Genomic DNA, 115343 nt, shown 5'->3' on the forward strand with positions numbered 1-115343 from the left:
GGTAGAGGTTAGCTCCGGCGTTAGTTTGACTTGTAGACGTTGAGCTTGCTCACGTTAGAAACGTAGCTTCTCATGGCTTTGGAAAAGGTGGTTACACTTAGGTAAAAGCGTTGCTTTTAAAACGCCAGCAAGCTGTGCGTCTACAGAGCAGGGTTTAGCTTATTATGGCTAAAACAATGCGCACCCACCTATTCATACACCCACAAAAAAAGGCGCTAAACAGCACCTTTTTAAAATGATTTAGGCTTTATTTTTAGTTTTTGAAACCTAAAAGCTTAAGCCTAAAAACTTAAACCTAATAACTTAAACCTAAAACAAACGCGATATAAAATCGCTGCTACAACTTAAGCGATCTTTTTCTCTTCTATGCTTGCTAGGTATTCGTCAAACGTACCCTGAAAATCAATGACCTGCTTGTCTTTAATATCAATAATACGTGTTGCTAAAGACGATACAAACTCGCGGTCGTGGCTTACAAAAATAAGCGTGCCCGCAAAGTCTTTAAGCGCATTGTTTAGCGCTTCAATGGCTTCCATATCCATGTGGTTGGTTGGCTCGTCCATTACAAGTACGTTTACGTCTTGCATCATTAGCTTACCAAACAACAAACGGTTTTTTTCACCACCAGAACAGTTACGCGCTTTTTTGTTTGAATCGTCGGCGGTAAACAACAAACGCCCTAACATGCCGCGAACCATTAAATCGTTATGCTTGGCTGTACGCCATTGCGACATCCAATCAAATAACGTTAAATCGTTATCAAAATCTTTTGTGCTGTCTTGCGGGCAGTAGCCAAAGGTCGCATTTTCAGACCATTTAATTTCGCCTTCATTACTTTTAAGCTCGTTTACTAAACAGCGTAAAAAGGTGGTTTTACCCACACCGTTTTCGCCAATAACCGCAAGCTTCGCGCCAGCTTCTAGTAAAAAGTCGCCGCCGCTAAATAATGTTTCGCCATCAAAACCGTGGCCAAGTTTATTAACTTCAAGCGCTTGGCGGTACATTTTTTTGCCTTCGTCAAAACTTAACGATGGGCTCATACGGCTTGACGCTTTTACTTCATCAAGCTTAATTTTATCCATTTTTTTAGCACGCGAACTGGCTTGTTTAGCTTTAGACGCGTTAGCACCAAAACGGTTAACAAAGTCTTGAAGCTCGTCTATCTCAGCGCTTTTTTTAGCGTTTTCGGCTAATAATTGCTCTCGCTGTAAGCCTGCCGCTTCTAAAAACTTCTCGTAGTTACCTGGGTAAATACGCAGCTCACCGTAATCAATGTCGGCCATGTGAGTACATACCGAGTTTAAAAAGTGGCGGTCATGCGAAATAATAATCATGGTGCATTTACGTTTATTAAGCTCATTAGCTAGCCACGTAATGGTATGAATATCCAAGTTATTGGTTGGCTCATCAAGTAGCAGTATGTCTGGGTTTGCAAACAGCGCCTGCGCTAAAAGCACACGTAATTTCCAACCTGGGGCAACGTTTGCCATTAACCCATAATGAAACTCTTTATCTATACCCGCTTCTAATAGTATTTCTTCAGCGCGGCTTTCGGCTGTGTAACCGTCCATTTCGGCAAAAACGCTTTCAAGGTCGGCCACTTTCATGCCGTCTTCTTCGCTCATTTCGGGTAATGAGTAAATACGGTCGCGCTCTTGCTTTACTTTCCAAAGCTCTACGTCGCCCATAATTACGGCATCTACAACACTGTATTGTTCAAACGCAAACTGGTCTTGGCTTAGGTTACCTACTTTTAGCCCTGGCGTAATCGACACATTACCCGCACTTGGCACAAGCGCACCGCTTAAAATTTTCATGAAGGTCGACTTACCACAGCCGTTAGCGCCAATTAAACCGTAACGGTTACCGTTACCAAATTTGGCTGAAATGTTTTCAAACAACGGCTCTGCGCCAAACTGCATCGTAATATTTGCGGTGGAGATCAAAAAGTTAGTCCTAGAATGAGTACTGACAGGGGCCAACTGCAGCAAAACGCCACAAACAAGACCAAGCAATAGGGTAAATTAGCTGGCGAATTATACAGATCCCCCCATGGTAATGAAAGGTAAAAGATACATACCTAAACTGGCAGCACGTTAGGCTATGAATCTATATAAGTGTAAAGCCGCGGGTTAATAGGGTTTGTAAATACGCTCTATGGCCGCTTTATTATTTTTAATAAGACCATTAATTACAGCGACTTCCTCAAGCGTGACCGATTGTTTACTCATCATAAAATGCACGCCATTAACATTAATAGCTGGCGCCGTTTTTACCGGCAAAATGGTGCTGTAGCGCTTAGCAAAATATTTTGCGACAACAGAGTCGTCAATCACGTAGTCAACTCGCTTTTTGTTAAGCATACCAAAGCGCGTATTTGCATCTGCGGTAAGTACTATTTGGTTGGGGTAGTGTTTTCTTATTTTTTCAAACTCAGCGCCAAAAAAGCTGCCTCTGTTAACGCCAACAATAAAGCCACGTTCAAAAAGCGCCGTCAAATTAATTACATCTTTGGCGTTTTTATGCTTATAAAGCAGCATAACTTCATCGCGATAAACATCAGTAAAATAAGAGTACTCGGCGCGCTCTTTTGTATAACTTGCCGCAAAGGTAATATCAATATGGCCTGTTTTTAGCTCTTGCTGAACCCGCGATAAGCTCGGAAAATAAACCCACTCAATACAAAAAGGCGAATCGTTAAAAACAGCGTTAACCGTATCTACCTCTGCGCCTACAAAGGTATTGCCTTGTTTAATTAAATAGGGCACCCAGTTGGTTTCGTTGGTGCCCATTTTTAACGTTTTAGTGCATGCCAGCACATTAAATTGCGCAACCAAAAATATAAGCGCTAACAGAAACATTTTCATAAAACGTCCTTTTATACCAATCCGCATAATTAAGTGATCTATTTTGAGGATGGATAAACGTGTTGATAGCAAGGCAAAAAATTCGCTATTTAGTTGTTCTAAATGAGAATTTTTTAACGCAGATAGCGACACATTTAGCCCCTGAAAATGATTAAGTATTAATGTGGGTTGGTATTATTACTTAAATAACGCCTTAAGCGCCGCTTTATTTTTTACAATATGCGCATTAATAGTGTTAACTTCTTCTAAAGTAATCGTTTTTTTGCTCATCATAAAATGCACATTATTTACGTTAATAGGCGGTACTTGCTCAACGGGTAAAATAGCCGTGTATTTTTTAGCAAAATGGTGCGCCACTAACGAATCGTCTACTACAAAATCTACCCGCTTTTTATTTAATAAAGCAAAGCGTTTATCGGCATCGCTGGTAAGTACTATTTGCTTGCTATATTTATCGCTTAACGCTTTAAAAGTGTGCCCTAAAAAGCTGCCGCGATTAACGCCGGCTGTTAAGCCCTTTTTAAATAACTGCTCTAACGAACTAATATTTGCCGAGCCTGCATGTTTATACAACAACATTACTTCTTCGCGATAAGGCAAACTAAAGTGGGCGTAAGCTTGGCGCTCACGGGTTTTGCTTGCTGCAAACATTAAATCTACACGGCCGTGTTTTAGCTCTTCTAAGGCGCGTAAGGAGTTAGGTAATAACGTAAAATTTATACAAAAAGGGGAGTCTTTAAAAATGGTTTTAATTATATCTATTTCAACACCCGTTAACGTATTGTTTTTTAGCACCACATATGGCGGCCAGTAGCGCTCGTTGGTGCTTACATTAATTGTTTTATCGCATGCTTGGGCTTTAACGCTAAATAACCCCAAACACGTTACCCACACCAATAAAAATACACGTGTACAGCTCAAAACATTCATTCAAACAGCGCCTTAAGGGCCGCTTTATTTTTAGTTATATGCGCGTTAATAATTTTAACCTCATCAGGCGTAACTGTTCTTTTGCTTAGCATTAGGTGTATTTGGTCTTTATTAATAGCGGGTATGGTAGGCGCCTCCATTAAATTTTTACCACGCTTACTAAAGTAATTGCCTACTAGCTCGTCTTCTATTGCGTAATCTATACGCTGCTTATTAAGTAATTCAAAGCGCTTACTAGTTGCGCTGGTGTATTCTATTTGTTTTTTATGGCTTTTTTTATACTGCTCAAACTCTTCGCCATAATAACTACCAAAGTTAGCGCCTATGGTTAAACCTTGGTTAAAAATATCAGCTAAGTCTTTAACCTTGTGTTGATTGTTTTTGTTTTCGTATAAACGCATTACCTCAGTGCGGTAGGCCTTTGTATAGTGAACGTATTTAGCCCGCTCATTGGTGTAACTTGCCGCCCAGCCTATATCTATTCGGCCATGGCGCAGCTCGGTAAAAGCCCGTTTAGAATTAGGCAGCATTTTTATTTCAAAACAAAAAGGCGAGTCTTTAAAAATTATATTTAATGCATCTACCTCTTTACCCTGTAACTGGCCGCTAATGCCCATTACATACGGCGGCCAAAAAGCATCATGCGAGGCAACGCTAAGCGTTCTATCGCAGGCAAACACACCCCAAGAGGTACTAAACAACACACACAATAATAAGGTTATTAATTTATTCATTAAGACTCTGAGGTAAGCTTTTTTTGTACGTTATTAAAACAGTATAACCTAGCAAAATAATATAATGGTGAAGGAATCATTAAAGTTGTAAAAAAATGTATCTAAAAAGGAGAGGGTTAAGGTTTTAAGGAGATAATTATTGCTAAATTCAATACAAACAGCGTATTAAGCTAAAAAACCTACTTATAAGTTCTTTAATTTATCGGCTTGTTCCTGTAGATTAAACAAACATGAATGCAGTATTAACGTTGCGAACTCGCAAAAGCCAAGGAGCGGTATAAGCAGTGCCCAATACCACACTAAATTATTATAACCAAAATGCACAAACCTTTAGCGACTCAACACTTAATGTTGATATGTCGGCGCTTTACCGTGAGTTTTTACCTTATGTTGTCCAAAATGGCCATGTGCTAGATGCAGGTTGTGGCTCAGCTCGCGATGCTGCCTATTTTAAAAGCCAAGGCTTTAGTGTGTCGGCTTTTGATGCGAGCCCTGCACTTGCAGAGCTTGCAAGCAGTTACTTACAGCAACCAGTAGAGGTTAAAACCTTTCAAGAGCTTGAGTGTGTTAATAAATACGACGGTATTTGGTGCTGCGCCAGTTTGTTACATGTGCCAAAGGCCGAGCTTCCTCAAGTATTTTTAAACCTACAAAATGCGCTTAAACCCAATGGCGTTTTATATGTATCGTTTAAATATGGCACGCAAGAGCGTGTACATAATGGCCGTGAGTTCACCGATTTAACCGAGCAGTTATTAAGTAATTTATTAAATCAACACACGCAATTAAGCATAATTAAGCACTGGCAAAGTGTTGATCAGCGCCCAGGGCGCGAAAGCGAAGTATGGCTAAATGCCATAATAAAGGCTGCTCCCATTTTATGATTAGCGCAATGCAGCAACAGCTCGACTTTATAGCATACATACAACGCATGCTGGTTGAGGGCGATTTTAGCGCTACCTACAAGTTTGCACTTTTACACGCTATTGCCGATGTATGCGTAGAGCAACCGCTGTTATCTGAGCAAAGTGAATTAGTAATAGAGCTACCAACCCTTGCCGATAAACTCATTACCTTATACTGGCATCATGCAATGCCGTTTTCGTCAGAGCACACCGGCGAAAGCGCCTTACTTAAGCAAAATACAGGCGCGCAATCAAAAGTAATTAGCGTATTGTTTGAATGCCAGCAAAACAATATACGTAACTTTCGCCAGCTTAAGCAAAGCCCGTTTTATAAGCCCACGTTTAATGCTGCTATGGCAACACTAAAATCAGGGCCGCTTTGGCGCTTACAAATTCTCGCCAAACAAGAAGAATGCTTTTTATACCCACATACAAACAGCACTCAATTTATTACGTTAAATGCAGGTATAGCTAGCTGCTTTAGGCGCTTTTATGACCTAGTTGTATACTTGGCTAAAAATGCATGGCTTCAGAAAATTCAAAGTATAAAGCACAACCAAGCCCTTATTGGCCCGCAAAGTCAGCTGCAAGAGTTTTTATTTGGGGTAGACCGTAATGCACTTACCAAGGCAAAGCCTGTTTTAGTAGAGCTGCAATCAAACACCTGTTTTTATTGCCAAAAGCCAATGAAAAACGATGTTGAGGTTGATCACTTTATACCGTTTGCCCGCTATGCAAACGATCTTGGCCATAATTTTGTGGCCGCGCACCGCACATGTAATAACAACAAACGCGACTTTTTAGCCGCACAGCAGCACCGTGAACGCTGGCAAAACCAAAATTTGGTCGTTAATAGCCAAACTATTAGTAATGAGCTAAGTGCGTATTTTCATTGCGATGCCGATAAATCTCTCGCTGTAAGTAATTGGGCTTACCAAGTAGCGCAAGCTAACAGCGCTAAATTATGGATTGCCAATAAAGACCATTTCGAACAAGCAAAACCAACCGCAGAATTGTTTACGTTTCCAAATGCACCACAGCCTGAGCTAAATCAAGTTGCTGAACCTGCCGTTAGTTTAAAATCAGTTGATGAAGCATTAAAGCTACCGTACTTCCCTAATATTAAAATAGCCTGTGGGCATTTTAAAACTGGCGATAGCAGCGATGTTGAATATTTAGACACGCCACTTGGCGCGGGCAAGCTTGATCCAAACGTGCATTTTTTAGCACGTGCATCGGGCAACTCTATGAATGGCGGTAAACACCCAATACTTGATGGCGACTTATTGTTACTTGAGCTTATAACTTCCGATAGAGCTGGATCACTTCGCGGCCAAATAGTCGCGATAGAGCGAGACGATATAAGCGGAGATGGCCAGTATTTATTGCGCAAAGTTAATAAATTACCAAACGGGCAATATGAGCTAATCGCTCAAAACCCTGATTACGAGGTAATAATTGCAGATGAAAGCATGCGAACATTCGCACGCTTTAAACAAGTGGTTGTGTAGTCGCGATTTTATATCGCGTTTTAACGTGTAGATACAAGACGCGCAGCTTGCTGGCGTTAAAAGCGAAGCTTTCAAAATAGGTTTTTTACGTGAGAGCTTTAGGGATTTAATAACCTCTATTCGAGGTTTATGCCAGATTGCTGGCGACAACCAAAGGGTGCATACCGCCGTCCACCCTTTGGAATCCCAAGGCGCACCCGAGGATCACACTGGGTCCTCAAGTTAAAAATTGATGTGAACGTAAAGCTATATGTAGTTACTAATAATTAAATTATTAAAATCGTATTTTGATAATTGTAACATTAAGTGCTAAAGGGGGATTCTCGGTAATGCGCTGTTAAATGCTCAGTAAGAGTCCAAGTTTATCGGCGGTAATTATAAGGATTATTATTAAGAATGAATCAAAAAATGTATCTGTTTTCACTGGACTACGGTAATAGGCAAGACGAAAAGATTTTTGTTAAAGAAGTACTTGATAGGTTTGATAGTCAAACTCTTGTAGGTTGCGGTGCTTTAATTAATAACAATCCTTACAATTTAGAGTTATTTCTTTTTTTGAATTTTGAAAAAGATGATTCTGACTTTGATCATTGGCTGTCTATTCATCATCCTAATAAAAGCCGCACTTTTAATGTTTTGATGGATGAACTCACAGAAGCGGCGTTTTCTAGGAGAGGTTACTCTATCACTACTTTTTGTGACTCTGAAATGGTTGATATCGTCTTTTCCAGTGAAGCTAATGAATTATTCTTGTTTCCTGATAGGAAACAAATGTATGAGGTTTGGGGAGCTCCCATAATGCAAAAACAAAAAATTTTCTTGTCGCATTCATCTAGCGATAAAGGCATTGTCGATAAATACTTTAGTGAACTACAAAAATCACAGCTTAAAGCATGGTACGACAAGGAAGAGATTGTTCCAGGAGATAGTATTACTTCTAGAATAAACGAAGGTTTAAATGAATGCGATTTAGGTGTACTTTTTATGTCTAACAGCTTTCTATCTAAGTCTTCAGGGTGGACGGAAGCAGAATCAAATTTTTTTATAAGTAATCGTATGAAGAAAAATAAGTCTCTTATTGTTGTTAATTTAGGTGTTAAACATGAGGATATCCCTCCGCTATTACAAGATTATCTTTACATTGATGGAAATAAAGGTTCAGCAATAAACGAACTTATTGTTGCCACTAAGAAGCAATTAGATCGCATTTAACACATATGGGCCTTAAATCTGCCAATAGGGGATAGTCTTCTTATCTTAATTTGGGTGTATTTCACTAACGCTAGAACAACCAGACTTGAAATTCATTCAATTCTTTATTTGGGATTATTATTGGTTTTTATACCTAGAATTTGATCTGGCTGTAATTAGAACCAAATGATCATTTTTAATACAAAGTAGCAAAAAATAATAACTAGGATGTTTAGCTAATCTCATGGAATCGAACCACCTATTTAATCCACTATAAATATTGCAGTTTTAAGCTAATGCTCCTTTTTTAATAAGCAACTTGCATTAGTCGTTACTTTTGAATGTTCTTATTCGGGACTATATGAAAGTTTAGGCATTAAAAGTTTTAATTCGAATTTTTATCACGTTATCAAAGAAATAGAGTTAAAAATATTATTAACTAAAGGTTAGATTTTATAGGAATAAAAATGGCTACCTTAAGAAATGTTTTTATTAGTCATCATCATAAAGATGACTCAAGCGTAGACAGCGTTACTAGGATTCTTTCTGGAAAAGAATATAACATTAGAAATAGCTCAATAAGGGCAAAGCCAGAGAATCAAAGGCGTTTGAACGAAAAGAAAGTGAGTGACTTGACGATAAAAAGATTACTACGAATGAAAATGCGTTGGGCAAGTAAAGTAATTGTTGTAATAGGTAAAGAGACTCATTCAAGGCCATGGGTCAACTGGGAGATTGAACTGGCCCATAAATTAGGAAAACCTATTGTAGGTGTTTATGAAAATGGTTTAAAAGATCAAGTGGAAGTTCCAATAAACTTAGAAAAATATGAGTCTTCAAGAGTGGCTTGGCGTTCTGATGCAATTATAGGAGCTTTAGAAGGTGAAAGTCGGTTTGAAAATATCGATGGTAGCCTCGCGGATGATAAGAAAGGGAGTCACTCAGTTTGTTAATATCTAAAAATTCAAATTTATACGTATATGTCATAGCAAGAGACTTCGGTTTCGCTCCGAACCCTTTCTTTGGTTATTGCTCTTTGGCAACATGTAAACCCGACATTCGAAAAAGTGCGCAGCCTAATGATTGGATTTTGGGTGTGGGAGGTCGCAATTTAGGAGCAGGAGTGTATCGTAAATGTATACTGCTAATGAAAGTTACAGAAAAAATGACTTTCGAAGAGTATTGGGAAGATCCACGTTATATTCTTAAACGGCCATGCAGAAATGGGAGTCAGTTAAAAATGGTTGGTGATAATATTTATCATAAAGACTCCAAAAAAAACTGGATACAAGAAAATTCACATCACAGTAATCCTGACGGCTCAATAAATACCGTTAATCTACAGCGAGATACTGGGCGTTGTGAGAAAGTGTTATTGTCTGATTTCTTCTTTTATTTTGGCTCTAAAGCCAAAGAGGTTGACTTAGATTCATTGAATTATATTTCTAAGCCAGGTTTTAAAAAGATTTCTTTAGACAGTTCGCACGAAGCTAAAGAAATAATAAATAATATATATACCAATAATAGATCATCTTTAAATGTTGTAGTTTCAGATCCTTGTCAATTTGACATCTCTCATAAACGTGTATCACAAGATACTGGAAAAATAGTTGTCTGATTTTATTATTTGGAGTATTTCATGTTCAATCACTATATAGCGCCTCTTGCAATTCATTTTGTTTGGAGTCCTTCTGATCAAGAGTTAGCTGAACCTATTATTGATATTGTAAAAAATAATTTTTCAAGAGATAAAAATAAGCCATTTTCTAGAGCTATTAATTTACCGCTATTTTTTTATAGCTCATCAAATGGAAATAAAGTTCCAAATAATATCCCTAGTACGAATGCTCAGCGCAATGTAATTTTTGTTTTTACTAGTTTAAACACATTAGGTAATGAAGCTTGGAAAGAATATATTCAATCATTTCATGTCGATGAATCGATAAGAATAGTTCCTGTAGCGCTAGATACTTATGGATTGAACCACCAAGGGCCATTAAATGGGTTAAATTGCATTAGAGCTTATGATTGGCAACTTGATAATAAGTATTTAATTGCACTAGTTTCTTTATCACATGAAATATATCGTCATGGTCTTTGTGATGGAAAAAGTGAAAAGACAGGTAATAGTGATTCAATTAAGATTTTTCTAAGCCACTCTAAGTCAGAGCAGGAAGGAAGGGCATATGTAAAAAAAGTAAAAGACTTTATTGATCAAACTAATATAGGGCGCTTTTTTGATGTGACAGAGATTGCTGCAGGTTTTTCATTTTCAGATGAAATAGAAAAACATATATCAGATGCTACTTTGATTGCATTTGAAACGGATTCGTACTTTTCTAGATACTGGTGTCAAAGAGAAATACTTAGTGCCAAGCAAAAAGATAGGCCCATTCTCGTTGTTAATTGTTTGAATGAGTATGAGGATAGAATTTTCCCAGCCTCATCTAATGTCCCTTGTATAAGCGTTCCAACAGTAAGTAACTTGAGTGAATTGGAAGTACTAAGGGTGTTATCGTCTGCACTTACAGAAACTATCCGGTTTCAGTATTCAAAAAAAATATTAGAAGAATATCAGAAAAAAAACTGGTTCTCTGATGAGACAAAATTAATTTTTCGCCCTCCTGAGGTAAGGAAAATGTTTGAGCTAAAGAAAAAAGGAGTCAAAAAGGTATGTTACCCAGATCCGCCAGTTTTTATGGAAGAAGCTGATTGGCATGCAATGATTGAAATTGAGGCAATAACTCCATTATGGAATCCCTCAGATATTAATTCCTTATCTCATTTAAAAGTAGGACTTTCAATTTCAGATTGTTATGAGGACAGTTTTGAAAGTTCGCATTTAAATCCGGATCAGCTTTTGCAGCTGGCGCAAGATCTAGCGAGACACTTATTAGCTCGATCTGCATCTTTAGTTTACGGCGGAGATTTAAGACCTAATGGGCTTACAGAATTCATTTTAGATGAAGCACTTGTCTTGACTGAGCGATTAACTGTTCTAGAAGCAAAAGTAGAGAATCATCTTGCATGGCCTCTTTCGATTGAAACAAATGAAGTAAGGGCGTGGAGGGCGAAATATAGTAGGTTAATGCGTACCGTTGAACATGATATTCCAGCTGATGTGGCTCATGGTATTGATAGTCAATTATTTTTAAAGCCTATTACTCCGAACAATTCATTTATTTGGTCACGCTCACTCACAGAAATGCGCAAAATCATAGTAGAAAATAGTTCCGTTAGAATTTGTGTCGGTGGGAAATTAGCAGGTTATAAAGGAAAAATGCCAGGAGTACTCGAAGAAATTATTTTATCCATTAATTGTGGTAAGCCTATTTTTTTATTGGGGGGCTTCAACGGAGTTGTCGGGGATGTATGTAAGGTAATTTTAGATAAGGATGTTCCAAAAACTCTGACCGAAGAATGGCAAATCCAAAATACCCCTGGTTACTCTGAACTACAAGAAATTGCAAAGGATAAAAATTGCAATTGTGATTATGATGAGATTATTAATATTCTTAAGAACGTTGATATAAATTTATTAGCTAAGAATGTTGGCCTCAGTGTTGGTAGTTACAAACAGTTAATGAAAACTCCATTTATAGATGAGTGTACCTATCTAATATTGAGTGGCCTCAAAAAAATTAGCTAAGATCCATTTTGTGGAATTAAATGCGATAACCAAAGAATTAAATAAGGTTTATACATGGAAGAGAAGAGTGGTTCGTTACCTTTAGCTGAATATGAAGAAGAAATAAAACAAACAGACAGATTTAAAGAAAATGATTTAACTCCAATATTATTAGGTCTTTTTGGAGAGATAGGTAGTGTTATGTCAGCTACCAAAAAGTATAGAAGAGAACAAAAAGCTTATATAGGTTATAAAGAGGCTGTTGAAGAAGAGCTTGGTGATGCATTATGGTATTTCACAGCTGTCTGCAGAAGGTTGGATTTCAGTATAACTAAAGTCTTCTTAGAGGCTTGTTGCGAAAATGATATTAAAACAATAGCGGCAAGTGATAGTGAGAAGGCACCAATATCGCATATTATTTCGCTTAAAAATGTTGATACTTCCGATAATAATCTTATTGCATTGGGAGCTGCGACCGCTGTTTTGCTTAAAATAGAGCTTGAAAGCAAAGACGAGCAGTTAAATATGTTGGTAAAGTTCGCAAGGGCTTATATTGAGGCGATTCATTCAGTTGACCTATCTTTTGCAAGAATTGCTAGAAATAATCTGCGAAAAGCTATGGGGCGATTCAAAACACCTGAACGTAGTTTGCTTCCTGATTTTGATAAAAACTTTCCAAGTGAAGAACAATTACCAAGAAATTTTAAGATTGAAATTACGCAGAGGAAAAGCGGTCAAAGTTATTTAAGGTGGAATAATGTTTTTTTAGGTTCCCCTCTTACCGATAATATTTTAAACCCAGATGGATACCGTTTTCATGATGTTTTCCATTTAGCGTATGCAGCAATACTACATTGGTCACCGACTTTTAGAGCTCTTATCAAGCACAAGAGAAAAAGTGACCCTATTTTTGATGAAGCTCAGGATAGTGGACGTGCAATAGTCGTAGAAGAAGGACTTACAGCATGGCTATATTCTTATTCAAAAGGTTTGAATTATTTTGAAGACCATACGAGTATTTCATTTGATGTTTTGAAAACGATTCAAAAATTCGTAAGTGGCTATGAAGTTGAAGCTTGCCCCCTCAAACTTTGGGAAGATGCAATATTACAGGGGTATGCGGTTTTTCGGCAAGTTCAAAGGAATAATGGAGGTATAATTATTGGAGATAGAGAATTACGAAAATTAACTTATCAACCAATTGGAGACTCAAATGAAAATTAAAGCTTTTATAAGTGCGTTAAAAAGCCTTCAATTTGATAACACTTTTAATCCATATTTTGATACTTGTGAGGTTCACGATTATGATGCTTCTGCGCTACAACGTAGATTGATGCTTGAGAACATATTGAAAGAAGCAATCCATGTTGAAGTTGATGCTATTTGGATTGGAAGAGATCTAGGGTATCGGGGGGGGCGGAGAACAGGGCTTGCTCTTACCGATGATCAAAATTTGTCAAAGCATTTGGGCAGGTGGTCACTAAAAGCTGAAAAAATAACGAAGGGACAACCTATAAAAGAGAGGACGGCTACGGTAGTTTGGGACATGCTCGAAAATATAAATTCCCCGGTCTTTCTATGGAATGTCTTTCCATTACATCCATTTAAAGCTGGCCAACCTTTTACAAATCGAAACCACAACTCACATGAACGTAAGGCTGGAGAAGAAGTATTAAGCTTACTTATTGAACTACTTAAACCTAAAAGGCTGATAGCTGTAGGCAATGACGCTGAGAGGTCAATTATGAAATTTTCCAATAATTATGAAGTTTTAAAGGTAAGACACCCCAGTTATGGCGGTCAAAGCGACTTCGTCAAACAAATAAATCACCTATATAAGAATCAGTAGACTTTGTTTAAGATTAGACTGTAGTGTTCACCCAACCGCCAACTTCCCAGCCTCATGCCACATTTCACTTGGCATGGGGTGGGTCAATTCCCATGTTATATTCATTGGCTGGCTGCCGTTGTGGCTTAAATATTTAACCTCGCCATAGTTTACAAACCCCATGGTTCGGCCGTTTTCGTCTTTGCCTTGCTCGCGCACAAATAACAGGATAGTTTTGCCTGTTTGTTGGTGTTGAATATAGCTTAGACCGCGGCCGTGTTCTGGTCGGGCGCTGTTTTGTGTTTGCCAATGGAACAGGGTAGGGCTGATTGCGTAGTCGTGATACAGCGTGGTAGGCGAGTAGGTTTTTTCACATTTATTAAGTGTTACAAATAACAGCTCTAGGTTTTGGTTTTTAAATTCTAGAACGCCTTCGCGGGCGGTCGATTTTTTATCAAAAGTGTGTGCGCCAAACGCGGCGAGTATTTGTTGGCGCGTGTAGCGGCTGTGTAATTTTATTGCATGATTAGGCCGGCACGTTAAATCGCTTTCTTGCTGATGAATGCGGTTTATTAAAAGCGCGATTACATGGGCAAGTTCGTGCTGTAGCTCTTTATGTTTAAGGCCTTGTAAGCTCTGTTCAAGGGTTTTAAAGCCTAGACCTTTGCCTGTGTTATCCCAAAAGTTGTAATGCGCCATAAGCGCGTACTGTTGGTTTTGTGGTGTTGGCGAAAAACTAAAGTTGTTGTTACATAAATCACGTAAAAAGCATAGGTAACTGAGCGAGTCGCAGACGAGTAATTGAGTGTTTATAGCGCGGTAATACGCGGCGTAAATGTCGGCTTGCTCTGCGGGTATTTTATCGCCTTTTAACCAATGCCAGCCGCCGAGTCTACCGGCTTTAGGTTTGTAAATATCTTCAAGCGTGACTTGTGGGTTTATGCGTAAAAAATTACTGAGCATTAGCGCGTCATTGGTATGTTGCGAGTAGCTATTTATCAGCTGTTGTAAACGGCGCTTTGTGTTTATGGCTTGCTGAATATTTTTTAATATTGTTTGTTGTGTGCGCTTTTGTAGCTCTATACGGCAGCCCAGCGGCAAATGTGGGAAGTTGTTTTCAATCTCGGTTTTTACTGGTTGGTTGCTTTTACCAATAAGCGCGCGAAATTTACTGGCAAAGTCATATTCTGAATTAGCATTTCCAACAAAGTCGAGCACCGTACAGCATTGCTTATGGCTATTGTCGGGTAAACGCAAACCACGTCCGAGTTGCTGTAAAAACAGCGTTAAGCTTTCGGTCGGGCGTAAAAATAAAAGTGTATCGACCTCTGGAATATCGACACCTTCGTTAAAAATATCAACCACGCAAAGTATTTGTATTTCGCCTTGGCGTAGTGCTTGCTGTTTAGCCGCGCGCTCATTGGTGTTTTTGCTGGTCAGTACATCGGCGTTTATGCCTGCTAAGTTAAACTTTTTAGCCATAAATTCTGCGTGTTTTTGGCTTACGCAAAATGCCAACGCTTTAATGCGGTGAACATTCGTCACTATATCAGCAAGGTTGGATATAATTTTGTTAGCGCGGCTGTTTTCCCCTGTATAAAGGTTACTTAGCTCGGTTATATCGTAACGGCCACCTCGCCATGTTATTTGACTTAGGTCGGTGTCATCATCTAACCCAAAATATTGAAACGGGCATAAATGGCGTTGATTGATTGCCTCTGGTAAGCGTATTTCGGCGGCTATTACGCCGCAAAAATCATCGAGTATATTTGCGCCATCTTGTCGCTCTGGCGTGGCGGTTAAGCCAAGTAATATTGCGGGCGTAAAGTAACTTAAAATAGCACGATAACTGGCCGCGCTTACGTGATGTACTTCGTCTATTACTATGTAGTCGTAGTAATCATGCGTTAAATTGAGCGATTCAATTTGGCTGTTCAGCGTTTGGATTGATGCAAATAATTGGTTGTAGCGCTGCGGTTTATAGTTACCTACCCACAGCTCACCAAAGTCGTTATTTTTAAGCACGCCGCGGTAAGCGCTTTGCGCTTGTTTTAGTATTTCTTCTCGGTGGGCTACAAACAAAAAGTGGGCATTTGGGTTTTTATCGTAAACAGTTTTAAAATCGAACGCCGATATTATTGTTTTACCCGTGCCTGTTGCGGCTACCACTAGGTTTTTAAAACGATTATGTACGCTACGTTCAACGCTTAGTTTTTCTAAAATAGCTAGCTGGTGTGTTTTTGGTGTTATATCAAAATAAAACTGGCTGCTTGATTGCCCAACACCGCGTTGCTCGTTAAGTGAATTAATGAGCTTTTCTTTACATTCAAGCTTGCCAGTAAACAACTCGAAATCTGGCGATTGCCAGTAGGTTTCAAACGTGCTTTTGGTTTTGGCTATTATGTGTGGGATTTCTTGCGCTGTAATTTTTAAGTTCCACTCTAGGCCGCTGGTAAGCGCTGAATGCGATAAATTAGACGAACCAATATACCCAGTATGAAAACCCGTGTTACGCATAAATAAGTAAGATTTAGCGTGTAGGCGTTCTTGCTGATTGTTGTAACTTAGCTTTACCTCGGTGTTTGGTAGGTTTGCTAAAAACTCAACGGCTTTAGCATCCGTTGCACCCATGTACGAAGTAGTAATTACTTTGAGTTTATTACCGCTTTTGGTAAAGGCTTCGAGCTCATTTTTAAAAATGCGCAGCCCCGTCCATTTGATAAATGAGACAAGCCAGTAAATAGTGTCGGACGATTTAATCTCGCGCTTTAGCTCGGTTTCGAGCGATATACCTGCATTTGCACCGCTAAATAATTCGCTTTGGGTAAGCCCTGTTAGCGGAAAAATATCTTTAGAGTAATCTTTAAGGTTTGCAGCAATGGGGTTTTGGGTATTAAACAGCGCAGTAAGTATTCGGCCTTGGCTATCGATAAGGTTTTCGTTGATCAGTTCATCATCTCGAATATGATCTTTAAGCCAAAGAACAAGACTGTTAGCTAGGCTAATTTGCTCTTGCAAACGCTCGTTAGAGTTAGGAATGGCATTTATTGCATGCTCAACAAGCTTGCCCAAAAAGCGTGAAAGCCATGTTGCGGCCTCTGCCGATTCTAGTTGGCGTTCGCCCACATAAAATTGCTCACGATTTAAGTTTTGCTCAATTACTTGTGTAATCAACTGCTCGTAAATACCAATTTGCTGCATTAAAACCACTCCCTGTTTGCGTGCAGTTAGTTTACTTAAAAGTGCATTGTAAACAAGCATTAACTCATTATTGAATTGAAGGCTGATGCTTAGGCCACTCCCCCGTGATCACACCCGAAATTGAATTAGTGATGAGTAATAGCAGCGCATGGATGCGCGTTAAGTGATGCTTACACACGGACGTGTTTCATCGCGTTTACGTTCATATCATTAATTTAAATTGAGGAGATAGTGTGATCCTCGGGGCGCCGAGAGATTCCAAAGAGAAGTCGGCGGTTACTTCTCTTTGGTTGCCATCGCCAACGCGATATTTATGAACTGTTTGTATTATTTCAAAAGCTCTGCTTTTAGCGCGAGCAAGCTTCGCGCTTACGCCGAGTTTTAACAGAACACTTTGATATAACCTGTAGACGCGCAACTTGTTGGCGTTTTAAAAGCAGGGCTTTTACGGTGTTAATTTATTAAGTAATGAGAAGCTACGCTTCTAACGTGAGCAAGCTCTACGTCTACAGGTGTTTAGGTGAAATTTGTTGAATAGATTGTACGGAGTTTGAATAATGCGACATGTACCTGTTTTTAAGGTATAACGTAAACATTGTGATTATAGGAACCCATCATGGATGATTTATTAAACCAAGGTTTAAGCCTTTTAGTTATTGTAGGTAGTGTTTATTCCTTATTAGGCGTTTTGTTTCTCAAAATATGGCTTCATCAAAAAAATGCAAAACTACCTGTAGATCGTAAAAAGCTTAAACGTGTTGCTGCACAAACACTTAGTGAGCAAGTAAATGACAAGATTGTTGATGTAATAGGGCTTATTTTTTTATCTGCTTTAATCGTTACGATGCCTTTTGCCATTAAAGGGATTGCTGAAGTATTAGCCAGCGGCGAGCTAAATTACTTTTTGGTTATTTTAATTGCATTGGGTTTAGTTTATGTAGCAAGAAAGCTTTGGGTTAAATCAAACCTTTTGATAAAGCTTAAACTTGGACGAGATGCGGAGCTTGCCGTTGCCTCGGAGCTTATAGAGTTACAGACACATGGGTACCAAGTGTTTCATGATATACAAGCAGATGGGTTTAATATTGATCACCTAGTGGTAGGGCCAAATGGTATTTTTGCTATTGAAACAAAGGGCAGGCATAAACGAATAAAAGACGATACAAATTACAAAGTTAAATTTGAGAATAATCATTTAGCATTTCCCTCTTGGTTTGAAAGTAAGCCGCTAGAACAAGCCCAAAAGCAGGCTAATTGGGTGAACAAATGGCTACAAGAGGCAACGGGTTTTAACACTCAAGTTTTCCCTGTTTTGTGCTTTCCTGGTTGGTTTGTCGAATTAAAACAGCGCCCACTCTTTCCAATTGTTTCGCATAAACAAATAGTGAAAACGATTCTTTCGATGCGACAAGTAAATTTAAACCAAGAGCAGCAACGTGCGATTTGTTATCAAGTAGTTCAGCGTTCACTGCATGAAAGTAAAGCAATTTAAAAGCCTAGCTTTTTTAGCGTCAGCAAGCTTAACGCCTACGGTGGGAATAGGTTAAAGGCGCTAGGGGTTAGTCTGAATTTATAGCCCGTTGCTCGCGGCTCGTTACCCATAGCTTACTGTCTTCTCATTTACCCTCATTCACTTCTCTTTGTGCATATATGGTTTTAAGTGATTTATTCACAAAGAGGTTATGAAGCGCTGCGCTGAAGAGGTAACGCAAAAGGGACTAGGCGCTTTAAGTTCGCTCCTCGAAGCTCATTACGTCTCTATTTAAATAATATTGCAATCATATTAAATACCGCTAAACTAACCATTAGTTTATTAATGACCGATTAGGTAGTCATTTATGAGATCAGAACAAGCATTAAAGTTGGCGCGTCGCTTGGGTGATTTAATTCGTCAGCATCGAACTTTACTTTATACCCAGAGCACGTTCGCTAAGATGATTGGTGTATCTCGCTCCACGGTACAAAAGCTTGAACAAGGAGAGGTAGTAAAAAGCGATATATTGTTTGAAGCCCTTGTTGTTCTTCAATTGCAAGGCTCATTGCTGGATGAAATTAACGAGCTAGCCGCAGATGTGGGCGGTTATAATGCAAGACAGCGTAAAAGCAATAAAACTCAGGTGATTAACGATGACTTCTGAAGCTTATGTATTTATTGACGGTTTAGAAGACAGCCCCATAATTTGTGGTTTTTTTAAGTTAAATCCACAAACTGGCCGAGGTGAGTTTAATTAGGGTAAAAGTTACCTTGCGCGCTCTGATGCGTTTGCGCCCCTTGGTTGCTAACGCCAACGCCATCGCCAACGCGACATAAGGAACTAAAAATACAGAGCGCGAGCAAGCTTCGCGCCTACATCGAGTGCTAACAGAAAATCTTGAAGTCTACAAGCGCGATATAAAATCGCGCCTACACACCACATCCACGCCAGCGTAAAATTTAACCTTGTAGACGCACATTGCTTTCGTTTAAAAGCAGGGCTTTTACGGTGTTAATTTTTTAAGTAATGAGAAGCTGCGCTTCTAACGTGAGCAAGCTCAACGTCTTGTATCTACAAGCGCGATATAAAATCGCGCCTACGCACCACATCCACGTCAGCGTAAAATTTAACTTTGTAGGCGCGCATTGGTTCTGTTCAAAAGTGATTATGTCACCAGTGATAAGTGACCAATTAACCCCCGTATTTTCTCTGTGTAGCGCTAAGCGCCTCTGTGCCCTCGGTGGTGAAAAACAAGTTAAGCCAATTATTCACAAAGAGGTTAAGAGACGCTGCGCTTTTAGAGCTAGAGCATAAGTGATTTAATAAATGATCACATAAGTAAGAATTCGCTCTACAAAACAGTATTTTAATTTAGTGGTAGACGCGCATTGGTTCTGTTCAAAAGTGATTATGTCACCACCGAGAAGAGCAGGAGAAGTGACTTACTTATTCCTGTGTTTTCTCCGTGTAGGCGAAGCGCCTCTGTGCCCTTTGTGGTGCAATTAACTAGTAGCAGCGGCTTTATATGCCGCGAAAAACTTCATACCAAACGCGAGGTACGCTCCTGTCATTTTGTGCGAGCAAGTTTCGCGCCTACATGTTGGTGCCTTTCTTTATGTAATCTTTGCATCTTTTAGCAAATTAAAGCTGCTGTGTGCGGTTTTAATTATGCGGTTATTTACTTTGGGTAATTTTATTTAAGTTTTAGTAACAATAAACGCAAACTTTTTGCTTGGGGTGTGGTCATAAAAAGAGTTGTTTTTTACAGCTTGTTACAAATAAATAACGTGCTGCCTAGTTGCAAAATGAGCGTGTAGCTATTGCTAGCATTATAATGTGGCGCGCTGAGCTTACCAGTGGTTCATTAAATATTAACATTGATAAAATTGTTCTTTTAATTTGCACTGTCTAGTATTAAAGATTGACAGTACACACCCAAACAAAACATAATATTAACATTGGCTACACTTAAAAAGCATTTCACTTAATTGTATTGCGTAAATTGGTTGAAGGAGGGAAGTATTATGAACAAATTACTCATTGCATGCGCTATCACTGCTGCAACTTTGTACGTGTTTAAAAACGATTTGACCGCCTTGGCTCAAAATAATCTACCCAACTCAATAACTAACACCACGGCTGTGCAGCCTGCTCAACCTCTGGTGGTAGATATACAAGCAATGCAAAGTAGCCACGATGTAACTAATAAAGAAGGCACTGCACTTACCGAGCAAATAGTGATTACTCCCCAAGAGGTGGGTGAATACTCTGAACTAGAAAGCGCTGCTCAAATTAAAAGTACGCTTGATTTAGCGCAGTCAGAGCAAGTGTTTTTAGATAAAGTGCAAAGCAGCTTTGCTGAAAAGTCGCTATTTTTATACAGCTTTGAGTGTAAGCAAAACGATTGTAATGCAGGCATTGTGGCAACCGACGGGCAACCTAAACACGAGGATATAGCCGGCGTGTTAGCGCATTTGTCGGCGTCTGAAGAGTTTGCTAATCACTCTGTGCAATTAGCGGGTGTGGCGGTTAATAACGATGGTATTTTACAATACGATTTAAATATAAAAAACATGCCCCCCGAATAATACTAAGCGTAATAATAGTTAATTATTTTGAGCGGCCAAACTTGGCGCTAGCTGTGTTAAAAATACAAAGATGCTAAAAGTACAGCAATGTACAACTAGTTAGTTATAACAACTAAACAACGCATTTTTTGTAGCAATAAAACGTTTTCTCAGTATTAAATCCATACTTAAAATAGCTCGCTTAATTAAGCGCATTAATACAACTCTATATTTTTAAACGACAAAGCGGCCTTGTGGCCGATTTTTTGTGCTGGTAATTGAGTAATAGCAATTTTATCTTTAAATAGCGCACTTGCTGCGTTAAAAATTATTTGTATAGAGCAATAATATCAAGCTTATTTGTTCGGCTATTCTTTTGTTTGCATGTTTTTAGCGCGTTCTTCTGCCTCTATTAAGGCTTGTGATTTAGGCGCTTTCTTTTTTTCCTCTATTACGGGCTTTTTATCTGAATTTGGGTCCCAGCTTTCATCTAGCGAAAGGTTTGCAAATGGGTTGCTAGAATCACTTTGCTTGGGCGTACTATCAGGCTCTGGTTGCGCTGGCTTTTCTTGAGCTGGCTGTGGTTCGTGAGTTGTTGATATTGGCGCATCTAACGTGGGTTCGTTATTTGGTTTTGCTGAAATTGTAGCTTGTGCAGGTTCTTTACTTGGTTTTAAAGGCGCATCTGGATTGTAGGTACGAATTTCGGGCTCTTTAAAGTCGTGTTCGCTATTTAACGTGGTTTGATCAAGCTCACTGTTTTTATCGGCTGTATGCAGCTGTGCGCTGGTATTAGGCTCATTGATAGGGTTACTAGGCGCAGCCGGTTCTTTTATAAGGGTAGACTCTTGTGGTTTTACTTCTTCAATGGGCTCTGCTTTTGGCTGTTCTACTGCGGCGGCTTTGTGCTTACGCGTGCGCTTAACCGAAGGAGCGTCTGGGTTAAACTCTCTTACCTCGGGCTCTGCAAAGCCTTTTGCATTTTGAATACGCGCTAATGTATTTTTTGCGGCAGCTTCAAACTCTGCGGTGTTTGGCTCTGGCGCTACTTTTTTAGGTTCAGGTGCCGGTGCATCTTCTTCTGGTTTAGCTTGTTCTGGCTCAGCCTCTGTGGCTTGCGTATTCGCAGGCAATGGCTCGTTAATTGCCTCGTTTATTGGTGCATTAGAGCTTGCAGGCTCTGGCTCGCTCGGGGCCGAAACCGTTGGTATAACTGGTTTTGAAAGCTCATCACTTGGGGCTGGAGCCGTTTTGGGTGGTGCTGCTTGCGCTGCGCTTTTGTTGTTTTTAGTCATCGCTTTAGTTGGGGCTGTAGCCGGTGGAGCAACCGGCGGCTCGGGCTTATTTTGTTTAGCGCGGCGTAAACGTATAACCACCATGGCGCCAATTAATACTACAATAAGCAGTAGCAAACTTGGTAACAATAATGAACTTGGTGGCTCTGCAACTGGCGCAGGTATAAGTACAGGTGCGGGTTTTGGGGTTGTATTAACTGTTGGCTGCTCTTTTTTAGGCTCTATTTTAGGCGCTGCTTTTGGGGCGGTTTCAGTGGTCACCGGCTGCGCTTGGCTAGTTGTAGTTGTTAACTCGCTGCTATTAGGCGCAAGTTCACCCTTAGGCGTGCTTGGCGCATCCTTTACAGTATTAATTGGCGCAGACTCAGGTTCGTTAACTTCTGGGTTTTGCTGGCTTATTTGGTTTGTAGGCTGAGTGCTTGTAGTTGCTTTGCTTGCGCTTTGTTTTATAGCTTTTTCGGCCGCAGTTATTTGCTCAAGCAGTTGTTGTTCTTGCTCGGGGGTAAGGGCAAGTGGTTGTGGCTCTTGTTCAACAACTGGCGGCTCTACAGGTTTTGGTTTTGTTTGTACTTGCTTGGGTTTATTACAGTTTCTTTTAAAATCGCGTGCGGCGCTGCGGTATTTGGCACTGGCTTTATTATTACTGTACTGCTGCATTTCTTGCTTAATTAAAATACACATGGCTTCGTTATAGGCAGCACTTTGGCTGCTGTAAAATAAAGCAAAGCAAAAAATAAGTTGAGAGAGTCTAATAATCATAAAACACGGCGCTTAAGTATCAATAGTCTGATTTTAAGCGCAAAATTAAAATATATCTAGGCACTAAGGGCGTGTTGACCTTTGTGGATTGAAAATTTGTTCAATCTAAGGGCGATTAAATCGCGGCGTTAGGTTTGTAAAAACCACCCAACTGCACTCCCTCGTTAATCAATCACCATTAGGCTGCGGTACTCGTCGTAGGCAAATTGGTCGGTCATGCCACTTATGTAATCTTGAATTAGCCTACAGCGATAGTAAAACTCGTAAGCGGCAAAGTGATCGGGCTCTTCTTGCATGGCATCTATGGCGTGCTGATAACTATTTAAGTGCTTTTTAGAGAGCTTTTTAACCAAACGCGATTCGATTAATAATCGTGAGTCGCCATTTAATGCGCGTTTAAAATCGTCGCTGTTAAGTTGTAGCAGTGGTTTATAACAATCTAGCAGGCCGTTAATTATGCGATAGCCTTGTAGTTCGAGTTTTTCTACCTCTTTGTGAGAAAACACATGCTTAAGCGCCACCTGTTTAAGGGTTTTAGTAACGGCGTGTAGGTGGCTGTTATCTTCTAATAGGGCTTGGTTAAAGTCGCCGTGGTAAATAGGCTCAATGTGCTCTATAAAACGCTTGGCGGCGTGGTTTACAAGCGGGTGAAGTAAGGCCACGCGTAGGTAAATAAAAAATTCGCTATTAAAGTTGTAAGGCTGCGCGTTGGCGCGCTCTAGTGCGTAATCTACCGCTTTATCTACAAAATTTAGGTGTTCGGTGTCGTCAATGGTTAGGTTTATAAGGGCTTTTTTATATTCACTTTTTAGCTGCTGACAAAGTAGCTCGGTGGTTATTATGTCTTTTTCTACGGCGTCTTCTATGTCGGCTAGGCAATACGAAATATCGTCGGCGGCTTCCATAATGTAACTTGCCGGATGGCGGCAGTATGGCTCTATAACCAGCTCGTTTTGCAATGCCTCTACAAAGGTTTTTTCGCTGTAGTAGTAACCTACTTTTTTCATTAAGTAGTTTTTATTTTGCGGTATGTCCTTTGGGTTTAATCCCGCGGGGCGGGTGTACTTTAAAATGCCCGCGCTTTGGCAATAAGTTAAGTTTAACCCCAGTAGCGAATGAATTATGCGTATGCCTTGGGCGTTGCCTTCAAAATTACAAATATCGTGCGCTAGGTGCTTAAAAATAACCCCTATACCGGTATTTTGCTCTTGGCAGCGCGCTGGTGTAACACTTGCTAAATTGTTATTAAACCAGTGATTTATGGCAGCTTCGCCAAAATGTCCAAAGGGTGGGTTGCCTATATCGTGCATTAGGCAGGCCATTTCTACTAGGCTCTCTAGTGGGCGCTCTAGCCCTTTTAAGCCAAACTCGGTTTGTTGCTCAAAGCTTAAATTTGCAAAAATACGCTGTACTATAAAACGGCCAACCTGCTGAACTTCTAGTGAGTGAGTTAAGCGCGAGCGCACCGCTGCGTTTCGCTCTAGCGGAAAAACCTGGGTTTTTTGCTGCAACCGACGAATAGCTGCACTGTTAATTATACGACCGCGATCGCTTTCCATCGCCATTTGTAAATTGGCAGTCGTGCGATACATGCGCGCTGGGGTTATTTTTTTACTAAAGTCGATAGTCATCGGAGTCCTTGCTTAGTGGTGACGACTGGCAAAGTAAATGCGCGTTGTCATTCGTTTTAAATACTTACTTGTTAATATATACATCTAGACGAGTTAGGTACAGGTGCTTGTATCATTTAAGGCCTGGCAATTGTATTATAAAGCTATATTTTTCAGTATTTAACGCATTTTAATGTAGGCGAGTATTTGTAATGAAGTATGTATTTTTAAAGGCCATGATGTTGGCTCTTTTAGTGTTAACCAGCCAAGCGGCATATGCGGCAAAAGAGCAAACCGTTGTACTTATATCAATAGATGGCATGCGTTGGGATTATATAGAAAAACACGGCGCGCCTAATTTAAAAGCAATGGCTGCTAAAGGTGTACGCGCGCAAAAACTAATCCCTGTTTACCCAACAAAAACGTTTCCTAATCATATTTCTATTATTACAGGGTTGCTGCCGGTAAATCATGGCATTGTAGATAATAACTTTTGTGATAAAGCCCGTAAAAACGAGTGCTACAGCATGGGTAAAGGCATGCGCGATAGCACGTGGGTAAACGGCATTCCACTTTGGAATTTAGCAAAAATGCAGGGGCTAAAGTCGGCTACTTATTTTTGGCCAGAGTCGGATGCGCGCTTTAATGGTATGACGCCCGACTATTACTTTCATTATTCTAAATACAGTGAGTACCAAGGCCGTGTTGATCAAATAATACAGTGGCTAAGCTTACCTAAAGCGCAGCGCCCACGTTTTGTGGCAAGTTATTTTTCACTTGTTGATAGCATGGGCCACGAGTTTGGGCCAGACGCACCGCAAACTCGCGATGCAGTAAAACAATTAGATGAACTAATGGGCCAATTACAAACCCGTTTAAGCAAGCTAGAGCAAGAGATTAACCTTGTTATTGTATCCGATCACGGTATGGCGCATGTAAACCCAGAGCAAAGTATTGATGTATCTACATTGCCTAAAAACGATAATTTTATAGTTAAAAATACCGGCCCGCGGTTACTTATTTATGCAAAGCCTGCTGTAACAAGCGAGCAAATTGCAACTTACAAACAACGTTTGCAACAAGCCGCAAACGGGCGTTATACGGTATTAAACGACGAGCAATTAGCTGGGTATCATTATAATAAAGGCACTCGGGTGGGCGATATTGTTGTGCAAACTAATGCGCCAGCGGTATTTACTAACGAAGGCAAAGCAATGTATTTAGGTACTCATGGCTATGCCTATACCGATGATATGGCGGCTACGTTAATTGCAGTAGGGCCTGCTTTTAAACAAGGGCTAAGCCTTGAAAAAGTAAATAATCTTGATATTTACCCGGTACTTGCCAAAGTAATGGGGCTTAAGCTTTTAAGTAAAGTAGATGGTGACGGTAAAACGTTAATGCCTGCTATAAAACAAAAAATAGTAGTGCATTAATTAGCTGCGCACTTTTAGGCTTTTAGTGACTTAACCTTGAAAGATCAACAAACCTTAAGCTAAATAAAAAAGAGCGCAAATGCGCTCTAAAGGGAAATAATTATAAAAGGGCTATATACAGCCTGCTTTAAATTACTTACTTAAAGTTAGCAATACTTGTTTTTGTGTCGGTAACCGTACGAATAGCATACGCTTGGTTAGTTACACCAAAGGCTAAGCCATTTACGCTCCAATTAGGGTTAGAGAAGTAATCGTATTGCGTTGCGCTACCGTAAACGTGCGGGTAGGCCATTATACTTGCGAATTCGTTTTGTACGCCGTGGCCCATTCCATCAACATATACGCCGCCCGATGTATCGCCTTGTTTACGTGAGTGCGCTAGGCCTTGGTTATGACCAAGTTCGTGTACAAACGTAGTTGCGCCACAATCAATAGCAGTAATAGAGTACATACGGTCGCTCATTGAGCTGTATAAATTACCGTTAGTGCCTTGGCCAACCCAAGCTAAACCACACGAGATTAAACCATTACCCGCACTTTGGCCTGTACCAAGTACGGCAACCATGTCGGCTTTCCAGCTAGTGCGTAAACCATCTACGTAGCTGCTGTTAGTTACTGCATCTAACCAATCTTCAGACGGTGTAATTGCGTAATCGCCTAGGTTTTCTGTTCCCGCTAAACGCAGTGTAATGTCTACCCCATTTTGGCTATAAACCTGGTTACTAAAGGCGATCAGCTGGTTTATTTTAGTGTTTATATTACTCGTGGCTGCGGCCGATTGGTCGGTATATAAAATACCAATATCAATCGTTACTGCCTGTGCTGCACTGGTTGCAAATAGCGCGCTGGCAATGGCTGCCGTAGTGATTAGTTTTTTCATTTTTATATTTCCTTACTTATGTAGTGGTTGGAAGTTTTACTGCTGATTGATTTAGTTGGGTTACTGCGTGTTGGGTTGTTCAGTTTTTTTTGGGGCAAACATATCTATGGTTTTATCTGTTTTTGGTGTGGGCGCATCTACGTGATGCTCTATGTGGTTTTGGTATAAGTCGCGTTTTGCTGCAATCCAGCCATATTTACCTTTACTTTCAAAAACATAATTGCCGCTAGGTGCGGTAAATTGTCCATAAATTGCATCGTTTCCTACGGTCATAACCGTGGTGTGCAGTTGCCCATTGGCACCAATAACTTGGCCAAATATGCTTTTATCGCCATTACTCGCCTCTGATAACGAGGTGATTTCGGCGCTGTAGGTTTCGGCGGTTTGCGGGATTGAAATATCAAACGAGTCGCCAGCTTCAAGGGTTTGTAACGTATTTAGATCGAACTCTATGTAGGCTTCGTTGTTTAAATCGCTTGGTAGTACGTTGGCGTTGGTAAGTACCTCTTTAGCTTTTTCAGATACCTTGTTTATAGCCTCAAACTGGTTGCTTTGCGCTGGTGCCTCAATGGTTTTAGGTTTTACGTTAACGGGATCTTTACTCATATCTATGGGCTGTGGTGCTTTTTTATTTGCTGCAAATTGAGAGTCAACGGGCACTATATCCACTGCAACAGGCGCCGTTACCTGCTGAGGTTTTTCGGTATTAAATAGCAGCTTATAAATAGCAAATGCAGATAGACCAAGGGCAACAATTATTAAAATAGCGCGTTTCATTTGTTTCTCTTACGGGGTTTTTGGTTAACTAATTGTTACGTTTTATATCATCTAGATAATTAGATCAAGTTAGTGATGCTAGTATAAAAGTGCTAATTATTTACATTGTAAATGATTGTAAATAAACAATTTACCTATAATGGGTTTGATTTATTGAGCTAAAAGGATGGGTTTTTATAGGGTTTTAGCGGGGTGTAAGCGTAAGCGAATAATTGTTTTTATTTTTAATTTAGCAATGAAAGGTGTGATCTTTATAGGTAAAAAAAATTTTAAAATAATGAATATTTTTCACGCTTAATAGCGTAAACGCTAATTGCAAAGCGTAAATAGGCAACGTATGTTGTGGGCTTAAAAATCTAAAATTAAGAGGGATTTTATGATGTTTTCCGATCAGCTGCTTAATCGAGCAACCGCAGGGTTGGTGGCTGTTATTATTGGTTTTTCAAGTTCCATTGCGCTTATTTATCAAGTTGTTATAACCCTTGGCGGCACGCCCGATTTAGTCGCAAGCTGGCTTTTAATGCTAGGGCTGGTAATGGGTATAACCACTATTGGGTTGTCGTATTATTATAAAGTGCCCGTTTTAATTGCATGGTCTACCACTGGGGCGGCTTTACTTATTTCCAGCGCGCAGGGCTACCATTTAGGCGAAGCTATTGGTGCATTTATGTTTGCCGCTACATTGGTTTTTGTGTCGGGTGTTACCGGTTGGTTTGAAAAAATAATGAACCGTATACCGAGCGAACTTGCCTGTGCCATGCTGGCAGGCGTATTGGTCACCTTTGGTATAGATGTATTTAATTTTATGAATGAGCTACCACTGGTTATAGGCCTAATGGTGCTTATGTATTTTTTAGGAAAACGTTTTTTTGCGCGTTTTGCCATGCTTAGTGTTTTAGTTGCAGGCGTGCTACTGGCGTGGCAAATGGGGCATATTGATACTGGCGCTATTCATTGGAAAATAAGTGAATTTGCATACATAGCGCCGGTGTTTAACTTGCAAGCGTGTATAAGTATTGGCTTACCACTTTATATAGTAACCATGACCTCACAAAACTTACCGGGTATTGCTGTATTAAAGGCTCATAATTATAAAGCGCCTATCTCGGCTACGCTTAACGTAACTGGTTTTATTAATATTTTAACTGCGCCGTTTGGTACGTACTCTATTAATTTAGCCGCTATTACCGCTGCTATTTGTATGAGCGACGAGGCCGATAAAAGCCCCGATAAACGCTATTGGGCAAGTATTGCCGCAGGCGTATTTTATATTGTTATGGCACTTTGCGCGGCAACGCTTGTTGGTTTAGTGGCAAGTTTACCGCAGGCATTAATTTTAGCCTTAGCGGGTATTGCGCTGTTTGGCACCATTGCTAATAGCTTGCAGCAAGCTTTAAGCTCAGCCCAATATACAGAGGCTGCAATAGTTACGTTTTTGGTAACCGCATCTGATTTAACCATGCTCTCGGTGGGCTCTGCGTTTTGGGGAATAATTGCCGGCGTTTGTACGTTGATGATCACCCGTAAAAGTTAAAGAAAAGTGCCTACGAATAGGTTTAAACAGGTAAAAGCGTTGCTTTTAAAACGCCAGCAAGCTGCGCGTCCACAAGGTAATTTACCTCGGTGTTAATTTTGTCGGTAGGCGCGAAGCCTGCTCGCGCAAAATGCAAGTTACTTTTCTAAAAGCAAAGCGCCTCTTAACCTCTTTGTGGTTTATTGATCTTTAATACAAAAATGCACAAAGAGAAGAGAAAGAGGAGTAAATGAGAAGTGAAATTTGTAGGCGCGAAGCTTGCTCGCGCAAAATGCAAGTTACTTCTCTAAAAGCGAAGCGCCTCTTAACCTCTTTGTGGTTTATTGATCTTTAATACAAAAATGCACAAAGAGAAGGGAAAGAGGAGTAAATGAGAAGTGAAAGTTGTAGGCGCGAAGCTTGCTCGCGCTAGATGCTAATTACTCCTCTAAAGCGAAGCGGCTCTTAACCTCTTTGTGGTTTATTGATCTTTAATACAAAAATGCACAAAGAGAAGGGAAAGAGGATTAAATGAGAAGTGAAAGTTGTAGGTGCGAAGCTTGCACGCGTAAATAGTGGCTATGACATTTAATAAATGCTTACCTTACAATTAAAAAAGCGGTGTTAAAATTTAACACCGCTTTTTTACGTTAAGGCAATAAAGATGCGTTTAAAGCATTGGTTTTAGCACATCATATAAAGCGTTAATGTGATCGTCTCTGTCGTTTAAAGCGGCTATATAACGGTACTTTTCGCCGCCTGCGTTTTCAAAAATTTCGCGATTTTCTTCTTCAAGCTCTTCGAGTGTCTCTAAGCAATCGGCGCTAAAAGCAGGGCTTAAAATTGCTACGTCGGTAATGTTTTCATCAGGTAACGATGCAAGCGTGGCGTCGGTGTATGGCTTTAACCATTCGGCTTTACCAAAGCGGCTTTGAAAAGTGCTAATTACTTTATCTTTATCAAGGCCTAGTTTTTCAACCACTAAACGCGTGGTTTGCAAACATAGGCAGTGGTAAGGGTCGCCTCTATCTAAAAATAGCTTTGGCATACCGTGGTATGAAAAAACTAATTTTTGTGGCATGCCGTTTTTTTCTAAATCTTCACTTATGCTGCTAGCTAATGAATCAATGTAAGCGGTGTTTTTGTGATAACCATTTACAAAGTGTAGCTCTGGCACCCAGCGCCATTTTTGCAATACTCTTGATACGGCATCAAATGTTGAGCCGGTGGTAGGGCTTGAATATTGCGGGTAAAGCGGTAGTACAATTATGCGCGTTAGGCCTTTATCGCGCAGCTCTTCCAGGCCCGCCTCTATTGAAGGGTTACCGTAACGCATGGCCATAACAACTTCGGTATTGGTGTAACCTTGCTCTTGGAGTAGCGCGTTTAGTTTGTCGCGTTGCAGGCGGGTAATATGTGTTAGCGGCGAACCGTTTTCGGTCCAAATGCTTTCGTATAGTTTTGCTGAGCGCTTAGGGCGAATACGCAAAATTATACCGTGCAGTATTATCATCCACACTAAACGTGGAATTTCTACAATGCGCGGATCGGATAAAAATTCACGTAAGTAGGTACGCAGTGCCGCTGGTGTGGGCGCGTCTGGACTGCCTAAGTTGGTAAGTAAAATGCCCGTTTTTTGATTAAAACGTCCGTCGTGGGGATTGTCAGTGACTGCAGAAAATCGCGACACGCTGTGCTCCTTAAAGCAATGTGATACCAATTCGCAATAATACTTGATCATTTTGCGGGGCTAAACGTGTCGCTACCAGCGTTAAAAAACTCTCATTTAGAACAACTAAATAGCGAATTTTTTGCCTAGCTATCTACACGTTTTTCCACCCTCAAAATAAATTACTTAATTAAGCGGATTGGTATTAAACAGTTTAAAATTTATACCCAGATTAACAGGTACCTGTTTGAATTAGTTTAGCTTATTTACGGTAATTGTAACGAAAAAAGCCACAGTTTAGATCACTCATTTAGCGCTTTTTACCATTATTCTAAATGGGGTCGGTTTTTTGGCTTCTAGTTGCTGTAGTTTTTCGATGGATTTTTTACCAAACACATGGCCTTTAGGTAACAACATAATACCGCTGTGGCTGTGTAACGTATGGCCTAAAACCATATTAGCTTTTAGCTCTTGAGCGCTGCATATAATAATAGAGCCCGCATTATTAAGTTGCTCATTTAATTTGCTATGGCTTGCCTCGAGTGCGCGCACAATTTTAGGGTGGTAAAAAGTGCCACTGTACATTTTAACGCTTTCGAGCGCATCGCTATGGCGCTCTTTGTCTGTGGGGCTTTGGCTTTGTTCAAATGCGTTCCAATAATCGCGAGCAACGCTAAGCACCATAGCGCCAATAGGAATGTCGTTTGCTGCTAATCCTTTTGGTAAACCGTTGCCGTTAAAGCGCTCATATTGATGATAAATTGCATCAGATACATCATGTAAATGTATTGCAGGCATCAGCATTAATTGTGCTGTGCTTGGGTGTGTATAAAAGGCTTTGCGCTGTTGCTCGCTTAGCCGGCTCACTGGCTTTTTATAGAGCTCTGGGTCCATAGCAAGCAAACCTATTTGCGCTAAGTAACCCGCCATGGGGGCTAAATCTATACTTTTTTGCGAGAGGTTTAAGTACAGTGCTATTTGGGTGCATGTGTCGGCAATTTTTTGCGCTTTGTTGCCATCTAAGTACGGATTGGCGTTTATAAAATTATAAAGTAGCTCTACGGTGGCTTTGTGTTCGTGTTTTTCGCGCTCGTTGGCATCTTCTAGCTGTTTAAGTACTTGCTTAATTTGTTTTGTACGCTTTTCTAATCGTTGCTCTAATGAGTTATTTAATTCGAGAAGTTCTTTGTTTTGCTGTTTTACTTGCTGCTCGAGTTGCTTGTTTTGTTTTTTTAGCTGAAATTTTTCGATGCTGTCGTTAATGCTGCGCAAAAGCATATCGTTTTGCCATGGTTTTTGAATGTAGCCGTTAATTTGCGCTAGGTTTACAGCGGCTAGGGTGGTTTCTATTTCAGCGTAGCCGGTTAATAAAATACGTTGTGTTTCGGGGGCTTTGTTACGGGCTTGCTCTAAAAATTGCGCGCCATTCATGGTGGGCATTTTCATGTCGCTAATAATTAAGCTAAATTCGTGGCTGTTTAAAAGCTCAAGCGCTTGCACTGGGCTTTTGCAGGTCATAAAACTAAAGTTATTATTTTTTAATAGGGAGGTTAGTGAGCGCAGAACAATTTCGTCGTCATCAACACAAAGTACATCTACGGCAGTGATTGAATGTGCAGCGTCTGCTGGTTTGGTCATAGTGCTACCTTTTAAAATAATAAGCATAGCCTAAAAATTGCCCCTAGTTTGCATAATTACGTATGGCAAACTAAACGTTATACATGGATGCGTATTTATGGAGCTAATAGGATGAGCACTTTAACCGACGACTACAAACAAGCCTTTTTAGATGAGCAGCAAAAGCGTATAGCCGCAGAGCAACTGCTTGCCGATAAAAGCCAATTGTTAGTTGTGTTAAATGGCGAACTAACCAAAAACGTTGCTGAGCTGTCTTTGTATCAGCAAATGTTTGTTCAGGCCGACAAAATGGCAAGTGTGGGTGTTTTGTCTTGCAGTATTGCGCATGAAATAAATAACCCGCTTTCGTATGTAATTAGTAATATAGAAAGCTTGCAATATGTTAGCCCTCTTTTATCAAAATCTCTTCACTATAACGAGCAGTTTTTAAACGGCCAATTAAATGCAGGGCAATTTAAAAACGTGTTGGTTGATCTAAAAAAACAATACCAACTGGCATGGAATGGACACGAAATTTACTCGCAGTTGAGCGAAAGCCTAGATGGTTTAAAGCGCATAAAGCAAACCGTGCATAATTTATTAAACCTTAGCCAATTTACAAGTACCCATAACAAGCAATATTTAGATGTAAGCGAGGTTGCAGGCTCTGCTTTAGGCGTGTTGCAAGGGCAGCTTAAATACTGCGAAATAAAAACTAATTTTGAGCAAGTGCCGCTAATTTGGGGGGAGCTGTCGTCTATTCATCAAATTTTTGTTGAGCTGTTATTAAATGCTCAACAAGCGTGCGAACATGAATTAGAAAAAGGCACCATTATTGAACTAAGCGTAACGCAGCAAAATGAGGGGGTATGTATAAAAGTGAAAGATAACGGTTGTGGAATGGATGAAAATACCCAAGCGCACCTTTTTAAGCCTTTTTTTACTACACATAAAACAGCCCACTCATTAGGAATAGGAATGACCGTTGTTAACTTTATTTTGCAAGATCACGGCGGAAAAATAGAAGTTAGCAGTACTTTAGGAACAGGTACTACCATTTGTTGTTGGTTACCCGTAAAAGTACAAGAAAGCGTGATAAACCCGTTGTAAATAAAGTGTTAATTTAATTTGGGGTTGAAATTAAAATCCTTAATTGTATGTGTTTTGAACAAGTTTAAGTGTTATTTTTTTGTATTTACATTTTTTTGCATAGTTAGACCTATTATTTAGTTTTTTTCATTTCTTTTTATTTGCATATGTTGCTAGGATGTTCCCCAGTGCGATGCGTTACATCGCAATAACAAATATTAAAGAACACACTAAACAGGGTCGTCACCATGTCAACATACCGTTTAAATACATTAGCTGCCGCTGTTGCGTTTGCCGTAAGCGCACCAAGCATCGTAAGCGCTCAAGAAGCACCTGTTGAGGCTGCACAAAATATCGAACAAATTTCTGTATTAGGGTCGCGCGTTTCTAACCGCACCTCTACTGAGTCTTCGTCACCTATTGATTTAATAGACGCTGATGATTTAAACAAAGGCGGCTTTACAGAACTAGGGCAGAGTCTGCAAGCTACTGCCCCGTCGTTTAACTTTTCTCGTACACAAGTATCTGATGGCTCTGATTTATTTAGACCAGCAACGCTGCGCGGCTTACAGCCAGATCAAACGTTAGTGTTGGTTAACGGTAAGCGCCGCCATAATCAATCTATTTTTGGCCTTAACGGCACTGTAGGTGCAGGCGCTGCCGGTACCGACATGAACGCCATTCCGCTAACTGCGCTTAAAGGTGTAGAAGTACTACGCGATGGCGCAGCAGCTAAATATGGCTCTGACGCGATAGCTGGCGTAATTAACTTATCGCTTAATAATTCAACTGGCGTAACAACGGGTTACGTACAGTACGGCGGCACCAGTGAAGGCGACGGCGATACGCTTTCTGCAGGTTTAAACCGTGGTTTTGACTTAGGTAATGAAGGCGGCTTTATTAATTTATCGCTTGAGTATCGTGATGCCGATGGCACTAACCGTGCAGAGCGCGATACCGGTGGGTCGTTAAATGTTGAGCCAGGCACGCTGAGTGAAGATGTACGTTGGAGCCAAGGTAACTCAGAAAGTGAATTTACCTCGTTATTTTACAACATGGCTTTGCCAATGGGCGACAGCGAATTGTACTCATTTGGTGGCTACTCTGAGCGTACCGCACTGGGTAATGGTTTTTACCGTAACTTTAACGAAGCGTCTAAAAATGTAACGCAAGTATACAGCGATGGCTTTTTACCCCGCATTTATAACGAAGCTGAAGATATTTCAGTAGCGGTTGGTTTTAGAGGCGATATAAACCCAGATTGGGGATACGATGTATCGGCAGTGTATGGCGAAAACAAATACGACTTTACCTCACGTAATACTATAAATGCCTCTTATGCGGCGGAGTACGTATTTAACAACCCAGATGCAAGCGATGCCGATATAGCAGCCAATGCAGGCCCAAGCGGCGGTTACTCTGGTGGTTTTAGATTTGATCAAACAACAGTTAATGCTGATTTTAACGGCATTGTTGATATTGGCCGCAATGAGCCTTTATATGTAACTATTGGTGCAGAATACCGTAAAGAAAACTACGAAATAGTACCTGGCGATGAAGCCTCTTACGCATGTGGTTTAGCAAATACCGATGCTTCGTACCCTTCAGTAAACGATCCTGATCAATTTGCTGAGTGTGGTTTTCAGGCTTATAACGGTTTGCGCCCAGAGGCAACAAACAAGAGCGATCGCCACAGCTACGCGTTTTATGTAGATGTAGAAACCATGGTCACTGATGCATGGAACGTAAGTGGTGCGCTGCGCTATGAAGACTTTTCAGATGCGGGCGATGACTTAATTGGTAAATTAGCAACACGTTATGAATTTAATGATGACTTTGCAGTACGTGGTGCGGTTTCTACTGGTTTTAGAGCGCCATCGCTTCAGCAAAGTGGTTATACCGCATTTACAACTAACCTAGGCTCAGATGGCACACTTACGCAGTCGTTCACTGCAAATACGGGGACTGCTTTTCCAAGTGCGTTAGGTGTAGATAGCCTAGAGCTTGAAACCTCAACTAACTACAGTGCTGGTTTTGTTTACGATGTAACAAGTGAGCTTTCGTTAACGGTTGATTTTTACCGCGTAGAAATTAAAGACCGTATTACGCTTGGTAGTTTACTTTCTGCAGAGGATGTTGCCTTTAGCGATGAAGCCGTAGCCGCGCTTCAAGCAACCGGCGCAGTGCAAGCTAATTACTTTTCAAACTCTGTAGATTCAACTACACAAGGTGTTGATATTATTGCCTCTTACCGTACTGATGTAGAGGGCGGTAATTTTGGAGTAACCTTTGCGGGTAACTTAAACGACACTAAAATTGATAACGTGAACGCAGAAGAAGGTATTCCTGAGTCGGTGGCGTTTGATGATTTACAACGTAGCTTTTTTACCGACGGCCAGCCAGGTGAGCGCGCAACTTTAACGTTTGACTATGAGCGTGATGCGTATGAAACAACGCTTCGCTTTAATTACTTTGGCGAAACAAACGTTAAATACTTTGGTAATGACCACATCCCTTTACCAGGTGAGCTTTCGCCTACGGGGTCGTTTAAACCAACTAGTACAGTTGAATCAGCAGTACTAGTGGATTTAAACGTTAGCTACCAAATTAACGAAATATTTAACGTATCGGTAGGGGCTGATAATATTTTTGATGAAACCCCAGATGAGCTAGGTGATGACGAAGTGCTTAACTTTATTACCAACGGCGCGTTTAAATACCCTGTACGTGCATTGCCTTACGGCTTTGACGGGCGTACTTATTATGCAAAAGTAAGCTTTGAATTTTAATTATTTGAGATAAAACTATTTAACCTGAATTCTGGTTAAGAGATATACCAACATATTTTATTATCCAGCGTTCAGGTTACTCAGCGCAGTTATTTACTGCGCTTTTTTTATGTTTATTTATTATGAAAAAGAGCGTTAAAACACTTGCAAGGTTGAAAATTAGGCATACAATCGCCACTTCTTAAGGTTCTTATTGTTATAAATAGTTAGGAAATAAAATGGCTAAAAAATCGAAAACCAAAGCCGCAAATAATAGTGCGGTAGACACCGGCCGAGGTGTTATTAATCATAATGCGCTGGCGGCGCTAGTAACCTCTAAAGTGTTTAAACCTCAAGTGGTTAAAGCTAAAAAAGGGAAAGGCTCGTTTAAGCGCAATCACAAACACGTAGGACGAGAGTCTTATTTAATCGCGGCTTAAATAGCACCGATCAAATAAGACTTTTAACTACCTACTTTTTGCCAAGCATACGCGTAAGGGTGTTGTCTTTATCAATAATATGGTGCTTTAAAGCGCCCACAATATGTAAACCTAACGCGATAAGAAGCGCATTTGCTGTAATACCGTGAACGGTTTTTCCTATCTCTGCTAAGCCTTGGTTAAAAGCGAGGCTTTTTTGTGGGTTTTCTGGGTTGGGGTTGTGCGGAATAAGCTCTAGCCCGAACATCTCTACGCCATGCCCACCAAAGCCTGACATAATCAGCCCCGAAATAGGCATAAGTAACATGCTTATTATAAGAACGTAATGCACAATTTTAGCTAACACTTGCTCATAATTTGGGTGTTTAACATCGTGCTTTGGCCAACCATTTACAATGCGCCATGTTACTCTTAATAACGCAAAAGCAAGCAGCATTACACCAAATGACTTGTGCCAACTCATTAGAAAAAATGCTTTAAAGTTTTCCATATATAGGCCTGAGCCTAATAACCCAATAATTAAAATAGCTACAATCCAATGCAGGCTTATGGTGGTTTTGCTTAACGTACTTGTTGTATCTTTTGTAAGTTTCATTGTGGTTATTCCTAACTTAAAAAGTGGCGCTTAGTTGCGTGTACAATTGAATAATCTACATTAATGCAGCTAGCTTAAACTACAGAGGGTTAAAGTAGGGTTAACGAAACTTATTTTTTAAATTTAAAAAGATATAACCCGCAACGTGAAGTGAAAGTTGTAGGCGCGAAGCTTGCTCGCGCAAGATGTTAGTTACTTCTCTAAAAGCGACGCGCTTCTAAACCTCTTTGTGATTTATTGATCTTTAATACAAAAATGCACAAAGTGAAGAGAAAGAGGAGTAAATGAGAAGTGAAAGCTGTAGGCGCGAAACTTGCTCGCGCAAGATGCTAGTTACTTCTCTAAAAGCGACGCGCCTCTGAGCCTCTTTGTGAATGCATTGGTTTTATTTACGAGCTATCGCTCGTCACGCCAGCAAGCTGCGCGTCTACAAGGTAATTTACCTCGGTGTTAATTTTGTCGGTAGGCGCGAAGCTTGCTCGCGCAAGATGTTAGTTGCTTCTCTAAAAGCGAAGCGCCTCTTAACCTCTTTGTGATTAATTGAGCTTTAATACAAATATGCACAAAGAGAAGGGATAGAGAAGTAAATGAGTAGCCAAAGTAAATTGGTATAAGTTATCTGTATATCACCACCGAGTACACCGATGCGCTTCGCGCTACACAGAGAAAACACCCGTAACGCTTAGTCACTTCTCTTGGTATTCTCCTTCGCTTCTCGGTGGTGAAACAATCACTTTATATCTCGGTTAAGGCGTTGCTTTTAAACGCCAGCAAGGTGCGCCTCTACAAGGTAATTTACCTCGGAGTTAATTTTGTCGGTAGGCGCGAAGCTTGCTCGCGCAAGATGTTAGTTGCTTCTCTAAAAGCGAAGCGCCTCTTAACCTCTTTGTGATTTATTGATCTTTAATACAAAAATGCACAAAGAGAAGGGAATGAGGAGAAAATGAGCAGCCAAAGTAAATTGGTATAAGTTATCTGTATATCACCACCGAGTACACCGAGGCGCTTCGCGCTACACAGAGAAAACACCCGTAACGTTTAGTCGCTTTTCCAGGTATTCTCCTTCGCTTCTCTGTGGTGAAAAAATCGCTTTATACCTCGGTTAAAGCGTTGCTTTTAAACGCCAGCAAGGTGCGCCTCTACAAGGTAATTTACCTCGGAGTTAATTTTGTCGGTAGGCGCGAAACTTGCTCTCGCAAGATGCTAAGCATCTAAAAATCTAGGCCACTTTCTTTTAAATTATTGGCGATGGTTTGAGAGGGGTTTTCACCAAATAACTGCGTGTAATCTTTAGTAAATTGCCCTGGGTGCCAAAACCCCCAATTGGCCGCTATGATTGATATAGGCTTAGTTTGACCAACAACTTTAAGCTCGCGCCTTACGTTATTTAAACGGGTTAAACGCAAAAACCTAAGCGGGTTAATACCTAAAATGCTTTCGAAACTGTACTGCAACGTGCGCCTACTAACAAAAGTAAGCTCGCAAAGCTCTGTAATAGTAATAGTTTTTTGTGGGTTGGCTGCCACGTACTCTTTTACTTTATCGACCACCGCTTTACGGTGTTTGTAGCTAGGGGCTATGTTTTGCTGCGGGTTATCGGCTTGCAGTAAATGCAGTGCTAGCATACTAAGCATATCTTGCTGTGACTCTGGTTTAAGCCCAAAGCCTTTATTTATAACCATACTGTTAATAATTTGCCTTGCTGTTTGCAGCGATGATTCACTAACCGTTAAACGAGCAGATTGTGCAGATGATAGGTTTTTAATTGTTACGCCTTGTAACTGCGCCATGTACTCAATGGAATGCCAATCAATAACCAAACCGTAAATATCAAATTGCTCAGGGGTAATTAGCTCAAAGTCACTGCTGCTGGTACGGCACATAAATTGATTGCTCGCTACATCAAGACCATTAATTTTACTTTGCTGCGACTGACTCGGTATGCCAAGCCAAATAGAGTTAGGCGCTATGTTGCATTGCTGGCGCAGTGCTCGCTCGGTGTATTCTTTAAAAGCATGAATATCGTTGTAATTTACGCCTTCTATACAGCCATAAAAGCGGCCATCGCTTACTTGGTCGTACTTTTGCTGCCATTGAGTGAGGTTATGGGCTTGCTCGTCAATATCGTGCGTGTATACCTTGCTCTTTTGTGGTGCGTTGTTGCTGCCTTGCTGCGCCATATAGGTGATGCTCTTTTAAAGTAAACATATTTTTAGTTTAAGTGAATGCCAAATAAAGGCGTTAACTTACTGAAATAAAATAATAAAAAACGATTTGCCAAAATTCGATAGCCACTTGGTACAAATTAAGCCTTCTTGTGACTATTCAAAATTGATTTATAGCTTATATGAGGCAAGACCTATACCAAGGTTTGTAATATTAGTTATGCGGAGTAAATCATGGGGCATATGTACAGTTATACGTTAGGAACACATACTTATCAATTCAAGAGCTTAGCGCAGTTAATGGCTAAAGCTACGCCGCAGCGCTCGGGTGATAGGTTAGCGGGCGTTATTGCACAATCGGCGCAAGAGCGCGCTGTTGCGCAGATGACATTGGCCGAAGTACCGCTAAAAACATTTTTAAACGATGTACTTATTCCCTACGAGCAAGACGAAATTACACGCCTTATTATTGACGAGCACGATGCAAACGCTTTTAAGCTTATATCGCACTTGAGCGTGGGAGATTTTAGAAACTGGTTATTAAGTGATTTTGCAACGCCTGCGGTACTTGCAAGTGTTAGGCAAGCCATTACCCCTGAAATGGCGGCTGCGGTAAGTAAAATAATGCGTAATCAAGATCTCATACTTGTTGCTAAAAAGTGCCACGTAAAAAGCGCGTTTAGAAACACCATAGGTTTGCCTGGGCATTTATCAACCCGCTTGCAACCTAACCACCCAACCGATGACATAAATGGTATAGCTGCCTGTATGCTCGATGGGCTTTTATACGGCAATGGCGATGCGGTAATTGGTATTAATCCCGCCACCGACAACGTAGCGCAAGCCATTAAGTTAATGACGCTGATGGATGATGTAATTCAAAAATACGAAATTCCGACACAAAGCTGTGTGCTTACCCATGTAACTAACACCATAGAATGCATAGAAGCAGGTGCGCCGGTTGATTTAGTGTTTCAGTCAATAGGCGGTACAGAAGCTACTAACTCAAGCTTTGGTTTTAATTTAAATACACTAGCTGAGGCGCAAGATGCTGCGCTGAGCTTAAAGCGTGGCACGGTTGGCAATAATGTAATGTATTTTGAAACCGGGCAAGGCAGCTCGCTTTCGGCTAATGCACACCATGGCCTTGACCAGCAAACCTGTGAGGCGCGTGCTTATGCTGTAGCACGTAAGTTTAACCCTTTATTAGTTAATACTGTTGTAGGCTTTATTGGCCCCGAGTATTTATTTGATGGTAAAGAAATTACCCGCGCAGGGCTTGAAGATCACTTTTGTGCCAAGCTTTTAGGCATACCTATGGGGTGCGATGTGTGTTACACCAACCACGCCGAGGCCGACCAAAACGATATGGATAACTTACTCACCTTATTAGCCGTGGCGGGTTGCTCGTTTGTAATGGGGATTCCAGGCTCGGACGATATTATGCTTAATTACCAAACTACCTCATTTCATGATGCCTTATATGTGCGCCGAGTTTTAGGCTCGCGCCCAGCGCCCGAGTTTGAAGCGTGGCTTAGCAAAATGAAAATTATGGAAAATACCGCCGAGACTATTTTATCAAACACCTTACCAACTGCCTTTGCTAAGCCATTAAAAGCAGTACAAGGAGGCATGTAATGAAAGCGGTTAAAAGCATAAACACGCAAAGCAGCAACGATCGCGATAATGGCAAAGTGGTTGAAAACCCATGGAGCGATTTACGTCGTTTTACCGATGCGCGTATAGGCCTTGGCCGGGCAGGCATTAGTTTACCTACATCTGAAATGTTAGCGTTTCAGTTATCGCATGCTCAGGCGCGCGATGCGGTTAACTTTCCGTTAGATATTAGCGAAATGACAAAAACTCTCAGTGCTATTGATGCGCTTAGCGTGGTTGAAAAACCGCTAAGTGTACAAAGTGAGGCAGTTGATCGTGTTACTTATTTACAGCGCCCCGATTTAGGCCGAAAGCTAAACCAAGCAGGGCGTACAACGCTTTTAAGCACTATGCAAAGTAGGCAAAGCAGTACACAGGCGCAATACGATTTAGCCATTGTGGTAGTTGATGGGCTTTCGTCCTTGGCGGTACAAAAAAACGCAGCGCCATTTATAAGCGAGCTTTTAAAGCAGCTTCCTACTGAGCCCTCACCTTACAAAATTGCGCCAATTACCCTAGTAGAGCAAGGCCGCGTAGCGATTGGTGATGACATTGGCGAGCTGTTAAACGCACAAGTTGTAATGGTATTAATTGGTGAGCGCCCAGGGCTTAGCTCCCCCGACAGCCTTGGCCTTTATTTAACGTGGGAGCCAAAAACGGGGCTAAATGATGCCTGTCGTAATTGTATTTCTAACATTCGCCCTGCAGGGCTTAGCTACTTTGAGGCTGCCCGAAGAGCCGTATATTTACTGCAAGAGGCCAAAAAGTGCGGGCTTACTGGGGTTAACTTAAAAGACAGAACACAAGACGATGTAATAGAGCATCAGGTTCAAACCACAAATTTTTTAATCGCGGAATAAAACCATAAAAAGAGGTCAATATGTCTAATAACAATAAAGAGTATCTTGCACAAAGGCAGTTAAAAAGTGGCACTGCGGGCTGGTTATTGCTTGCAGGGCTAGGGGTGTCGTATGTAATTTCGGGCGACTTTGCAGGCTGGAACTTTGGCATAGCCGAAGCCGGCTGGGGCGGATTTGCCATTGCTGCGGTGTTAATGGCAATAATGTATTTAACGCTGGTGTTATCGCTTGCTGAAATGTCGGCAGCAATTCCTGCTGCGGGTGGCGGTTACAGTTTTGCGCGTCAAGCAATGGGCCCTGCCGGGGGTTATTTAACTGGCCTTGCGGTATTAATTGAATATGCATTAGCCCCCGCCGCCATTGTTATATTTATTGGCTCGGCGGTTGAGGCGTTAACGGGTTTTAATGGCCCGTGGGTATATGCACTGTTTTATTTAACGTTTGTGGGTATTCACTTAGCGGGTGTGGGTGAAGCGCTAAAAGTAATGATGGTGATAAGTGGTTTAGCAGTATTGGCTATTATTGCCACCGCCGTGGCGTTAATTGCTAATTTTGACGCGGGTAATTTATTTGATGTTGCGGTAACTAATGCCGCAGGTGCAAATGAATTTTTACCACTTGGTTGGTATGGTGTGTGGGCTGCATTACCTTTTGCTATGTGGTTATTTTTAGCAGTAGAAGGCGTGCCGCTTGCAGCCGAAGAAGCTAAAAACCCAGCTAAAGATGTACCTAAAGGCATTATTGGCGCTATGTTATTTTTACTGTTTACCGCTTTACTTGTTGTGGTATTAGTTCCTGCTGCCGGTGGTGCAAACGCAATGGGCGCCAGTGCAGTTCCTTTAGTTGATGCGCTTAACGCCACGGGCAATACAAGCTTAGCCACTGTGGTAAATATTTTAGGCTTAGCGGGATTGGTCGCGTCGTTCTTTTCGATTATTTATGGTTATAGCCGTTTAGTGTTTGCGCTTTCGCGTGCGGGCTATTTACCGCGTTCGTTATCAATTACTACAGAGCGCAAAGTGCCCGCGCGTGCGTTAATTGTACCCGCTATTTTTGGATTTATTGCCTCACTGAGTGGCGAGGGCGATTTAATACTAGCCATGGCGGTGGTAGGTGCAACGGTATCGTATGCGTTAATGGCGCTGAGCCATATTATGTTACGTATTAAGCAACCTAATTTAGCTCGCCCGTATAAAACGCCAGGTGGCGTGGTTACATCGGGTATTGCGCTAGTGTTATCGCTTATTGCATTAACGGGTGTGTATGCGTTTGACCCTCGTGCATTTTTATACACCGTAGTGTTATTTGTGATTGGTGCAGCTTATTACTTTGGCTATAGCGCTAAGCATTTAGTCGCTAAAAGTGCAGATGAAGAGTTTGCTATGCTTGCCGACGCTGAAGCTGACTTAGCCGCCTCAAATTAAGGGGGTTAACACTAGGGTAAAAGCGTTGCTTTTAAAACGCCAGCAAGCTGCGCTTCTACAAGGTAATTTACCTCTGCTGTTAAGGCTCGCTGTAGGCGCGAAGCTTGCTCGCGCGAGATGGTAGTTACTTCTCTAAAAGCGAAGCGCCTCTAAGCCTCTTTGTGATTTACTGATCTTTAATACAAAAATGCACAAAGAGAAGAGAATGAGGAGTAAATGAGAAGTGAAAGCTGTAGGCGCGAAGCTTGCTCGCGCGAGATGCAAGTTACTTCTCTAAAAGCGAAGCGCCTCTAAGCCTCTTTGTGGTTTATTGATCTTTAATACAATATGCACAAAGAGAAGAGAAAGAGGAGTAAATGAGAAGTGAAAGTTGTAGGCGCGAAGCTTGCTCGCGCAAGATGTTAGTTGCTTCTCTAAAAGCGAAGCGCCTCTATACCTCTTTGTGATTTATTGATCTTTAATACAATATGCACAAAGAGAAGAGAGAGAAGTAAACGAGCAGCCAAAGTAAATTGGTATAAGTTATCTGTATATCACCACCGAGTACACCGAGGCGCTTCGCGCTACACAGAGAAAACACCCGTAACGTTTAGTCACTTCTCTAGGTATTCTCCTTCGCTTCTCGGTGGTGAAACAATCACTTTATACCTCGGTTAAAGCATTGTTTTTAAACGCGAGCAAGCTGCGCGATTACAGCCCATTTAACTTATGCGGGTTACTTTTACTTTTATTTTTCCTGCATTGGCGCCGTAAAATCGGCTTAAGTCATTGGCAAAGGGGCTAAATTCACCTGATTTAGTAATGGTTACTGTAGCGCCATTGGCTATTTCAAATAAATATTCGTCGTTATTGTTAATTGCGCCAACCAAAGAGAACCACTGCGCTCTTGGAAGTCGTCTAAATGGTTCAAGCAATGCCATGGGGATTTCTTTAACCCCTAATTGCACATTATCGCGGTGCCAGCCGCTTGCAGTGCATTTTATGCCGTCGTCATACCAAAATTGATTGGGATAGGGTTCAAACTTATAAGTTGCGCCTTCAACTAACATAAGCCCTGTATTGTTATGTACCTCGCTGGCAAACACCATTACATCTTGGCTTTGCGAAACTTGTAATACACTCATGTTTTGGTTTTCAAGGGCAATGTGTTGGCTTAAACCAGTAAAGCTTAATGTGCTGTAATCGTTATACCTAATTTTGTAATGCAGGTTTTTAAGCGACTCTGGGCGATAGCTAGTTAGTTTATTAATTCGTGTAGCTACGCTTTGATGTATATGTGGTTCTAGGTTGCTGGCTTCGTTATCAATAAGTACATAGCACTCCCTATCCACCAATTTAAAAAAGGGATTAAACCAAAAGTAATTTTGCTGATGGCTTAAAGCCAGAGGATCGGGCGTTACGGTTACATCGTCTTGGTCAACTAATTTACTGCCAGGCAATAAGGTTTCGTAGTCAATGTCGTGGCTGGTTAATAAGCTAATATTAAGTGGTTGCTCAATTAACCATTCAAGCGCATAGCGCAGGCAAATATCAGCTAGGCCATCGCGGTAATAACCGCCGCCAATATCTGAATGCGCCCCTGCAAACCAAAGCTCGGTAATATTATTTTGATGGTTCATTAGGGTGGGTTCAAACGCACGGCGTTTTTCATCAAGTGCTACGCAGTGCAGTGCCTGCGAAATATTATTAGCAATGGTGTGGTTTTCAAATATTACATGCTCGGCACCGCGCGTTGCTTTACTGACTTTTGATAAACCTATTGAGGCCACAGTATCAAATACACATACGTAAACATTATCGTTAATTAAAGGCTCTAGGATTTTTGCAAAACGCCGAGCGAGTGCGCCGCCTCGGCTAAAGCCGGTAAGTAAAAGGGTATCGCCGAGTTGGTAATGCGCTTCAAAATCACTCATGGCTTGATTTAAAATACTGGCAACATCGTCACCTCGTGGCGCTAAAGTTTGGTTTAAAATACGTTTTAAGCGGCTACCTTTTGTGCCAATACCTTGATAATAAAAACTAAGTTGGTTTGTAAATGGAGTGGTGGGGGAGTCATCGAGTTTGCCGCCTAATAATAAATGCAGCTTAAGAATATTAGAAATACTACTGTCTTCTTTAAAATGGTCTGAGCTAAATTGCTCTGCATCGCGAGGCTCGCCCCCAGTACCATCAAAATTAAAAATTAGCGTTTTACCCGTCATAGCCCTAATCCTTTAATTGTTTTAAATACTCTACACAGGCAATGTTAAATATTAAAGACAGCAGCAATAAATAATTATTATCGCTGCTTACTCTATTTTTAATGCAGTTTCATTTTAGGGCGCACTACGCGCAGTACTTTTTCGCTTATCCATAATGCAAAGGTTTTTGCGCTGCCGTGTATGGCGCGCTGGTGCATGCGATACAGTGATATATACATAAAGCGAGCAATTTTACCTTCTATAAAAAAGGTATTGCTGGTTAAGTTACCCATTAAATTACCTACCGTACTGTAGCGCGATAAGTTAACGAGAGAGCCATGGTCGCTATATTTAAAGCCGCATAATGGCTGTTGTTTTAACGTGGCAATAAGATTTTTTTCTACACATAGCGCCATTTGATGCGCCGATTGTGCCCGTGGGGGTACAAGCTTTCCGTCTTCTTGGGTAAAGGCGCAGCAATCACCAATAACAAAAATGCTTTCATCTACGGTGCTTTGTAAAAACTCGTTTACTTGAATTTGGTTACTGCGGGTAAGATCAAAAATACCTAAATCTTTAATAAAATCTGGCGCTTTTACACCTGCAGCCCATACCATTATATCTGCGTCTATGTGTTCTTCGTCTTTTGTTATAAACCCTTGTTCGGTGGCTTCTTTTACCAGTGTTTGCTCTCGTACGTTTACGCCGAGTTTTAATAACTCGCGTTTTGCGCTATCGGCTATGCGCTCGGGTAGGGCGGGCAAAATACGGGGCCCCGCTTCTATTAAATGAATATGTAAACGCTTAGACGACATATTTGTAAGGCCGTAAAGCTTTAATAATTCAGATACATGGTAAAGCTCTGCCGAGAGCTCAACGCCGGTTGCGCCGCCGCCCACAATGGCAATATTTAATGATTGTTGTTGGTTGTCGTCTTGGTGAAGGCGAGTAAAGCTGTCGAGTAGAGAATGCTGAAAACGCTCAGCTTGCTGATTTGAGTCTAAAAAGTAGCAATGATCTTTTATGCCTGGGGTATTAAAGTCGTTGCTTACGCTGCCAATGGCAATAACAAGGTGGTCGTAGCGTACGCTGCGCTGCGGCAAAATAGTGTGGCCTAGCTCATCAAGGTGCGGTGCAAGGGTAATGGTTTTATTGCTTTGGTCTATATCGCAAAATGTACCAAGCTGAAAATTATAATGATGTTTTGCAGCGTGGGCTGAATACACAACGCCATCTAAATCGGGGTCAATAGAGCCTGTCGCTACTTCGTGTAGTAACGGCTTCCATATGTGGGTGCGGTTTTTATCGATTAAAAGAATTTCGGCTTGTTTTTTCTTCCCTAATTTATGCCCTAATTGTGTTGCCAGCTCTAGTCCGCCTGCGCCACCGCCAATAACGACGATTTTAGGTTTAGTTATATTCATAGCAATGCCCTTAAAAAATAATATACCCAAATAATCTGCTTATAACGCTTATAAAAAATCACTTGGGTATACAAAATTAGCTTGGCTGTTAACACCATTGAGCATCTGGTGCGTATTTTGCGCCTAAATAAAACATATGTCAGCAATTGATAAGCTTATTTGTTGTATACTAAGGTCTAAATTGCCTCAGTATGAAAAATTTAGCGCTTTACAGGGCCCTAATATAAAGGCGCTACTTTACATAAAAGACAGCTTGCTTTTAATAGGGTATAACGCTGATATTAAATGCTTTTAATTATTTTAACCTATTGATTTGAAGTAGGTTTTAGTGCTTTGTGGATTATTGCAATAAAGCCGCTAATACTTGCAATCTATGCATTATCTAAATTGCTTTTAATGCCAACAGACACTCTTATATTGAGATGCTTTGGGCTATATGCAAATATTTCATTTACGTTGCACTTTTGCTGTTAAAGCCTATTCCCTAGCCAAAAAGGATATTTATGACCACGCCATTAATTAAATCACTTGAGCAGCATTTTGGTTTTAGCCAATTTAGAGCAGGGCAACAGCAAACCATTGAGCAGCTTTTAAATGGGCAGTCGTCACTGGCTATATTTCCTACGGGGTCGGGTAAGTCGTTGTGTTATCAGCTAACAGCTATGCATTTACCAAACTTAACCTTGGTGGTGTCGCCCTTACTTGCATTGATGAAAGATCAAATTAGCTTTTTAAATAGCAAAGGTATTTACGCGGCAAGCCTTGATTCTAGCCAAGACCAAATGCAAAGCAGCACCGTAATGAACGATGTGCGAAATGGTAAAATTAAAGTATTAATGGTGTCGGTTGAGCGTTTTAAAAACGAGCGTTTTAGAGAGTTTATAAGCCAAGTTGCGCTGTCTATGCTGGTGGTAGACGAAGCGCACTGTATATCTGAATGGGGCCATAACTTTAGACCCGACTACCTTAAATTACCGCGATACCGCGAAGAGCTAAATATTCCACTGGTACTATTACTCACCGCCACAGCCACTAAAAAAGTAAAACGCGACATGAGCGAGCGTTTTAATATTGCCCCAGAGTGTATTGTACAAACCGGCTTTTACCGCGCTAACCTCGATTTAAGTGTGCTAAGTGTAAAAACGGCTGACAAAAACACTGAGCTTACAAACATAGTGCGTGCGCAAAATGGCCCAGGTATTGTGTATGTAACGCTTCAGCAAAGTGCCGAGCAAGTGGCTAATACGCTAAGTGCGCAAGGTATTCAGGCGGTTGCGTATCATGCAGGGCTTGAAGATACACTACGCTGGCAAATTCAAGATGATTTTATGGCGGGTAAAATTAACGTTGTTGTGGCAACAATAGCCTTTGGTATGGGCGTTGATAAATCAGATATTCGCTTTGTTATTCATTACGATTTACCAAAATCAATTGAAAACTACAGCCAAGAAATTGGCCGTGCAGGGCGCGATGGCAACCCATCAAACTGCTACACCTTGGCTAATTTAGATGGCCTAAACACAGTTGAAAACTTTGTGTATGGCGACACCCCTGAGCTGAGCGGCATTGAACACGTAATTAACGATATTAAAGCCCAGCCGCAGCAATGGGAAATGCAAGAGTACAGCTTATCGAGCGAAAGTAACATTCGCCAATTAGCGCTTAAAACCTTGCTGGTACAACTAGAAATGCAAGGCGCAATAACGCCGCAATATGCTTACTACGCCGATTTTAAATACAAGTTTTTGGTTGATAAAAACGAGTTACTTAGCCAGTTTGACGAGCAGCGCCAAGCCTTTTTAACGCAAATATTTAGCCATACCGATTTTAAAAAAATATGGGGCACGCTTAATTTTGACACCCTTACCCAAGCCGCCCAAGTTGACCGTAAGCGGGTTGTGGCCGCGCTTGACTACCTAGCCGAAAAAAACCTAATAACCCTTGAAACCAAACGTATTACCCAAGTTTACAAAGTGCATAGTGAGGTTATAAATAACCCTGAACTTGCAAAACAATTACACAGTTATTTTATCGAAAAAGAACAAGCCGAGATTAAACGTATAGCTGCATTGGTACGCTTTTTTGAGCTACAAAGTTGCTTAAGCTATAACTTGGCGCGTTATTTTGACGACCAAAATGCGCCAGCGCAATGCGGGCATTGTAGTGTATGCCGTGGTAATGCTGTAAAACTTGAATATTCAATAGAGCCTGCTCACATTGCCGATGACGTTGTTTATCAAAAAGTGGATGAGTTTTTAGCGCACATGACAACAAAAGGTATTCACAGTGTAGGTATTGAAACCCAGTGCCGCTTTTTAGCGGGCATGAGCGTGCCATTATTTGCACGTAATAAAGTACGCCAACTGAGTGGTTTTGCGCTTTGTGAGCAGATGCGTTACAGCGATATAAAAGCAAAACTACTAGCGCGTTAAATTAGTTACTGTATCCTAGTGGCTTATTCAAAAAAGTAAGTCACTATGCCTAATACTGTTATTCCAAGTAAAACTATTTCCTCTACACCTGAGCCCGTAACCTGCGCTAATTGCCAGGCATGTTGCTGCCAATTAGAAGTGCGCATAGTGACCGACACGGGCGTGCCTTTTCAATACATTGATTACGACAAATGGGGCAGCGAAGTAATGAAACGCGCAGACGACGGCTGGTGCCAAGCACTCGACCGCAACACGCTAATGTGTACCATTTACGAAAACCGCCCACTTACGTGCCGCGAGTTTGAAATGGCCTCAAACGAGTGTATTACAGAGCGCGAAATAGCGGGTATTTAATAAAAACATATGCACTAAAAAAGGGGCTCAAAAAGCCCCTTTGGTTTATCTGTGTTTTGTACTTAAGCTAATTAATCGTATTTAGCTTCTAGCTCATTAGCTGTATGAAATTTCTCGTGGCTTTGTAATAGCTCATCGTATTTTACAAGGTGTTTAAAGTGGACAAGTTGGCCTGAGTTTTTAACTATTTCTACAATAAACGACATCATAATATCGGCACCGGTTAAAGTGTCGCCTACTAAATAGCGCTTACCTTGTAATCGGTCGTTAAAGTAGCTAATTACTTTTACGGTTTCTGCATCGGCGTAATTTTCTAAAAACTCTGTTTTAGCGCCATCTTTTAAAACAAACATTTTAAGCAGTAGCGGCAAAATAGCAGAGCTTTCAGCAAAGTGTAGCCATTGTTGATATTCAACATATTCGGCAGTGCCAGCTTTTGGTGCAAATTTACCGTTACCGTATTTAGTAATTAAATAGTCGGTAATAGCGCCAGATTCGGTAACAATTAAGCCATCGTCTTCAATCACTGGTGACTTACCTAATTGGTGTACTTTTTTAAGTTCGTCAGGCGCTAAAAAGGTCTCTGTGTTGCGCTGGTAGGCAACAATTTCGTAATCAACATCCAGCTCTTCTAAAAGCCAAATAATACGTTTTGAGCGCGATTTATTTAAATGGTGTAGTTTAATCATGTCAGTCCTTGTTGGCGTTACTACATGTGCAGTAACGCTTTATAAAATTTAAAGTGGCTCGTTAATTTTAACAACGGTTTTACCAAAGTTTTTACCATTTAGCATATCGTTAAATGCGCTAATAGTGTTTTCAATACCTTCTACCATGTGTTCGCGGTATTGTACTTTGCCATCTTGTAGCCATTTTTGCATGTCTTGTGCAAATTCGTCGTAGCGGTGGCCGTAGTCGTCAAAAATTATAAAGCCTTGCATTTTAATACGTTTAGTAAGCAATTGCCCCATTAGCATACCCATACGATCAGGCCCATCTGGAAGGCTGGTAGAATTATATTGCGACACTAAACCACACAGTGGCACACGGGCCGCGGTATTAAGTAGAGGTAATACGGCATCAAACACTTTACCGCCCACATTTTCGTAATAAACATCTATGCCGTTATCACAGGCTTTTTCTAGCTGCTCTGCAAAGTCATCGGCTTTGTGATCAATACAGGCATCAAAGCCCAGCTTTTCAACAGCATGTGTACATTTTTCGCTGCCACCAGCAACGCCTACCACTTTACAGCCTTTAATTTTAGCTATTTGGCCAACGGTTGCGCCAACCGGCCCTGTTGCTGCGGCTACTACAACGGTTTCGCCTTCTTTAGGTGCGCCAATATCAAGTAAGCCCATGTAGGCTGTAAAGCCCGGCATACCCATAATACCGAGTGCGTACGATGGGTTTTCTGGCTCTTTACCTAATTGCATAAGGCCTTCGCCGTTAGTAATGGCGTAATCTTGCCAACCGGTGTAGGCAAGTACCCATTCGCCTTCGCTGAATTTATCGTTTTTAGACTCTTCTACTTGGCATACGGTAGCGCCTACCATTACATCGCCCACATTAACCGGATCGGCGTACGACTTTGCATCGCTCATGCGGCCACGCATGTATGGGTCAAGCGATAGGTAAATAGTGCGCAGCAGCACCTCGCCATCTTTAAGCGCTGGTAAATCTACTGTTTTAAGTTCAAAGTTTTCATCGGTAGGGGCACCGTGCGGGCGTGATGCTAAAGTAAGTTGACGACTAGTTGCAGACATAAAAATCTCCTCTTAAGAGTGAATTTACTTAGCGAATGTTTACGCGTTTAAAACCAGGTTGAGCCTAAACAATAATGCGCGCTAAGTTATACGAAAATAAAAATTTGTACCTTAATACACGAGCTTTGGGCGCGAGGCTGGTAATTCAAGCTTTGCAGAGTATTTATTCTAAACGGTTTATTTTAGCTTGCTAAAAATATGGCTATCGTAAAATACACCATTTTTATAAATTGCCTGTTTGAGCACAGCCTCATCCTTAAAACCGCATTTAGTGAGTGCCTTTATAGAGCCAGTATTGCCAGCAAATACAGCGCCAAAAATACGGTTTAGGTTTGAGCTTTTAAATGCGTCATCGCAAATATGCGAAATAGCATGAGTCATTACTCCTTGCCCCCAAAAGTGGCTATTAAGCCAATAGCCTATTTCGCCACTGCGGCTATATTCAAATTCTCCGCGGGTGATACCAATACACCCCGCAAATTGCTCATCTACAACAATGGCCTTAACTATTCCACTTTTAGAGCCTTGGGTTATCCACCAGTCGGCGTCGGCTTGAGTATACGGAAATGGAATTTTAGACGATAAAAAGCGCGTAACCTGTTCATCGTTTAAGGTATTAATAATGTGTGGCGCGTCTGTTGGTTTAAAGTCTCTTAGGGTGATCATTGTTTTAATAAAGTGTCTGTTGCATACGGGTCAACTTAGCAAGCAATTAGAGATTGCACAATCACAAAGATTAACCGTTTACGCCTATAACTTTGTTTTAAAGTACTCTAATATAAGCAAAATATGATACCTGTTTAAGATACCTTTATGCACCCACATATAGCCGCCCTTTATAATAGTGCCCAAAAGCCAAGCCGTTTAATTATAGGTTTAATGAGCGGGACCTCGTTAGATGGGCTCGATGTAGCACTGTGTAAGGTAACGGGCGCAGGTATAAATACGCAAATTGAAGTGCTTAACTTTACCACCGTTGACTATAACAACGAGTATAAAAGTAAAATAAAGCAGGTATTTGCCAAACGAGAGTGTGATTTAGAACTTGTTACCTTACTGCATCCATGGGTTGGTAAACTCCATGGCGATATGGTTAATCAGTGCTTACATACTTGGCAGGTAAATCCAGCAAGTATTGATGTAATAGCCAGTCACGGGCAAACAATTTACCACTGCCCACAGTCGCAGCATAATCATAAAAGCTTTACTAATGGCACATTACAAATTGGCGATAGCGACCAAATAGCCGTTACTACCGGTATTACAACGATTGGCGACTTTAGGCAAAAACACATAGCCGCAGGAGGGGAAGGTGCACCGCTTGCGGTATATGGCGATTACTTATTTTTTGCAAACCCCAATGAGAACCGCATTTTATTAAACATGGGTGGTATTGCTAATTTAACGTTTTTACCTAAAAGCGGTGATGCAAATAGCGTATTTAGTAGCGACATAGGCCCAGGTAACACCATTATGGATGCGTACGTACAGCAGCATTTTGAAGGCATGCACTTTGATGATGGCGCAAAAATAGCAAAAGCGGGCAAGGTAAATACAGCCTTATTAAATGCAATGTGTAGCAACACTTTTTTTGAGCTTGCGCTGCCTAAAACAACGGGGCCTGAGGTATTCAATTTAGGCTATTTATATGCTGCTCAACAGCAAACAAATACACAGCACTTAAGCCATGAAGATGTAATGGCAACTTTAAATATGTTTAGCGCGAGGGTAATTGCAAATGCGTTAAACGAATGCGCGCAAAGTGCTAAAGAGTGTGTGGTGTACGCAAGTGGTGGCGGTATTCATAACCCATTATTAATAGCGCACCTTAATGCGCTGTGCCCGACTATTAAAGCGTTTAAAAATACTGACGATTTAGGCATAAACCCCGATGCCAAAGAGGCCGTACTATTTGCCATTTTAGCCAACGAATGCCTAGCAGGTGAGCAGCAGCACCTAAATAATACTGCGCAGGGTATTGCAGGGGTCACTATGGGTAAAGTGAGTTTTGCTGATTAAGTTTTTATAAATTTGTATACCAACACATTAAAAAAACGAAAATAAACTTGAGCTCATATTCCGAAAGTATTTTTTAACGCCGTGTGGCTTAGTTTGGCTTTTAAGGGCTTGCTGATTTTTATAACCAGCCTCAAACGCATTTACTTGCATATCAAACTGTAAACTATTTTTTAAAGTGGCATTTAAGCCATGCAGCATCAATTGCATTACTAAGCAGTGGCTTTGGGTAATTTTACTTAATGTTAAATACACATAACCACGCTCTAAGTCGGCGTTAGTGAGTACTTTTTCAGTAAAGTATTGTGCATCACGGGCACTGGGATACGTTGCGCTCAGCGAAATAATATCGTTTTCGTGGGCGTCGTCAGGCAATACGCATTGCAGCGTTATTTCATGCATAGCACTGGCTTGCAAGGTTAACTGCTCGTATTCCATTGTGTGGCCCATAGCCGCAGAGAGAGGATCTTCAAACGATTGTAACGCAAATGTGAGTTGCGTCATTGGTGTGCTCATTTACTTCAACTTCTAGATTATAAAAAATACAGTTCGAGTTTAAATTATCACCTATTTTGATTGCAGTTTTATGACAAATTGCACTTAATCGGATAAACGCAGTTTTTAGATTAAAAATGTTCTTAGTATCTTTAACTTTTAAGGAGGTAATTAAAAACTTAGTATTAGCGATCTTCTACATAGTTTGTTAAAACCAACTCAAGAAACTATCAACTCAATACGCAAGGACGTTATATATGGGAAAATATAGCAAGGGCATATCAAAACGATTTGAGAATACTAAAATCCAGGCTGGATTTTGCTTAATTTGCGGTGTTTACGGCCGACTTTCTCAGGACCACGTACCTCCAAAAGGTGCGATAACAATAACAAAGGTGGAGCAGCGTCACATCACAGAATTAATGGAGGTTGAAGCGTCAAGAGTTAAAGGCGTACCTTCACCAAACGGTAGTAAGTTCAAGACTATTTGTCATAACTGTAATAATATACATCTCGGTGGTAACGATGATGAAGTTGCTAGAGTCTGTAAATCTCTAACTTTGCAAATAAAAGATTATTTCTTTCATAGTGGCAGTCCATACACACTTATCAATACAAACATTGATGCTAAAAAATTTTCAAGGGCAATGATCGGTCATGTTCTAGCAGCAACTTCGGTTAAAGAATGTAAAGATAGACCACAGGATTCGCCTTATTTTCAGCCACTAAAAAACTTTGTTCTTGGTGAAGATAACGCTATTGATGAGACTCACGACATATATTATTGGTATTACCCTTACAATAAACATTTAAGCGCCAAATGTGTTGGATTTTATAACAATGGAAATATTTCCACTGTCAGTTTATTAAGCTTTTTTTCAATAGCATTTATGGTCACAAAGAAAAATGAAGGTATATATCCAGCTCATGCACGGAAATTAATGTTAACTGATAGCAAAATATGCTTAGATTTAAACTCAAGGGGATACGAGTTTGCTGAGTTCCCATTTCATGGATTAAAGGGAAACCAGATGATGGCTTTAGCTGACTATCAAACAATAGTCAGTTACCCTATTGGGCAGTAATCCTCAGTAAATCTTTATCAGCTAATATTGACAGCGGATGTGGGTTAAAGCGTTCAAATCTTGACTTCATACATTAAACTTCTATTCGCCCGTTCAATGAAGCATTAGCGAATGTTTGTAAGAGACAACGATCAAATTAACTATATCCTTAAACCTTTACTGTACTTGGGGTGTATTGTTTAGGGAGGTAAAATAAGTGATAAAGAAATCAATATTTTTCAGTGTATTGTTAATTGTATTGCTAGGTGCTTACTATGTGATCCGATCTTTATCGGAAAGAAGAGATTTTTCTAAATCTTCGCTTGATTATTATTTGCTCGCGCCTAATTTATTTAAAAACTTGTCATCTGCAGATTCTATTGGGGAACGCTACATTTATAGTTCTAGTGACGGTAATAAGCCAATGGTAATTTCTTTTATATTCCATAGTATAAAAGACTCAGCTCAAATCAAAAGTGACCTTAAAGAATATTTAAATAGTAATGGTTATAAACTGGTGGGCTCAAGTTTTTCGGATGGTGAAAATAGAGAAATTACAATAGAGACAACAGATAACAATGCTAATGTGATTGTTAAGCTAACAATGCTTGAGTATATAAAGTAATAGGGTTGAAGGGGACAAATTTTTACTTCATACATCAAGGCTTACCAGTGTCTGCTGATGTCGCACCAGCTAAGTTTGCCAGAGTAAGCCTATCAAATTAACTATATCCTTAAACCTTTACTGTACTTGAGAGGCTAGCAACGTACGGGTGACCCCTTACTGCGTTAATTGAGAAATAAGCTCAATTCCAGCATTGAATGGGAAATATTCCAACTTCCTATTGGAAATTCACTTATCAAAGCCTCGCCTTATATAAAGTCCTGTTTCAAGCTCAAATGAGAAAGAATATAGCGAGGTTTGTAATTTATCCGCTGTGGTAGATAAAGCATTTATTACTTAAAACCTAATATTGCAAATGTTCTCATAGAGAGTGTCTAGCTTATTTCTTATTTATTAAAGTGGGGCAGACCACCATACAGACTGAAATATAATGACAGGACTAAGCATTAATGCTGAAAGCCAAAATATTAATGCTTGAAGTTTATTTTTGCTGACACGGTACGAGAAAAACCATAAAACAGAGCTGATGATAAGCATAATGAAATATAAGAACACTCCGTAAATCCCCATTCCTTTACCGGCTAAAATAAAGCTTTTGAATGTAATGACTAAATACATTTCTGTAGTCGCTATTAATAAAATAGCGGCTAAAAGAAGGGTATTTGCTATTAGATTTCTACTCATTAGCGTAAACCTAAAGCATAAAGCTCGTTAGCTAATGTATTTCGACGTTTATCACCTATATTTGTGGGTTCTGCGTAATAAAAGTGACCTTCAGAATTTGGCATTTGCCCTGCCAGTGTAGGTAGATTAGAAAAAAGTTCAAAAACGCTCATACCTGCAAAAATTGGATCTCCATATTCGTTTAGATCAATTATAATTAATTTTTTTATTTGGACTATGTTTCTTAATCGCTGTAAAAACTCCATACTGATAGGACTCCCAATTAAAACCAAATTATCAATAACAGTACCTTTTATAGCGTATTTTGCTGCCAATTGAGACGCAATAATAGAGCCATAAGAGTAGCCTATTAAGTTAAATTGCGAAGCATTTGAAGTTGAGTGCCTTAAGAGCATTGGAAACCTTGGATCATAGTCTCGGCCTAATACTGAGCCAATTCCAGCATCGAATGCTGTTCCTCCGGACCATTTATCACGATCTACATACATCGCGCTTTTTATACCAGCTTCATAGAGAGATTGAACTAATGGCTGTATGTAACGACCATCCATTCCTGCTCCAGGGAAAAAGTATGTGCCTTTAATTTTATCACCAGGCTGGGTACAACATATTCCTTTAAGAGGCCCAAATTTTTGTGTCGTATTACTTTGTGTAATTTCTGCTTTGTTCATTACTTACTTCCGTGTATAAATTAAAAGAGGCTGAGTAAAAAGTAGATCTTTAGTTCAGGTTGGTTTAATACAAAATAGCAAAGTTCCTATTTTGGTTCAATTATTTGTAAAACAGATCTTTTATTTGATTTATTAAAAAAATAGTTACGACAGTCGTAATAAAATATTAGCTGAATTAGTTAGAAATAAGGTGTTTAAAGATGTTTTTTAATAGAACCGTGTTTTTAGTTTTTACTTTATTATCGGGCTGTTCTATAGCTAAAAGCGTTGATACATTTTCTTTAAGTGAAATGAATGAAACACAATACTTGCTTGAAACAACAACGCAGCCAACTATTAAAGTTATTGCTGATATGCAAGGAGCTGACGAGCTAGAATTAGTAAGGGTTTATGATTTAACGTGTAATGGTGTTAACTACCAAGTGCCTGCCGTTAAGGGAGATATCGAAAACGCGGAATCTATTGCTGAACACATAGAGTATTTTATATTTAAAAACGTAGGCGATGATTTATCAGCGATTAAAACAATCGGATCTATTGAGGTTAAAAGGCGAAGTGATGGTATTGTAGTTAATGAGCACACCATCGACCCATCACTGGCCAGTTTTAATAAAAAGCTGTGTAACAGTATTAACCGCAGCGGCAATATGGATTACCCAATACAATTTGCAGGCGCTGGTAATTAGTATTTATAAACTAACTTAAATATTCTTTACTAAGTAACTACAAAGCCCTGTGTTAAACGTAACGTTTAACACAGGTTTGGGCTAACCTACTAAACACCAAACGTATTAAAACGAATACTGTAGCCTTAATGAGATTGCATTGCCCGATGTGATAGTACCGCCTGCTTCAAAGTAGTCGGCTTTAATGTAGTCGGCCATAAACTTTATGTTTTTGTTTACGGTGTAGTTAACGCCGAGGGCGTAGGTTTTTGCGTCTTGGTTTTCTTGCTTGAGCTTAAGTAGGCTGTAGCGGCCTGTAATTTCCCAGCCTGCCTCTGAGCTTGCGCCTAGTTTTGCGTTTTTATACTTACGGTATCCGCCCGATAGTTGATAACCAAATTGCAAATAGCCGCCTTCGTAATCGTTAGTTGTATTTTCAATACTGGTTACTTGTGCTTGTTGCCACTCGGCCATCATGGTAAATCTGTCTTTTAGCCATAGTAGCTCTACGCCTTGTTGCGAAAGGCTATCGGCATTAATTTTATCGCCTTCTATTAATGAGTCGGCGGTATAAACTTCAAGAGGTTCATTCACTCTAAATTCGTTACCGTCGTAGTGCCTTTCACTAAATGCGACGCCTAGGTGTAAAAGGTTGGTGTTTTGCTGCCATGGCACCCAGGCTACGCGCCCTGTAATAGCAGACGTTGCTTCGTCTTCATCGGGCTCGTAATAACCTAGTTGCCAATTTACTGATGCTATGTCCCCGGAAAGGCTAATACCTAAGCTGCGCCCTGGTGAAAACGCTTCGCTTATCATGCTGCGTTCGAGCATTAGCAATTTACGCGAGCTGGTTAGTTTTTCTAGGCCAAAACTTTCTTTTTGCTGGCCTATGGTTAAATCGGCATATTTCCAGCCAGAGTATTCTAGGTAGGCGTCTTTTATTTCGGTTTCGCCATCGGCAAAGCCAAGCTGAAATTTACTTTTCCAGTCTTTGCTTATGTCTGATTTAAAACTTAGGCGTGCGCGGCGTATTTCAGAGGTACTTTCTGAGCTGCTGCTGTCGTATTGCCCCTCTAACAAAGAGGTATCAAACTTGTTGTAGTCGAGCATGATATAGCCGCTTAGGTCTATATCGTCGTTAATTTTGGCAAAGCTTGCGTTACTAACAAGGCAAAGAGCTGAAAGTGCCGCATAAGTAATCATTTGTTTAGAGGTCATGTTAGGCTGCCTTTGTTTGTTTTTCGGCTAAGTAACTTACTTTTAGTTGCGCTACGTCTCTTAAAAAGTCGATGTGTTCTATATCTACGGCAACTACGTTTAGGCCTGTGCGCTGTTTTAAATCATCGATTAGTGTGGCTTGGTTTTGTGGGGTTATGTTTTCTATGCGCTCGTAGCAAACGCTTTGTACTTCGTAGCGTTTTACAAATACGCTTGAGTCAATCAAAAAGGCAATTAAGCAAATAATGCCATTAAGAATACTTAGCTCAGTTAAGCTCATTTGCCCTACAGAGGTCAGTAAAGCAATGGCAGTAACAAGGAATAAGTAGGTCATTTCTTTAATCGAAATAGACTCAGTGCGGTACCTTAGCATGGTAAATACAGCAAATAGGCCAAATGCAAATTCCATCGACATATCAACGCCGTGCAGCAAAAAGGTAATAATAAAAACGCCTACGCCAAATAAAATAAACGAGCCTGCTACCACTGCATTTTTACTTACGCGAAAATAACAGCCATAGCAAAGTACAGCCAGCGATAGGATGTTTACTAAAAAGCGGGAAAGAAAAATAAGATCTAATTTAGTCATTTTAATTATTCTCTAAAGGTAAAAGCGGGTTAGTGCGGTTAAGGTGTTTTAAACGGGCTAAAACAGGTTTAAAGCGGTTTACTTTTAATCGCTCGGGGTAAAGCAAAGCACAGCCAATACAGTATTTACTAAACGAGGCTGGGAATATGTGGTGTTTGCTCATAAGTTTATAAAATGGCGAGCGTTTTGTTTTTTTACTTTGTTTAAGCTCGGCAATAAAAAAGCCCGGTAAGGTTATTTTGTTATCGCCTTTTGGGGTGTTGTACCACAGGTTAAAATCAAGCGTTAAACGCTCGGCTTTTTCTTCGTTAGCTAGCGCTATGCGGTTATAGCCGCTTTGCTGGGTTACATTTAAATGTGCAAAGCTGTTTTTCATTTGCTCTTTAATAAACGCCGTGCTGTTAGCTTGCTGGTTGTTAGTTTGCGCGAGCTTTATACGTGTTTTTACTGTGCGGCTTTGGTTGTTTTTTAGTTTTACTTCTAGGTATTCGGTGGCAGTATCAACGTAGCGCCTTTGGCGTACTTTGTAGCGATTAAGCTTACCGTTATGATGGGCTTTATATAAATCAAGCTCGGGCGTATCAAAGTACTGATTATAATAAGAGAATAAACGCTTACCTTGTATATCAAGTACCCGATACTGGCCTTGTATATGAGTAAGCAGCTCAGGTAAAAACGATAGTGGCAGCATAAACTTGCTGTCTACACGGTTCATTAAATTAGCGTTATTAAGATCGTTTAATCCGTAACCTTCAAACGGAATAAGCAACTCGTTAATTAAGCTTGTTAATGAGCCTCGCGCATCTGGCTTTTCAGGCTGAGCCTGCTTATTTTTAGTGTTTATTGCAGTAATTGCTGCTGGTGAGGTAGAAGTATCCTTTTCAAAAAGTTCATCCTTAAAACGTGCTTGAATTGTCATAATTTTCTCAGATTATTAAATTGCAAAGTAATTGAGTGCAGTGCCAGCGTGCTGACACTGCATGAAGGATGGGTTGTTTATCTAGAGCAAAATCCGCTGCCATCACCCGCTGAGGGCAATGTGCCATCAAGCTGCGCGGCCATATTTGCTACGCGGTACTCCATAAACGAGGTTAAGCCGTAAAACTGCCCCGTGGTAGAGGTTAGGTTTTGCTCAAAGTAGGTTGAGCCATAAAAGCTAGTTGGGTCGTTTTGTACGTGCTCACGAATTAAATCGGCTATTTCATTTACGCGTGCGTTAAATGTGTCGCTTGAAAGTGAGCCATTAATAAGCTGTGTTAAGTAACTGTGGTACGTATTGAGGTGGCTTTGATCGGCAAATACATTAGCAATTAATGGGCGCTCGCTTAATGCGCCGCTTACAGGCTCATCAATGTAGAGCTCTCTTACATCTACGCCATTACAATCCATGTTAAATGTGCCGAATGACTCGTTAAAATCCCACGGTAAAATGCTAAATACGCCATCGTCATCGTAAATATAATAGTTATGTGCAAGCGGGCCGTGGTAGCTATCTAAATTGGACAGTGAAGTACTAACCGACATATAACGCAGCAGCGTGTCTATATCTATGGCGCTGGTTTCGCCTTTATCGAGCGATTCAACAAAGTTAATAAAGGCGCCGTTATCTGTGGTGTCTTCGTTGGTTTGCAGGTTTATATCGGTATAGCTTTGTATGTCGTCACCTAGCCATAATAAATCGCTGCCTGTGCCATCTGGCTTGTATAAATCGCCGTTACCGTTGGCAAAGTGTTTTTCAACAAATTCGCCATCTACGGCTTCTACCATTAAATACAAACCAAATAGTTCGCCGTTTACATAAAAGTTAACGTAAGCATGCTCAGGCGTTGGCACGCCCATTTCATCCATAAGCTCGTAGGCGATTACTTCACGCATGTACGACGGGTCGTTAAACGAGTTTTGTAGTGTGAATTTTTTTAGCCCAAAAAACTTTTGCCCCGACACATATTCGTTAATATCAACCTTAAAGCTGTAACGGTCGCTACTAGAGTTGGCAACGCTGCTTAAGCTTGAGCCGCCTTTTGTGCGAATAGCCACGCTATCGAGTGTAACCCCATTAAAGGTAATAGCGGTTTCGTGATATTCCTCATCAAGTGGGTTATCTAGAATGTCTTGCCAGTTTTCATCGGTAATTGTAATAGAAAGCGTATTAACGGCCGTAGGTGTAAAGGCGGTTGCAACTGTATTTTCACTACTTGGGGTAGGTGTTAAAAACGCATGAGTAAAGCCTGTACTGCTACTTAGGCCGTAACTAAAGCCTGTGGCTACATGACTTTCGTCCCAGTCAATATAGTCAATTACTTCATCGTTGAGTATTAAGCTTAGCTCGTCTTCTTTGCCTAGTTTAAACGGGACGTAGTAAGTGCCTGGGTCTTCATCGGTGGCATAAATAGTAATGTATTCACCCGCGTATAAATCTATGTCGGGCAGGGTAACGGGGTCTATGTCGTCGCTTTCATCAATAACGTGGTAGTTGGCTAAGTTAATTGTATTTTCGCTGTTGTTGTATAGCTCAAACCAGTCGTTGCCATCGTCTGCGGCGCTTGCCACTATTTCGTTAATAACGAGTGGCCCGTGGGTTGCTTGGCTGTTTGAGCTAAGCTCTGTTGGAGTGAGTACCGCAGTTGCATCGCTGCCATCTGGGTAGCGGCCATAGCTGTAACCATTTAGCGCTTGGCCTTTATTCCACGATAACTGCTCTATAATTACATTGTTACTGTAAAGGCTTACGGTATCGCTTGCGCCTAATTTAAACGCAACGCTTGGCAGGTCGCCTAAATCATCGGTGCTTGCGTAAATGCGGTAAAACTCACCCGGCGATAACGTAATATCAGGTAGTGCAAATTGCTCGTTATTGTCATCACTTAGTGTGTAGTCGGCTAAATAAACATCGCTACTGCTTGTTACATAAAGCTCTATCCAGTCCTCGCCGCCGCTGCTGTCTTTTGCTACTACTTCGTTTATACGAAGTGGTGCATCTTCAGCAATTAACGTTGTAACAAGTGTAGAGGTATCGGCTGTTTGGTTAGCTGCGCCCTCTGTTGGCGTTAGTGTTTGCGCGGTGCCGGTACCATCGGAGTATAAGCCGTAACTAAAGCCTTCAGCGGCTTCGCCTTCTTCCCAATCAAGTACAGACACCGCAGTGCCGTCCTCATATAATGTAACCGCATCGTCGCTCCCTAGTTTAAAGGTGACGTAATAACCGTTATCGGGCGGTGTATCGGTTTCATCAATGGCTTGAATAACAATAAACTCACCTTGCGAAAGTGCTACTGCGGGTAAAACTTGAGGCTCTCTATCGGCGTTATCATCAACAAGCGAAAATACCGATAAGTCGGCAATATCTTCAGTGGCGTATAGCTCAATCCAATCGTAGGTGGTATCGCTTGGGCTTGCGACAATTTCGTTAATAACTAAGCCCGTTGAGGTGGTTGTTGATGATGAGTCAGTTTGCTCTGTGCTGCTATCGGTTGTTTGCTCAGTACCGCCACAGCCATATAAAAATGTAGTAGAGGCGATAACTGAATAAAATATAAAAGGTTTTATATTCATGTATGCACGCTTATTATTTTATTAAAGTGGGCAAACTATAAAAATAGAAGGTGCAAACAATGTGTAAACATTCAGTAATATTCAGTATAGTGAGCTTAATTACTCACTTTAAAAGTTACTTTAACCTTATGTTTAAACAATTAATTTTATTGTGCGCGTTAAGCATGCCGCTTGTAAGTACTGCCGCTACTGCGCCATTTTCGGGCGATATTACAACTGATGTACTATTAAGCGATTACGATAAGTTTAATAAGCAGTACAACGCATTTACGCCAACCGAGCAAGATATAGCCTTAATGCAAAAGCTAGAAGGCAAGGCATTAGTTGTATTATTTGGCACTTGGTGTCACGACAGCCAACGCGAAGTACCAAAGCTTATTAAGTTACTTGATGAATCAAAGGTAGAGCTTGCAAGCGTTAAATATGTGGCCGTGGGTTACAACAAGCAAGACGATGCAGGTATTGCACAAGCTAACGACTTGCAATACACCCCAACGTTTATAGTAAAAGATAATGGTAAAGAGTTAGTACGCGTAATTGAAAAACCAACGGGCACATTGGCGCAAGATTTAACGCAGGGTTTGTAAATATAAAATATCTTTTTGATAGTAATACCTTAGGCAATTTGTTAAAACTGTATGAATGTAGAAAAATGGACTAGCATCGCCAGAGATATGTGCGATTTTCGTACTGTTAAAATGTTAGATTATATTTAAAGGGGGAGTCCAGTGTCTATTGGAATAAAATTAGACAACTGTAGGGATGTTACAATAATTGATGGTGGATTCTCTAACCTTAAAACTGGTATTGATATTTCTAATAGCGATGATGTACAAATTACTGGCGCAAAATTTTTAAATGTTAATACGGGGGTAAAGGCAAGGCAGGTCAGAGGATTAAAAGCCTCCAACTGTACAGATGATGTTAGTCAAGCAAATACATCGTTCCGTCTTTCAGCTATTGCACAAATAGTTAGATGGTATATAGGGTACTTGAATAGCAAAGGATAGGATATGCCAATGTTCGATATAGAAGATTCAAAAGATGTTGATTTAAAGAACAATAAGACCTCAAAAGAAACCTTAGCTAAAGTCAAAAATGTTGAAGGTTTTAAAGCCAAAGGTAATGAGGCTGGAGTTAATTCCAAAGAACCGAAAAGTGAAGAAAAAATAGTAGAATTGAAACCAAATTTTATGGGAATCGGTATTAATCTGAGGGCTTTATGGGAAAAAATAAGATTCAAAAAAACATAAAAAATCAGCCAGCGCTTAACAGTTTGCACCAGCTTTTGCATTATGATTTATGAGTAATCTAAGGTTTTTACTCAGATACGCTTAAAGAAATGATCTCCTTGCTCAAAAAGAGTAACAATATTCATTGGACACATTGGTTTCAAATTGCCCTCGATTTATATGAGTCAAGCAGAGCACTGAGCTCATATGCTAAGAAGCATTTGTAGTCAAAGCAGAACAAACAATAATGCTTCGACCTTCAGCTTCTTATATATACACGACTTACAGCTCAGATCTAATTTTACTCACATAACCTCTATTCACTAAACAAGCTTTTTTCGAACGCTTGCGCAGCATGCGAAGACGGTCTGTCTTTATAATGCAGTTGGTATAGTGGCCGAGAGAGTTGCTCGTTATTTTTTTGGCTCAGGCGTGTTAATTCGCCTAACTGCACTAAATCTTCAGTGACTACATTTGGCAATAAAGCGACCCCCATACCTTGAGCAACAGCCCTTGCTATGGCTTCGTTGCTGCCTAATTGCATACTTTGCTCAGCCTGTACGCCATGCTCTGCTAATAACTTTACCGACATTTCTAACGTGCCAGAGCCTGGCTCGCGCAGTAGCCAAAACTGCTCGTTTAACCATGCTTTTAAGTCTTTAGTGGGCTTAAAGTTGCTCGGTATAACCACACTCATTAAATCATTTTGCCAGTGCTTACTAATAATGTGCGGCTCGGTAGGTGTGCCTTCAACCAGTGCTAAATCGATAGTGCATTCAAGCAATGCGTGCTCAATTTGCGCGGTATTAGCCACTTGTACTTCTACTTTTATATGCGGGTACTGCGCACAAAATTTGGCTAAATAAGGCGGTAGCCAATAACTGGCAATGGTGGTGCTGGTGCCTATAACTAATGTACCGCGCTTAAGCCCTGTGCGCGATTTTATATCGTCAATGGCGGCTTTTTCGATAGCAAAAATACTGCGGGCGTGATCATACAAAGCTTGGCCGCCCTCGCTTAGGGTGAGCTTTCTACCCTTAGATGCACGTTCAATAAGTTGAATGTTTAACTGATGCTCTAGCTCTTTTAGCGCTTTAGAAACAGCGGGCTGGCTTATAAAAAGCGCTTCGGCTGCGCCTGAAAAGCTACCTAATTTAGCCACTGTATAAAACACCCTAAGCGCATGTAAGTTCATTGTATAACCTTAAATTGTATAACTTTAAGTTATCAAATCATGATTTTAATATATTGGAGTTATATTTTGAGCTTTCTTACAATTAAGTCAACACATCAACTTGGTTTAAGTGAGGGAATATTATGCTTAGCGCTATTAAAAATAGTTTTCAGCCTATAGGTATTAATACTAAGCAATACGGCGATACGCGCTGGTGGTTAGGTATGCTGCTGGTGGTTGTGTTAGCGGGGGCATCTGTTGCATTAAGTAAGTTACCTATAATGCAAAGTGCGCAATTTAGCTCCTTAACAATTGGTATTGTGCTTGGCATTATTGTGGGCAACAGCGTGTTTGCGCGCATTGCTACGCGTACCGATGTAGGCGTTGATTACGCTAAAAGTATATTACTCAAAGCGGGCGTTATTTTATTTGGGTTTAGGATTACTTTTGCGCAAGTAGCGGGTGTAGGCTGGCATGGCCTGTTAACCGATGTGGTAATGCTGCTTGGTACGTTTATATTAGCAGTACAGCTAGGTAAGCGCGTTTTTAAGCTTGATGAACAAACAACCATACTAATAGGTGCGGGTAGCTCTATTTGTGGCGCCGCAGCGGTAATGGCCACCGAGCCAGTTATAAAAGCACAAGCGCATAAAGTATCTGTAGCGGTGGCAACGGTTGTGGTGTTTGGCACGTTAAGTATGTTTGCCTACCCAATTATGTTTGAATATATGGGTGTGAGTGAGCATGCGTACGGTATTTTTGTTGGTTCAACCATTCATGAAGTTGCACAAGTGGTAGCAGCAGGGACTGCGGTAAGTGCCAATGCGGCCGACACCGCCGTGATTGAAAAAATGCTCCGTGTAATGATGCTTGCGCCATTTTTAGTGGGCTTATCGTTTTGGCAAAGTAAAAAGCATGCAAACATAAACGCACAGGGCGGCGAGCAAAAATCAGGAATTACAATCCCTTGGTTTGCAGTGTTATTTATAGTGGCAAGTGGCGTGCATTCGTTATCGGTTATTCCGCAAGGAACTACAAACGCTATTATATGGTTTGATAATATATTGCTCACCATTGCCATGGTCGCACTTGGGCTGCGTACACATGTTGGCGCTATTCGCCAAGCGGGTATAAAGCCACTGCTATTAGCTGGCTGTTTATTTTTGTTTTTAACCTTAGCTGGCTTTGCCATTAATATAGGCATTGCGCAGCTGTTTTAAATATAACCTGGTGGAGGTAGATTGGCTTAAATAGGCCAATCTACTTCGTTTAAGTGATCGAGCTGCTGTGTTTTATTACTGTGCCCGTGCCATTTATTGGTATAAACACCATTTGGATCAAACTGCGCCGTTTGCTTTTGTATATTAAAGTGGCGGCCGCCACGCGGATCAACCCCCACACCGGCTATGTATTGCCAGTTGCCCCAGTTTGCTGCTACATCGTAATCAATCAATTGTTGCTCAAAATAGGCTGCGCCGTATCGCCAATCAAGGCCAAGCTCGTTTACTAAACAGCTTGCTGCAATTTGCCTTGCTCGGTTTGAAATGTAACCCGTGGTGTTTAGCTCTTTCATAATGGCATTTACAAGCGGGTAAGGCGTTGTGCCGTTACACCAAGCAGCAAAGCGTGTAGGTGTAAAAGTAGTAAGCGGTTTAGTTTGTTTTTGCCCTTTAAAGCTAAACAGGGTGTTACCTGCTTTAAGTGCGTGCCATTTAAAATACTCTCGCCATAGCAGTTCAAATTTAATCCAATAAGTAGACTCGTTTGCCGTATTGCATTGCTCGTAATTTTCTACGGCTTTGTAAACTTGTTTTGCACTTATACAGCCAAAGGCAAGCCAAGTACTAAATTTGGTGGTGTTGTTAAAGCCATCAAGTTCGTTGCGAGTCGTTTTATAAGTACTTGGCATTGTGCCTGCAAAGTATTGTTTTAAATGAGCTTGCGCACTGTTAAGACCGCCATGCATTACGCCTTTATTTGTTATACGTTCTAGAGGTGTTTTTGCGCATAAAGTTATTGGCTTAGGCAGCAAGCCGTTTGGCAAAGTTGTTGGTGTAATAGGGCTATTAGCTGCCTCTACCTTTTTACGAAACGGGGTAAAGTGTTTAGGTAATTCGCTTAAATCAAAGGGGAGATCACTTTGCTTAAATAGCGTGTCTTGCTGCGACCCTGTAAATTGTGTATTGGGGCAATGTGCTTTGAGTAAGTTTATTTGGCGTTGCTCGTACACGCCAAATTGTTCGCTGTATACCACTTCATCAATATTTTGCTCATTAATACGCGCTTTTAAAAGCGATACGGGTTCGCCCTCAAGCACATGCAGGGTTTGCCCGCGCTCAATAAGTGCTTGTTGTAGTTCGTACAAGCTTTGCATTAAAAACTGCTGTTTGTGTATGCCATAAGGTTTTTGTTGGTAGTTATTATTTTTAAACCAGTGCGGGTTAATAACAAATACAATATCAAGCGCGCATTGCTGCAACATAAGGTCACTAAAAATTGGGTTGTCGGTTAGGCGTAAATCGTTTTGTAGCCAATATAAAATGCGTTTGCTCATACTTATGCTCTGGTTTTTGTAATCATTAAGTTTACGAAGCAAAAGCGGGTAGGGATTAGTTTTGAGGTATTTAATGCGGTTTTGAAAAGGGCGATAAACTTACCGCCCTTTAGTGTTTAAAAGTCGTGTTTCAACTTACTGGTTTTTGCTCTGCTATCCAATCGTTTATAACGTCCTCAAGCACTGCCATAGGCAATGAGCCTTGGCCAATAACAGTGTCGTGAAAGCTGCGTATATCAAATTGAGCGCCGAGTTCTTTTTCGGCTTTTGCGCGAAGTTCTCGTATTTTTATTTCGCCCATTTTGTACGAGAGCGCTTGGCCTGGCCATGAAATATAACGATCTATCTGATCTTCCACCGCACTTTGTGGTAAAGCGGTGTGACTGGCTAAGTAATCAATTGCTTTTTGGCGGCTCCAACCAAAGGCATGAATACCGGTATCAACAACAAGCCTCACTGCACGCCACATTTCGTAGCCTAAACGGCCAAAATCGCTGTATGGGCTTTGATAAAAACCAGCTTCTTTGCCTAAGCGTTCTGTGTATAGTGCCCAACCTTCGCCAAATGCAGAGTGGCTAAGTGTGCGTCTAAATTCGGGTACATTTAGCTCCATAGCAATGGCGTTTTGTAAATGGTGCCCAGGTATGGCTTCGTGCAGACTAAGTGCTTCTAAATTATACAAAGGCTGCAGTTTAGGTGTTGAGGCTAAAAAATAAGTGCCTGGCGAGCGGTTATCTGGCGGTGGCATATAAAACGCCCCACGACTTGCTGAGCCCTTAATAGTAAAGGTGTTACGCGGTAAGTGGCCAAAGTAAGTGGGCAATTTACCATACATTTTTTGCGTGATGAACGCGGTTTTTTCTAGCAAGTCTTGCGCGTCTTTTGCGTAAAATTGCTCATCGGTTGCTAAAAATTCTAAAAACTCACTATAGGTGCCATCAAAGCCTACTTCATCAATAATATTTTGCATTTGCGCCTTAATACGCGCGACTTCTCTAAGACCTAGTTGGTGTATTTGTTTAGGTGTGGCGTTTGTTGTGGTGTAGTAATTAACCGTGTACTTGTAGTAGTCAAGCCCGCCTTTAACGCTTGCTATGCCCGGCTGCGCTCTACAGTGTGGCATATAGTCATTTTCAAAAAAGTCGTAAAAATGCTGATACGCAGGAATTACTTTATCTTTAATTACGGCTTGTGCTTTTTGTTTTAAGTTTGATTTTTGCACTGCACTAAAGGTATTAGGTATACGCGTAAAGGGCTCGTAAAGGGCGCTGTTTTCGGGGTTTTTAACTATGTGCGGGCTAATGCTTTGGCTGTAATTTTCAAAGGTTTTACAGTAATGGGTAAATCCTGTTTTTATTCCTTCTTTCATTAAATCAATATTTTGCTGATTAAAGCGCGGGTAGTCGGCAAGGCTGGTTAAAAATGCGTTGTAATCATCAGCTGTTAAAAAAGCCATATTAGCTGGTGCTTCTGCAAAGTAGGTATGCCAGCCACTTAAAAAGTTTACCGGAAAATACTTATCTTGATAAAGGTAGCTTTGCTGCTCGGTTTCTCGCTCATATTTAAATAAGCGGTAGTTCATTAGCTGATCCTTGTTGAGCGTTTTTGGATCAATGTTGGCTAAGCTTTTTAATACGCTGTTGTTATAAGCTTGGCGCTTTGCAATGGCTTGCTCGCTCCAATTTGGTAATGTGCCGTTTGGTTTCCAACCGTCTGGATCGGTACGAAAAAATATTTTTTCAGTTTTGGCATTTTGCCAGTGGTTATCAATAATGGTTTTTAAATCGCTGTTACTGTCGGCAAGGCTTGGTAACGAGGTGGCTGCTAAGCAAATAGCTAAAATACGTTTTTTAAACATAGTGATCCGTTATTGGCGAGTTAGTCGCGCTTTTTTATTTTAATTTGTGCTCAATATAGTACCAAGTTAACTTGATCAATGCGCTTACTTTTATAACTTGTACCTCTAGGCTTTACTTTTTGATTGAACAAATTTCACTGCGTAACTGAGTGGCGCACTAGTTTATTGTTTTATCAGCGTTTAGAATGATTAAAACTTATTATAAAAAAATGACCGTCATGTTTAATAAAGTAATCGCCTTAATTGATGAAGCAAACAACCAAGACCCAAACAGTGAGCAATTTAATGGGGAGAGTGTCCCTAAAGAGTATTTATACTCACAGCGTATGAGCGAAATGCTAACTCGCTTTCAGCCTGATGCCGATGAACTCATGCAAATTGCAGTGCGTGCGCAACATATACAACGTTGGAAGTCGCTGCGTAGCGACTTTGCAATGAACAAGCAGGGCTATCATCAATGGCGCAGTGCGCTTTATATATTTCATGCCAGTAGCGTTGTTGCGCTTATGCAGCAAGCTGGGTACAGCGATGCTGAGCAAAACAGAGTGTACGATGCAGTTGCTAAAAAAAATATTAAACGTAACCCTGATAGCCAATTAGTAGAAGACGTAGCAAGCCTGGTATTTATTGAGCATTACATGCTCGGGTTTGCTAATAGTAAGCCTGATTACGATGAGCAAAAATGGATAGGGATTATTCGCCGTACATGGCAAAAAATGTCAGACGATGCGCATGAGTTTGTACTTGCAGGTAATATTACATTGCCAGCGCCGCTTGTTGGGCTTATTCATAAAGCGCTTGAGTAAAGTAGTGTAAGTTAAGTATTAAAATAAAAGGATTTTAGAATGTTATGCCCACGCACAAATACCTCTCTTGAGCCGTTATTAATTGGCGGGATTACTGTTTTTACGTCAGCGCAAGGCGGCGTATTTTTTGATAACAGCCAAATTTTTAAGTTTAGCTCGCCTGAGTTAAAGCATGGTCAGGTTCTACTTAAGTATTTGAGTAATTACACTGAAGGTGAGGGCGATGTATCATCGCGAGTAAATTGCCCAAAGTGCGCAAGCATAGTGATGATGCGCCGGTATTTTTCACCGCTCAAAGTTGTTGAAATAGACGAGTGCCCAGGTTGCGCTGGCATATGGCTTGATAGCGGGGAGCTTGCAAAAATACACGAAAACCATTTAACACCCAAAGAGCGAAAACTGCTAGCGCATGAAATGGCCACCAATCATGGGTTTGTATCTATTAAGCCGCCAAAATCTAAGTATTACCCCAAAGCGCCTAAAAATACCCAAGACACCACAGTTGAACGGCTGGTGCAATTGGCATTACTTAATCTTTAATACCCAGCCTCAAAATAAAACACTCAATTAAACTAATTGGTATAAAGCATAAAAAACGGCGTACTAAAAAGTACGCCGTTTTTTGTAGTAAATTAACTCTGACGAATTTATTTATTACGGTTTTCTTTGGCAAAGGCACGTATTTTACGTTTTTGCGAAAGCGTTACTTTGTTAGTACGCCCTGCAAATGGGTTATCACCTTCTCTAAATTCAATTTTGATTGGGGTGCCCATAATTTTAAGTGCTTTACGGTAGTAGTTCATAAGGTAGCGTTTGTAGCTATCTGGTAAATCGTGAACTTGGTTACCGTGAATTACAATACGTGGCGGGTTATAACCACCGGCATGCGCATATTTAAGCTTAACACGACGACCACGAACAAGTGGCGGCTGATGATCGGCCTGCGCCATGTCCATAATACGGCGTAGCATTGCGGTGCTAATACGTTTAGTTGCTGACTCGTACGCTTCATCTACCGATTCAAATAAGTGGCCAACACCTGTACCATGAAGCGCAGATATAAAGTGTAAGCGCGCAAAATCAATAAAACCTAAACGGCGATCAAGCTCTGTTTTAATGCGATCTTTAACGTAATCATCAAGCCCATCCCATTTGTTCACGGCAATAACCAATGAACGACCTGAGTTAAGCGCAAAACCTAATAAGCTTAAGTCTTGATCAGAAATACCATCGCGAGCATCAACAACCAGTAATACAACGTTTGCATCTTCAATAGCTTGAAGCGTTTTAATTACTGAGAACTTTTCAACTACGTCGCTTACTTTTTTACGCTTACGAACACCTGCGGTATCTATTAAAATATATTCTTTGTCGTTACGAGTCATCGGAATATAAATAGAGTCGCGGGTGGTGCCTGGCATATCGTATACAATTACACGTTCTTCACCGAGTATACGGTTTGTAAGTGTAGACTTACCTACGTTAGGGCGGCCAATAATAGCCAGTTTTACTGGTTTATCGGCAAACGCTTGGTGGTCTGTATCGTCGCCTTCGGCTTCTTGATAAAGGTCGATTAACTCTTCATCGTCATCAGTAACGTCTTCATCTAGTGCTGCAAGCTCTGCAATTACAGGCTGTAAAGTGTGCTCTAAAAGCTGTGTAATACCACGCCCATGTGCTGCTGCAATATGGTGAATATTACCTAATGATAATTGATAAAATTCTGCACAGTTTGAGTCGGCGTCAATGCCATCTGTTTTGTTGGCAACCACAAAGCTTTTTTTCTCTTGCTTGCGCAAGTGATTAGCAATGGCTTGGTCAGCAACGGTCATGCCTACGCGGGCATCAACCAAAAACAACACAATATCGGCTTCTTCAATGGCAAGTAACGACTGGTCGGCCATTTCGGTTTCGATGCCTTCTTCAGAGCCATCAATACCACCCGTGTCTACCACGATAAATTCATAGCCATCGTAATTAGCTTGGCCATATTTTCTATCTCGTGTTAAACCTGGAAAATCGGCTACGAGTGCATCACGAGTACGTGTTAAACGGTTAAATAATGTGGATTTGCCCACATTGGGTCGCCCAACTAGAGCGATCACGGGAAGCATAAACTACCTCTTTAAAAAACAACAAAAGGCTTCGCAGTGCGAAGCCTTACAAAAAACCTTTAAGTGTTAGCTAGTTAGTTAGGGGTGTTTACCACACTAACTTCACCATCACGGGTGTATAAAATTAGCTTGTCGTCGGCTACAACCGGCTCAACAAAAAAGCCTGAGCTGTCAAATTCTTCACGAGATACTAACTCGCCAGTGTCTTTGTTTAGCCAATGTAGGTTACCTTCTTGGTCACCTAAAGCTAAGTGGCTACCTGCAACTGCAGGGCCTGTTAGGTACCAACCACGTAGAGCGGGTTGGCTCCAACGTTCAATACCTGAATTTTTATCTAATGCGTAAATTACGCCTTCGCTATCTACTAGGTAAATAGTTTGTGCATCCATCGCTATTTCGCGGTAGCTGCTGTATTCACGTTTCCATACAACATTACCAGAGCGAATATCTACCGCTGCTAGGTTACCGTTGTATGCAATAGCATAAGCGTAAGGGCCGCTAATAATTGGTTGTGTGTCTACATCAACTAAGCGCTCAAATTCTGATGCACCTTTAGCAACGGCAATTTCTGCACTCCATGCTGAATAACCGCTCTCAGAAATGAGTACACTTAATTTACCTGTTTCTAAGCCTACTAACACACCACCGTTTGCAACTGTTGGTGAGCTTTGGCCACGCAATGTAAGCGGTGGTACTTCTTGTTCGAAGTTCCAGCGTTCTTCGCCTGTATCTGGGTGCAGCGCTAATAGTTTACCCGAGCCTAAATTAACAAAAATTAGGCCATCGCCCGCAGCTGGTTTTGATAACGCTTCGCCTGGCACATTTTTACGCCATACTTCTTCACCCGTTTCGCGGTCAAGAGCAATAATAAATCCGTGCTCAGAGCCTACGTAAATTTTACCATAAGCTTGTAATATACCGCCTGATAATTTAGCTGTGCCGTTATCTGACCATGGCCAAAACGATAAGTCTTCACGTACGTCGGTTTCCCATAACGTGTCGCCATTGGTAAGCGAAAGCGCTTCAATTTGGCCTTCGCGGCTAGCTACATAAATAGTGTCTTTGTATACAGCAGGCGATAAGCGAGAAAAATAATGTTCTACACCACTGCCAACCGACTCTTGCCACACTACGTCTGTTTCAAATTGATTAATAATTTCAGGAAGTACTAACTCGTCTTCGTCATCACTTGATGAACAACCCATTAGCGTTGCCATGCACAGTGCGAGAGTTGCTGTTGTTATTTTTTTCATACCTAAAACCTTATGCCGCTGGGCTAGTTACTGCTAGGTCGTCTAATTTAATTTGTAATAAAGGGTTTGTTGTTAACCCGCCTGCATCGGCAGCTGCTTGATACGCAGTGCGAGCTTGGTCTTTATTACCTTGTGCAATGTAAATATCGCCTTTTAGCTCAGCTACATTGGCGTTATATGCCTCTGGTAGTGGCGAGTTTAATGTACTTAGGGCTTCGTCAAATTTACTTTGCGCAAGTTGAATACGTGCTAAACGCGTAATGGCAATGGCTTTAAGCTCTTCGCTTTGGGCGTTTGTAACAATCCAGCTAAGTTTTTCGCTAGCAAGGTCTAATTTTTTTGCATCAACAGCGTCTTTTGCCGCAACAAAAGCGGCTAAAGTTGCATAGCTTGTGTCTTGGTTGTTTTTAATGAATGTATCGGCTGCGCCAAGTACATCGTCACTTTGTACAAGTGTTGTATATTCGTCAGACGCTTGCTCAGCAGTTGTAATTTGGTTTTGGTTGTATGCTTTCCAACCGTATAAGCCGCCTAAACCTACAATTACACCTAGCGCAAGTGAAATACCGTTTTCGCGAAAAAAGCGCTTAATGGCTTCTGCTTGTTGTTCTTCTGTTGAATAAATGTCCATTATTACCTCTTAAGTTAGCTTAGCTATTGATAAGCTCAGCTAATAGCGCTTTAGCTTGTTCTAATTCTAGTGTGACTTGCTCTTTACGCTCACGTAAATATTTGATGGTCACAACGCCTTTTTCTAATTCATCTTCGCCAATAATAACAGCCACTAGTGCATCGCTTTTATCAGCTCGTTTTAGTTGTTTTTTAAAGTTACCGCCGCCGGCATGCACCATAACGCGTAAACCGGGTACGTCGCTACGCAGTTGCGCTGCAATGGCAGGGGCTTGTACGCTGGCTTTGTCGCCCATTGCCGCTAAATATACATCAGCATTGCGGCGAATGTCACCTACACACTCAAGTGCTTGGAGTAACAGTACTAAGCGCTCTAGACCCATAGCAAAACCAACTGCGGGCGTTGCTTTGCCGCCAAGTTGCTCAACTAAGCCATCGTAGCGTCCGCCAGCACACACTGTACCTTGTGCGCCTAGGCTATCTGTTACCCATTCAAATACGGTGCGGTTGTAGTAGTCTAAACCACGTACTAACTTTTCATTAACCGTGTATATGACGCCAGCTGCGTCTAAACGTTCACATAAATTTGCAAAATGTTCTTTTGATTCAGCATCTAAATGCTCAGACAATTTAGGCGCATCCACTAAGATTGCTTGCACGTCTGGGTTTTTGCTATCAAGTACACGTAATGGGTTTGAGTACATACGGCGCTTTGAATCTTCATCAAGCACGTCGGTATGCTGTTCAAGGTAGGCAACGAGTGCATCGCGGTAATCAGCACGTGCTTCGTTAGAGCCTAACGAGTTAAGCTCTAAACGTACGTGTTCGTTAATGCCAAATGCTTTCCATAATTGCGCGGTAAGTAAAATAACTTCTGCGTCTATGTCGGCTGTGGCAATACCAAATGTTTCTAAACCAAATTGGTGAAACTGACGGTAGCGGCCTTTTTGAGGGCGCTCATGACGAAACATCGGGCCCATGTACCACAGGCGCTGTTCTTGGTTATAAAGCAAGCCATTTTGGTTACCTGCACGTACACATACTGCGGTGCCTTCTGGACGAAGGGTTAGCATGTCGCCGTTACGATCGGCAAAGGTGTACATTTCTTTTTCTACTATATCGGTTACTTCACCAATAGAGCGTTTAAATAAGTCGGTTGATTCTACAATAGGAAAACGAATTTCTTGATAACCGAACGATGCTACTGTCTCGCGTAAAATGTTTTCTACTTTCTGCCAAACTTGCGTGTCGCCCGGCAGACAATCGTTCATACCGCGAACTGCCTGAATTTGTTTTGCCACTGATAAATCCTAATTACTGTTTATGTGTAATAAAAAAATGCTTACACAACAAGAATGCTAAAAATTGACCCGTCATTATATACCCAAATGACCCCATGATGCGAGCGTCGTTGGAATTAAAAGCGATTTAGGCAAGGCATTGATTGAAAGTAATAGTGGTTCTATTGTTAAAATCAATAACGCAGTATAAATCGCTGAATTCTGTATCTTGGGGTCGTTTGGGTATCCTCTAGCTATAAAGCTAAACGCCAAACACCGTGGTTTGGCGCTTTATACGGTATTTATTCGACTATTTTAATGTCGATAGGTGTTTGCTGCTCTTTTTGAGCAATAAAGTCGCGCACGTAGCCTTCAAGCTGGTCAACAATGTTGTTGTTATCAATACGCGCTTTTTGACGCTCGCCATTAATGTATAAACCTGAGCGGCGGTTTGCACCGGCAAGGCCAATATCACTAACTAGGGCTTCGCCTGGGCCGTTAACGACACAGCCAATTACCGAAACAGACATTGGCTCAACAACATCTTCTAGGCGCTCTTCAAGCTGGTTCATGGTGCTTACTACATCAAACTCTTGACGTGAGCAGCTAGGGCAGGCAATAAAGTTAATACCGCGAGAGCGTATACGCAGCGATTTTAAAATATCAAAACCTACTTTGATTTCTTGAACTGGGTCGGCAGCAAGTGATACACGTAGCGTATCGCCAATACCTTCGGCAAGTAACATGCCTAAGCCTACAGCCGATTTAACCGAACCTGAGCGCATACCGCCGGCTTCGGTGATCCCTAAATGCAGGGGTTGATCTATTTCTTTAGCAAGTAAACGATAAGCGCCTACAGCTAAAAATACGTCTGATGCTTTTACCGATATTTTAAATTGGTCAAAATCAAGGCGGCGTAATATATCTACATGGCGCATTGCTGATTCAAGTAATGCCTCGGGAGTTGGCTCGCCGTATTTTTCTTGTAGGTCGCGCTCTAATGAGCCGCCATTTACACCAATACGAATAGGAATATTATGCTCGCGCGCTGAGTCTACAACGGCTCTAATGCGCTCTTCACTGCCTATATTCCCTGGGTTTATACGTAGGCAATCTACGCCATATTTTGCCACTTTTAACGCTATGCGGTAATCAAAGTGAATATCGGCTACAAGCGGTATACTAACTTGCTCTTTTATACTTTTAAACGCTTCTGCTGCATCCATAGTTGGTACAGATACACGCACTATATCGGCGCCGGCATCTTGTATTGCTTGGATTTGCGCTACCGTGGCATCTATATCCATGGTGTCGGTATTGGTCATCGACTGCACGGCAATAGGGGCACCGTCACCAATAGGCACGTTGCCTACATTGATGCGGGTTGATTTTCTGCGTTTAATTGGAGATTCTGAAAACATAGCGACTACTCTGCTAATGGTAATTTAAATTTGGCTAAACGATTTTTAGGATAACCAGAAATATCAACTGGTTCGCCGTTTAGAGAAACACTAACTACGTCGTGCTTACCCAGCACAACTGAAAAAGGCGGGATACCGCTTACAGCCATTTTATAGCCTGCTTTTTTTACGCCAAATGCAATGCGCTCACCTTCGCCATCGTGTATTTCTACCCAGCTCTCATCGTTAAACACCATGTTAATTGTACTGGTGTTACTTTGCGTGTCGGGCTCGTTAGTGGCTGTTTGGGTGCTAGCGGCAATAGGGGCCGTGGCATTAACGGCTTCACTTAAAGGGACTTGTTCAGCACTTAAAGGCATTACAGCCGGTGTGCGCTCAACTGCCTGTGTTGCTTGCATTTGCGAGGTGTTCTCGCTTTCGTTATTTAGCGCGTTGTTATTTTGCTGGTTATCTAAAATTGAATTTTCAATATTGATTGTGCTTGTTTGCTCATCGATAGGCGTAGCATTTTGCCAAAACCATAAGGCAGATGAGCCAATAACAATGGCTAAAATAATGTAGCTCACCAGCATTAGTCTGCTGTCGTGGGCTTCTTTTTCTGTGCGGCGCGAAAAGCTTTGCATGTTAGCCGGCTTAGTAGGCTCGGGCGGTGCAGGCAATTTAGCTAATATAGGGGCGCTATCGACGTGTAGTTCACGGCAATAGTTTTTAATGTAGCCTTTTACAAAGGTAATTGGGCCTAACGTTTGGTACTGATCGCTTTCTAAGCGTTGCAGCTGAGAAATAGAAAGCTTAAGTGGGCCAGTAAGTGACTCTAAGCTTACATTAGCCTGCTCTCTGTGCGCTTTTAATAGTTGCCCAACACTTGGCTCATCGCTTTGTTGCGTAGTTTCTTCTGTCATAATAGGTACGAATTTGGATCCACTAGTAATAGTCTGTGCCCAGGTGTAAGTTCTATATCTGGACTTAATTTATTCCATCGCATTAATTCATCAATTAATACATGCCGCTGGGTAGCTATGTCGTAAAGGGTATCGCCAGCTTTAATCTCGTAATAAATATTAGGATCGTTTAAATAAATTTTACTTCCGTTGATAACACGATCCGACTCCTTTAGACCATTCCACTGCAGGAGTTTTTGTAGTTTAACATTGTATCGCACTGAAATGCTAAATAGGTTTTCACCAAACTCAATAATATGAAAAGGCACCTTTAAAGGGGGTACTTTTGGATTAAGCATGGGAGGCTCTTGTTTTACACTTGGTTGGTAGTTTTTTAGTGTAATGTCGTTACTGTCGCTGTATGGGTTATTACTAAATACCGCACTGTCTTTTTTAGCCTCATAAAATACTACCGAATTATTTAAGCCCGTATTCTGTGGGCCATTTTCAGCAGGGCGTGTATTTTGTGGGGTGTTAAAGTTAGCTTGTTTTGGCGCACCAAATGAAATTATTTTTACTTCGTCATCATCTTTGGGTGTTTGTTTAGCGACTGCTTTTGGCGGCTCAGCTGTGGGTGTAGACGTTTGTTGCGCTTGGTGATCCGTTGTTAAAGCCAAAAGCACCGCTGCGGTATCTGTTTTAGACTCTGCAGGCACAGATGTTGTAGTTGTCGTTGCTACTTGGGCAGTATTTGTTACGGTTGGAGCGGCTGCCACAGCTGGCACTACTGCTTTAGTTGTTGTCGCTACTTTAGCCTGCGTTGGTTGAGCCGCAGGCGTGAGAGTGGCAGCGTCACCACTTTGCTCAGCAACGGTTTTTTGTTTGTTTGCTGCGGCAATGGTTGCCTGTGCTTTTGCCGTCTCATTTAATACTGGGCTTGAAGGCTCAACCCCTGGAGAAATTAAGCTGGTCGAATTATCGGTAGTTGGGCGCTTTTTTCGGATAATTTTAATTTTTGGTTGCTCAACACTGATTTGCTCTTCGCCATACTGCTCTTGAAGCTCTTCGAGCTGCGCTTTACGGTATTTTTCGCGCAGTATTTCAAACTCAGTTTGTTTAGTACGATTATCGCGAATAGCATAGGCTTGCTTACTTGTTAGGTAAGTTTGCATTATGGTGGCGGCAATTTTTTCTGCTTCTTCTATTCTGCCCATGCGCTGCTTAATTAAATAACCAAGCAATAAAGCACGTGCAGACACTCGGCCGGTGTCGTCATGACGCTTTAATACTTCGCTGGCTTTATGTAAATCGCTTTTAGCATAAAAAAGGGCGGCTAAGCTTATTAGGGTCGATGTACGTTGCGAGCTGTGATTAAGTGCTTGTTTAAAGTAACTCTCTGCATTTTCAAAGTCGTTAAATTCTATGGCACATAATGCAAGGTTTTCGTAGCTTTCGGCAACGCGAATATAGCTTGGAATATCAATTGCTTTTAAAAACTGATCGGTCGCGCGGTCATACTCTTCAATACTACATAAAAACACACCGTAGTTATTAAGCGTGTTCGGATCGTCAGGCTTAATTGCTAATGCTTTTTGATAGGCTTTATCGGCACGCTCTTTTTCGCCTACTTGTTGGTAATAATAAGCAAGAGAGTAATGTACTTCAGGTAGATTTGGGGCAAATTCTATAGCTCGCTCAAGGTTATACTTTGCTTGCGAGTTGTTGCCAGTTTCTAAGTATTGTAAAGCGAGGGCGATACGTGTGCGTGCTGCGCCTGCATTATTGATTTTGTTTTCGACGACGGGTTTGTCACTGCCGTTATAACTACTTTCACTTACGCACCCTGTAAGGGCAAGTGTTGAAAGTGTTAAAGCAAGTAAAGATCGCATTACCTTGTCTCTGTTTTTCTATCCATAGCGCCTATCTTACCTAAAACCCTTAGTGTTGCATCATTTATTTAAAAATAAACAACTTAACCACCCTGCACAGGGAATATACGCAGGGTGGTTACAGGCTTATGCTTGCTGGATATTTACGCTAATTGCGTTATCGTCACGCATTTTCTTTTTCGCCATACGTTTAGTACGGTCAACAACATCGCCGGCTAATTGCCCACAGGCGGCGTCAATATCGTCACCACGAGTACGGCGCACAATACACGTAATACCCGCAGCTTGTAAAACCTTAGAAAAACGGTCAATACGGCTGTTGCTAGAGCGTGTGTATTCGTTACCCGGGAACGGGTTAAACGGAATAAGGTTAACTTTAGAAGGTGTACCTTTAAGCGTTTTAACCAGCTCATGTGCTTGGTCGGTGCTGTCGTTAACGCCATTTAGCATAACGTATTCAATGGTCACGTCTTTATTTGCTTTAGAGCCATCGATATAACGACGACACGCGGCTAAAAATTCTTCAATTGGGTACTTTTTATTAATTGGTACAAGTACGTCACGTAGAGCGTTATCGGGTGCGTGAAGAGAAATAGCAAGTGCTACGTCTATTTTTTCTTTTAATAAATCAAGGGCAGGTACAACCCCTGAGGTACTTAATGTTACGCGGCGCTTAGATAAGCCAAAGCCCCAGTCGTCCATCATAAGTTCCATTGCCGGCACTACGTTTTTAATATTAAGTAGGGGCTCGCCCATACCCATCATCACTACGTTGGTAACAGGGCGTTTTTCGCTGTTGCCATCAAGGCCTATGTCTTTAGCTACACGCCAAACTTGGCCAATAATTTCAGACACTTTAAGGTTACGGTTAAAGCCTTGTTGCGCAGTTGAACAAAACGTACACTCAAGAGCACAACCCACTTGCGAAGATACACACAAAGTCGCGCGGTCTTTTTCTGGGATCCATACAGCTTCAACTTCTTGGCCGCCATCAAGCACTAATGCGTACTTAATTGTGCCGTCGCTTGCTTGCTGGCGAACAGAGATTTCTGGCGCAACAATTTCGCATTCGTTTTTAAGCTTTTCTTTAAGCTTTTTATTAACGTTGCTCATGTCGTCAAAGTTATCAACGCCAAAATGATAAATCCATTTCATCACCTGGTCGCCACGAAATGGCTTTTCACCGAATGATACAAATAGCTCACGCATTGCATCTCGGTTTAAATCTAATAAGTTAATCTTTTTTTGCTCGGTCATGAAACAACCTCAATCGGTGACGGTGGAGATAAAATTTACAAGGGCGAATTGTACACAATTCACCCACTTTAATCATTAAGTAAAATATCAAAAATGCACTTAAGGATACTTTACGTAATGACTAAAAAAGGGCTCGAAAGCCCTTTTCTTACTTTGCATTACAGCGTTAACTGTAAAACTCGAATTAACGAGTACGTGGGCAAAGCTCTTCGTCAGCGAAGAAGTACGCGATTTCGCGAGCAGCAGATTCAACAGCGTCAGAACCGTGAACAGCGTTTTCGTCGATGCTATCAGCGTAGTCTGCACGTAAAGTACCTGCTAGTGCTTCAGCTGGGTTAGTAGCACCCATGATTTCGCGGTTTTTAAGAACAGCGTTTTCGCCTTCAAGAACGGTAACCATTACTGGACCAGATGTCATGAAAGATACTAAAGCACCGAAGAAAGGACGTTCGCTGTGCTCTGCGTAGAAACCTTCAGCCTTCTCTTTTGAAAGGTGAACCATTTTAGCTGCAACGATTTTAAGACCCGCAGTTTCGAAACGGTTGTAGATTGCGCCGATGTGGTTTTTTGCTACTGCATCAGGTTTTACGATTGAGAAAGTACGCTCTAAAGCCATCTTTATGCTCCAATAATTTTTAAATAAAAGTGTGAATATTTACGGGCGCGAATTATACGCGTTTTAATTGAAAAAACCTAATTTTATTAAAAACCAGTTTGGTTGCAGTTTTATGATCTTGATCAAAAGCACAATGTTTGGCGCATTTATAATGCCGCGCTTGTAAATTAATTAATCATGTAACCGACTTATACTCGGTTAGCTGTATGGAGCGCATATGCCAGCTGTTTCTTCTGTAACTTCTTTTATTCCAGAACTGTTATCCCCTGCGGGGAGTTTAAAAAACATGCGCTACGCCTTTGCATATGGAGCTGATGCTGTTTACGCCGGCCAGCCTCGCTACAGTTTGCGGGTACGTAATAATGAGTTTGATTTAGAGACATTACAAATAGGGATTAATGAAGCCCATGCGCAAAATAAAAAGTTTTATGTGGTCTCTAATATTGCTCCGCATAACGCAAAGGTTAAATCGTATTTACGTGATATAGAACCAGTGATTGCTATGGGCCCCGATGCGCTGATTATGTCAGATCCTGGGTTAATTATGCTGGTACGTGAAAAGTGGCCAGCCATGCCTATTCACCTATCGGTGCAAGCAAATGCAGTTAATTATGCAAGTGTTCAGTTTTGGGCAAAACAAGGTATTGAGCGGGTTATTTTATCGCGCGAGCTATCACTTGAAGAAATAACCGAAATACGCACACTCTGCCCTGACACCGAGCTAGAAGTATTTGTGCATGGTGCGCTGTGTATGGCGTATTCTGGGCGCTGTTTGCTCTCGGGTTATATTAACAAGCGCGACCCTAACCAAGGCACCTGCACGAATGCCTGCCGCTGGAATTACGATGTAAAACCAGGCGTTGAAAACGAAACGGGTGAGATGGTGCATAAAATTGATCCGAACCAAGTTATTCCTACTCTTGGTGAAGGTGCGTCAAGTAGCGAAGTATTTATGTTAGAGGAACAAGGTCGCCCTGGTGAGTATATGCCTGCATTTGAGGATGAACATGGTACGTATATTATGAATTCAAAAGATTTACGCGCCGTACAATACGTAGAGCAGTTAACAAAAATGGGTGTACATAGTTTAAAAATAGAAGGGCGGACAAAATCGTTTTATTACGTAGCGCGCACCGCGCAAGTATACCGTAAAGCCATAGATGATGCGGCATCGGGTAAACCATTCGATACTCACTTATTTAAAACACTTGAGAACTTAGCGCATAGAGGCTACACCGAAGGCTTTTTAAAGCGCCATGCCCACCAAGATTATCAAAACTATGAATACGGTCACTCTGTATCAACTAAGCAGCAATTTGTTGGGGAAGTAATAGGGCGCCATGCTGATGGTTTAGTTGAAATAGACGTAAAAAATAAATTTTGCACAGGCCACTCACTTGAACTGATGACACCACAAGGGAACATTATTTTTGAACTTGAATACATGCAAAACAAAAAGGGCGAAAGTATTAGTGATGCAAAAGGCTCTGGGCATCACGTTAAAATTCGATTAGATACACGCATTAATTTAGAGCATGCAATATTAATGCGAAATTTAGATGAGCACCAAGATACCCGCAACCCCTATAAAAAAGTAGCAAGTGAGTAAGCGCTAGCATGGCACTACTTATAAATAACAAGTGCATTAACTGTGATGGTTATAAGGCTTCTAATTAAATCTTTATAAAACAATGTTTTGCTTTGTCGTGCTATGGTTTGTGCTACGATTTTATGTAATTCGTCAGCACTTGGTTAGTATCTAAAAAGCAGCCTTAAAAAGCAAATTGTATTAACTGAATAGTTGAAAATTTTAGACTTGTAGAGTCTTTGAATCTTATATTTGTGTTTTGTAGGTTATAGAATTAATTTGGAAAAGATAATTGGTAGTTAACAAAAGTAAAACTTAGATTTTTCTTATTTAATCCTCAAAATAAAGTGCCTTTTAGGTAACATTAAGCTGTATTTTAGGCCTTAAAGTGACTTATAGGTCACTTTAACTGCCGACGGTTACAACCAAAAGTTTTGTATTGTTTTTACTTAATCTATTTTTTTAGCTTGTTGAAAAAGTTTAATTAAAACTATCGTCAACACAGCAGCCGGTAATAACCATATAAAATCACTCATTTCTACCCCTTAATATTTGAAGTTATACTCTAACCTTAATGCTTTTGATGTGTTTTGCAAATCTGCTCAATTTTTACAGCTTCTTCTAGTCAATTACCATCACTCAGGCCTAGTTAGTTTTAGGACAAATAACTAGGAAAAACCATGAAAGACAAACAATCGAAATTCATCCGTCAATATGTACGCGCTAGTAAATCACCGTGGGATGACAGTTCAACTATTTTGCTATTAGCTGATGTTATTGATAAGCAAGCACTAGAGCTGGGCTTCACCAATTACGTTTATTTACAACGAGATAGCGTGGGGAGTGTTTTGGGTATTAGTATTTCTCAACAGTTATTAGCTGTTAACCCTGAGTTCTCAGAGCGGTATTTAGAGGGTATTGAAATGTATGCTTTATTACTTATGCATATTGAAGAAATAACAAAATTTTGTGGGTTGTTTACTGCAGAATTTGAGCAGCTATTTATGATTAAACCTAATGTATATTTTGTAGCTGCAGAAGACAGTTGGTTACGGTTAATAGAAAGCTCATAAACTCTGGCGAGCCCTGGGCTCGCTTTTTTATGCTTATAAATGAGCTTAACTTTACTTTTCTTTGTCGTGCTTCATCACGATATATGCAAAGCCAATAGTGAGGACTATCGCTGGAAAAATCATCATTAAAAATTCAGTCATCATTACTCTCCGGCTATAAGTTATTATTAATAATAATGTTTGACGTGTACTTTGCAAGTACGGATATTTTTTCTGATTTCAATAAATAAAATATTAGCGAAGATTAAATTTATCTTTTAAAAAGTTGCTTTAGCACAATAGAATAGAGTGACTTGAAACATATTGAAAATATACAAACCCTAAGTGAACTACTCGGTAGGCTTTGAAATTCCCCTTAAGCGAATGTAATTATTAATGTAAAGCCACAACATACCTGCATATCCATTACCCCAAAAAATTGCACTTTTAAAACATGCTACAAGCAAAAAAAATTTCAATATTTTCACTCACGCAATGGGAATTAAATACCTTAGCTATAAAAAGTTTAGAGTGATTATAGCTGATACGCTTTTAATCTAATTTCAATCTCAAAATAGAAGTATTAACATCAGCTTCACCTAAATATAGAATATCGTCCTCATAGGAAATAAGCTTTGTAAATCTGGCGCGTGATTTTGTTTTTTCTATTACTTTACCGGTATTAATATCCACAATATGTGTTTGTTCTTTAACATTGTAGCGGTGTGCAATTTTTCCTTTGTGCTCAATTAGAAGTCTTCTCTTTGTTTGCTTACTTATTATTTCACGATTTTCATTAACAATATTCCCTGTAAGAGTATCAACAAAAAAACAACCTTGCTCACTTTGAAATGCTCTTTCACCTTGTTCCACTATCTTTATGAAAGTATGTGTTTTTTGGTCAAGTAAATGAATGCCTTCACCTTCTGCAATCATACATTTACCATTAGACACGAGCTCGGTGGTTTTTATATTGCTAACTCGAGTCAATTTATTTTCAACTAATTTATAAATACCATCGGAACCAGCCAAAAATATGTCACCTTGGTAAAAGGCTACATGCCTAAAACTCAGGTTTGAATCGAAGTAAATAGAATTAAAAACTAGCCCGTCTTTAAGTTGCTCAATTGCATAACCACTGTTTGTTAATGCTAAAATTGTAAGCACCTTATCAGTATAGGTGAAGTCTCTTACACCATTTTCTAAACTATAAGTAAAGTTTCCAGATGAACTATATATAACTTCCTTTGCAATGTTGCCTAAAGTTAAATAGAGTTGTTTCTCTAGAATTAATGGGTCATCAATTTTAGCTGCTTGTGATGCCATTAATAGCGATAAATTTATATCTTGAGACAATATGTCATCAGATAAGGGCAACATAAATAGCTCATTGTTATTACCTACAAAGAATAGGTTGTGTTCTGCAACTGCCACGGAATAGGGTTTAGCTCTAAACTTATAGAATGTTTTTCTATTACTACCCTCAAAATAAGTCAATGACATCTCATCTAAATGATTTTCTCTTAATGAAAATACGCCATCATTGTGTCCTTTAATGTATGCATCAATAAAGTTTTTATTATTCTCTGACTTAAAGTTGATGCTAGAAACTTCTTCCAATCGCTTAGTTGACAGGTCATATATAAAAGGTTTAATTGATGAACTCGGATCAACGTTAAAAGTAATGTAAAATCTATTATCATCAATCCAATCAAAAGAGGGGAATGCGTTTTGCCTGTTACAGGGGATCTCATCTATTTGGTCTTCGACAGGCCTCTGAAAAATTTTAATTTTACATTTTGAATCTTCAACTACATGCATTATGGTGCGGCCACTTGTATGAATTTCTAAGCCGCGATAAGCACCAGAATAATTCTCCGACATTAACACTGTCTTTTGACGATTTAAAACTTTGTATAATTTTGATGTGTTTTTGTCTCTCGCAGTAACAAATAGCGAATTGTTATAAGTTGCATAGTCCAAAATATAATCTTTAGATTCAAAAACGGTCTGGGTAGAAACCTTCGGTAATGTTTCAATCTTATCCTTATAGCTATAAGAGAAAATTGCCACAATACATATCAAAATAATAAATAGTAAAGTGAACAAATACTTATAATCATTTACTTTTTTTTGAGTAACCTTCGAGGGTTCAAACGATTCAAAATTAAGTTTGTAGCCTCTGCCTCTTATGTTTTTAAATGATTCCCTATCGCCAAATTTTAACCGTAGATCACTTATTAGCTTGCGAAGTGAGTTTTTAGTTACAATGCGCTCCCCCCAAATTTCTGATTCAAGAGTTTGCGTATCAACAAAACCATCATCGGACGAAAAAAACAGTTTAAGTGCAATTACTTCTTGAGAGGTCAGTTCAAATTTTTCGTTGTTTTTTGATGCTGAATTAATATCTGGTGAGATTAAAAAGTCATTGATTTTATAGTTCACAGAGAGAGCTTTATTATTTTTTGGGAGAGTTTAACCATTTGTTTTGAATATTTCAACAATCCCCACAATATTTATAACCACCTAATAATTATAGTATTTCACACTAAATCACACTGTTTTATATTTATTCACTAACTACTTTATGAAGTCAGCCTATAAGCTTTTTCGTTCTAAACTTAAATCTAAGCAATTTTGGATTAACTAAATAATAAAAGGAATAAAAATGAAAGATGTACTTTTTTTTGACTCAATGTTAACCCCTAAAATAATTACTTTTGTGTATTGGTTATTATTGATAGCTGCGGCTTTTTCTGGATTAACCACAATTTTCGGGGGATATGGAGGTGTTACATTTTTCAAATTTATTTCAGGTCTATTTGTCGCTGGCTTTGGCGCATTAGCGGCCAGAATATCATGTGAGTTAACAATTGTTCTTTTTAAAATAAATGAGAACCTTAAACAGATATCTGATAACTCAGCAGAGTAGTTGCCTAACATTACTACTAAAAGAGCATGTTTAAATTCTATTTCACACTAAAATCTAGTTTTAATATGCTCATAGATTAGAAATACATTCATGGAAAACCTTTATGAGAGCTTTACGGTTTATTTTTTTATTGACATTTTTATGTTCAGGCTTTGTCTTAGCAAACGAAATTACAAAAAACGAGAATACAATAAAAGGAGATATTGAACTCAAGAAGAAAAATTACGACGCTGCATTTAAATATTTTATATTAGGTTCTAAAGAGGGCGACGCTACATCTGAAGTAATGCTGGGTGAAATGTACGCTAACGGACTCGGTTTTAAAGTAAACAAAAAATTAGCTTTAGATTGGTATTTAAAGGCTGCAAAAAAGGGTAGTGCTGTTGCTCAAAATAATGCGGGTGATTTATATTTTATGGGATCTGAAACTTTTCCTAAAGATCATAAAAAAGCATTTTATTGGACAAAGAAAGCTGCTGAACAAGGTCTTGTTGGTGCTCAGATAAATTTAGGCTCTTTTTATTATATGGGAGCAGGAACACCGAAAAATATTGAGAAAGGGATAGAGTGGATTATAAAAGCTGCTGAAACTGGAGATGAATCAGCTTTAGGGCTCTTTAAGTTAATTAGAGGTAACCCTATCAATGAAAAAGATTATTTTAACCATCATTATAATTTAGCAATGAAAGGTACAGAAATATCACAACATCAAGTTGGTATTAGATACTTACTAGGTAAAGGGGTTGATAAAAATTTAAATCAAGCAATCTATTGGTTAACAAAAGCATCGGAACAGGGTTACGCTGATGCACAATATCTCTTAGGCTTAGCTTATCAAAACGGAGAAGGAGTAGTTAAAGATGTTCATATTGCTATTAGTTGGTTTTTAAAAGCTGCGAACCAAGATAACGCTAATGCACAATTTTCTTTAGGGTTGCTATATGCAACAGAAAAAAGCATCGGTGTGGATTTGAGTGCTTCTAAAAAGTGGTTCAAAAAAGCTGCTAAGCAAGGACATGAAGAAGCTCAGAGATACTTAAATTTTAATGGATTGATTAGTAAACATTAAAATACCATCAATCTAGATGCGTAAAACTTTAAAAAGGCTATACAAATGCTTGCAAGTTAATTTAAATACTTTCAACTAAGTCTAAAACTGCTGAGGAAATAAATGTAAATATCCATAGTGTTAAGTGGTTATATTTAAACAATGAATGATTGCAGTACGCCTTAAAAAGTAAACCTTAAAGTAAAAGCGAGAGACAATGTCTCTCGCTTTATGTACAAATACGCTTGCATCATCGCTGTTTTAATACGTTTAGTGAGCGGGTATTATCAAACCCATTTTGCGACATGTAAAGTTAGTAAAAGGTACAGATTCAGGTTATTCATTAAACTGAAATAACTGAGCATTTTAAATAAATCACATACGGGTTTTTATTGTTAAAAGCATAAGTTTCTCCTCATCCTTACATTTACAAAGTATCCCTACTTTTAATAGCAATTTATTACTAATTAACATTCAAAAAAGCACGACCTTTGCGGTATGATAAGCCAATAATTGATATTCTTGCAAAGAGAGACCACATGGACGCTGCATCAAAAAAGCCTGTAACAAAAAAAGCCGTAAAAAAACACAAGTCGGGTTTGAAGAATCTCTTTGGGATGCCGCCAATTAGCCGCGATGAAGTGTACAAAGAAATATTTGAGCAAGCGCAGAGTTTTAAAATAAATAGAGTTAAAGGATAACAGTAATGACCTATAAAAATAGAGATGCAAGTATTCGTTCTGAGAGCATGAATAAGTGGATTGGGCGCATTGAAGACGAAACAGAACTAGACTCAATAGGCGATACACCTACTGCAAGGATGGAAGATTTAATAGAAAAAATTAAATGTGCTATGGGCCAAGATGTTGATAGTGAAAGTTCAGAAAATAAAGTTGTAGATGATTCATTAAATACATTGATTGCTGAAGCTTTTGAGCAAGGCGTTAAACGTGGCTTTAACCGTTCTTTAGATCGCTTTATGAGTGGAGCCATTAAAACTAAAAAGGTCCCGCACGAAGATAAGTGGAGTTTACACAGCGCGTCAAAGCAGTATCAAATAAAAACTGATTTACCCACTGTATGTGATGGCAGCCAGTCGGTAACAGTAAAAATTAAGCTTTCTGAATGTGGTTTTGAATAAACATAATGTAGAACGAGTAGAGCTCGGTTTTTAAATCGGGCTCAAAACTCGCACTTTAATCTTTGGCTAGCCATATATTTGTTAGATTCTTAGAGTCCATCAGCTCATTTATTTGTATTATTTTTAGATAAGCACGTTGGTTTTTATTATGTTTTTGACTAATACCGAGCCTAGAGTTTTCGAATGTAACCGGTGTGACATTGATATAGTGAAAACTATCTAATCTTATGAGTATTTTATTAAGCTTTTCATTGCTAATACTTATATTTAGTGCCTTTCTTAATAGTTTATATAGTGGGACGTTATTTACTTCTACTAAAGACTCTGTATTTCCCTCAGCTATCCAAAAGCTCTCATCGTCCCCAAAGTTATCAAGGTTTAATTTTTTGGAACTACAGATATAAACCATTTCATGAGACCAATGATCTTGAAAAAATTCATTGAGTGCTAATAAAATTTTCACCTCTAATGGTTGTAAGTGAGGATTGGAAATAACATTTTTTGTAAAGCAGTCTTGGTCATCTCTTAGTTTATGAAAAGCAAAAAGGCCACTTTCAGGGTCATCTTTGTCTAGTTCATGATTGTTTTTAGTATGCATCTGTAGAAGAGGCCTATGGGTATACATGTCTCCGTTTTTATGTCTGGCATAGTATTTTTCGGACTCGATATCTTGATGTTTATTTTTGAGGATTATAGGGTTTTTTGCCGATCCTAAATTTATATTTTTCATAAAAGTCCAAAAAAACTTTATAGCTTTATTTATGCCTCTGCAGGGCCTAAAAAACAAGGGGTTAATAAAAAAACAAACCGAAAGAAAACAAAAAAATAAAAAACTAATATTATCAATGTACTATGCGTTTATTTTAAGACAGGTTTGTGGGTACGTTACCTTTTTCTGCTTAGTAATATAGCTACATCAGTTAATAAGAACGAGGTACATAGCATGAACACAACCACTCAATTAAAACGAATTGTTGCACACTTTGCCACTGAATTATTAGAAGAGTTCGACGTAGAAGAGCTTTGGCACGATAAGCTATTTAAAAAGGCTTTATGTAACATTTCTGGCTTTAACTATACAAATTTACAGGGCTTAGATGCTGATGATTTGATCACCCGATTAGATCATTTAGCAATAAACACAATGCCTAAAACGTTACAAAAAAATGTGCATATATTTTGTAAAGCGTTTGATCTACCAAAAGCGGTAACTCCATTAGTTATTTTTTCGTGTTGCATGACGCTCAGTAAGCCATTGCGCGAACTTGTCGAATACTTACGTGACGATTACGCGAGCGTTATTTTAGAAAAAATAGCTTATGTGATTGGTATTGATGAAGCACTACTCAACAAGCAAATTGGATTAATTATTGAATCTGGCATGTATTCAATGGATATGGAGATATTTGCTGGGGAAGATGAGTTTTTAATATTACCAAACGCAATTGCTAAAAGTCTTCTCGAGGGTATGTTAAATAGTGAAAGTGATATTTTATCTAACTTGGTCTCTCCTTGTGAAGCTTCTGAGCTTAGCGCTGCTGATTTATCTCACTTAGATTTAAATACTTTACTAAAAGCTACGCAAAATGCGACTGAGACGGGTGATCAAGCATTAAGTATTCTATTTTATGGTGTGCCAGGTTCGGGTAAAACTTCATTGGCGAAATATATAGCGCAAGCGTGTGGTTCGCAGTTGCTTAAGGTGCAAGCTAAAGGTAGTAATTTAATAAGCCCAACAAACGAGCTCGATAGCCGAAGCGCAAGCTCTGAGTTGCGTTTAGAGCACTTTAATGTGGTGAGTAAGTTGGTAGGTAAACGTAAAAAAACAATGCTGTTACTGGATGAGTGTGAAAACATTTTTGAGCGTGATTTATTCTCTAAAAGCTTCTCAAAGGAGTTACTTCATACTTATATTGAAAACCACCCTGTAGTGAGTATTTGGATCACTAACCATCTAGAAGATTTACCACAGAGCGTTATTAGGCGATTTAATATTGTTTACGAAATTCCTGAGCTAAACAAAACAACTAAAGAAAAAATGATTGGCAAATATGTTAAAGGTTTAAGTGTTGGTAACAGTTTTATAAGTAAATTAGCTGTCCAACAAAACTTATTGCCAGCTCATATTGCTAAAGCTGTTCATGTAGCTAGGTTATGCGGATTTAAAGCACAAACCGCGCGTGACTGCATAGAAGAGAATATTCAAGATACTTTAACTGCATGCGGCTTTTCAACACACGAGCTGACTTATCAAGCAGCGCAAAAATTTAATCCTAATATGGTAAATATAGAGTCTGAGTATGCATCGCTAGAACAGGTAGAAGAGGCTGTAATTGAATATGCGAGTTCACGAACTTTGCTAACGGGCCCGCCTGGTACAGGTAAAACAGCTTTTGTAAATTACTTATGCGAAAAAGCTGATTTTAAACTCATTTCAGTCAAAGCCTCTGACTTATTAAGTAAGTGGGTTGGCGAAAGTGAACAAAATATTGCTCAACTATTTAAACAAGCTACACAAGAAGGAAGTGCAATTTTTATTGATGAGGCTGATGGTTTGTTGTGCAGCCGCGAACAAGCTAATGCAAATTGGGAGGTGCAAACACTTAATGAATTACTATGTTATATGGAGCAATTTCAACTCCCACTTTTTGCCGCAACTAACTTTGCTAAAAATTTAGATAAAGCGGTAATGAGGCGATTTGATTTTAATTTAAATTTAACCTATTTGACTCCGGTACAGGCTAAGCAATTATTTAAAGATACATTAGGCCCAGGAGTGTTAAATAAGCACCTAATGCATGAGTTATACAAGCTTACAAAGCTTACACCAGGTGACTTTGCGATTGTAAAAAGGCAAATGAAGTTTTCAAAAAAGCGCATGACTCAAGAGCGAATGTTATCGATTTTACGAGAACAAAACGACCTAAAAGAAGGCGGAAAGCAGAAGATAGGGTTTGTTATTTAAATGTAGAGTTACAAAGTTGTGTAATTCATTGTATTTTATTTTAATTGGAAGAGCGTTATGAACGACAAGAAAAACACAAATTTATCAAAATTAAAGAAGACTGAAAGGACTCCAGATTTAACTAAAAGAAAGAAAACTAAAGAGTGGCTCGACAAGCATCCTAAAGTTTATGAGTTGACTAAAGAACTACTTGGGTTTCTTGAGAAGTATAGAGAACCTAGCTTTCCATATGGTTGGTATAACAATCTGGTTTTCAAATACGGTAGAGATTCAGTTGGGCCGAGATTAAGTATCAAATGTAACCAAAGTCACTGTGTTGTAAAAATAACACTGCCAGTAATAAAAAGAATTCCAAGTGAGCTTAATTTTTCTATTAAGTCGAAAAAACCTGCTGAAAGTGAATTAAAAATGAAATTTGAGGTAGAATCTAAAAATAAAGCTAGCTATGAACACTTGCTTAAAGTACTTTCGACAAATTTAATTACGCCCTTATCGGCTGGGAAGCATATCGATGTTGGTGTGATACAAGAAGCTACAATAGATGAAGCGATCGATAAAATAGTTGGATCTAAAAATTTAGATGAAACGGAAAAAGATGCTCTCGTTAAAGTTAGAATCGGGCAAGGTAAATATAGAGCGGCTTTAGATGATATTTGGAAAGGCTGCGCTTTAACAGGCATAAAATGCAGAGATTTACTTCGCGCTTCACATATCAAGGCTTGGCGCGATGCTGAGGCCCATGAAAGGATAGACCCGTTCAATGGCTTGTTACTTGCTGCACATTTAGATGCGTTATTTGATAAAGGCTTGATAAGCTTTGACTCGAATGGTTTTATCTTGATATCAGGCTTGATAAGCGAAACAGATTTAAATAAGTTATCGATTGATAAAAGTATGCAACTTAAAATGCCGCCAGAAACACACGAATACATGAAGTGCCACCGAGAAAAGTATGGTTTTGAATATTGATATAAAAGTTAATCAATGAATTCACGCCGTCACTTTTCAATTTTAGAGCTTGTGCCAATAGCACCAAGCTCTATCTCGACCCACCAGTTGCAGCAAAAGTTGCTTGAACGTGACTTTGATATTTCAATCCGTATGCTCCAACGTGACCTGCAATCACTTTACGAGCAAGGTTGTTTTGGCCTTGAAAAAGACACGCGCAGTAAACCGTATGGTTGGTCTATTAATTCGCAGTGGCGAGGTGGTAATATAAAAATAATGGGCAGTGAAGTGGCTGAACATTATTTATTGTTGGAGCAGTTATTACCACACTCGACCCCCAGTGATGTTAAGCAGTCAGTGCATATTAAAGCAGAGCAGGCGCTTAAACGTTTTAATGGGCATGTACCTGACTGGCTTGCAACCCTTCCTAAGCCTTCGTTAAAAGTGAATATTGATGCTCAGTTAGTGGCACAAATTGAGCATGCGATTAATCATAAGCGTGCAGTGAGCGCTGAACTTTATAGGGTACTTTACGATGAAGCACATTGGTTGAAGTTTGCTGAGTTGAGTTTTTACAACTTAGTTGAGCAAGGCGGTGTGTTGATGGCGCAGTTTATGGTGGGGTCGCTTCACGATAAATGCTATCAAATGCCGATTTATCGCATTCGCAATATTCATATCCTGCAAAAAACACGAAGAGATCCAAGCACTGAGCAGTTAAAGTCATTACGCAGTGCGATTAATAAAGGTATGAAGCAAGAAACGATCGAGTTAATTGTAAAAGTGCCTAACCACTCTGCAGTTAATCAAGGTTTTATTGAACTTGGCGAGCTGATTGACAAGCAACATATTGATGAAAAAAGTGTATTACTTACCTACCAAACTATTGATACAGAACAACTAACCGATGAGCTATTTCAATGTGCTCATTGGCTTGAGGTTATTAAACCTGAAAAGCTGCGGCAAAGAATTGTTCATAAGCTTAAAGCGGCTACTGCAAACTACCTTTGATTAATTTAAAGTCTAGGTGCGTCAAAAATTGACGCACCTATTTGTTATGCTCCTTTAAAAGTTAAGGAGTGATTATGTTTCAATTAATTCAACAAAATGATGGTTTATCGATTGGTGTATTTGGTATTGGTGGGTGTGGCTGTAATACGCTTAACAGTATTTTTGAACAGCGCGAGTCTGATCAAGCGCACTTGTACAGTGTAAATACCGATAAAGTGGTACTTGAACATACACAGAGTGATGAAGCGGTACTGATAGGTGCAGAGCTCACTCATGGGTATGGTGCAGGGGCCGATCCCAAAGTTGGACAGCAAGCGGCAGAAGAGAGTAAAGAGCAGCTTTTAACGCTTATTAATGGCTGCGATATAATACTGTGTGCAACAGGGTTGGGTGGCGGTACTGGGACTGGCGCCAGCCCTTACATTGCAAAACTTGCTAGTGAGCATGGCAAACCCATTATATTTGTTGCTACATTGCCATTTAGCAGTGAAGGGCAGTTTAGGAGTAATATAGCGCAAGCAGGTTTAAATGAGCTTAAAGAGCATGCTAATGCTGTTATTACGCTCCCTAACGATCAACTTATTGAAGTGCTAGGTAATGATATTGGCTTATTTGACGCCTTTAAGCATAGCAACCAAATACTTCATTCATTGATAAAATCTCTCATCGATATGCTGTGTTTTCAGGGGCTTATTAATGTTGACTTAAACGATTTTGCTAAAATTATGGATTGCCAGGGTGATGCTGTACTGGGTGTTGGTAAGTGCAATGATGAAAGCGAGCTTACTACTGCACTTGATAGTGCACTCAATAACCCACTTGTTAATCAGGTTGATATGTCATCAAGTACAGGTGTGATAATACAAGTGAACTGTAAAGATGAAATTTCACTAGGTAGTTATAACCTCATTACCGATACAGTACGTCAGCAAGTAAGCTCAAATGCTTTAGTTATTTGTGGTGTTTCAAAAATAGAAAGCTTATCGACCAATTATGAGCTGCTAGTTATTGCTACGGGCGCGAGTTCTAAAATGGTTATTGATGACAATAAAAGTGAGTCAAGCTCTAAAGTAGTCGCTACTAAGCCAAAAGCATCTGATATTTTTGATATCCCCGCTTTTATAAGAAATCAGTCTGCACCGCCTAGTAAAAGCTCTTTATAGGGTTTGTAAGCAAAGAAAAAGTTATATAGCTATATGTAAACGCTACTCTAATATATGCATAGGGCGGCTCTTTTTAAGCTTTCGGGCTTGCTGGTTTATATTACTCCAGATAGTTGAATAAGCACTTACTGTACTTTTGACTTTGGCGATAAATTTATTTGAATAATCTAATTTAAAAAATGATTTTTTAACCGTTTTGTTTTTTAACTTAGTCTGTATTTTTACTTCTTTAAGTATTTCCTTCTCAAAAAGGGAAAAGTTTTTATAAAGTGCTTTAATATCAGTGTTATATATTTTATTCGAGTGGTCATAATGTTTACTCATCGGATCGTGCTCTGAAACAGAGTGATGAAGCATTTTTTTAGACTCAATTTCAGCAATTGTTGATGACCCAATTTTTTTAGTTAGCACTTCTTTCATGTGCGATTTTAAGAAGCTGCGAAGTAGTGTTGGAAATGCTCCGGCTGAGCCTTTTATATTTATGTTATCTCGCGGGGCCGCCACCATGTTTTTTGGCGCATGATATTTAAGAGCTCGGTTTAAACTCTCTTTACTGATGGGTTTTGAGTCGTCTTTAACCTTGCAAAATAAGTAGGTACGGTTTGTGTCTGGGTTTAATTTTAATTCTTGCTGTATTGCTTTTTTCATCTCGGGTGTGAGTTGTATTTTAAACTCTTTTTGGTTTTTCATAACACCGCGAGTGGTATGGGTTGTTTCAGGAAACGTTAAAAACTTAGGATTATCTAAATCATCTATATACGACAGACGCAAGTTACAAATATTTATGGGTCTTAGCCCAGTAAACATCATCAGTAGTACGGCATTTATTAATGTATTATTTTTAGATGTTTTTAGGTTTATGTATAGCTGAGAAATTAGAGATATATCAGTATAGGCCTTACAAGCAATAGGCTTCGAAGTTCTAGACGATATATAATTATTGTCTACTTCTAGGAATGGATTAGTGCCGTTATTATACTTATTTTTTGCGAATACCCACAGTTTTTTCATCTGCTCGAATTGCTTAGCCACATGCGGGCCACTTTTCTCTGTTAGTAGTTGGTCAAGCGTTGCTTCTATTATCTCAGGCGTAATAGTCTGAAATAACGTATTTTTACCAAAGGCATTTTGAATTGCATTAAGGTAAGAGGTGTATGTTTTTACTGTGGTGCTAGCTAACTTGCTAGGGCTATGTTTATTAATTGCCTGTAAGTTTTCTATTTGTTTACTCACTACAAATTCGAATGTGTAATTAGAGGTGTTCTTTTTGTATATTTCGGCCGCTTTTAATTTCGCTGCTGAAAAACTCATATCATTAGAATCACCAATCTTTGTGTTTTTTATGCCATGTTCTTTTTTAAAATGAGTAAAAAATTTAATAATGCCATCATGCTGGAAGACAATTCTTATTTGATCTTTAAGTTGATATTTTGAAAGTCTTTTTCCTTTTTCTTGCGCCAATATAATAGTCGCAAGACTGGCTAGCTCTTCCATTGACTCGTCATTGTACGGTGGCTTAAATGCATTAAATTCAGCCATGCAAAGGTCACGACTTTTAATCGTGACCTCACATGGTTTTACTGAATTTAATACTGATGTTGCCATTAATATAAAAACCTTAAAAAAGTTAAAATCCTCAAATAATTGATGAGGTATCGCTCTAATAAGGCAATGATATGAAATTAGTTTTTTTTACAAAAACTTTGGTAAGTCGAAATTAAACTTTTTTTAATTATTTTTTGCTTTGGCCTCTTGGGCATTTAAATATCTCTCAACGACAGCTCTTCCCTCTGCTGTTAATATTAAATCTTTTGTCGTCCTTCCAGTGTCTCCAAGTGGCTGGTTGATGAAATTTACATAGCTACCTTTGTAAACTAAATAAGCTTTAATTCTATCTCTCAGGGCTTTTTTTACGTTATTTTCTTTAAGATTTTTAGCTTGATTACTTTGCATGCCGGTAAGTCTCATTTTTTGGCTTTCAAGCTCCTTCGCTCTTTTCAAAATACTTACTTCATGAATTTTAAAAACATTAAATTTTAATTTTGTAGAGGTTCCAAATAACTCTTCAGACCTATCATAGTTAAGTCCATTCGGATCATCGTTTTTTCTAAGGTGATGAAGCGCTAGTCGGGTTAGTTCTTCTGCATGTCTAAAATGGTAGCCGTTATCAACCATAATCGCTTTTGTGTTGGATTTAAAAAAGCTTCGACACATTGTGCAAAAGGCTCCAGCAGATCCTTTCATTACAATATTTCTTTGATCACCTTTTACTGCATCAACGGGTGAATAATCTTTTATCACCTTATCTAACGATCTTTTTGCAAATGGCTTTCTAACGTCCCGTGGCTGAAGAAATATATGAGTAGGATTACAGTTCGGAAGCGCATTTTCCATCCACGCTCTTTGTTCCAAAATAATCGCACGCATAGCTTTGGTTAATGGCAACTTGTATTCTTTTTGGTTTTTCATTTCGCCACGCACACCAACAACGGATGCTGGAAAGGTAATTAACGTAGGGAAATCGATACTATTGAGCCACTCCCATTTCATCTGCGGAATGTTGATTGGGCGTATACCTGTTAAAATCATAAATCGAGCAGCGTTCTTTTGATGTATATTTGGCGCTGATGCCAGGTTAATCCATAATTCAGCTATCGAATCGAGATCAGTATATGCTTGGCAAGGTCTAGGGCTTTCTACTCGGTCAGATACATAAAAGTCATCAATGTCAGTTGCTGGATTTTTACCAGAGTTAAATTTGTTTTTGGCAAATTTCCATACCCTCCTAATTTGTGCAAAAAGTACAATTGCCTGAGTATTTGACTCTGCCACAATAATGCGATCAATAATCTTTTCTAATTCGCCCGCTGTAAGTGATTTAAATGATTGATTAAGCGGAAAATGTTGCCTGAGCTTTTTTAACATGCATTGGTATGTTTTAAGAGATGACGCTGCAAACTTTGTCGGCGCAGTGTTATGGCGCTCAATTAGGCTTTTCTCGTAAAAATTAAAAACTGTTTTGACAGTGTGGTTGTTTAAAACTCCCTCCTGCATTTGAGAAGTAAGCTTACATGCTTTTGTTATTGTTAATTCAGGCGTTTCACCTAACTTTGTATTTGCTATGTCAGAGGTTTTAGGAAAGTTAGAATAGTAAATGACATTACCAGATTTGGAAAAAATTAGACGAATGTGGTGTTGCGCGTCATATTTTGACAACCGCCTAGTGCGCTTTGTTTTAACGCCTTGTTTTAAATCACATTCCTCTTCATAAAGTATGATTTTTTTGGCCAGCGTAGCACACCGATTTATATTATACATAGAAAAAGGCGACTTTAGCTGTTTCCATTCTAGTTTAGCTTTTGTGTATTGGGCTTTTGTAAGCGTTGATAATGATTTTTTCATTTTGATAAAACCTAAAGAAATAAAAGCCTTACGGCGATTTCTATTGACTTAAATCAACAAAGCAACATAGAAAAATAGGCATAATGTGCGGTTGAGGCTCACATCTAAAAACAAAAAAGTGTGTTACGAATGTGTGCTACGATTTAATAAAAAATAGTGGTTTTTTATTAAACTAATACGGCTTTAAAAATAGCCTATAAATACTTTTTATTTTATTAACTAATTGTTTTAAATTAATTTTAATTGAAAGGGCTACAAAGTGGCTTTACTTATAAATGACAAGTGCATTAACTGCGATGTATGTGTAGATGAGTGCCCCAACAGCGCGATTTTTATGGGAGAAGAAATCTACCAAATAGACCCAGATAAGTGCACTGAATGTGTGGGGCATTACGATAAACCAACGTGTGTCATAGTGTGCCCTATTAATTGCATTAAAAGCGATCCTTTAAATAGGGAGTCACTTGAGCAGCTCGCACAAAAGTATGTAAACCTAGTTGAAAGTGAAGGCTGAGCACATATTAAGGAACATATGCTTACAAATTTAGCAAAAAATTAGCTTAAATTACTTATTAATTATCGCGTTATCATTAATACCTCCTATACTGGAAGTAACTTGATTTAGTGTTTTTTGGTAGGGAAATTAATGTTTTTTTCAAAAGGTAAGCAAAACGAAATAGCCGCTTTAAAAGCCCAGTTGTACCCTTTAGAGCAAGTGTGGGAAGGGCTTTACAAAGAAATGCTGGTACTTAATGTACTTTATGATGGGCGAATTTCGCATGCTAACGATAACTTTTTAAACGCATTAGGTTATAACGAAGATAATTTAACAAATAATCAGCTAGGCGATTTTATTGCTGATCAGTCGCGGCTATCACCTGAATACGCAGAACTTGAAAAAGCATTCCAAAAAGAAGGCCACTGGAGTGGGGCTATTGAATTTGTTCGCCAAGATGGCAATGCAGAGTGGCTAAGATTAATTGTGCACCCAGTGGTGGGTGAGCAAAATCAGTTATTGTATTTTTCGGTGTTTGGCACCGTACTTACTAAAACCATTACAACCTCTCGTGAACAAAGCGACACAATAAAAGCGATTTATCGCTCTATGGCTGTGATTGAGTTTGATTTACAGGGGCATGTATTAACGGCAAACGATCAGTTTTTGTCAGCCATGGGGTACAATGAATCAGAAATAATTGGCCAGCATCACCGGGTGTTTTGTGAAACCGAAGAAGCTAATTCGGCTGAATACCAACAGTTTTGGAGCAAGCTTAGGCAAGGCCAATTTATTGCCGACAGGTTTAAACGCATAGATAAATATGGCAATGTAATTTGGTTAGAAGCCACCTACAACCCTATATCAAATGATGCGGATCAGCTTTATAAAGTAATGAAATTTGCCACCGTAATTACTGAGCAAGTAAACCGTGAAATTGCTATTTCGCAAGCAGCCGAAATAGCCTATGGCACCTCTACAGAAACAGATAAAACCGCAGAGCGTGGCAGCTGCGTATTACAAGAAACCGTATCTGTTATGAACGAGCTGGCTGTAAATATGGAGCAAGCAGCTAACGAAATTTCGGCGCTGGATCAACAATCTCAACAAATAGCCAGCATAGTGCAAAGCATAAGTAGTATTGCCGAGCAAACCAACTTACTTGCACTCAATGCTGCAATAGAGGCTGCGCGTGCAGGAGAGCAAGGGCGCGGGTTTGCTGTGGTTGCTGATGAAGTAAGGCATTTAGCGTCAAGAACATCAAAAGCAACAGAAGAAATTGTGGAAGTGGTGCAGCGTAATCAGTCACAAACTCAAAGTACGGTAGCGGTTATTGAGCAAGGCAAAGAAAAAGCAGAGCAAGGTTTAGCGCTTTCTAAAGAGTCGGGTGAGGTTATGGCAGAAATTCAAGATGGAGCCCAAAAAGTGGTTAATGCGGTGGGCCAATTTACCAGCCAATTAAACTCTAATAACTGATTGAGTAAATGCGTTTAAACAACAAGCATAAAATAAAACCGCGAAAGCGGTTTTTTGCTTTAACAAGAATGCGTACCGGCACATATTAAGTAATTTGAACTGTGGGTAATAAACCTATCTCTGGCTAGAGAAAATAAATTTAACTATCACTGTAATTTAATTTGTTAGTAAGTCTCTTAACCGGAGTTTAGGTTAAGTAAAGCGGCGGGTAATATTTTTATTAAAAGGGGTTATTTCCACTTTAGCTAGATTAAATAGCTTAAAAACGGGCGCATAAACCCTAGTAAAGTTAAATAGTAAGGTGTGAGTTATTTTTTAACCACAGTTGAGACTAAATTAAGCCAGGCGTTAACAATACATTAAGTTTCGCCATGTAAACTTTGCAGCAATTTGCCATTACGTACTGCAATACGCTAATGGATCACTGATTTGCTTAGCCTAAGCAATTTAAATGGGATAGCTGTAAAAAATGATTAATTGCCTACGTCATTACCCTTTATCTAAAGTATACAAATCTTTATTTTGCGCATCACTTATTACCTCAAGCCCGTTTAGCTTAGCTGATGATGCTGCCTCACAAAACGCTAAAACACTGCTTAAAAAAAATATGGAAGTAATTGAGGTACGGGGTATACGTTCAAGCATGGCCGAGAACTTAGATGTTAAGCGTATGTCTGGCTCTGTGGTGGATGCAATTACTGCCGAAGATATTGGCAAATTTCCTGATAAAAATGTAGCGGATTCGTTGCAGCGAGTACCTGGCGTTGTTATTGAACGCGATGGCGGAGAAGGGGCATCGGTGAGTATTCGTGGTTTATCATCTGAGCTCACATTTACTCAGCTTAATGGCAATTTTATAGCCTCATCACCTGGGGAGCCTTCACGCTCGTTCGATTACACTTTACTGCCATCTGCCATGATAGAGAGCGTAGAAGTGTATAAATCGCCAGAAGCGCGTTTAGATGAAGGCGGCGTGGGCGGCACAGTATTAATGCATAGCCGCAAGCCTTTAAGCATGGAGGCAAACTCAGGTGTATTTAACGTTGAATCTACTTACGCCGATGTGACAAAAGAGTACGAGCCGCAATTTAGTGGCTTATATTCGTGGAAAAATGACGACGACACCTTTGGCGTATTGGTGGGTTATACCTATCAAGAGCGTACTAATCGCACTCTAACAGGCAGCACCGATGCAAATGTATGGCGTTACACGGGTGGCGGTCAACCGACTGATATTAATGGAAATACCGTTGATAACAATAACGGTTGGGATACGATAAGTGATGCCAGCGGTAATCGTTATGATGGCGTGTGGTTTCCGCAAGTTGTACGTGGCTCTGTGCTTAATGAAAAACGTGAGCGTGAAGGTATTCAATTTAGTACACAATGGCGCCCAACTAATCGTTTAGAACTAGGGGTTAACTACTTTGGCTTTACACTCGGACAAGACCGAACCGAATCAGTCATTGATATCCCCGAGTGGTCACTCAATCCTGACTTTTTAACCGCTGTAAACCTAGATGAAACAGGCACCATTGCAACGGGTATGCAATATAATGCCAGTGCTAGCGGTGTTGAAAACGATATGCAATTTCCGTGGATGCGTGGCAGTTATGTACGAGAAGAGTCTACCTCCGATACTATCGATTTTAATTTAACCTATGAAGGCGATAGCTTTAAAGCGCGGTTTGTTATTGGTAACACTCAATCTGAGGGCGGCCCTGAAGAAAGCTGGGAAGCCGCTTATAAAAGCTCAAACGCCGGTGAAAACGAAACCGTTATTCAAAACGCATCGCAAAGCGCAGCGTGGTCTTTAAATGAAAATAATGTATCGCTGAGTATTGATCCCAACACATTAGCTAACTTGCAAAGTGGCTTAGGCGGTGGGCGTGATGCGGGTTCGTCAAATTCAAGCTTTGTGCGTAGCGAACTCGAAGAGGATTATTATCAAGCCGACATCGACTTTTATGTTGATTGGGGATTTTTAAAAACGATTAGAACCGGGGCTAAATATCGCCAAGCTAACTTACACCGCGAGACCGGCAATACGTTTTTTTTAGATCCTAACTTTGATATTGCTGCAGGTGAAGCGAGTGAGCAAGGTATAACGCAATTTGATAGCTACCAATGGAATGGCGGTATGCCACTTGCCGAGGATGTGTTTATTAATCAAACCAATATAGTTGGCGGGTTTAATATAAACCAAATGCCCAGCATAGATTGGGATAAATACCGAGATTTAGTAACCGACAACTACACGCCTTATACCCGCATAGAAGATAACTTTGTATACGATATTGAAGAAAAAATATCAGCGTTTTACATTCAAGGCGATTTTGAATTTAGTGAAGTAAGAGGTAATTTAGGTGTGCGCGTAGTACAAACTAAAACCTTAACCTCTTCTACCGATTTATATACTTATCAACTTGATCACACCAATGATGAAACAGGCGAGCCGGTAACTGGCGATGCGCGTTTTGTAGAAGACTATCAGTTGGTTACACAAAAAAACACCGACACACAAATTCTACCAAGCTTTAACATAGCGTGGGATGCCACCGACGATTTAGTAATTAGAGGCGCTATTGCTAAAGTGATGGCGCGACCAGATTACAGCGATTTAGGCTCGCAGCAGCGTATTACGTTTGTATCAAATGAATGGGCAGAAGACAGAGCCGCATTCAACGAGCTTGCAGGCTTTAGTGGCAGTGGCGGTAATAAAAATTTAAAACCTTTTGAATCAGTGCAGGCCGACTTATCTATTGAATATTATTACGCCGAGGGCTCTGCATTGGGGTTAGCGCTGTTTCATAAAAAGGTTGATAACTTTGTTGTGCCGCTGGTAATCGATATGCAGCAAGATTTTGCAGGCAAAGAAAATATAGTAGAGAGCGGTTTCATTACCGTTGCGCCATACAGCACAGTGGGTAACGGCACCGATGCGGTATCAAAAGGGGCTGAAGTATTTATTCAACATGCATTTGCAGGTGGTTTTGGTTTTTATGCTAATTACACCTATAACAAAACCAATAAAGCCGATGTAAGTGTATATGGTGAAGAATTTGGCCAATCGCCATTAATTGGAAGCGCTAAATACCAATACAACACCTCTGCTTATTACGAAGGCGAGTACTTTACTCTTCGCGCGTCGTACAATAAACGCGGCGAAACAGTACTTGGCTTAAACAGCGGTTTAAATGTATACCAAGACCCTTACGAGCAAGTTGATGTAAATGCCGCCATTAATATATCTGATGGCTTAAGTTTAACAGCCTCTGTTATTAACTTAACTAAATCGGAAACTGTTACGCGTTTAGGTAATGATAGCGATGCGCGTTTATTAAGTTCAAGTTACTCAGGTAGGCGCTACTACGCGGGTATAAATTATAGTTTTTAAATAAAAGTCCACTATACGTTTTTAGCAGACTAACCTTGTTAATGAATAGCATGACCATTATGATGAAATTATTATAAAAGGATGAAGAAAATAAATTAATGAGTTACCAACCGTTGATAGATGATTCTGCTTCACTAATCGAATTTACGCGTGTGTATTTAGCGCTTTTTTATACGTTTGTGGCGGGGTTTTACACCGTTAGAATTATTTATAAAAACCGTTCAACGCCTGCGGGTGTTATTTTTCCTGGCGCTAAGTTTTGTACTAGCTGGTGGAATCATATGGCGTTTAAGTTTTTTAGAGCTGCTATATGGTTTGTGTGTGTGCTGCGTGTGTTTGTGCCTGCCACCGATAACTACTTAGGTATGTTTTATACCTTAAATGGGTGGCCGGGTGTTATGTTTGGCAATATTATGCTCACGGCGGGCTTTGTGCTCAGTATGGTTGTTCATTTTCATATGGCGTCACTTTGGCGCTCGGGTATAGACCCAAATGGGCCTCAAACGCTTAAAACTACCGGGTTATATAGTTTTTCGCGCAACCCTATGTATGTCGGTGTGGCAACTGCTCAGCTGGGGTTCTTTTTAGCATTACCAAGCTTATTTAGCTTAATTTGCCTTGCTGTGGGCTTATATGCGCTTTATAAACAAATAGCCGTTGAAGAAGCGCATTTAGTCACGCGTTTTAATAATGACTACCTAAAATATAAGCAAACCGTACCGCGCTGGTTGTAGGTTATTCAACGGTTGCTTTTATTTGCAGATGGCTATTTATAAAATCTTGCTTTGAAAGCGGTTTAGAATATAAGTAGCCTTGAATGTAATCACAGCCCAACGCGATTAATTGTGCTTGTTGGTTTGGTGTTTCTACCCCTTCGGCGACCACTTCTACCCCTAAGTTATGCGCCATAGTAATTATGGCTTTAATTAGCGCTATACTGCTGCTATTGGCTTCAATATTTTGTATAAACGATTGATCTATTTTAAGTATATCAATGTCTAACTGCTGCAAGTACGCAAGCGATGAGTACCCAACACCAAAATCATCAATGGCAATGTCTATATCAAGCGCATTAAGGCGTTTTAAATGATGCTGAATCGCGTTATCTGGGTCCATTAAGCTGTTTTCAGTTATCTCAATTAATATAGTATGAGGTGGCAAATTATAAAGTTTGCACGCCTCTACCCATTGGGTAACCCAAACACCGTCGCGATCAATTTCTAAAGGCGAGGTATTTACACTAATTTGCACCGGTGTATAGCTTAGTTTATTAAACTGCACCGCATCGCGAACAGCTTGCGATTTAACCCATTCACCTAGCTCTTTTATCAAGCCATTTTGCTCTGCTATATCGATAAATTCAACAGGGCCAATAATACCTCGCTCTGGGTGGTTCCAACGGATCAGCGCTTCTGCTTTTTTTAGCGTACGTGAATGGGGGTCCCATATTGGCTGATAGTAAAGTTCAAATTGGTTGTTATTTAAGCCAATGCGTATTTCTTCTATAAGGCGGCGCTTTTCAATCGCCAGTTCTTCCATTTCGTATGAGAAAAACTCAAACCTGTTTCGCCCCTTACTTTTTGACAAATACATCGCTTGGTCGGCTCGTTTAACTAAGGTTTCGACCGATATGCCGTCATGCGGAAAAAACGCCACGCCTATACTCGCGGTTACCTGCACATGTTCGTTTTTTATGGTTATTGTTCGGGTCAGGCTTTTCATTACATCGTGTGCAATGTGCGAAACCGCTGTTGTATCGCTTATTCCTTTTAGTATTAGGGTAAACTCATCACCGCCTAAGCGCGCCACTATGTCTTGCTGTTTTAAGCATCGGCGAAGTCGCTTAGCCACTTCGTGAAGTAATAAATCACCAAAGTCGTGGCCTAAGCTATCGTTTACTTCTTTAAAGCCATCTAAATCAATAAATACCAAAGAAAATGGTTGTTCAGGTGTGCTTACAAGCTGTTGCAGGTGCTCATAAAAATAACGGCGGTTAGGTAGGTCGGTTAAGCCATCTTGATAGGCATATTGATGCAGCTGAACATTCGCATTTTCGAGCTCTTTTGTTCTGCGTTTTACTTGGTTTTCTAGCAGGTTATCGCGCTGTTCTATAGTTTGTAGCATGGCATTAAAACAGCTAGTTAGCTTACCCACTTCATCTTTTGAAAGCTCTTTTGCACGTAAGCTATAGTCGTTAGATGAGGTAATTTGCTCTGCTGTTTGTGCTAAATATAAAATGGGGTTTAAAAAACGCTTTCTGAGCATTAGCGATACAAGCAAACTTAAAATAAAGCTAAAAATCATTAATACAATAATAAACCGGCCATAAAAAGCGGCTCTGTCGTTTAAGTCACTGTCGTCGGCGCGCACAATCAGCGTACCGTAGCGTTGAGCGTCAATTGTTAATGGTGTTTTTACTTCTATTGTATGCGGGGCTGAGCTTTCTTGGCTGTATTTAGGCGAGGTTACGCTTGCAATTTGTTGGCTCAAATTGTTTATCACTTCTACCGATACAATGTCGGAGCGCATTAACAGCGGCTCAATCAGCTCTTTTATTGCGGCGGTGTCGTAAAATATTAAAGCAGTACTAATATTGGGGGCTAATATTTGCGAGAGTGATTTTAGGCTTTGTGTTTGTTCTTGTTTTGCGGTTTTTAGCTCATACGCGCTAAAAACAGCAGTAACGGTAGCCGTAGAAATAAGCGCAACGCTCATTAAAATAAACAGCAGCTTTTTACTCATTGAGTTGAGTGAGAAGTAGTTTTTCATTATTTACCCCTCAACTACACGTGCTAGGCGCAGCACTTTTGAGCTCATAGTAATGCCTGCTTTTTTAAGCTTGCTTGGGGCAACTTCAAAGCGCACCTTACTACTTGAAAGAAAAAATCGAATATGTCCTTGTGCGGCTATAAAGCCATCGGTTTCGCCAACTATCATTGTATTTTTTAAATTAAGCGCGGGGTGGGCATCTAACCACATGTTATAGGTATTATCGGTAATAAATACTATATCACAGCCCTCAAGTGCAGTTGCCTCGAGGGGAGTTAGTTTATTTCGTAAGTGGCGTTTATGTACTTTTCTGTTTTCTAGGGCGGCATTTGCTATTGCTATAAATTGGCTGTCGGGGCTACAAATTAAAAAGTCGGAGCCGTTTTCGGGTGCAGATTGCCATTGCCCTAAGCGGGCAAAGTTATATAAAAAGCCTGCTTTAAGCACATATTCTTTTTGCACCGCAAACGCGCTTGAGCTTGTACAAAGCGCAAGGCAAAAAAATAGGTAAAGCAATCGATTTAAAGGCTTAAGCATTGGCTCTCTTAAAATGTTGCACTAACAGAAAACGTAACACACTCGTCTATGTAATTAGGAACCGTAAATGTTTCGCGAGTATTGGCGTATTCTATGTGTGAGCCTGCAAATAAATTTTTGCCTGATACTGCTGTGGCCCAGTTATTGTTTATTTTCCAGTTCCATGTAAGGTCTACAGCGGTGTAGTTATCTGTATTGTAAGTGCTTGAGTTTTCGGCTCTTAGCGTGGCAAAAATAGAATGCTGCTCACTTAATTGGTAATTCAGTTTAGTAAATAATTGTCTGTTTACTGAGTCGTAGCCAATAGTAGGGCGCGTTGCATTAGGTAAGTCGTAATCTATTTTTGTATAGCTGTAGCCAACTTCGCTGCTTAAGTCGTCCATTAGTTGCATCGAGAACAATAAATCACCGCCGGTTGTGGTGGTTTCACCTACCGAAACAAAGTCGTAATCTAAGCTTGTTGTTTGAAGCGCCGCAAATGCTTGTGACACTTCCCCGGCTAAATAAAAGTTTAATGCAGGTATAAATTGTTCTACATGAGGGTTTAAACTAATTACGGCAACATCATCCGCTTGCGTATTAAATGCAGAAACATCTAAAGACCACTCCGCCTTTGATATACGGTAGCCTAGCTCGTACGAGATATAATTTTCGGCTTTTACGTTATCGTTACCATTTAAAAATGTAGCTATATGGTATTGATCTATTTCAGCAATACCCGACTGCATGCCAATAACATCTGAGATTTTTTGGCCATTTACTCTAAAGTTATCGTTAAATTCAATTAATGTAGGAATACGCACACTACGTGAAATTGAACCCCATGCTAGGTGCTCGCTATTTGGCTGATAGGTAAAGCGGGCAAGGGGTTGGTTTTCCCAACCGGTTAAATCGTTATGCTCTATTTTTGTGCCTACAATGAGGTTTAACGTATCTGGAATAACACTGTATTGCGCTTGCAGCATGGCACCGTATTGATGAAGGTCTTCTAGGTCTTTATCGCTATTAATAAAAATGCTGTCTTGAAAAGAAATATCATTAAATCGATAATTAAGCCCCCAATCTACCTGGAGTGATCCGGTAATAAAGTTCATTTGATAATCAACGTCAATCGATTCAAAATCTTCATTTATATAGGGTTGTTCACCATGTTGTTTAAGCCATGACATTTGCAGCATTTGGTTTGCATTATCTGAAAGGCGATGCTCAACACGGGTCATTAATCGCGTATCGCGCCTATCTGCAATAGTTGGAAACTGCTGACTGCGGTTAGACGCATCTACTACCCCAGTAAGGTTTTGGCCGTGCTCTGTGTGGGTATGATCCCCTTGCAGGAGGATTGACCACTCATCGCTTGGCGTAAAATCAGCTCTAAAGCCGCCAGCGTGCTGTTTAGTAAAGTCATTAGGTTTAATGCGGCTGCCTTTTTTAGAAGGTGCGGTATTTTTAGTATTATAGTAGCCCCTGTAACTACCAATATCAGAAATATCACCACCATGGCGAAGGCTTATGTCGGCATTTATTTGATTACCTGTAATTGCTTTAGCGTAAGTGTTGCGTGTATCTAAGCTATTTTTAGTAATGATATTGATCACGCCGTTATTTGCGTTATTACCCCATAACAACCCGCCCTGACCACGAATAACCTCAATACGTTCAATATCGTATAAAGGCACATGCAACGACTCCCAATACACAGCCGCAAATTTGGGGGTGTATAGGCTTTGCCCATCTATCATTACTAATAATTTGCTGGAATACCGTGAAGCAACACCGCGTGCAGAAATAGCCCATTGATTGTTATCAAGTTGTCTTACGGTAAGGCCTGGCACCATTTTTAATGCCTCAGGAATAGAGGTAGCGCCCGAACTTGTAATTTGCTCTTTGCTTAGCACATAAATAGAAGAGGCGGTGTTAAAGGCCGACTGTGCTCGTTTCATTGCAGAAGTTGCTTGAACATCCATTCCCATTAACGCGTCAAGGTCTAAGTCATCGTCGTTTAATGGTTCTGCAGCAAGTATTGGTGAGGCAATAATAAGTGAGCACAATAGCTTTTTAGGTATTTTCACCTAGGTTTCTCCACAGGGATCAAAAATCAAAAACAGGATATATTTTTGTAAAACATTTGTTACCACAAAATATTAGCATACTTTATATTGCTAAAAGTACACTTTATTAAGCTAACTAGCATAAATTACTAAGTAGTAAGGGTGTTTTAAAATTTAACGCTAAATTATTAAAGTTTTGTAGTTTTTAAATAAAATTAATAAATAAAGCCTCAAAATCAAGTAATAAGGCGTGTAAATTAGGCGCTGCTTGTAAATTCGCTTATCTCATTTAGCTCGCTGGCTATATCATTAATTATTAGATGGTTTGTAAAACGCAGCACACCTAAACACACGCATTAATAAGGTAAATTACTTATAGTTAGCTGGTTCATACAGGCAAAATAATTTACCCTAAGTGTATTAGTCACTTTTATATTATTTGTTTTTATGAGCCTTCTTTTTTCTATTGCGCTAGCAAGCCTTCCTGCTTTACCCGAACCCGTTGCAAACAATGCCGTAGCTAAGGTTACTGTTGAAAACCAACGCTATTTTTTGAGTTTTATGGGGCTTGGTAAAAACAAACAACACACAGATGTACACAATAAGGTATTTTCACTAAAACTAGGCGACAGCGCTTGGCAGCAACAAGCGAGTGTGCCTTCAAGTTTGCCATTAAAGGGGCGCTTAGCTAGTACTGCTGTTGGCCTAGGTGAATACGCTTATATTTTTGGTGGCTACACGGTAGATAGCGATCATACTGAAATTTCAAGCCCCGATGTGTACCGTTTCGATATAAAAAACAATACGTATAAACACCTTGCGAGCATGCCAGTACCAGTTGATGACAGCGTAGCGCTAAGCTACAAAGAGCGTTACATATACCTTATTAGCGGTTGGCATAACGATGGCAACGTAAATTTAGTACAAGTGTACGATACTAAAAACAATACATGGCAGCAGGCGTCGCCTTTTTTAGGTGAGCCAGTATTTGGCCAAGCGGCTGCTATTAGTGGTAATACTATTGTTATTTGCGATGGCGTTAAAACCCAAGCAAATCCAGATTCTCGCCGCTCGTTTGCAGGTGTTGCGCAGTGTTTAAAAGGCACAATAAATGCCAACAATCCACTAAAAATAGACTGGCGTACTTTGCCCCACCCTACGGGGGAGTCGCATTACCGTATGGCTGCTACTAGCTACAATAACAATATTTACATGCTGGGCGGCTCTAACAACCCCTATAACTATGATGGTATTGGCTACAATAAAAAGCCCGCTCCGGCAAGCAACCATGTGTGGCGTTTTGATATAAAGCAAAACACGTGGCAGGTATTACCGCCTTTAGCCGAAGGCAGCATGGATCACCGCGGGCTACTTGAGCACAATGGGGCTTTATATCGTATTGGCGGCATGAACAACCAACAACAAGTAATAAACGATGTATTAGGGTACGAGGTAACACAGTGAATACACTTTATATTACCGGTGCAGGGGTAAGCGCAGCCAGTGGCATACCTACATTTAGAGGCGAAGATGGCTTTTGGACGATAGGTAGTAAAAATTATACGCCTATGGAAATGGCCACGCGTGATATGTATCAAAACAATCCGCGCGAGTTTTTAGCTTGGTATTACAACCGTTTTGCAGCCTATCGTAACCATGGCCCGAATGAAGTGCACCATTGGCTGAGCGATAAAAATTTAATAACCCAAAATATAGATGGTCTTGATGGCAAAGCCGGTAACAAAAATTACATTGCTATACACGGCAGGCTCGATCAAATGACGTTATTTCATGAGCAAGGCGAAGCCGTTAAACCGCTTATGACTCCGTGGGATAGTGTAGATGAAAGCCGCCTGCATGAGTCTCTTTTTGAGCTATTTAACATTCAAAACCAAACACCTGAGCGTAATCATTCGTTTAAGCCTTTTGTGTTGTTGTTCGATGAATTTTATACCGAGCTTTACAGAATAACCGAAGCACAACAGCGTATGCTCAACGCCGATAAAATTGTATTTATGGGCACCTCGTTTAGTGTAAATATTACCCAAATGGCATTAGAAGTAGCCCGTAATTACGACATACCAGTAGAAGTGGTAGACCCTAACCCTGTTCACATAATGCACAGCAATGTAACGTACAAAAAAATGAATGCATTAGAATACATCCAATCTAATTAGAAAGTGCTATATTTTGAAGGGATTGCTAATGTTTTCTTAAATATTACAATCTCTTTATATAATATTAACGAGTCAATAATGTTATTATTATCCTTATTATAACAATACTAAAGAGACTTGAATGAGCGACCTAACTGCAATAGCAAACTTGTCCATTTTACTTGTAGAGCCTTCAGAAGTTCAGCAAAAAATAATAATAAAATCGCTTGCAGAAAGTGGTGTTAAACAAGTAGAAACTGCGGCTACTCAAGCGCAGGTTTTATCGTTACTTGAAAGTTACCACCCAGACCTAGTAATAAGCTCGATGTACTTATCAGACGGCACAGCCGACTCATTATTGCAAAAAATAAGACTTAACCCCGCCACTGAACATCAACCTTTTATGCTTATATCGAGCGAGCGTAATAAAAAGTACCTTGAGCAACTACGCCAATCCGGTGTGTTGGCTATTTTACCTAAGCCTTTTAGCGCAAAAGCCATTACTCGCGCACTCAAAGCAACTCTCGATATAATAAGCGAAGAAGAAGTAGAGCTTGATCATTTTGATGTAACGCTACTTCGTGTACTTGTAGTAGACGACAGCCGCTTTGCTCGTAAACACATAATACGCGTACTTGCTGGCATGGGGATCCCCGAACCCGTAGAAGCCGAAAACGGAAAAGAAGCGATAGCGCACCTTAGTGAGCAATCGTTCGATTTAATCGTTACCGATTACAACATGCCAGAAATGGATGGACGCGAGCTAACCGAAACAGTACGTGGCTCAAATGCTTACTCGCATATTCCTATTTTAATGGTGAGCTCAGAGGCAAACGACACTCACCTAGCTAATATTGCGCAAGCAGGAGTTGATGCCATTTGCGATAAACCGTTTGAACCGGCCACAGTGCGAGAATTACTTTATAAAATAATGTCTTAGTCTTTTAAAAAACGGCTAACAACAGCGGTAGTTAAATACATAACTACCGCTGTTTTGGCTTATTGGCTTGGCACGTTATATAACTGAAACGCTACAAAACATAAAATAACCGCAATACAGCTATCAAATACGCGCCATCTAAACGGGGAGCTTAAAACCTTTTTTAATTTTGGCGCAAACAACACTAAGCTACTAAACCAAATAACAGAGGCCACACAAGCACCAATAGCAAAGTGCATAGGCGCGGGTTGTAATGCGCCAATGCTGCCAAGCAGCAATACGGTGTCTAAATAAACATGTGGATTTAGTAAGCTTATAGCAAAGGCCGCAAGGGCCGTTTTCCACCAGCTCACTTTTATTACCTGAGTTACTTTTAACCCCGATGTGCCTTTAATTGCGCTGCGCGCAGAGCCAAATGCTAAGTAAAGTAACATAGCTATACCGCCCCAGGTTAACCACGGTAATAACCCCGGCAGCCATAGCTTTAACTCATTAGCGGCAAATACACCTACAATAATTAATGTGGCGTCGCAAAGTATACAAACCGCGGCTAAAACAAAACGGTTAGCGCCCGCCATACATTGGCTTAAAATCCAAATATTTTGCGCCCCAATGGCAATAATTAAACTTAGCCCTAACATCACACCCGACAAAAACGACATACTTCAAATCCACTCAAATAAAACCTGTTATCCAATGCCTTGCAGGGTAGGGGGTATTCTGTTACAAATCCAATGAATATATTTATTGTTATATGCGTAAAACTCATGATTGATTACCAGTTACTCAATGCGCTTAGTGCCGTTATAAGTGAAGGCGGATTTGAAAAGGCCTCAAAAAAATTATTTATTACCCAATCGGCGGTGAGCAGGCGTATTCATCAGCTTGAGGCCAAACTAGGCGAGCCCGTATTAATAAGAACCCAGCCGCCAACGCCCACGGCACTTGGTAAACGTTTACTTAACCATTTACAGCAAGTATTGCAGCTAGAAGTGGCCCTTAATGTAGAGGCACTTAACGAGCACACAGATTTAAACACCCCGCTTAGCGTAAAGCTTGCTGCTAATGCGGATTCACTTGCCACCTGGCTGCCCGAAGCACTCGCCGTATTAGATACAGAGCTTGCGTGCAAATTACGCTTTGAAGTCATTAGTGAAGATCAATCCATTGCCCATAAAAGAATGAAAGACGGCGAGGTTATGGTGTGTATTAGCTCATCCCCCGAGCCCGTTAATGGCGGACTAGTTAGCCCGCTTGGCGCCATACGCTACAAAGCCATTGCAAGCCCCGATTTTATAAAACAACATAAGCTTACTGAGCTTTCGCAATTAGCGCATTTACCGTGCTTGGTATTTAGTGAGTATGACAAGCTACAACACCAATTTTTAGAAGATATTAATGGCTCAGCCCCACTGTTTACCCATATTTACCCTTCGTCAGAGGGGTTTAAACAAGCCATGATAGCAGGCCTAGGCTATGGGCTATTACCTACATTACAGCTAGGAGACTCGCTGGTAAAAGGGGAGTTAGTCGATTTATTCCCAGAATATTATATTGATACACCTTTGTACTGGCACTATTGGCAAACCGAAAGCCCGCAGCTTAAAACGTTGCGTAAGTTTGCATTGCAAGTAGCAGGCAAACGGTTAGAGCCTATTAGCCCATAAAGGCTAAGCCTGCGTTTATAACTGCCCTAATCTGTAAATAAGCAGTGCTGTTTTAGCGGTGTTTTTATTAAGTGAGGTTAAATCGGCGGTTTCGTTTTTAGTGTGTGCGCCACTGCCCATTAGGCCTAGGCCATCAAGCGCCATATCAACATGGTTTGCAGCAAACGAAATATCAGCCGCGCCGGCATTACGTGGGTTTGCAGCCTCCACTTTGTTATAGCCTAAGTCTTGGCTTGCTTGGCTATACAGTGCAAGCAGCTTTTTATTACCCTTGGTGAGCCCCATTGGTGGGTAGCCGTCTTCAAAAATAAGCTCAGCTTGGCTGCCATTTAAGCTTTTAGCCACTATTTGCTGCATCACTTTTTTAGCGCCCTCTACCTGCTTTGGCGAAAGCGCCCGTAAATCACCCGCTACATGCACGGTTTGCGCAATTACGTTACTTTTACCAAACGCCGTGGCTGACGAGTTAGCACTGTTGTACTGTGCATCAGTACCGCCCACAATAAGCCCCGGGTTA

General features: G+C 40.2%; 95 protein-coding genes (1 of these 95 running past the window's edge). 49 read left to right on the forward strand and 46 right to left on the reverse strand.

Going from position 1 to position 115343, the window contains the following annotated elements:
* Nucleotides 1–344: 344 nt before the first annotated feature.
* From MSC25_RS10320 to MSC25_RS10335, 4 genes are all read right to left on the reverse strand, one after another.
* Entirely contained in the window at nt 345–1946 is a 1602-nt protein-coding gene (locus tag MSC25_RS10320) for an ABC-F family ATPase (RefSeq protein ID WP_083901829.1), read from the reverse strand.
* Between the two features lie 186 nt (nt 1947–2132).
* On the reverse strand, nt 2133–2867 hold the full coding sequence (locus MSC25_RS10325; protein ID WP_248443325.1) for a transporter substrate-binding domain-containing protein: 735 nt from the start codon (nt 2865–2867) through the stop codon (nt 2133–2135).
* Between the two features lie 177 nt (nt 2868–3044).
* Complete coding sequence (locus tag MSC25_RS10330) at nt 3045–3797, reverse strand: transporter substrate-binding domain-containing protein (protein ID WP_248443326.1); 753 nt, start codon at nt 3795–3797, stop codon at nt 3045–3047.
* On the reverse strand, nt 3794–4531 hold the full coding sequence (locus MSC25_RS10335; protein WP_248443327.1) for a transporter substrate-binding domain-containing protein: 738 nt from the start codon (nt 4529–4531) through the stop codon (nt 3794–3796). Before MSC25_RS10335 ends, MSC25_RS10330 begins: the two co-directional genes overlap by 4 nt.
* A gap of 284 nt (nt 4532–4815) precedes the next feature.
* Here MSC25_RS10335 and MSC25_RS10340 point away from each other — a divergent pair, with 284 nt between their 5' ends.
* The 8 genes from MSC25_RS10340 (at nt 4816) to MSC25_RS10375 (ending at nt 13615) form a co-directional block, all read left to right on the forward strand.
* Nucleotides 4816–5415: a class I SAM-dependent methyltransferase gene (locus MSC25_RS10340; RefSeq protein ID WP_248443328.1), complete on the forward strand. Its 600-nt coding sequence runs from the start codon at nt 4816–4818 to the stop codon at nt 5413–5415.
* Nucleotides 5412–6947 (forward strand): S24 family peptidase, encoded by a 1536-nt coding sequence (locus MSC25_RS10345; protein WP_248443329.1) that lies wholly within the window; start codon nt 5412–5414, stop codon nt 6945–6947. The genes MSC25_RS10340 and MSC25_RS10345 overlap by 4 nt, the downstream gene beginning before the upstream one ends.
* A 396-nt stretch (nt 6948–7343) precedes the next feature.
* Nucleotides 7344–8159 (forward strand): toll/interleukin-1 receptor domain-containing protein, encoded by an 816-nt coding sequence (locus tag MSC25_RS10350; RefSeq protein ID WP_248443330.1) that lies wholly within the window; start codon nt 7344–7346, stop codon nt 8157–8159.
* Between the two features lie 446 nt (nt 8160–8605).
* Entirely contained in the window at nt 8606–9091 is a 486-nt protein-coding gene (locus MSC25_RS10355; protein ID WP_248443331.1) for a TIR domain-containing protein, read from the forward strand.
* Nucleotides 9085–9756 (forward strand): hypothetical protein, encoded by a 672-nt coding sequence (locus MSC25_RS10360; RefSeq protein WP_248443333.1) that lies wholly within the window; start codon nt 9085–9087, stop codon nt 9754–9756. Before MSC25_RS10355 ends, MSC25_RS10360 begins: the two co-directional genes overlap by 7 nt.
* Before the next feature lie 21 nt (nt 9757–9777).
* Complete coding sequence (locus MSC25_RS10365) at nt 9778–11787, forward strand: TIR domain-containing protein (RefSeq protein ID WP_248443334.1); 2010 nt, start codon at nt 9778–9780, stop codon at nt 11785–11787.
* A 54-nt stretch (nt 11788–11841) separates the two neighbouring features.
* Complete coding sequence (locus MSC25_RS10370; RefSeq protein WP_248443335.1) at nt 11842–12990, forward strand: nucleoside triphosphate pyrophosphohydrolase family protein; 1149 nt, start codon at nt 11842–11844, stop codon at nt 12988–12990.
* Complete coding sequence (locus MSC25_RS10375) at nt 12980–13615, forward strand: uracil-DNA glycosylase (RefSeq protein WP_248443336.1); 636 nt, start codon at nt 12980–12982, stop codon at nt 13613–13615. Before MSC25_RS10370 ends, MSC25_RS10375 begins: the two co-directional genes overlap by 11 nt.
* A gap of 27 nt (nt 13616–13642) precedes the next feature.
* Here the strand turns inward: MSC25_RS10375 and MSC25_RS10380 are convergent, their stop codons facing one another.
* Nucleotides 13643–16795, reverse strand: coding sequence for a DEAD/DEAH box helicase (locus MSC25_RS10380; RefSeq protein WP_248443337.1), 3153 nt, complete (start codon nt 16793–16795; stop codon nt 13643–13645).
* Between the two features lie 616 nt (nt 16796–17411).
* On the opposite strand from MSC25_RS10380, the gene MSC25_RS10385 reads away from it, so the two are divergent.
* The 3 genes from MSC25_RS10385 to MSC25_RS10395 all read left to right on the forward strand — a co-directional run bounded on the left by MSC25_RS10385 (nt 17412) and on the right by MSC25_RS10395 (nt 20858).
* Nucleotides 17412–18287, forward strand: a complete 876-nt coding sequence (locus MSC25_RS10385; RefSeq protein ID WP_096042673.1) for a nuclease-related domain-containing protein — start codon at nt 17412–17414, stop codon at nt 18285–18287.
* A gap of 346 nt (nt 18288–18633) precedes the next feature.
* On the forward strand, nt 18634–18933 hold the full coding sequence (locus MSC25_RS10390; RefSeq protein ID WP_004589614.1) for a helix-turn-helix transcriptional regulator: 300 nt from the start codon (nt 18634–18636) through the stop codon (nt 18931–18933).
* A 1361-nt stretch (nt 18934–20294) separates the two neighbouring features.
* A complete protein-coding gene (locus MSC25_RS10395) occupies nt 20295–20858 on the forward strand; it encodes a hypothetical protein (protein WP_248443338.1) in 564 nt (187 codons plus the stop codon).
* A gap of 347 nt (nt 20859–21205) precedes the next feature.
* Here the strand turns inward: MSC25_RS10395 and MSC25_RS10400 are convergent, their stop codons facing one another.
* On the reverse strand, nt 21206–22891 hold the full coding sequence (locus MSC25_RS10400) for a cell surface protein (protein ID WP_248443339.1): 1686 nt from the start codon (nt 22889–22891) through the stop codon (nt 21206–21208).
* 164 nt (nt 22892–23055) lie between these two features.
* Nucleotides 23056–24522, reverse strand: a complete 1467-nt coding sequence (dgt, locus tag MSC25_RS10405; protein WP_096042675.1) for a dGTPase — start codon at nt 24520–24522, stop codon at nt 23056–23058.
* 191 nt (nt 24523–24713) lie between these two features.
* On the opposite strand from dgt, the gene MSC25_RS10410 reads away from it, so the two are divergent.
* Nucleotides 24714–25937 carry an ectonucleotide pyrophosphatase/phosphodiesterase gene (locus tag MSC25_RS10410; RefSeq protein ID WP_248443340.1) on the forward strand — a complete coding sequence of 408 codons (1224 nt, stop codon included), beginning with the start codon at nt 24714–24716 and terminating at the stop codon, nt 25935–25937.
* A 136-nt stretch (nt 25938–26073) separates the two neighbouring features.
* Here the strand turns inward: MSC25_RS10410 and MSC25_RS10415 are convergent, their stop codons facing one another.
* Both MSC25_RS10415 and MSC25_RS10420 read right to left on the reverse strand, forming a co-directional pair.
* On the reverse strand, nt 26074–26817 hold the full coding sequence (locus tag MSC25_RS10415) for a zinc-dependent metalloprotease family protein (protein ID WP_004589607.1): 744 nt from the start codon (nt 26815–26817) through the stop codon (nt 26074–26076).
* 60 nt (nt 26818–26877) lie between these two features.
* Nucleotides 26878–27594 carry a hypothetical protein gene (locus tag MSC25_RS10420; protein ID WP_004589606.1) on the reverse strand — a complete coding sequence of 239 codons (717 nt, stop codon included), beginning with the start codon at nt 27592–27594 and terminating at the stop codon, nt 26878–26880.
* 376 nt (nt 27595–27970) lie between these two features.
* Here MSC25_RS10420 and MSC25_RS10425 point away from each other — a divergent pair, with 376 nt between their 5' ends.
* Nucleotides 27971–29128 (forward strand): benzoate/H(+) symporter BenE family transporter, encoded by a 1158-nt coding sequence (locus MSC25_RS10425; protein WP_121638645.1) that lies wholly within the window; start codon nt 27971–27973, stop codon nt 29126–29128.
* A gap of 649 nt (nt 29129–29777) precedes the next feature.
* Here MSC25_RS10425 and hemH read toward each other — a convergent pair.
* Both hemH and MSC25_RS10435 read right to left on the reverse strand, forming a co-directional pair.
* Nucleotides 29778–30797 carry a ferrochelatase gene (hemH, locus tag MSC25_RS10430; protein WP_004589664.1) on the reverse strand — a complete coding sequence of 340 codons (1020 nt, stop codon included), beginning with the start codon at nt 30795–30797 and terminating at the stop codon, nt 29778–29780.
* A gap of 285 nt (nt 30798–31082) precedes the next feature.
* Entirely contained in the window at nt 31083–32414 is a 1332-nt protein-coding gene (locus tag MSC25_RS10435; RefSeq protein ID WP_096043023.1) for an HD domain-containing phosphohydrolase, read from the reverse strand.
* A 111-nt stretch (nt 32415–32525) separates the two neighbouring features.
* Between MSC25_RS10435 and MSC25_RS10440 the strand changes: the two genes are divergently transcribed.
* The 3 genes from MSC25_RS10440 to arfA all read left to right on the forward strand — a co-directional run bounded on the left by MSC25_RS10440 (nt 32526) and on the right by arfA (nt 36690).
* A complete protein-coding gene (locus MSC25_RS10440) occupies nt 32526–33503 on the forward strand; it encodes an ATP-binding protein (protein WP_248443341.1) in 978 nt (325 codons plus the stop codon).
* Between the two features lie 227 nt (nt 33504–33730).
* Nucleotides 33731–36271, forward strand: a complete 2541-nt coding sequence (locus MSC25_RS10445; protein ID WP_248443342.1) for a TonB-dependent receptor — start codon at nt 33731–33733, stop codon at nt 36269–36271.
* Nucleotides 36272–36489: 218 nt separating this feature from the next.
* A complete protein-coding gene (gene arfA / locus MSC25_RS10450) occupies nt 36490–36690 on the forward strand; it encodes an alternative ribosome rescue factor ArfA (RefSeq protein WP_055255815.1) in 201 nt (66 codons plus the stop codon).
* 31 nt (nt 36691–36721) lie between these two features.
* On the opposite strand, the gene MSC25_RS10455 is transcribed toward arfA, so the two are convergent.
* The gene (locus MSC25_RS10455; RefSeq protein WP_121638649.1) at nt 36722–37285 is read right to left on the reverse strand and encodes a cytochrome b; all 564 of its coding nucleotides are present in this window, start codon (nt 37283–37285) and stop codon (nt 36722–36724) included.
* Nucleotides 37286–38496: 1211 nt separating this feature from the next.
* Entirely contained in the window at nt 38497–39465 is a 969-nt protein-coding gene (locus MSC25_RS10460; RefSeq protein WP_248443343.1) for a helix-turn-helix domain-containing protein, read from the reverse strand.
* A 219-nt stretch (nt 39466–39684) separates the two neighbouring features.
* On the opposite strand from MSC25_RS10460, the gene MSC25_RS10465 reads away from it, so the two are divergent.
* From MSC25_RS10465 to eat, 3 genes are read left to right on the forward strand one after another with little or no spacing between them, the layout of a single operon-like run.
* The gene (locus MSC25_RS10465) at nt 39685–41088 is read left to right on the forward strand and encodes an ethanolamine ammonia-lyase subunit EutB (RefSeq protein WP_248443344.1); all 1404 of its coding nucleotides are present in this window, start codon (nt 39685–39687) and stop codon (nt 41086–41088) included.
* A complete protein-coding gene (eutC, locus tag MSC25_RS10470; RefSeq protein WP_248443345.1) occupies nt 41088–41966 on the forward strand; it encodes an ethanolamine ammonia-lyase subunit EutC in 879 nt (292 codons plus the stop codon). Before MSC25_RS10465 ends, eutC begins: the two co-directional genes overlap by 1 nt.
* Before the next feature lie 20 nt (nt 41967–41986).
* Complete coding sequence (gene eat, locus MSC25_RS10475) at nt 41987–43390, forward strand: ethanolamine permease (protein ID WP_248443346.1); 1404 nt, start codon at nt 41987–41989, stop codon at nt 43388–43390.
* 701 nt (nt 43391–44091) lie between these two features.
* Here eat and MSC25_RS10480 read toward each other — a convergent pair.
* Both MSC25_RS10480 and MSC25_RS10485 read right to left on the reverse strand, forming a co-directional pair.
* Nucleotides 44092–45591, reverse strand: coding sequence for a DUF2235 domain-containing protein (locus MSC25_RS10480; RefSeq protein WP_248443347.1), 1500 nt, complete (start codon nt 45589–45591; stop codon nt 44092–44094).
* Between the two features lie 98 nt (nt 45592–45689).
* On the reverse strand, nt 45690–46994 hold the full coding sequence (locus MSC25_RS10485) for an NAD(P)/FAD-dependent oxidoreductase (RefSeq protein WP_029772829.1): 1305 nt from the start codon (nt 46992–46994) through the stop codon (nt 45690–45692).
* A gap of 503 nt (nt 46995–47497) precedes the next feature.
* Between MSC25_RS10485 and MSC25_RS10490 the strand changes: the two genes are divergently transcribed.
* Together MSC25_RS10490 and MSC25_RS10495 are read left to right on the forward strand one after the other, a co-directional pair.
* Nucleotides 47498–49426 carry a RecQ family ATP-dependent DNA helicase gene (locus MSC25_RS10490; protein WP_248443348.1) on the forward strand — a complete coding sequence of 643 codons (1929 nt, stop codon included), beginning with the start codon at nt 47498–47500 and terminating at the stop codon, nt 49424–49426.
* Nucleotides 49427–49471: 45 nt separating this feature from the next.
* Nucleotides 49472–49780, forward strand: coding sequence for a YkgJ family cysteine cluster protein (locus MSC25_RS10495; protein WP_004586962.1), 309 nt, complete (start codon nt 49472–49474; stop codon nt 49778–49780).
* Nucleotides 49781–49851: 71 nt separating this feature from the next.
* Here the strand turns inward: MSC25_RS10495 and MSC25_RS10500 are convergent, their stop codons facing one another.
* The 3 genes from MSC25_RS10500 to MSC25_RS10510 all read right to left on the reverse strand — a co-directional run bounded on the left by MSC25_RS10500 (nt 49852) and on the right by MSC25_RS10510 (nt 52212).
* Nucleotides 49852–50469: a glutathione S-transferase gene (locus MSC25_RS10500; protein ID WP_138576690.1), complete on the reverse strand. Its 618-nt coding sequence runs from the start codon at nt 50467–50469 to the stop codon at nt 49852–49854.
* Nucleotides 50470–50517: 48 nt separating this feature from the next.
* A complete protein-coding gene (locus MSC25_RS10505) occupies nt 50518–51546 on the reverse strand; it encodes an NADP-dependent oxidoreductase (protein ID WP_004586964.1) in 1029 nt (342 codons plus the stop codon).
* Nucleotides 51547–51723: 177 nt separating this feature from the next.
* Entirely contained in the window at nt 51724–52212 is a 489-nt protein-coding gene (locus MSC25_RS10510) for a GNAT family protein (protein ID WP_248443349.1), read from the reverse strand.
* Between the two features lie 147 nt (nt 52213–52359).
* Between MSC25_RS10510 and MSC25_RS10515 the strand changes: the two genes are divergently transcribed.
* On the forward strand, nt 52360–53565 hold the full coding sequence (locus MSC25_RS10515; RefSeq protein WP_248443350.1) for an anhydro-N-acetylmuramic acid kinase: 1206 nt from the start codon (nt 52360–52362) through the stop codon (nt 53563–53565).
* A gap of 27 nt (nt 53566–53592) precedes the next feature.
* On the opposite strand, the gene MSC25_RS10520 is transcribed toward MSC25_RS10515, so the two are convergent.
* Nucleotides 53593–54078: a hypothetical protein gene (locus MSC25_RS10520; protein ID WP_024032946.1), complete on the reverse strand. Its 486-nt coding sequence runs from the start codon at nt 54076–54078 to the stop codon at nt 53593–53595.
* A 236-nt stretch (nt 54079–54314) separates the two neighbouring features.
* On the opposite strand from MSC25_RS10520, the gene MSC25_RS10525 reads away from it, so the two are divergent.
* Nucleotides 54315–55142 (forward strand): metal-binding protein, encoded by an 828-nt coding sequence (locus MSC25_RS10525; protein WP_248443351.1) that lies wholly within the window; start codon nt 54315–54317, stop codon nt 55140–55142.
* A 256-nt stretch (nt 55143–55398) separates the two neighbouring features.
* A complete protein-coding gene (locus tag MSC25_RS10530; protein ID WP_248443352.1) occupies nt 55399–55746 on the forward strand; it encodes a hypothetical protein in 348 nt (115 codons plus the stop codon).
* Nucleotides 55747–56139: 393 nt separating this feature from the next.
* Here the strand turns inward: MSC25_RS10530 and MSC25_RS10535 are convergent, their stop codons facing one another.
* Nucleotides 56140–56430 carry a hypothetical protein gene (locus MSC25_RS10535; RefSeq protein ID WP_138576680.1) on the reverse strand — a complete coding sequence of 97 codons (291 nt, stop codon included), beginning with the start codon at nt 56428–56430 and terminating at the stop codon, nt 56140–56142.
* The gene (locus MSC25_RS10540; RefSeq protein WP_138576678.1) at nt 56430–57101 is read right to left on the reverse strand and encodes an alpha/beta fold hydrolase; all 672 of its coding nucleotides are present in this window, start codon (nt 57099–57101) and stop codon (nt 56430–56432) included. Before MSC25_RS10540 ends, MSC25_RS10535 begins: the two co-directional genes overlap by 1 nt.
* Nucleotides 57102–57301: 200 nt before the next feature.
* Here MSC25_RS10540 and MSC25_RS10545 point away from each other — a divergent pair, with 200 nt between their 5' ends.
* Entirely contained in the window at nt 57302–57787 is a 486-nt protein-coding gene (locus MSC25_RS10545; RefSeq protein WP_138576676.1) for a hypothetical protein, read from the forward strand.
* 105 nt (nt 57788–57892) lie between these two features.
* Here MSC25_RS10545 and MSC25_RS10550 read toward each other — a convergent pair whose 3' ends face one another.
* The 4 genes from MSC25_RS10550 to MSC25_RS10565 all read right to left on the reverse strand — a co-directional run bounded on the left by MSC25_RS10550 (nt 57893) and on the right by MSC25_RS10565 (nt 63125).
* Nucleotides 57893–58984: a porin gene (locus tag MSC25_RS10550; RefSeq protein ID WP_248443353.1), complete on the reverse strand. Its 1092-nt coding sequence runs from the start codon at nt 58982–58984 to the stop codon at nt 57893–57895.
* Between the two features lies 1 nt (nt 58985).
* Nucleotides 58986–59573 carry a DUF4956 domain-containing protein gene (locus MSC25_RS10555; protein ID WP_248443355.1) on the reverse strand — a complete coding sequence of 196 codons (588 nt, stop codon included), beginning with the start codon at nt 59571–59573 and terminating at the stop codon, nt 58986–58988.
* A 1-nt stretch (nt 59574) separates the two neighbouring features.
* A complete protein-coding gene (locus MSC25_RS10560; protein WP_248443356.1) occupies nt 59575–60492 on the reverse strand; it encodes a polyphosphate polymerase domain-containing protein in 918 nt (305 codons plus the stop codon).
* Nucleotides 60493–60569: 77 nt separating this feature from the next.
* Nucleotides 60570–63125, reverse strand: coding sequence for a CotH kinase family protein (locus MSC25_RS10565; protein WP_248443357.1), 2556 nt, complete (start codon nt 63123–63125; stop codon nt 60570–60572).
* Nucleotides 63126–63253: 128 nt separating this feature from the next.
* Between MSC25_RS10565 and MSC25_RS10570 the strand changes: the two genes are divergently transcribed.
* The 3 genes from MSC25_RS10570 to MSC25_RS10580 all read left to right on the forward strand — a co-directional run bounded on the left by MSC25_RS10570 (nt 63254) and on the right by MSC25_RS10580 (nt 64378).
* Nucleotides 63254–63712, forward strand: coding sequence for a thioredoxin family protein (locus MSC25_RS10570; protein ID WP_348983535.1), 459 nt, complete (start codon nt 63254–63256; stop codon nt 63710–63712).
* Between the two features lie 141 nt (nt 63713–63853).
* Nucleotides 63854–64135: a hypothetical protein gene (locus tag MSC25_RS10575; RefSeq protein ID WP_248443359.1), complete on the forward strand. Its 282-nt coding sequence runs from the start codon at nt 63854–63856 to the stop codon at nt 64133–64135.
* A 9-nt stretch (nt 64136–64144) separates the two neighbouring features.
* Complete coding sequence (locus MSC25_RS10580) at nt 64145–64378, forward strand: hypothetical protein (RefSeq protein WP_032882585.1); 234 nt, start codon at nt 64145–64147, stop codon at nt 64376–64378.
* A 295-nt stretch (nt 64379–64673) separates the two neighbouring features.
* On the opposite strand, the gene MSC25_RS10585 is transcribed toward MSC25_RS10580, so the two are convergent.
* On the reverse strand, nt 64674–65552 hold the full coding sequence (locus tag MSC25_RS10585; RefSeq protein WP_248443360.1) for a LysR substrate-binding domain-containing protein: 879 nt from the start codon (nt 65550–65552) through the stop codon (nt 64674–64676).
* Nucleotides 65553–65674: 122 nt separating this feature from the next.
* On the opposite strand from MSC25_RS10585, the gene MSC25_RS10590 reads away from it, so the two are divergent.
* Nucleotides 65675–66751 (forward strand): YeiH family protein, encoded by a 1077-nt coding sequence (locus MSC25_RS10590; protein ID WP_248443361.1) that lies wholly within the window; start codon nt 65675–65677, stop codon nt 66749–66751.
* A gap of 26 nt (nt 66752–66777) precedes the next feature.
* Here MSC25_RS10590 and MSC25_RS10595 read toward each other — a convergent pair whose 3' ends face one another.
* Nucleotides 66778–68085: a DASH family cryptochrome gene (locus MSC25_RS10595; protein WP_248443362.1), complete on the reverse strand. Its 1308-nt coding sequence runs from the start codon at nt 68083–68085 to the stop codon at nt 66778–66780.
* A 130-nt stretch (nt 68086–68215) separates the two neighbouring features.
* Complete coding sequence (locus MSC25_RS10600) at nt 68216–69943, reverse strand: DUF885 domain-containing protein (protein ID WP_248443363.1); 1728 nt, start codon at nt 69941–69943, stop codon at nt 68216–68218.
* Between the two features lie 218 nt (nt 69944–70161).
* Between MSC25_RS10600 and MSC25_RS10605 the strand changes: the two genes are divergently transcribed.
* Nucleotides 70162–70749, forward strand: coding sequence for a DUF4202 domain-containing protein (locus tag MSC25_RS10605; protein WP_248443364.1), 588 nt, complete (start codon nt 70162–70164; stop codon nt 70747–70749).
* A gap of 39 nt (nt 70750–70788) precedes the next feature.
* Nucleotides 70789–71289, forward strand: a complete 501-nt coding sequence (locus MSC25_RS10610; protein WP_248443365.1) for a zf-TFIIB domain-containing protein — start codon at nt 70789–70791, stop codon at nt 71287–71289.
* Nucleotides 71290–71396: 107 nt separating this feature from the next.
* Here MSC25_RS10610 and der read toward each other — a convergent pair whose 3' ends face one another.
* From der to ndk, 9 genes are all read right to left on the reverse strand, one after another.
* Entirely contained in the window at nt 71397–72863 is a 1467-nt protein-coding gene (der, locus tag MSC25_RS10615; protein ID WP_055255603.1) for a ribosome biogenesis GTPase Der, read from the reverse strand.
* Between the two features lie 74 nt (nt 72864–72937).
* Complete coding sequence (bamB, locus tag MSC25_RS10620; RefSeq protein WP_055255602.1) at nt 72938–74116, reverse strand: outer membrane protein assembly factor BamB; 1179 nt, start codon at nt 74114–74116, stop codon at nt 72938–72940.
* A gap of 10 nt (nt 74117–74126) precedes the next feature.
* Nucleotides 74127–74747, reverse strand: a complete 621-nt coding sequence (locus MSC25_RS10625; protein ID WP_004586990.1) for a tetratricopeptide repeat protein — start codon at nt 74745–74747, stop codon at nt 74127–74129.
* A gap of 19 nt (nt 74748–74766) precedes the next feature.
* Nucleotides 74767–76047, reverse strand: a complete 1281-nt coding sequence (hisS, locus tag MSC25_RS10630) for a histidine--tRNA ligase (RefSeq protein WP_004586991.1) — start codon at nt 76045–76047, stop codon at nt 74767–74769.
* 281 nt (nt 76048–76328) lie between these two features.
* A complete protein-coding gene (gene ispG, locus MSC25_RS10635) occupies nt 76329–77447 on the reverse strand; it encodes a flavodoxin-dependent (E)-4-hydroxy-3-methylbut-2-enyl-diphosphate synthase (protein ID WP_004586992.1) in 1119 nt (372 codons plus the stop codon).
* Nucleotides 77448–77452: 5 nt separating this feature from the next.
* Nucleotides 77453–78349, reverse strand: coding sequence for a RodZ domain-containing protein (locus MSC25_RS10640; protein WP_064385764.1), 897 nt, complete (start codon nt 78347–78349; stop codon nt 77453–77455).
* Nucleotides 78346–80217 (reverse strand): type IV pilus biogenesis/stability protein PilW, encoded by a 1872-nt coding sequence (gene pilW / locus MSC25_RS10645; protein ID WP_248443366.1) that lies wholly within the window; start codon nt 80215–80217, stop codon nt 78346–78348. The genes MSC25_RS10640 and pilW overlap by 4 nt, the downstream gene beginning before the upstream one ends.
* 126 nt (nt 80218–80343) lie before the next feature.
* Entirely contained in the window at nt 80344–81474 is a 1131-nt protein-coding gene (locus tag MSC25_RS10650; RefSeq protein WP_004586995.1) for a bifunctional tRNA (adenosine(37)-C2)-methyltransferase TrmG/ribosomal RNA large subunit methyltransferase RlmN, read from the reverse strand.
* Between the two features lie 184 nt (nt 81475–81658).
* The gene (gene ndk / locus MSC25_RS10655) at nt 81659–82090 is read right to left on the reverse strand and encodes a nucleoside-diphosphate kinase (RefSeq protein ID WP_004586996.1); all 432 of its coding nucleotides are present in this window, start codon (nt 82088–82090) and stop codon (nt 81659–81661) included.
* Between the two features lie 217 nt (nt 82091–82307).
* Here ndk and yegQ point away from each other — a divergent pair, with 217 nt between their 5' ends.
* Nucleotides 82308–83699, forward strand: a complete 1392-nt coding sequence (gene yegQ, locus MSC25_RS10660) for a tRNA 5-hydroxyuridine modification protein YegQ (protein WP_248443367.1) — start codon at nt 82308–82310, stop codon at nt 83697–83699.
* A gap of 659 nt (nt 83700–84358) precedes the next feature.
* Nucleotides 84359–84751 carry a hypothetical protein gene (locus MSC25_RS10665; RefSeq protein WP_248443369.1) on the forward strand — a complete coding sequence of 131 codons (393 nt, stop codon included), beginning with the start codon at nt 84359–84361 and terminating at the stop codon, nt 84749–84751.
* Nucleotides 84752–85282: 531 nt separating this feature from the next.
* On the opposite strand, the gene MSC25_RS10670 is transcribed toward MSC25_RS10665, so the two are convergent.
* Entirely contained in the window at nt 85283–87175 is a 1893-nt protein-coding gene (locus MSC25_RS10670) for a winged helix-turn-helix domain-containing protein (RefSeq protein WP_248443370.1), read from the reverse strand.
* A gap of 223 nt (nt 87176–87398) precedes the next feature.
* On the opposite strand from MSC25_RS10670, the gene MSC25_RS10675 reads away from it, so the two are divergent.
* The 4 genes from MSC25_RS10675 to MSC25_RS10690 all read left to right on the forward strand — a co-directional run bounded on the left by MSC25_RS10675 (nt 87399) and on the right by MSC25_RS10690 (nt 89851).
* Complete coding sequence (locus MSC25_RS10675) at nt 87399–87662, forward strand: DUF4282 domain-containing protein (RefSeq protein ID WP_248443371.1); 264 nt, start codon at nt 87399–87401, stop codon at nt 87660–87662.
* A 103-nt stretch (nt 87663–87765) separates the two neighbouring features.
* Nucleotides 87766–88731 (forward strand): tetratricopeptide repeat protein, encoded by a 966-nt coding sequence (locus MSC25_RS10680; RefSeq protein WP_248443372.1) that lies wholly within the window; start codon nt 87766–87768, stop codon nt 88729–88731.
* 518 nt (nt 88732–89249) lie between these two features.
* The gene (locus MSC25_RS10685) at nt 89250–89411 is read left to right on the forward strand and encodes a hypothetical protein (protein WP_248443373.1); all 162 of its coding nucleotides are present in this window, start codon (nt 89250–89252) and stop codon (nt 89409–89411) included.
* A gap of 5 nt (nt 89412–89416) precedes the next feature.
* On the forward strand, nt 89417–89851 hold the full coding sequence (locus MSC25_RS10690; RefSeq protein WP_248443374.1) for a hypothetical protein: 435 nt from the start codon (nt 89417–89419) through the stop codon (nt 89849–89851).
* Nucleotides 89852–89906: 55 nt separating this feature from the next.
* On the opposite strand, the gene MSC25_RS10695 is transcribed toward MSC25_RS10690, so the two are convergent.
* A complete protein-coding gene (locus MSC25_RS10695) occupies nt 89907–90581 on the reverse strand; it encodes a hypothetical protein (protein WP_248443375.1) in 675 nt (224 codons plus the stop codon).
* Nucleotides 90582–90794: 213 nt separating this feature from the next.
* Here MSC25_RS10695 and MSC25_RS10700 point away from each other — a divergent pair, with 213 nt between their 5' ends.
* From MSC25_RS10700 to MSC25_RS10715, 4 genes are all read left to right on the forward strand, one after another.
* Nucleotides 90795–92816 (forward strand): ATP-binding protein, encoded by a 2022-nt coding sequence (locus tag MSC25_RS10700; protein WP_248443376.1) that lies wholly within the window; start codon nt 90795–90797, stop codon nt 92814–92816.
* 57 nt (nt 92817–92873) lie between these two features.
* Complete coding sequence (locus tag MSC25_RS10705) at nt 92874–93785, forward strand: HNH endonuclease signature motif containing protein (protein WP_248443377.1); 912 nt, start codon at nt 92874–92876, stop codon at nt 93783–93785.
* 15 nt (nt 93786–93800) lie between these two features.
* Complete coding sequence (locus tag MSC25_RS10710; protein ID WP_248443378.1) at nt 93801–94775, forward strand: WYL domain-containing protein; 975 nt, start codon at nt 93801–93803, stop codon at nt 94773–94775.
* Nucleotides 94776–94849: 74 nt separating this feature from the next.
* Nucleotides 94850–95938, forward strand: coding sequence for a cell division protein FtsZ (locus MSC25_RS10715; RefSeq protein ID WP_248443379.1), 1089 nt, complete (start codon nt 94850–94852; stop codon nt 95936–95938).
* Nucleotides 95939–95980: 42 nt separating this feature from the next.
* On the opposite strand, the gene MSC25_RS10720 is transcribed toward MSC25_RS10715, so the two are convergent.
* Both MSC25_RS10720 and MSC25_RS10725 read right to left on the reverse strand, forming a co-directional pair.
* Nucleotides 95981–97543: a tyrosine-type recombinase/integrase gene (locus MSC25_RS10720; RefSeq protein ID WP_248443380.1), complete on the reverse strand. Its 1563-nt coding sequence runs from the start codon at nt 97541–97543 to the stop codon at nt 95981–95983.
* A gap of 123 nt (nt 97544–97666) precedes the next feature.
* On the reverse strand, nt 97667–99340 hold the full coding sequence (locus MSC25_RS10725) for a hypothetical protein (RefSeq protein ID WP_248443381.1): 1674 nt from the start codon (nt 99338–99340) through the stop codon (nt 97667–97669).
* Nucleotides 99341–99599: 259 nt separating this feature from the next.
* Here MSC25_RS10725 and MSC25_RS10730 point away from each other — a divergent pair, with 259 nt between their 5' ends.
* From MSC25_RS10730 to MSC25_RS10745, 4 genes are all read left to right on the forward strand, one after another.
* Nucleotides 99600–99854, forward strand: coding sequence for a YfhL family 4Fe-4S dicluster ferredoxin (locus MSC25_RS10730; protein WP_248443382.1), 255 nt, complete (start codon nt 99600–99602; stop codon nt 99852–99854).
* A 132-nt stretch (nt 99855–99986) separates the two neighbouring features.
* Entirely contained in the window at nt 99987–101312 is a 1326-nt protein-coding gene (locus tag MSC25_RS10735; protein ID WP_004586999.1) for a PAS domain-containing methyl-accepting chemotaxis protein, read from the forward strand.
* A gap of 469 nt (nt 101313–101781) precedes the next feature.
* Nucleotides 101782–104709 (forward strand): TonB-dependent receptor, encoded by a 2928-nt coding sequence (locus tag MSC25_RS10740; RefSeq protein WP_248443384.1) that lies wholly within the window; start codon nt 101782–101784, stop codon nt 104707–104709.
* A gap of 98 nt (nt 104710–104807) precedes the next feature.
* Complete coding sequence (locus tag MSC25_RS10745; protein WP_121638275.1) at nt 104808–105443, forward strand: isoprenylcysteine carboxylmethyltransferase family protein; 636 nt, start codon at nt 104808–104810, stop codon at nt 105441–105443.
* Nucleotide 105444: 1 nt separating this feature from the next.
* Here the strand turns inward: MSC25_RS10745 and MSC25_RS10750 are convergent, their stop codons facing one another.
* Genes MSC25_RS10750 through MSC25_RS10760 form a run of 3 tightly spaced genes read right to left on the reverse strand, consistent with a single transcriptional unit; the run spans nt 105445 to nt 110084 of the window.
* A complete protein-coding gene (locus MSC25_RS10750) occupies nt 105445–107478 on the reverse strand; it encodes an EAL domain-containing protein (protein WP_248443385.1) in 2034 nt (677 codons plus the stop codon).
* Nucleotides 107479–107481: 3 nt separating this feature from the next.
* On the reverse strand, nt 107482–108015 hold the full coding sequence (locus MSC25_RS10755; RefSeq protein WP_095206797.1) for a YfiR family protein: 534 nt from the start codon (nt 108013–108015) through the stop codon (nt 107482–107484).
* Nucleotides 108016–108023: 8 nt separating this feature from the next.
* Entirely contained in the window at nt 108024–110084 is a 2061-nt protein-coding gene (locus tag MSC25_RS10760) for a TonB-dependent receptor (RefSeq protein WP_248443386.1), read from the reverse strand.
* A 426-nt stretch (nt 110085–110510) separates the two neighbouring features.
* Between MSC25_RS10760 and MSC25_RS10765 the strand changes: the two genes are divergently transcribed.
* The 3 genes from MSC25_RS10765 to MSC25_RS10775 all read left to right on the forward strand — a co-directional run bounded on the left by MSC25_RS10765 (nt 110511) and on the right by MSC25_RS10775 (nt 113159).
* Entirely contained in the window at nt 110511–111527 is a 1017-nt protein-coding gene (locus MSC25_RS10765; protein ID WP_248443387.1) for a kelch repeat-containing protein, read from the forward strand.
* Complete coding sequence (locus MSC25_RS10770) at nt 111524–112240, forward strand: Sir2 family NAD-dependent protein deacetylase (RefSeq protein WP_248443388.1); 717 nt, start codon at nt 111524–111526, stop codon at nt 112238–112240. Before MSC25_RS10765 ends, MSC25_RS10770 begins: the two co-directional genes overlap by 4 nt.
* A gap of 121 nt (nt 112241–112361) precedes the next feature.
* Nucleotides 112362–113159, forward strand: coding sequence for a response regulator (locus MSC25_RS10775; protein ID WP_121638280.1), 798 nt, complete (start codon nt 112362–112364; stop codon nt 113157–113159).
* Nucleotides 113160–113218: 59 nt separating this feature from the next.
* On the opposite strand, the gene MSC25_RS10780 is transcribed toward MSC25_RS10775, so the two are convergent.
* Nucleotides 113219–113821 carry a LysE family transporter gene (locus tag MSC25_RS10780; RefSeq protein ID WP_024032917.1) on the reverse strand — a complete coding sequence of 201 codons (603 nt, stop codon included), beginning with the start codon at nt 113819–113821 and terminating at the stop codon, nt 113219–113221.
* 105 nt (nt 113822–113926) lie between these two features.
* Here MSC25_RS10780 and MSC25_RS10785 point away from each other — a divergent pair, with 105 nt between their 5' ends.
* A complete protein-coding gene (locus MSC25_RS10785; RefSeq protein ID WP_054981659.1) occupies nt 113927–114826 on the forward strand; it encodes a LysR family transcriptional regulator ArgP in 900 nt (299 codons plus the stop codon).
* A gap of 15 nt (nt 114827–114841) precedes the next feature.
* Here the strand turns inward: MSC25_RS10785 and MSC25_RS10790 are convergent, their stop codons facing one another.
* A protein-coding gene (locus MSC25_RS10790; RefSeq protein WP_248443389.1) for a M20/M25/M40 family metallo-hydrolase crosses the window boundary here: on the reverse strand, nt 114842–115343 show its end. 812 nt of this gene lie beyond the right edge of the window; 502 of the gene's 1314 nt are visible here — the last part of the coding sequence; the start codon falls outside the window, past its right edge; the stop codon is at nt 114842–114844.

Origin of the sequence: Pseudoalteromonas sp. 1CM17D, from assembly GCF_023161805.1 — a bacterium.
Lineage (GTDB): Bacteria > Pseudomonadota > Gammaproteobacteria > Enterobacterales > Alteromonadaceae > Pseudoalteromonas > Pseudoalteromonas atlantica.

Coding starts and splice junctions, on each gene's coding strand:
- MSC25_RS10355 (WP_248443331.1), top strand. CDS start 8,606: ATGGCTACCTTAAGAAATGTTTTTATTAGTCATCATCATAAAGATGAC.
- MSC25_RS10570 (WP_348983535.1), top strand. CDS start 63,254: ATGTTTAAACAATTAATTTTATTGTGCGCGTTAAGCATGCCGCTTGTA.
- MSC25_RS10435 (WP_096043023.1), bottom strand. CDS start 32,414: ATGACCAAACCAGCAGACGCTGCACATTCAATCACTGCCGTAGATGTA.
- pilW (WP_248443366.1), bottom strand. CDS start 80,217: ATGCGATCTTTACTTGCTTTAACACTTTCAACACTTGCCCTTACAGGG.
- MSC25_RS10400 (WP_248443339.1), bottom strand. CDS start 22,891: ATGATTATTAGACTCTCTCAACTTATTTTTTGCTTTGCTTTATTTTAC.
- MSC25_RS10545 (WP_138576676.1), top strand. CDS start 57,302: ATGTTTTTTAATAGAACCGTGTTTTTAGTTTTTACTTTATTATCGGGC.
- MSC25_RS10550 (WP_248443353.1), bottom strand. CDS start 58,984: ATGACCTCTAAACAAATGATTACTTATGCGGCACTTTCAGCTCTTTGC.
- MSC25_RS10735 (WP_004586999.1), top strand. CDS start 99,987: ATGTTTTTTTCAAAAGGTAAGCAAAACGAAATAGCCGCTTTAAAAGCC.
- eutC (WP_248443345.1), top strand. CDS start 41,088: ATGAAAGCGGTTAAAAGCATAAACACGCAAAGCAGCAACGATCGCGAT.
- der (WP_055255603.1), bottom strand. CDS start 72,863: ATGCTTCCCGTGATCGCTCTAGTTGGGCGACCCAATGTGGGCAAATCC.
- MSC25_RS10375 (WP_248443336.1), top strand. CDS start 12,980: ATGAAAATTAAAGCTTTTATAAGTGCGTTAAAAAGCCTTCAATTTGAT.
- MSC25_RS10415 (WP_004589607.1), bottom strand. CDS start 26,817: ATGAAAAAACTAATCACTACGGCAGCCATTGCCAGCGCGCTATTTGCA.
- MSC25_RS10680 (WP_248443372.1), top strand. CDS start 87,766: ATGAGAGCTTTACGGTTTATTTTTTTATTGACATTTTTATGTTCAGGC.
- MSC25_RS10335 (WP_248443327.1), bottom strand. CDS start 4,531: ATGAATAAATTAATAACCTTATTATTGTGTGTGTTGTTTAGTACCTCT.
- MSC25_RS10455 (WP_121638649.1), bottom strand. CDS start 37,285: ATGAAACTTACAAAAGATACAACAAGTACGTTAAGCAAAACCACCATA.
- MSC25_RS10420 (WP_004589606.1), bottom strand. CDS start 27,594: ATGAAACGCGCTATTTTAATAATTGTTGCCCTTGGTCTATCTGCATTT.
- MSC25_RS10755 (WP_095206797.1), bottom strand. CDS start 108,015: ATGCTTAAGCCTTTAAATCGATTGCTTTACCTATTTTTTTGCCTTGCG.
- MSC25_RS10380 (WP_248443337.1), bottom strand. CDS start 16,795: ATGCAGCAAATTGGTATTTACGAGCAGTTGATTACACAAGTAATTGAG.
- MSC25_RS10745 (WP_121638275.1), top strand. CDS start 104,808: ATGAGTTACCAACCGTTGATAGATGATTCTGCTTCACTAATCGAATTT.
- MSC25_RS10385 (WP_096042673.1), top strand. CDS start 17,412: ATGGATGATTTATTAAACCAAGGTTTAAGCCTTTTAGTTATTGTAGGT.
- MSC25_RS10465 (WP_248443344.1), top strand. CDS start 39,685: ATGGGGCATATGTACAGTTATACGTTAGGAACACATACTTATCAATTC.
- MSC25_RS10605 (WP_248443364.1), top strand. CDS start 70,162: ATGTTTAATAAAGTAATCGCCTTAATTGATGAAGCAAACAACCAAGAC.
- MSC25_RS10585 (WP_248443360.1), bottom strand. CDS start 65,552: ATGAACTTACATGCGCTTAGGGTGTTTTATACAGTGGCTAAATTAGGT.
- MSC25_RS10690 (WP_248443374.1), top strand. CDS start 89,417: ATGACCTATAAAAATAGAGATGCAAGTATTCGTTCTGAGAGCATGAAT.
- MSC25_RS10565 (WP_248443357.1), bottom strand. CDS start 63,125: ATGAATATAAAACCTTTTATATTTTATTCAGTTATCGCCTCTACTACA.
- MSC25_RS10460 (WP_248443343.1), bottom strand. CDS start 39,465: ATGGCGCAGCAAGGCAGCAACAACGCACCACAAAAGAGCAAGGTATAC.
- MSC25_RS10580 (WP_032882585.1), top strand. CDS start 64,145: ATGTTCGATATAGAAGATTCAAAAGATGTTGATTTAAAGAACAATAAG.
- MSC25_RS10625 (WP_004586990.1), bottom strand. CDS start 74,747: ATGGACATTTATTCAACAGAAGAACAACAAGCAGAAGCCATTAAGCGC.
- MSC25_RS10665 (WP_248443369.1), top strand. CDS start 84,359: ATGAAAGACAAACAATCGAAATTCATCCGTCAATATGTACGCGCTAGT.
- MSC25_RS10740 (WP_248443384.1), top strand. CDS start 101,782: ATGATTAATTGCCTACGTCATTACCCTTTATCTAAAGTATACAAATCT.
- MSC25_RS10515 (WP_248443350.1), top strand. CDS start 52,360: ATGCACCCACATATAGCCGCCCTTTATAATAGTGCCCAAAAGCCAAGC.
- MSC25_RS10535 (WP_138576680.1), bottom strand. CDS start 56,430: ATGAGTAGAAATCTAATAGCAAATACCCTTCTTTTAGCCGCTATTTTA.
- MSC25_RS10370 (WP_248443335.1), top strand. CDS start 11,842: ATGGAAGAGAAGAGTGGTTCGTTACCTTTAGCTGAATATGAAGAAGAA.
- MSC25_RS10440 (WP_248443341.1), top strand. CDS start 32,526: ATGAGCACTTTAACCGACGACTACAAACAAGCCTTTTTAGATGAGCAG.
- yegQ (WP_248443367.1), top strand. CDS start 82,308: ATGCCAGCTGTTTCTTCTGTAACTTCTTTTATTCCAGAACTGTTATCC.
- arfA (WP_055255815.1), top strand. CDS start 36,490: ATGGCTAAAAAATCGAAAACCAAAGCCGCAAATAATAGTGCGGTAGAC.
- MSC25_RS10500 (WP_138576690.1), bottom strand. CDS start 50,469: ATGATTAAACTACACCATTTAAATAAATCGCGCTCAAAACGTATTATT.
- MSC25_RS10490 (WP_248443348.1), top strand. CDS start 47,498: ATGACCACGCCATTAATTAAATCACTTGAGCAGCATTTTGGTTTTAGC.
- MSC25_RS10410 (WP_248443340.1), top strand. CDS start 24,714: ATGAAGTATGTATTTTTAAAGGCCATGATGTTGGCTCTTTTAGTGTTA.
- MSC25_RS10345 (WP_248443329.1), top strand. CDS start 5,412: ATGATTAGCGCAATGCAGCAACAGCTCGACTTTATAGCATACATACAA.
- MSC25_RS10365 (WP_248443334.1), top strand. CDS start 9,778: ATGTTCAATCACTATATAGCGCCTCTTGCAATTCATTTTGTTTGGAGT.
- ispG (WP_004586992.1), bottom strand. CDS start 77,447: ATGTTTTCAGAATCTCCAATTAAACGCAGAAAATCAACCCGCATCAAT.
- MSC25_RS10685 (WP_248443373.1), top strand. CDS start 89,250: ATGGACGCTGCATCAAAAAAGCCTGTAACAAAAAAAGCCGTAAAAAAA.
- MSC25_RS10600 (WP_248443363.1), bottom strand. CDS start 69,943: ATGTTTAAAAAACGTATTTTAGCTATTTGCTTAGCAGCCACCTCGTTA.
- MSC25_RS10595 (WP_248443362.1), bottom strand. CDS start 68,085: ATGAGCAAACGCATTTTATATTGGCTACAAAACGATTTACGCCTAACC.
- MSC25_RS10700 (WP_248443376.1), top strand. CDS start 90,795: ATGAACACAACCACTCAATTAAAACGAATTGTTGCACACTTTGCCACT.
- MSC25_RS10675 (WP_248443371.1), top strand. CDS start 87,399: ATGAAAGATGTACTTTTTTTTGACTCAATGTTAACCCCTAAAATAATT.
- MSC25_RS10610 (WP_248443365.1), top strand. CDS start 70,789: ATGTTATGCCCACGCACAAATACCTCTCTTGAGCCGTTATTAATTGGC.
- MSC25_RS10560 (WP_248443356.1), bottom strand. CDS start 60,492: ATGACAATTCAAGCACGTTTTAAGGATGAACTTTTTGAAAAGGATACT.
- ndk (WP_004586996.1), bottom strand. CDS start 82,090: ATGGCTTTAGAGCGTACTTTCTCAATCGTAAAACCTGATGCAGTAGCA.
- dgt (WP_096042675.1), bottom strand. CDS start 24,522: ATGACTATCGACTTTAGTAAAAAAATAACCCCAGCGCGCATGTATCGC.
- MSC25_RS10390 (WP_004589614.1), top strand. CDS start 18,634: ATGAGATCAGAACAAGCATTAAAGTTGGCGCGTCGCTTGGGTGATTTA.
- MSC25_RS10750 (WP_248443385.1), bottom strand. CDS start 107,478: ATGAAAAACTACTTCTCACTCAACTCAATGAGTAAAAAGCTGCTGTTT.
- MSC25_RS10555 (WP_248443355.1), bottom strand. CDS start 59,573: ATGACTAAATTAGATCTTATTTTTCTTTCCCGCTTTTTAGTAAACATC.
- MSC25_RS10485 (WP_029772829.1), bottom strand. CDS start 46,994: ATGAATATAACTAAACCTAAAATCGTCGTTATTGGCGGTGGCGCAGGC.
- MSC25_RS10525 (WP_248443351.1), top strand. CDS start 54,315: ATGGGAAAATATAGCAAGGGCATATCAAAACGATTTGAGAATACTAAA.
- MSC25_RS10710 (WP_248443378.1), top strand. CDS start 93,801: ATGAATTCACGCCGTCACTTTTCAATTTTAGAGCTTGTGCCAATAGCA.
- MSC25_RS10775 (WP_121638280.1), top strand. CDS start 112,362: ATGAGCGACCTAACTGCAATAGCAAACTTGTCCATTTTACTTGTAGAG.
- MSC25_RS10505 (WP_004586964.1), bottom strand. CDS start 51,546: ATGTCTGCAACTAGTCGTCAACTTACTTTAGCATCACGCCCGCACGGT.
- MSC25_RS10540 (WP_138576678.1), bottom strand. CDS start 57,101: ATGAACAAAGCAGAAATTACACAAAGTAATACGACACAAAAATTTGGG.
- MSC25_RS10480 (WP_248443347.1), bottom strand. CDS start 45,591: ATGACGGGTAAAACGCTAATTTTTAATTTTGATGGTACTGGGGGCGAG.
- MSC25_RS10350 (WP_248443330.1), top strand. CDS start 7,344: ATGAATCAAAAAATGTATCTGTTTTCACTGGACTACGGTAATAGGCAA.
- MSC25_RS10780 (WP_024032917.1), bottom strand. CDS start 113,821: ATGTCGTTTTTGTCGGGTGTGATGTTAGGGCTAAGTTTAATTATTGCC.
- MSC25_RS10510 (WP_248443349.1), bottom strand. CDS start 52,212: ATGATCACCCTAAGAGACTTTAAACCAACAGACGCGCCACACATTATT.
- MSC25_RS10650 (WP_004586995.1), bottom strand. CDS start 81,474: ATGACCGAGCAAAAAAAGATTAACTTATTAGATTTAAACCGAGATGCA.
- MSC25_RS10425 (WP_121638645.1), top strand. CDS start 27,971: ATGATGTTTTCCGATCAGCTGCTTAATCGAGCAACCGCAGGGTTGGTG.
- MSC25_RS10495 (WP_004586962.1), top strand. CDS start 49,472: ATGCCTAATACTGTTATTCCAAGTAAAACTATTTCCTCTACACCTGAG.
- MSC25_RS10715 (WP_248443379.1), top strand. CDS start 94,850: ATGTTTCAATTAATTCAACAAAATGATGGTTTATCGATTGGTGTATTT.
- eat (WP_248443346.1), top strand. CDS start 41,987: ATGTCTAATAACAATAAAGAGTATCTTGCACAAAGGCAGTTAAAAAGT.
- bamB (WP_055255602.1), bottom strand. CDS start 74,116: ATGAAAAAAATAACAACAGCAACTCTCGCACTGTGCATGGCAACGCTA.
- MSC25_RS10785 (WP_054981659.1), top strand. CDS start 113,927: ATGATTGATTACCAGTTACTCAATGCGCTTAGTGCCGTTATAAGTGAA.
- MSC25_RS10765 (WP_248443387.1), top strand. CDS start 110,511: ATGAGCCTTCTTTTTTCTATTGCGCTAGCAAGCCTTCCTGCTTTACCC.
- MSC25_RS10590 (WP_248443361.1), top strand. CDS start 65,675: ATGCTTAGCGCTATTAAAAATAGTTTTCAGCCTATAGGTATTAATACT.
- MSC25_RS10640 (WP_064385764.1), bottom strand. CDS start 78,349: ATGACAGAAGAAACTACGCAACAAAGCGATGAGCCAAGTGTTGGGCAA.
- MSC25_RS10445 (WP_248443342.1), top strand. CDS start 33,731: ATGTCAACATACCGTTTAAATACATTAGCTGCCGCTGTTGCGTTTGCC.
- MSC25_RS10520 (WP_024032946.1), bottom strand. CDS start 54,078: ATGAGCACACCAATGACGCAACTCACATTTGCGTTACAATCGTTTGAA.
- MSC25_RS10395 (WP_248443338.1), top strand. CDS start 20,295: ATGAACAAATTACTCATTGCATGCGCTATCACTGCTGCAACTTTGTAC.
- MSC25_RS10720 (WP_248443380.1), bottom strand. CDS start 97,543: ATGGCAACATCAGTATTAAATTCAGTAAAACCATGTGAGGTCACGATT.
- MSC25_RS10695 (WP_248443375.1), bottom strand. CDS start 90,581: ATGAAAAATATAAATTTAGGATCGGCAAAAAACCCTATAATCCTCAAA.
- MSC25_RS10725 (WP_248443381.1), bottom strand. CDS start 99,340: ATGAAAAAATCATTATCAACGCTTACAAAAGCCCAATACACAAAAGCT.
- MSC25_RS10330 (WP_248443326.1), bottom strand. CDS start 3,797: ATGAATGTTTTGAGCTGTACACGTGTATTTTTATTGGTGTGGGTAACG.
- MSC25_RS10325 (WP_248443325.1), bottom strand. CDS start 2,867: ATGAAAATGTTTCTGTTAGCGCTTATATTTTTGGTTGCGCAATTTAAT.
- MSC25_RS10705 (WP_248443377.1), top strand. CDS start 92,874: ATGAACGACAAGAAAAACACAAATTTATCAAAATTAAAGAAGACTGAA.